The sequence below is a fragment of the Mycobacteroides franklinii genome (assembly GCF_002013895.1).
Classification (GTDB): Bacteria; Actinomycetota; Actinomycetes; order Mycobacteriales; family Mycobacteriaceae; genus Mycobacterium; species Mycobacterium franklinii.
Genome location: NZ_MAFQ01000009.1, coordinates 113,853 through 229,195 on the forward strand (window position 1 = coordinate 113,853; position 115,343 = coordinate 229,195).

At 65.1% G+C, this 115,343-nt stretch carries 107 protein-coding genes, 1 other RNA gene, 6 pseudogenes and 1 riboswitch (2 of these 115 cut by a window edge); of the genes and pseudogenes, 63 read left to right on the forward strand and 51 right to left on the reverse strand.

Annotation, left to right across the window (positions count from 1 at the left end):
- Positions 1–220, forward strand: partial view of an AMP-dependent synthetase/ligase gene (locus B4393_RS16515; RefSeq protein ID WP_078335002.1) — the 3' portion only. 1,592 nt of this gene lie to the left of the window's left edge; the window shows 220 of its 1,812 coding nt (coding positions 1,593–1,812); its start codon lies off the left edge, out of view; it ends in the stop codon at positions 218–220.
- On the opposite strand, the pseudogene B4393_RS16520 reads toward B4393_RS16515, so the two are convergent.
- The 5 genes and pseudogenes from B4393_RS16520 to B4393_RS16540 all read right to left on the reverse strand — a co-directional run.
- Positions 199–539, reverse strand: a pseudogene (locus B4393_RS16520) (class I SAM-dependent methyltransferase); the annotation flags it as partial. The gene B4393_RS16515 and the pseudogene B4393_RS16520 sit on opposite strands and share 22 nt — an antisense overlap.
- Positions 540–564: 25 nt before the next feature.
- Complete coding sequence (locus tag B4393_RS16525; protein WP_078335003.1) at positions 565–1,722, reverse strand: glycosyltransferase family 4 protein; 1,158 nt, start codon at positions 1,720–1,722, stop codon at positions 565–567.
- A 19-nt stretch (positions 1,723–1,741) separates the two neighbouring features.
- Positions 1,742–2,905, reverse strand: coding sequence for a hypothetical protein (locus tag B4393_RS16530; RefSeq protein WP_078335129.1), 1,164 nt, complete (start codon positions 2,903–2,905; stop codon positions 1,742–1,744).
- A gap of 32 nt (positions 2,906–2,937) precedes the next feature.
- Positions 2,938–4,026: a peptidoglycan hydrolase RipC gene (ripC, locus tag B4393_RS16535; protein ID WP_269087569.1), complete on the reverse strand. Its 1,089-nt coding sequence runs from the start codon at positions 4,024–4,026 to the stop codon at positions 2,938–2,940.
- A gap of 235 nt (positions 4,027–4,261) precedes the next feature.
- Complete coding sequence (locus B4393_RS16540; RefSeq protein ID WP_078335005.1) at positions 4,262–4,483, reverse strand: hypothetical protein; 222 nt, start codon at positions 4,481–4,483, stop codon at positions 4,262–4,264.
- A gap of 113 nt (positions 4,484–4,596) precedes the next feature.
- On the opposite strand from B4393_RS16540, the gene B4393_RS16545 reads away from it, so the two are divergent.
- Complete coding sequence (locus B4393_RS16545; RefSeq protein WP_078335130.1) at positions 4,597–5,328, forward strand: class I SAM-dependent methyltransferase; 732 nt, start codon at positions 4,597–4,599, stop codon at positions 5,326–5,328.
- Between the two features lie 36 nt (positions 5,329–5,364).
- Complete coding sequence (locus B4393_RS16550) at positions 5,365–7,170, forward strand: DEDD exonuclease domain-containing protein (protein WP_078335006.1); 1,806 nt, start codon at positions 5,365–5,367, stop codon at positions 7,168–7,170.
- Here B4393_RS16550 and trpD read toward each other — a convergent pair.
- Complete coding sequence (gene trpD, locus B4393_RS16555) at positions 7,145–8,212, reverse strand: anthranilate phosphoribosyltransferase (protein WP_078335007.1); 1,068 nt, start codon at positions 8,210–8,212, stop codon at positions 7,145–7,147. The genes B4393_RS16550 and trpD overlap by 26 nt on opposite strands.
- A gap of 190 nt (positions 8,213–8,402) precedes the next feature.
- Between trpD and ctaE the strand changes: the two genes are divergently transcribed.
- The 5 genes from ctaE (at position 8,403) to B4393_RS16580 (ending at position 13,226) form a co-directional block, all read left to right on the forward strand.
- Positions 8,403–9,023 (forward strand): aa3-type cytochrome oxidase subunit III, encoded by a 621-nt coding sequence (gene ctaE, locus B4393_RS16560; RefSeq protein ID WP_078335008.1) that lies wholly within the window; start codon positions 8,403–8,405, stop codon positions 9,021–9,023.
- Positions 9,024–9,911 (forward strand): cytochrome bc1 complex diheme cytochrome c subunit, encoded by an 888-nt coding sequence (qcrC, locus tag B4393_RS16565; RefSeq protein ID WP_005086661.1) that lies wholly within the window; start codon positions 9,024–9,026, stop codon positions 9,909–9,911. It abuts the gene before it with no gap.
- 2 nt (positions 9,912–9,913) lie between these two features.
- Positions 9,914–11,083, forward strand: coding sequence for a cytochrome bc1 complex Rieske iron-sulfur subunit (gene qcrA, locus B4393_RS16570; protein ID WP_005093315.1), 1,170 nt, complete (start codon positions 9,914–9,916; stop codon positions 11,081–11,083).
- A complete protein-coding gene (gene qcrB / locus B4393_RS16575) occupies positions 11,080–12,720 on the forward strand; it encodes a cytochrome bc1 complex cytochrome b subunit (protein ID WP_005096648.1) in 1,641 nt (546 codons plus the stop codon). The genes qcrA and qcrB overlap by 4 nt, the downstream gene beginning before the upstream one ends.
- A 68-nt stretch (positions 12,721–12,788) precedes the next feature.
- Positions 12,789–13,226, forward strand: coding sequence for a PPOX class F420-dependent oxidoreductase (locus B4393_RS16580; RefSeq protein WP_005085343.1), 438 nt, complete (start codon positions 12,789–12,791; stop codon positions 13,224–13,226).
- Here B4393_RS16580 and B4393_RS16585 read toward each other — a convergent pair.
- The 4 genes from B4393_RS16585 to ctaC form a co-directional block, all read right to left on the reverse strand.
- Entirely contained in the window at positions 13,223–13,948 is a 726-nt protein-coding gene (locus tag B4393_RS16585; RefSeq protein WP_078335009.1) for a DUF2561 family protein, read from the reverse strand. The genes B4393_RS16580 and B4393_RS16585 overlap by 4 nt on opposite strands.
- The gene (locus tag B4393_RS16590; RefSeq protein WP_005093292.1) at positions 13,948–14,814 is read right to left on the reverse strand and encodes a membrane protein; all 867 of its coding nucleotides are present in this window, start codon (positions 14,812–14,814) and stop codon (positions 13,948–13,950) included. Before B4393_RS16590 ends, B4393_RS16585 begins: the two co-directional genes overlap by 1 nt.
- 237 nt (positions 14,815–15,051) lie before the next feature.
- Positions 15,052–15,471, reverse strand: coding sequence for a cytochrome c oxidase subunit 4 (locus B4393_RS16600; RefSeq protein WP_005060801.1), 420 nt, complete (start codon positions 15,469–15,471; stop codon positions 15,052–15,054).
- Positions 15,472–15,486: 15 nt separating this feature from the next.
- Entirely contained in the window at positions 15,487–16,536 is a 1,050-nt protein-coding gene (ctaC, locus tag B4393_RS16605; protein WP_005085336.1) for an aa3-type cytochrome oxidase subunit II, read from the reverse strand.
- A 160-nt stretch (positions 16,537–16,696) separates the two neighbouring features.
- Between ctaC and asnB the strand changes: the two genes are divergently transcribed.
- Positions 16,697–18,637, forward strand: coding sequence for an asparagine synthase (glutamine-hydrolyzing) (gene asnB / locus B4393_RS16610; RefSeq protein ID WP_025088467.1), 1,941 nt, complete (start codon positions 16,697–16,699; stop codon positions 18,635–18,637).
- Here asnB and B4393_RS16615 read toward each other — a convergent pair.
- Positions 18,634–19,605, reverse strand: a complete 972-nt coding sequence (locus B4393_RS16615; protein WP_005074905.1) for a carbohydrate kinase family protein — start codon at positions 19,603–19,605, stop codon at positions 18,634–18,636. The two genes, asnB and B4393_RS16615, sit on opposite strands and share 4 nt — an antisense overlap.
- 150 nt (positions 19,606–19,755) lie before the next feature.
- On the opposite strand from B4393_RS16615, the gene B4393_RS16620 reads away from it, so the two are divergent.
- Entirely contained in the window at positions 19,756–20,298 is a 543-nt protein-coding gene (locus B4393_RS16620; RefSeq protein WP_078335010.1) for an Rv0361 family membrane protein, read from the forward strand.
- 14 nt (positions 20,299–20,312) lie between these two features.
- On the opposite strand, the gene B4393_RS16625 is transcribed toward B4393_RS16620, so the two are convergent.
- Positions 20,313–20,684, reverse strand: coding sequence for a HesB/IscA family protein (locus tag B4393_RS16625; protein WP_043080323.1), 372 nt, complete (start codon positions 20,682–20,684; stop codon positions 20,313–20,315).
- A 90-nt stretch (positions 20,685–20,774) separates the two neighbouring features.
- Positions 20,775–21,863, reverse strand: a complete 1,089-nt coding sequence (locus B4393_RS16630) for a glycerate kinase family protein (protein ID WP_078335011.1) — start codon at positions 21,861–21,863, stop codon at positions 20,775–20,777.
- A 22-nt stretch (positions 21,864–21,885) separates the two neighbouring features.
- Between B4393_RS16630 and B4393_RS16635 the strand changes: the two genes are divergently transcribed.
- The 5 genes from B4393_RS16635 to B4393_RS16655 all read left to right on the forward strand — a co-directional run bounded on the left by B4393_RS16635 (position 21,886) and on the right by B4393_RS16655 (position 26,711).
- Positions 21,886–22,560, forward strand: a complete 675-nt coding sequence (locus tag B4393_RS16635; RefSeq protein ID WP_078335012.1) for a DUF3043 domain-containing protein — start codon at positions 21,886–21,888, stop codon at positions 22,558–22,560.
- Positions 22,561–22,566: 6 nt separating this feature from the next.
- The gene (locus tag B4393_RS16640; protein ID WP_078335013.1) at positions 22,567–23,100 is read left to right on the forward strand and encodes a bifunctional adenosylcobinamide kinase/adenosylcobinamide-phosphate guanylyltransferase; all 534 of its coding nucleotides are present in this window, start codon (positions 22,567–22,569) and stop codon (positions 23,098–23,100) included.
- Positions 23,097–24,155 (forward strand): nicotinate-nucleotide--dimethylbenzimidazole phosphoribosyltransferase, encoded by a 1,059-nt coding sequence (gene cobT, locus B4393_RS16645; protein ID WP_078335014.1) that lies wholly within the window; start codon positions 23,097–23,099, stop codon positions 24,153–24,155. The genes B4393_RS16640 and cobT overlap by 4 nt, the downstream gene beginning before the upstream one ends.
- Complete coding sequence (locus B4393_RS16650; protein WP_078335015.1) at positions 24,152–24,910, forward strand: adenosylcobinamide-GDP ribazoletransferase; 759 nt, start codon at positions 24,152–24,154, stop codon at positions 24,908–24,910. Before cobT ends, B4393_RS16650 begins: the two co-directional genes overlap by 4 nt.
- Positions 24,911–24,998: 88 nt before the next feature.
- Positions 24,999–26,711, forward strand: coding sequence for a metallophosphoesterase (locus tag B4393_RS16655; protein WP_078335016.1), 1,713 nt, complete (start codon positions 24,999–25,001; stop codon positions 26,709–26,711).
- On the opposite strand, the gene B4393_RS16660 is transcribed toward B4393_RS16655, so the two are convergent.
- Together B4393_RS16660 and gcvT are read right to left on the reverse strand one after the other, a co-directional pair.
- Positions 26,708–27,811: a branched-chain amino acid aminotransferase gene (locus B4393_RS16660; RefSeq protein WP_078335017.1), complete on the reverse strand. Its 1,104-nt coding sequence runs from the start codon at positions 27,809–27,811 to the stop codon at positions 26,708–26,710. The two genes, B4393_RS16655 and B4393_RS16660, sit on opposite strands and share 4 nt — an antisense overlap.
- A gap of 42 nt (positions 27,812–27,853) precedes the next feature.
- Positions 27,854–28,960, reverse strand: coding sequence for a glycine cleavage system aminomethyltransferase GcvT (gcvT, locus tag B4393_RS16665; protein WP_078335131.1), 1,107 nt, complete (start codon positions 28,958–28,960; stop codon positions 27,854–27,856).
- Positions 28,961–29,010: 50 nt separating this feature from the next.
- Here gcvT and B4393_RS16670 point away from each other — a divergent pair, with 50 nt between their 5' ends.
- Positions 29,011–30,519 (forward strand): leucyl aminopeptidase, encoded by a 1,509-nt coding sequence (locus B4393_RS16670; RefSeq protein ID WP_070935129.1) that lies wholly within the window; start codon positions 29,011–29,013, stop codon positions 30,517–30,519.
- A gap of 6 nt (positions 30,520–30,525) precedes the next feature.
- Here B4393_RS16670 and B4393_RS16675 read toward each other — a convergent pair whose 3' ends face one another.
- Positions 30,526–30,867 carry an oxidoreductase gene (locus B4393_RS16675; RefSeq protein ID WP_078335018.1) on the reverse strand — a complete coding sequence of 114 codons (342 nt, stop codon included), beginning with the start codon at positions 30,865–30,867 and terminating at the stop codon, positions 30,526–30,528.
- A 36-nt stretch (positions 30,868–30,903) separates the two neighbouring features.
- Entirely contained in the window at positions 30,904–31,134 is a 231-nt protein-coding gene (locus B4393_RS16680) for a DUF167 domain-containing protein (protein ID WP_078335019.1), read from the reverse strand.
- Between the two features lie 137 nt (positions 31,135–31,271).
- Between B4393_RS16680 and sucB the strand changes: the two genes are divergently transcribed.
- The 5 genes from sucB to B4393_RS16705 are packed head-to-tail and all read left to right on the forward strand — an operon-like array spanning position 31,272 to position 36,381.
- On the forward strand, positions 31,272–32,999 hold the full coding sequence (gene sucB, locus B4393_RS16685) for a 2-oxoglutarate dehydrogenase, E2 component, dihydrolipoamide succinyltransferase (protein WP_078335132.1): 1,728 nt from the start codon (positions 31,272–31,274) through the stop codon (positions 32,997–32,999).
- A gap of 4 nt (positions 33,000–33,003) precedes the next feature.
- Complete coding sequence (locus B4393_RS16690) at positions 33,004–33,915, forward strand: TIGR01777 family oxidoreductase (protein WP_078335020.1); 912 nt, start codon at positions 33,004–33,006, stop codon at positions 33,913–33,915.
- A 4-nt stretch (positions 33,916–33,919) separates the two neighbouring features.
- Positions 33,920–34,612 carry a lipoyl(octanoyl) transferase LipB gene (lipB, locus tag B4393_RS16695; RefSeq protein ID WP_078335021.1) on the forward strand — a complete coding sequence of 231 codons (693 nt, stop codon included), beginning with the start codon at positions 33,920–33,922 and terminating at the stop codon, positions 34,610–34,612.
- A complete protein-coding gene (lipA, locus tag B4393_RS16700; RefSeq protein WP_078335022.1) occupies positions 34,609–35,598 on the forward strand; it encodes a lipoyl synthase in 990 nt (329 codons plus the stop codon). Before lipB ends, lipA begins: the two co-directional genes overlap by 4 nt.
- Before the next feature lie 33 nt (positions 35,599–35,631).
- Positions 35,632–36,381, forward strand: coding sequence for a DUF4191 domain-containing protein (locus B4393_RS16705; protein ID WP_078335023.1), 750 nt, complete (start codon positions 35,632–35,634; stop codon positions 36,379–36,381).
- Here B4393_RS16705 and B4393_RS16710 read toward each other — a convergent pair.
- Together B4393_RS16710 and B4393_RS28100 are read right to left on the reverse strand one after the other, a co-directional pair.
- Positions 36,368–37,588 carry a cytochrome P450 gene (locus B4393_RS16710; RefSeq protein WP_078335024.1) on the reverse strand — a complete coding sequence of 407 codons (1,221 nt, stop codon included), beginning with the start codon at positions 37,586–37,588 and terminating at the stop codon, positions 36,368–36,370. The genes B4393_RS16705 and B4393_RS16710 overlap by 14 nt on opposite strands.
- Positions 37,589–37,749: 161 nt before the next feature.
- Positions 37,750–37,971: pseudogene (locus tag B4393_RS28100) on the reverse strand (hypothetical protein); the annotation flags it as partial.
- On the opposite strand from B4393_RS28100, the gene B4393_RS16715 reads away from it, so the two are divergent.
- Positions 37,865–38,401: a TetR/AcrR family transcriptional regulator gene (locus B4393_RS16715; protein WP_236743184.1), complete on the forward strand. Its 537-nt coding sequence runs from the start codon at positions 37,865–37,867 to the stop codon at positions 38,399–38,401. The pseudogene B4393_RS28100 and the gene B4393_RS16715 sit on opposite strands and share 107 nt — an antisense overlap.
- Here the strand turns inward: B4393_RS16715 and B4393_RS16720 are convergent.
- Positions 38,284–39,564, reverse strand: a complete 1,281-nt coding sequence (locus B4393_RS16720) for a lysine N(6)-hydroxylase/L-ornithine N(5)-oxygenase family protein (RefSeq protein ID WP_462021320.1) — start codon at positions 39,562–39,564, stop codon at positions 38,284–38,286. The genes B4393_RS16715 and B4393_RS16720 overlap by 118 nt on opposite strands.
- Complete coding sequence (locus B4393_RS16725; protein WP_078335027.1) at positions 39,551–40,384, reverse strand: GNAT family N-acetyltransferase; 834 nt, start codon at positions 40,382–40,384, stop codon at positions 39,551–39,553. Before B4393_RS16725 ends, B4393_RS16720 begins: the two co-directional genes overlap by 14 nt.
- Between B4393_RS16725 and B4393_RS27840 the strand changes: the two genes are divergently transcribed.
- Positions 40,293–40,478: a hypothetical protein gene (locus B4393_RS27840; RefSeq protein ID WP_165758500.1), complete on the forward strand. Its 186-nt coding sequence runs from the start codon at positions 40,293–40,295 to the stop codon at positions 40,476–40,478. The genes B4393_RS16725 and B4393_RS27840 overlap by 92 nt on opposite strands.
- Here B4393_RS27840 and B4393_RS16730 read toward each other — a convergent pair.
- Complete coding sequence (locus tag B4393_RS16730; RefSeq protein WP_078335028.1) at positions 40,475–41,869, reverse strand: MFS transporter; 1,395 nt, start codon at positions 41,867–41,869, stop codon at positions 40,475–40,477. The two genes, B4393_RS27840 and B4393_RS16730, sit on opposite strands and share 4 nt — an antisense overlap.
- Positions 41,870–42,334, reverse strand: a complete 465-nt coding sequence (locus B4393_RS16735) for an RDD family protein (RefSeq protein WP_070935151.1) — start codon at positions 42,332–42,334, stop codon at positions 41,870–41,872.
- A 145-nt stretch (positions 42,335–42,479) separates the two neighbouring features.
- Here B4393_RS16735 and glnA (B4393_RS16740) point away from each other — a divergent pair, with 145 nt between their 5' ends.
- The 4 genes and pseudogenes from glnA (B4393_RS16740) to B4393_RS16755 all read left to right on the forward strand — a co-directional run bounded on the left by glnA (B4393_RS16740) (position 42,480) and on the right by B4393_RS16755 (position 45,356).
- Complete coding sequence (glnA, locus tag B4393_RS16740; protein WP_043080344.1) at positions 42,480–43,916, forward strand: type I glutamate--ammonia ligase; 1,437 nt, start codon at positions 42,480–42,482, stop codon at positions 43,914–43,916.
- A gap of 174 nt (positions 43,917–44,090) precedes the next feature.
- A pseudogene (locus tag B4393_RS16745) lies at positions 44,091–44,447 on the forward strand (type 1 glutamine amidotransferase family protein); the annotation flags it as partial.
- Between the two features lie 38 nt (positions 44,448–44,485).
- Positions 44,486–44,896, forward strand: coding sequence for a DoxX family protein (locus B4393_RS16750; protein ID WP_078281568.1), 411 nt, complete (start codon positions 44,486–44,488; stop codon positions 44,894–44,896).
- Between the two features lie 34 nt (positions 44,897–44,930).
- Entirely contained in the window at positions 44,931–45,356 is a 426-nt protein-coding gene (locus B4393_RS16755; RefSeq protein WP_078335029.1) for a DoxX family protein, read from the forward strand.
- Here B4393_RS16755 and B4393_RS16760 read toward each other — a convergent pair.
- The gene (locus tag B4393_RS16760) at positions 45,340–46,281 is read right to left on the reverse strand and encodes an endonuclease/exonuclease/phosphatase family protein (protein WP_078335030.1); all 942 of its coding nucleotides are present in this window, start codon (positions 46,279–46,281) and stop codon (positions 45,340–45,342) included. The two genes, B4393_RS16755 and B4393_RS16760, sit on opposite strands and share 17 nt — an antisense overlap.
- A gap of 41 nt (positions 46,282–46,322) precedes the next feature.
- Between B4393_RS16760 and B4393_RS16765 the strand changes: the two genes are divergently transcribed.
- Positions 46,323–46,826: a nuclear transport factor 2 family protein gene (locus tag B4393_RS16765; protein ID WP_078335133.1), complete on the forward strand. Its 504-nt coding sequence runs from the start codon at positions 46,323–46,325 to the stop codon at positions 46,824–46,826.
- Here the strand turns inward: B4393_RS16765 and B4393_RS16770 are convergent.
- The 4 genes from B4393_RS16770 to B4393_RS16785 all read right to left on the reverse strand — a co-directional run bounded on the left by B4393_RS16770 (position 46,823) and on the right by B4393_RS16785 (position 50,023).
- On the reverse strand, positions 46,823–48,124 hold the full coding sequence (locus B4393_RS16770) for a HAMP domain-containing sensor histidine kinase (RefSeq protein WP_078335031.1): 1,302 nt from the start codon (positions 48,122–48,124) through the stop codon (positions 46,823–46,825). The genes B4393_RS16765 and B4393_RS16770 overlap by 4 nt on opposite strands.
- On the reverse strand, positions 48,121–48,801 hold the full coding sequence (locus tag B4393_RS16775) for a response regulator transcription factor (RefSeq protein WP_269800272.1): 681 nt from the start codon (positions 48,799–48,801) through the stop codon (positions 48,121–48,123). Before B4393_RS16775 ends, B4393_RS16770 begins: the two co-directional genes overlap by 4 nt.
- A 67-nt stretch (positions 48,802–48,868) precedes the next feature.
- The gene (locus B4393_RS16780) at positions 48,869–49,432 is read right to left on the reverse strand and encodes a hemophore-related protein (protein WP_070935161.1); all 564 of its coding nucleotides are present in this window, start codon (positions 49,430–49,432) and stop codon (positions 48,869–48,871) included.
- A gap of 144 nt (positions 49,433–49,576) precedes the next feature.
- A complete protein-coding gene (locus tag B4393_RS16785) occupies positions 49,577–50,023 on the reverse strand; it encodes a MarR family winged helix-turn-helix transcriptional regulator (RefSeq protein ID WP_070936764.1) in 447 nt (148 codons plus the stop codon).
- Between the two features lie 64 nt (positions 50,024–50,087).
- On the opposite strand from B4393_RS16785, the gene B4393_RS16790 reads away from it, so the two are divergent.
- A complete protein-coding gene (locus B4393_RS16790; RefSeq protein WP_078335032.1) occupies positions 50,088–50,456 on the forward strand; it encodes a VOC family protein in 369 nt (122 codons plus the stop codon).
- A gap of 4 nt (positions 50,457–50,460) precedes the next feature.
- Here B4393_RS16790 and B4393_RS16795 read toward each other — a convergent pair whose 3' ends face one another.
- Genes B4393_RS16795 through B4393_RS16820 form a run of 6 tightly spaced genes read right to left on the reverse strand, consistent with a single transcriptional unit; the run spans position 50,461 to position 59,655 of the window.
- On the reverse strand, positions 50,461–50,796 hold the full coding sequence (locus tag B4393_RS16795) for a hemophore-related protein (RefSeq protein ID WP_070935164.1): 336 nt from the start codon (positions 50,794–50,796) through the stop codon (positions 50,461–50,463).
- A gap of 11 nt (positions 50,797–50,807) precedes the next feature.
- Positions 50,808–53,786: a bifunctional [glutamine synthetase] adenylyltransferase/[glutamine synthetase]-adenylyl-L-tyrosine phosphorylase gene (locus B4393_RS16800; protein ID WP_078335033.1), complete on the reverse strand. Its 2,979-nt coding sequence runs from the start codon at positions 53,784–53,786 to the stop codon at positions 50,808–50,810.
- A complete protein-coding gene (gene glnA / locus B4393_RS16805; RefSeq protein ID WP_078281576.1) occupies positions 53,783–55,123 on the reverse strand; it encodes a type I glutamate--ammonia ligase in 1,341 nt (446 codons plus the stop codon). The genes B4393_RS16800 and glnA (B4393_RS16805) overlap by 4 nt, the downstream gene beginning before the upstream one ends.
- A gap of 19 nt (positions 55,124–55,142) precedes the next feature.
- A complete protein-coding gene (locus B4393_RS16810) occupies positions 55,143–56,684 on the reverse strand; it encodes an alpha/beta hydrolase (protein ID WP_078335134.1) in 1,542 nt (513 codons plus the stop codon).
- A 35-nt stretch (positions 56,685–56,719) separates the two neighbouring features.
- On the reverse strand, positions 56,720–58,249 hold the full coding sequence (locus tag B4393_RS16815) for an alpha/beta hydrolase (protein ID WP_078335135.1): 1,530 nt from the start codon (positions 58,247–58,249) through the stop codon (positions 56,720–56,722).
- A 23-nt stretch (positions 58,250–58,272) separates the two neighbouring features.
- Positions 58,273–59,655: a WS/DGAT/MGAT family O-acyltransferase gene (locus B4393_RS16820; RefSeq protein ID WP_078335034.1), complete on the reverse strand. Its 1,383-nt coding sequence runs from the start codon at positions 59,653–59,655 to the stop codon at positions 58,273–58,275.
- A 198-nt stretch (positions 59,656–59,853) separates the two neighbouring features.
- Between B4393_RS16820 and panB the strand changes: the two genes are divergently transcribed.
- Positions 59,854–60,699 (forward strand): 3-methyl-2-oxobutanoate hydroxymethyltransferase, encoded by an 846-nt coding sequence (gene panB / locus B4393_RS16825; protein WP_078335136.1) that lies wholly within the window; start codon positions 59,854–59,856, stop codon positions 60,697–60,699.
- 10 nt (positions 60,700–60,709) lie between these two features.
- Here panB and B4393_RS16830 read toward each other — a convergent pair whose 3' ends face one another.
- Positions 60,710–62,512 (reverse strand): fatty acyl-AMP ligase, encoded by a 1,803-nt coding sequence (locus tag B4393_RS16830; RefSeq protein ID WP_078335035.1) that lies wholly within the window; start codon positions 62,510–62,512, stop codon positions 60,710–60,712.
- A 270-nt stretch (positions 62,513–62,782) separates the two neighbouring features.
- Between B4393_RS16830 and B4393_RS16835 the strand changes: the two genes are divergently transcribed.
- Positions 62,783–64,240, forward strand: coding sequence for a CYTH and CHAD domain-containing protein (locus B4393_RS16835; RefSeq protein ID WP_078335036.1), 1,458 nt, complete (start codon positions 62,783–62,785; stop codon positions 64,238–64,240).
- On the opposite strand, the gene B4393_RS16840 is transcribed toward B4393_RS16835, so the two are convergent.
- Positions 64,241–65,665 carry an RNB domain-containing ribonuclease gene (locus B4393_RS16840; RefSeq protein ID WP_078335137.1) on the reverse strand — a complete coding sequence of 475 codons (1,425 nt, stop codon included), beginning with the start codon at positions 65,663–65,665 and terminating at the stop codon, positions 64,241–64,243.
- 17 nt (positions 65,666–65,682) lie between these two features.
- An RNA gene (gene rnpB / locus B4393_RS16845) (RNase P RNA component class A) lies at positions 65,683–66,085 on the reverse strand.
- Between the two features lie 37 nt (positions 66,086–66,122).
- On the opposite strand from rnpB, the pseudogene B4393_RS16850 reads away from it, so the two are divergent.
- Positions 66,123–66,506 (forward strand): annotated as a pseudogene (locus B4393_RS16850) (VOC family protein).
- Here the strand turns inward: B4393_RS16850 and mgtA are convergent.
- Positions 66,472–69,126 (reverse strand): magnesium-translocating P-type ATPase, encoded by a 2,655-nt coding sequence (gene mgtA / locus B4393_RS16855; RefSeq protein ID WP_078335037.1) that lies wholly within the window; start codon positions 69,124–69,126, stop codon positions 66,472–66,474. The pseudogene B4393_RS16850 and the gene mgtA sit on opposite strands and share 35 nt — an antisense overlap.
- 4 nt (positions 69,127–69,130) lie before the next feature.
- Complete coding sequence (locus B4393_RS16860) at positions 69,131–70,135, reverse strand: VWA domain-containing protein (RefSeq protein ID WP_078335038.1); 1,005 nt, start codon at positions 70,133–70,135, stop codon at positions 69,131–69,133.
- Between the two features lie 268 nt (positions 70,136–70,403).
- A riboswitch (M-box (ykoK) riboswitch) is annotated at positions 70,404–70,576 on the reverse strand.
- 86 nt (positions 70,577–70,662) lie between these two features.
- On the opposite strand from B4393_RS16860, the gene B4393_RS16865 reads away from it, so the two are divergent.
- From B4393_RS16865 to B4393_RS16885, 5 genes are read left to right on the forward strand one after another with little or no spacing between them, the layout of a single operon-like run.
- Positions 70,663–71,583 (forward strand): DUF4129 domain-containing protein, encoded by a 921-nt coding sequence (locus tag B4393_RS16865; protein WP_078335039.1) that lies wholly within the window; start codon positions 70,663–70,665, stop codon positions 71,581–71,583.
- Positions 71,580–72,065, forward strand: a complete 486-nt coding sequence (locus tag B4393_RS16870; protein ID WP_078335040.1) for a hypothetical protein — start codon at positions 71,580–71,582, stop codon at positions 72,063–72,065. The genes B4393_RS16865 and B4393_RS16870 overlap by 4 nt, the downstream gene beginning before the upstream one ends.
- Positions 72,062–73,024, forward strand: a complete 963-nt coding sequence (locus B4393_RS16875; protein ID WP_078335041.1) for an AAA family ATPase — start codon at positions 72,062–72,064, stop codon at positions 73,022–73,024. Before B4393_RS16870 ends, B4393_RS16875 begins: the two co-directional genes overlap by 4 nt.
- Positions 73,021–74,250 carry a DUF58 domain-containing protein gene (locus B4393_RS16880; protein ID WP_078335042.1) on the forward strand — a complete coding sequence of 410 codons (1,230 nt, stop codon included), beginning with the start codon at positions 73,021–73,023 and terminating at the stop codon, positions 74,248–74,250. Before B4393_RS16875 ends, B4393_RS16880 begins: the two co-directional genes overlap by 4 nt.
- Entirely contained in the window at positions 74,247–74,693 is a 447-nt protein-coding gene (locus B4393_RS16885) for a hypothetical protein (RefSeq protein WP_078335043.1), read from the forward strand. Before B4393_RS16880 ends, B4393_RS16885 begins: the two co-directional genes overlap by 4 nt.
- On the opposite strand, the gene B4393_RS16890 is transcribed toward B4393_RS16885, so the two are convergent.
- From B4393_RS16890 to cobC, 6 genes are all read right to left on the reverse strand, one after another.
- Positions 74,663–75,859, reverse strand: a complete 1,197-nt coding sequence (locus B4393_RS16890; RefSeq protein WP_078335044.1) for an HNH endonuclease — start codon at positions 75,857–75,859, stop codon at positions 74,663–74,665. The genes B4393_RS16885 and B4393_RS16890 overlap by 31 nt on opposite strands.
- A gap of 124 nt (positions 75,860–75,983) precedes the next feature.
- A complete protein-coding gene (locus tag B4393_RS16895) occupies positions 75,984–76,787 on the reverse strand; it encodes a HugZ family pyridoxamine 5'-phosphate oxidase (RefSeq protein ID WP_078335045.1) in 804 nt (267 codons plus the stop codon).
- Positions 76,788–76,796: 9 nt separating this feature from the next.
- The gene (locus tag B4393_RS16900; protein WP_078335046.1) at positions 76,797–77,909 is read right to left on the reverse strand and encodes a bifunctional RNase H/acid phosphatase; all 1,113 of its coding nucleotides are present in this window, start codon (positions 77,907–77,909) and stop codon (positions 76,797–76,799) included.
- Positions 77,906–78,628 carry a zinc ribbon domain-containing protein gene (locus tag B4393_RS16905; protein WP_078335047.1) on the reverse strand — a complete coding sequence of 241 codons (723 nt, stop codon included), beginning with the start codon at positions 78,626–78,628 and terminating at the stop codon, positions 77,906–77,908. Before B4393_RS16905 ends, B4393_RS16900 begins: the two co-directional genes overlap by 4 nt.
- On the reverse strand, positions 78,625–79,764 hold the full coding sequence (locus B4393_RS16910; protein ID WP_078335048.1) for a Nif3-like dinuclear metal center hexameric protein: 1,140 nt from the start codon (positions 79,762–79,764) through the stop codon (positions 78,625–78,627). The genes B4393_RS16905 and B4393_RS16910 overlap by 4 nt, the downstream gene beginning before the upstream one ends.
- Positions 79,764–80,789, reverse strand: a complete 1,026-nt coding sequence (gene cobC, locus B4393_RS16915) for an Rv2231c family pyridoxal phosphate-dependent protein CobC (protein ID WP_078335049.1) — start codon at positions 80,787–80,789, stop codon at positions 79,764–79,766. Before cobC ends, B4393_RS16910 begins: the two co-directional genes overlap by 1 nt.
- A 34-nt stretch (positions 80,790–80,823) precedes the next feature.
- Between cobC and B4393_RS16920 the strand changes: the two genes are divergently transcribed.
- The 3 genes from B4393_RS16920 to B4393_RS16930 are packed head-to-tail and all read left to right on the forward strand — an operon-like array spanning position 80,824 to position 82,770.
- Positions 80,824–81,474, forward strand: a complete 651-nt coding sequence (locus B4393_RS16920; protein ID WP_078335050.1) for an HAD-IA family hydrolase — start codon at positions 80,824–80,826, stop codon at positions 81,472–81,474.
- Entirely contained in the window at positions 81,467–81,955 is a 489-nt protein-coding gene (locus B4393_RS16925) for a low molecular weight protein-tyrosine-phosphatase (RefSeq protein WP_078335051.1), read from the forward strand. The genes B4393_RS16920 and B4393_RS16925 overlap by 8 nt, the downstream gene beginning before the upstream one ends.
- Complete coding sequence (locus B4393_RS16930; RefSeq protein ID WP_078335052.1) at positions 81,955–82,770, forward strand: SURF1 family cytochrome oxidase biogenesis protein; 816 nt, start codon at positions 81,955–81,957, stop codon at positions 82,768–82,770. Before B4393_RS16925 ends, B4393_RS16930 begins: the two co-directional genes overlap by 1 nt.
- Here B4393_RS16930 and B4393_RS16935 read toward each other — a convergent pair.
- Positions 82,755–83,699 (reverse strand): cobalamin biosynthesis protein, encoded by a 945-nt coding sequence (locus tag B4393_RS16935; RefSeq protein ID WP_078335053.1) that lies wholly within the window; start codon positions 83,697–83,699, stop codon positions 82,755–82,757. The genes B4393_RS16930 and B4393_RS16935 overlap by 16 nt on opposite strands.
- A 28-nt stretch (positions 83,700–83,727) precedes the next feature.
- Here B4393_RS16935 and B4393_RS16940 point away from each other — a divergent pair, with 28 nt between their 5' ends.
- The 6 genes from B4393_RS16940 (at position 83,728) to B4393_RS16965 (ending at position 89,192) form a co-directional block, all read left to right on the forward strand.
- Positions 83,728–84,540: an oxygenase MpaB family protein gene (locus tag B4393_RS16940; RefSeq protein ID WP_078335054.1), complete on the forward strand. Its 813-nt coding sequence runs from the start codon at positions 83,728–83,730 to the stop codon at positions 84,538–84,540.
- Positions 84,541–84,577: 37 nt separating this feature from the next.
- Positions 84,578–85,621 (forward strand): Nickel transporter NicT, encoded by a 1,044-nt coding sequence (gene nicT, locus B4393_RS16945; RefSeq protein ID WP_204985581.1) that lies wholly within the window; start codon positions 84,578–84,580, stop codon positions 85,619–85,621.
- A 108-nt stretch (positions 85,622–85,729) separates the two neighbouring features.
- The gene (locus tag B4393_RS16950; protein ID WP_078335055.1) at positions 85,730–86,098 is read left to right on the forward strand and encodes a hypothetical protein; all 369 of its coding nucleotides are present in this window, start codon (positions 85,730–85,732) and stop codon (positions 86,096–86,098) included.
- A gap of 14 nt (positions 86,099–86,112) precedes the next feature.
- Entirely contained in the window at positions 86,113–86,670 is a 558-nt protein-coding gene (locus B4393_RS16955) for a DUF3558 domain-containing protein (RefSeq protein ID WP_078335056.1), read from the forward strand.
- A gap of 87 nt (positions 86,671–86,757) precedes the next feature.
- Positions 86,758–88,122 (forward strand): hypothetical protein, encoded by a 1,365-nt coding sequence (locus tag B4393_RS16960; RefSeq protein WP_078335057.1) that lies wholly within the window; start codon positions 86,758–86,760, stop codon positions 88,120–88,122.
- 11 nt (positions 88,123–88,133) lie between these two features.
- Positions 88,134–89,192, forward strand: coding sequence for a DUF2235 domain-containing protein (locus B4393_RS16965; protein ID WP_078335058.1), 1,059 nt, complete (start codon positions 88,134–88,136; stop codon positions 89,190–89,192).
- Here the strand turns inward: B4393_RS16965 and B4393_RS16970 are convergent.
- The 3 genes from B4393_RS16970 to B4393_RS16980 form a co-directional block, all read right to left on the reverse strand.
- On the reverse strand, positions 89,182–89,778 hold the full coding sequence (locus tag B4393_RS16970) for an LpqN/LpqT family lipoprotein (protein ID WP_078335139.1): 597 nt from the start codon (positions 89,776–89,778) through the stop codon (positions 89,182–89,184). The two genes, B4393_RS16965 and B4393_RS16970, sit on opposite strands and share 11 nt — an antisense overlap.
- 125 nt (positions 89,779–89,903) lie before the next feature.
- Positions 89,904–91,181, reverse strand: a complete 1,278-nt coding sequence (locus B4393_RS16975) for a hypothetical protein (RefSeq protein WP_078335140.1) — start codon at positions 91,179–91,181, stop codon at positions 89,904–89,906.
- Positions 91,181–91,921, reverse strand: a complete 741-nt coding sequence (locus B4393_RS16980) for an MspA family porin (protein ID WP_078281606.1) — start codon at positions 91,919–91,921, stop codon at positions 91,181–91,183. Before B4393_RS16980 ends, B4393_RS16975 begins: the two co-directional genes overlap by 1 nt.
- A 585-nt stretch (positions 91,922–92,506) precedes the next feature.
- On the opposite strand from B4393_RS16980, the gene B4393_RS16985 reads away from it, so the two are divergent.
- A complete protein-coding gene (locus B4393_RS16985; protein WP_078335059.1) occupies positions 92,507–92,908 on the forward strand; it encodes a DUF6319 family protein in 402 nt (133 codons plus the stop codon).
- Between the two features lie 21 nt (positions 92,909–92,929).
- On the opposite strand, the gene B4393_RS16990 is transcribed toward B4393_RS16985, so the two are convergent.
- Complete coding sequence (locus tag B4393_RS16990; RefSeq protein WP_078335060.1) at positions 92,930–93,232, reverse strand: DUF6968 family protein; 303 nt, start codon at positions 93,230–93,232, stop codon at positions 92,930–92,932.
- A 158-nt stretch (positions 93,233–93,390) separates the two neighbouring features.
- Here B4393_RS16990 and B4393_RS27515 point away from each other — a divergent pair, with 158 nt between their 5' ends.
- From B4393_RS27515 to B4393_RS17045, 10 genes are all read left to right on the forward strand, one after another.
- Entirely contained in the window at positions 93,391–93,900 is a 510-nt protein-coding gene (locus tag B4393_RS27515) for a hypothetical protein (RefSeq protein ID WP_078335061.1), read from the forward strand.
- Between the two features lie 465 nt (positions 93,901–94,365).
- Complete coding sequence (locus B4393_RS17005) at positions 94,366–94,935, forward strand: hypothetical protein (protein WP_236743179.1); 570 nt, start codon at positions 94,366–94,368, stop codon at positions 94,933–94,935.
- A 69-nt stretch (positions 94,936–95,004) separates the two neighbouring features.
- A complete protein-coding gene (locus B4393_RS17010; protein WP_236743180.1) occupies positions 95,005–95,682 on the forward strand; it encodes a hypothetical protein in 678 nt (225 codons plus the stop codon).
- A gap of 165 nt (positions 95,683–95,847) precedes the next feature.
- Positions 95,848–96,087, forward strand: coding sequence for a hypothetical protein (locus B4393_RS17015; RefSeq protein ID WP_133052582.1), 240 nt, complete (start codon positions 95,848–95,850; stop codon positions 96,085–96,087).
- A 442-nt stretch (positions 96,088–96,529) separates the two neighbouring features.
- Positions 96,530–99,721 carry a DUF4132 domain-containing protein gene (locus tag B4393_RS17020; protein WP_078335063.1) on the forward strand — a complete coding sequence of 1,064 codons (3,192 nt, stop codon included), beginning with the start codon at positions 96,530–96,532 and terminating at the stop codon, positions 99,719–99,721.
- A complete protein-coding gene (locus tag B4393_RS17025; protein WP_078335064.1) occupies positions 99,718–102,909 on the forward strand; it encodes a DUF4132 domain-containing protein in 3,192 nt (1,063 codons plus the stop codon). Before B4393_RS17020 ends, B4393_RS17025 begins: the two co-directional genes overlap by 4 nt.
- Before the next feature lie 19 nt (positions 102,910–102,928).
- Positions 102,929–104,017, forward strand: coding sequence for an ATP-binding protein (locus B4393_RS17030; protein ID WP_078335065.1), 1,089 nt, complete (start codon positions 102,929–102,931; stop codon positions 104,015–104,017).
- On the forward strand, positions 104,014–106,290 hold the full coding sequence (locus B4393_RS17035) for a DUF5682 family protein (RefSeq protein ID WP_078335066.1): 2,277 nt from the start codon (positions 104,014–104,016) through the stop codon (positions 106,288–106,290). The genes B4393_RS17030 and B4393_RS17035 overlap by 4 nt, the downstream gene beginning before the upstream one ends.
- A complete protein-coding gene (locus B4393_RS17040; RefSeq protein ID WP_078335067.1) occupies positions 106,287–107,435 on the forward strand; it encodes a VWA domain-containing protein in 1,149 nt (382 codons plus the stop codon). The genes B4393_RS17035 and B4393_RS17040 overlap by 4 nt, the downstream gene beginning before the upstream one ends.
- Positions 107,428–109,377 carry a hypothetical protein gene (locus tag B4393_RS17045; RefSeq protein ID WP_078335068.1) on the forward strand — a complete coding sequence of 650 codons (1,950 nt, stop codon included), beginning with the start codon at positions 107,428–107,430 and terminating at the stop codon, positions 109,375–109,377. The genes B4393_RS17040 and B4393_RS17045 overlap by 8 nt, the downstream gene beginning before the upstream one ends.
- Positions 109,378–109,936: 559 nt before the next feature.
- Here B4393_RS17045 and B4393_RS17050 read toward each other — a convergent pair.
- A complete protein-coding gene (locus tag B4393_RS17050) occupies positions 109,937–110,287 on the reverse strand; it encodes a hypothetical protein (protein ID WP_078335069.1) in 351 nt (116 codons plus the stop codon).
- Between the two features lie 244 nt (positions 110,288–110,531).
- Between B4393_RS17050 and B4393_RS17055 the strand changes: the two are divergent.
- The 6 genes and pseudogenes from B4393_RS17055 to B4393_RS17075 form a co-directional block, all read left to right on the forward strand.
- A pseudogene (locus B4393_RS17055) lies at positions 110,532–110,852 on the forward strand (recombinase family protein); the annotation flags it as partial.
- A gap of 460 nt (positions 110,853–111,312) precedes the next feature.
- Positions 111,313–111,879, forward strand: a pseudogene (locus B4393_RS17060) (hypothetical protein); the annotation flags it as partial.
- An 800-nt stretch (positions 111,880–112,679) separates the two neighbouring features.
- Positions 112,680–113,243, forward strand: coding sequence for a hypothetical protein (locus B4393_RS27520; RefSeq protein ID WP_133052584.1), 564 nt, complete (start codon positions 112,680–112,682; stop codon positions 113,241–113,243).
- Positions 113,244–113,487: 244 nt separating this feature from the next.
- Entirely contained in the window at positions 113,488–113,871 is a 384-nt protein-coding gene (locus B4393_RS28510; protein WP_419179157.1) for an LppU/SCO3897 family protein, read from the forward strand.
- 117 nt (positions 113,872–113,988) lie between these two features.
- The gene (locus tag B4393_RS17070) at positions 113,989–114,687 is read left to right on the forward strand and encodes a hypothetical protein (protein ID WP_078335071.1); all 699 of its coding nucleotides are present in this window, start codon (positions 113,989–113,991) and stop codon (positions 114,685–114,687) included.
- A gap of 45 nt (positions 114,688–114,732) precedes the next feature.
- Positions 114,733–115,343 carry the 5' portion of a ParB N-terminal domain-containing protein gene (locus B4393_RS17075; protein WP_236743181.1) on the forward strand. Its footprint extends 166 nt past the window's final position, so only the first 611 of its 777 coding nucleotides appear in the window; it begins with the start codon at positions 114,733–114,735; its stop codon lies beyond the right edge, outside the window.

Below are 115,343 nucleotides of genomic sequence, written 5' to 3' on the forward strand. Positions count from 1 at the left end.
GGTTGAGGATCCCGATCTACTCGCGGAGATCGGGACCGCCGTGAAGGCGGCCAATCAGGTTGTCTCCCATGCCGAAGCAATCAAGAAGTTCCGGATCCTGCCGGTCGACTTCACCGAAGCCACCGGCGAGATGACGCCGACACTCAAGGTGAAGCGCAATGTGGTGGCCGAGAAGTTCGCCGCCGACATCGACGCGATCTACTCGGGGTCACCCGAATAACGAAGTCGGTACACGATGAAGCTGGGTGAGTCGACGACGTTGCGCAGCTCCACCTGGGCGAGCGGGCGTCTCCAAAAGTGCTGAGTCACCCAGACATCCGGCCTAGGTCCAGGTATCACTGACCAGCTGGCGCTGATCGGGCAGCGGGGCGCCAAAAGGATGGTCCCGCGCGAGGACCACCCATCCTCCAGGACGCGGGACCCGCACGAAGGAGGCGAGCGAACATGTCACGCCGTCGCGCTTGCGGCGTGAGGACTTCGGCCAGATCGGCCACCGGCAGACTGGCCCGGGAACCGCAGCGCTGACGAGCCTGATCGATGCTCTGCCGGGTCCACGAACCCAGGTTATGCGGACCCGCTGACCAGCTCCGCGAATCGGGCGGCATGGTGATCCCAGCGCCAGTTCTCGGTCACCCAGGTGCGCCCTGCCGAGCCCATCATGGCGGCACGCGCCGGATCGGACAGAATCTGGACGATCGCGTCGGTGATCGCGCGCACCGATCTGCCGTCGACGACGATTCCCGTTTCGCCATCGCGCACAGTCTCCGGTGCACCCCCCGAATCTCCGGCCACCACCGGCACACCGCAGGCCGAGGCCTCCAGGAAGACGATTCCCAGCCCCTCGACATCCAGCCCCGCCCCGCGCGTGCGGCAGGGCATCGCGAAGACATCTGCCATCGCGTGATGAGCGGGTAGCTCCTCCCATGGCACGCTGCCGGTGAACACCACATGCTCATCGACGCCGACGCGATTGGCCAATGCCCGCAACGGTTCCGCGTACGGCCCACCGCCCACGATCACCAGTGCCGCTCCATCCACACGTTCCCGGATCGCGGGCAGCGCCTCGATGAGCATGTCCTGCCCCTTACGCGGAACCAGCCGAGAGACGCACACGATGGTCGGCCGGTCGCCGAGCCCATAGCGACTTCGCAGTTCCTCGCGTGCGGCCCGGTCCGGGCGAAACCTATCGGTGTCGACACCGGCAGGCAGATGTTCCAGGGCGGCGCGCGGGCCGAAAGCTGAGGCGAAACGCCCGCGGGTGTAGCGGCTGACGTAGGTGATCACATCGGTGGTGTCCCCGATCTGCCGCAGCGCGGACCGCGCAACCGGGAGCATCGACCAGCCCACCTCGTGCCCATGCGTACTGGCAGCCGTCACGGAGGCCCCCGCCGCCTTCGCCGCCGAGGACAACAGCGCGAGCGGCGCGGCCGCGCCGAACCACACCACATCGGAACGCTGTGACGTGATGAGGTCCACCATGCGCTGGCGGACACCGGGACTGGGCAGCATCAGCGATGTCGGATGACGCACCACCTGGTACTCCGCGGCGGCGTCGTAACGCTCACACCCTTTCCACCGCGGTGCATAGACGGTGACCTCGTGCGATCCGGCCAGACGGGTCACCAGCTCCTGCAGGTACGACTGGATACCGCCGGGCCTGGGCGGAAAATCGTTGGTGACCAACAAGATCCGTTGCCGCTGGCCGCCAGGGTGAAATGTCACAGCACCTACCGTACTGGGCCTACCGTAGTGGACGGGTGCCGAGCCAGCTCTGCCACTGACGTACCAGCGTCGTCTCGTCGATGCCCAGCACCCGCTTGATCGCCTCGCCCTGCGCCTCCGGCACAATCCCGGCCCCGTACCGGTACAGCTGCACAAGCTTGGGCTCGCCGAAGGTTTCGGCGACGTACTGCGCCACCGACCAGGCCTCCTCGTAGGCCTGTGTTCGGCGCTCCCCCGGACTGTCGATGTCCTCGTCGGTGGGCAGATGATCCGGAATCCGACCCGCGGCAAGGGCATTCGCCAACGTCGGCGCGGCGTTGCGGAAGGGGGTACCGCTACCGCGACGGCCGTTGTAGTCGGCCACTCCCTCCACCAGCCACAGCGGCGCATGGTCTCCGGTGACCGTGCGGGCGGCAGCGTGGAAGAGCTCGTGGCGCAGCACCACACGGAACTGATCGGCCGGCAATCCGGCAGATCCGGGGGCGAATATCACCCGCTGCCCTACCGCGACTCCACCGTCGACCCGGTCGGCGACGGCCGCCCCGGCTATACCGTCGGTACGTTCGCCGCCGACAAGAGCGGCGAACTCTGCGTCGGTCCCCACCGCGACGAACAGGATCCCCGAATATCCTTGCGACCCCCAAAACGCCGACAGGGACGTCATGGCGCCGTCGATCTCGGCGACGATCCGCGGCGCGACCGCCGACCTGGGATGCCCGAGCACCACCACTTCCCTGTCCCCCGACCTCTTCCGCGTCTCCACCACCGGCGCGAACTGCCACGGCACGGCGATGTCGCTGGCGTCGAACAACCGCCAGGCATCGTTGTCACGCGACACCCCGATGGTGACGGGGCGCTGGACAGCAACCTTGTCCACCCCGCTGACCGCATAGAACAGCGACGCGTCGAGCTTCCATTGTTGTTGCGAGGCAATGGGATCGGCCGGAACCTCGGCGGCAGTTCGGTATTCGAACGTATCGGTCTTGAGCTGCGAGAGATTCGCCTGCAGTGTCAGTTGCGTTTCGATGAACGCGGGCTTGTCCGGGGCGAGCACGGCCCGCAGCGCCGCGGCATCGTTGGCACGCAGCGCCTGGGAATAGCGCATGAGCAGCGCTTGAATCGATGTGCGCGCATCATCGGCCGGTACGGCAGGTTGCGCCCGACAACCCCCGCACACGATCAGCAGGGCCACCGCGAAGAGCGGTGCGCAGCGCCTCAGTAGCGACGCGCGTTGTAGATCGGGCCGGACGACGTGATCGGCACGACCGCGACCGGAACGCCATAGGTGGAGGCGTGCACCATCATGCCGTTGCCGACATAGATACCCGTGTGTGAGGCATCCCCGTAGAAGTTGATGACATCACCAGGCTGCAGTTCACTCAGCGAAACGGGCGTACCGCCACGCGCCAGCGCCTGGCTGGAATGCGGCAGCGAGACACCTTGCTGACCGTAGGCCCACATGACCAGGCCCGAGCAGTCGAAGGCGTTGGGGCCCGAACCGCCCCATGAGTACGGCGCGCCGATCCGGGTCAGTGCGGCCGCGACGGCGTTCGCACCCACCGCGGATCCGCCACCGCCGATCGCGGCTTCCGGTGCGGGTGCCGCGGCAGCGGCCTGCATCAACGGCTCGGGCGCATCGGCGTCGCCCGGTTCCGCCAGAGGCGGTGGGGGCACGGGCGCCGGTGCCGCCAACTGCGCACGCTGACCGGGGCTCAGGGTGTTGTACTGCGACTTGACGACCGCGATCTGCACCTGCAGCTGGCTCTGCTTGGCCTGCAGCGAGGCACGCACGTTCTTGGCTTGCTCGGCGGCCACCCGCGCCGCCTCTGCGGCGTCACGGGACCGCTGCTCGGCCTCGTCGGCCGAAGCCTGGGCAGAGCGATAGTTGTCCATCCGGCTGCGCATCTCGCCGCCCACCGTGCGCTGCACGGACAGCTGATCGATCAGATTCTGCGGCGAATTGGACGTCAGCACGGCGCCGTAACCACTGGTGGTACCACCCATGTAGGCGGCGACCATGGCCTTGTTGACATCAACTTGGTAGGTGGACACCGCCATGCGCGCGGCCTTCGCGACGGCCTCGTCGGCGAGAACCGACTTCTCGGCATCGCGCTGAGCGGCCAGCTTGGCATCGAGATCGATTTTCGCCGTGTTAGCTGCCTCAGAGGTTGCCTCGGCCTGGCGAGAGAGCTCGTTGAGCTTCTTCACGGCGTCGTTGTTGGGGTCGGCGGCGGCGGTCTGTCCGCCCGCAAATACCCCTCCGACCAGCGCGGCAGCAGTCAGCGCGAGCATTGTGCGGCGCAGCGGAGAGGGCGTCAGTCGATCCGAATGATTTCGAAGAAGACGCCCGACACTCACTGACTACATCCCTTTACTGCAATTTGATCGCCACGAACCACGGCGCTGATAGGTCTCAGATAGGTTACGAAATGGCATCGGCGTTGTCCACCGCAGTGTGGAACGACGTCAACGTCGCGTAAGCGCCGGTTCTCCTCCCCGTTCCCGGGGCGGGCCATCACGTACCTCTTTCGAGTGTGCCTTATGCGACTCCGGCATCGGGCGTCTTCGCCGAAACAGGCGTGTCGTAGGTGCGCTGAATCGGCACCAAACGCAGCCTGGGTGCCATCCCGGCGTCAGCCAATACGGCCAGCGCGGCGCGCTCGTCATCGGCGAGTGTCTGGGGCACTCCTAACAGCACGCTGACCACGCAGTCTTCGCATCCCGGGCCGCGCATAGCGCAATCGTCACAATCAATGAGCATGGCTCCTCCTATCCCTTGAGTCGTTCTTTCAGGTTCGAGCGGACGGTAACCGCGCCCACCGACAAGTAGGCGTTCCCTGGCACGCTGGCGGTATGACCGAACAGCAGCAGCCAGTGCACACCGACCGGCGCCGGGCGGAGTCGTTCGGAGGCTCCGCCGACGCGTACGACAGTCACCGTCCCCGCTATCCACAGCCACTGATCGATGAGTTGATCTCCGGAGGGCGCCCGCATGCCCTTGACGTCGGAGCAGGCACCGGCATCGCGGCAGCACAGCTCGTCGCCGCCGGCGCCCAGGTGCTCGCTGTCGAACCGGACGCCCGGATGGCACGGATAACGGCCGGGAAGGGCATCGACGTCGAGGTGGCCACCTTCGAGGACTGGCAGCCGGCGGGCCGCACATTCGACCTGGTGCTCTTCGCCCAGTCCTTTCACTGGGTGGAGCCCACCGCTGCGCTACAGAAGGTGTTGACGGTGCTTGTCCCCGGTGGCCGGCTCGCGCTGGTGTGGAACCGCATCGAACCCACCGCGCCGGCCCAGGCCGACTTGGACGCCATCTACGCCGATTTCATGGACACCGCGAAGCGCCCGTCCATCGGCACCGAGGACACGGTGACTCCAATCATCGAGAAATCCGGATACCAGGTGCGGCATCTGCGCTTCGCGGAGCAGAAGCATTTCTCCACCCAGGCGTACCTGGACATGGTGTTCACCTACTCCAATCACCTCACGCTCGACCCGGCCGCACGCGGCGTGCTGCGGTCCCGCCTGGAAGAGACGATCGGAGACGACGGCGTCGACACCAAGAACGACGCACTCGCACTGATCTGCACCCCCGTGGCGTGATCTCTACATGTCAGTCCTGAGGCCTACGGTCACGTCATGACGCAGCTGACCTTCGACGAGGTGCACTCCTCGTCGGGGTCGGCGGCACAAGCGCTGCGCGACACCACCTTTGTGGTGGTAGACCTGGAGACAACCGGGGGCAGTGCGGAAAACGACGCGATCACCGAGATCGGCGCGGTGAAGGTGTGCGGCGGCGAGGTGCTCGGGGAACTGGCCACCTTGGTCGATCCGCAACGCTCGATACCGCCGCAGATCGTCCGCCTCACCGGCATCACCTCGGCGATGCTGGTGGACGCACCGCCGATCGAACAGGTGTTGCCGACATTTCTCGAATTCGCCCGTGGCGCGGTGCTGGTCGCTCACAACGCCGGTTTCGATATCGGGTTCCTCAAGGCGGCCGCACGGCAATGCGGAATCGACTGGCCCCAGCCCACCGTCTTGTGCACGGTGCGACTGGCACGGCGGGTGTTGTCGCGCGATGAGGCTCCCCGGGTCAGCCTGGGCGCGCTGGCTCAGCTGCTCGGTGCGTCCACCACCCCGAATCACCGGGCACTCGACGATGCCCGGGCCACCGTCGATGTCCTGCACGCGCTGATCGGCCGGGTGGGCAACCAAGGCGTCGACACCATGGGCGAGCTGCGGCGCTATCGCACCAACGTGCCCAACGCCTTACGCGACAAGCGCACTCTGGCCGATGGAATGCCTTACGCCCCAGGCGTTTACCTTTTCCGCGGACCGTCGGGCGAGGTGCTGTATGTGGGTACCGCGGTCAATCTGCATCGGCGGGTGCAGCAGTATTTCACCGGCGCCGACCCCCGTGGCCGGATGCGTGAGATGGTCACCATCGCGACCGGGGTGGACCACGTGACCTGTGCGCACCCCCTGGAGGCGGCGGTGCGCGAGCTGCGGTTGTTGGGTGCGCACGCACCGCCGTACAACCGGAAATCCCGATTTCCGCACCGCTGGTGGTGGGTGGTGCTCACCGAGGAGCCGTTCCCCCGGTTCGCCGTGGTGCGGAGCACCAACGGGCGCCCGATGCTCGGACCGTTTCGCGCACGCGGCGACGCGACCACCGCCGCCCTGACCCTTGCCCGATTCACCGGGGTGCGTACGTGCGCCACCCGCATCGGGGCCAACGGCCGGCACGGCCCCGCCTGTGACGGGCAGTCGTATCCACACGACACCGCCTCGCCCTGCCCCACCCCCGCCGGGGTGGACGCGGTCGAATACCGGGAGGGGCTCGGCACCGCGCTCGCTGTCCTCGCCGGCACCGAGGGACAGCCGCTGCACGCGATGTGCGACCGAGTGGCCGAACTGGGCGGCCTGCGGCGTTACGAAACCGCCGCACGACAACGCGATGCGACGGCCGCACTCATGGAGGCACTGGCCCGTCAGCATCGGCTGCACGCGCTCGCACGTCTCGAGGAGCTGATTGCCGCCCGTCCCGATGGCGAGGGCGGATGGCAGATTGCGGTGGTGCGACATGGCCAGCTCGCCGGGGCCGCGGTCGCCAGGCGGGGTGTGCCGCCGATGCCGGTAGTGGCGGCGGCCTCGGCGTCAGCGCAGGTGGTGCTGCCGACCCCGGAGCCGTTCGGTGGGGCCGCACCCGAGGAGACCGGGCTGATCACCCGCTGGCTGGCCGAGCCCGGGGTGCGCATCGTGTCATCGACGGACGGTTATGCCGAGGCGGCGGGATGTGCCGGATCGCTGCGGGACTGGGCGGCGGCGGCACGCAGTGCGCGCATGGCGCACGGTCCGCGGCGGGATGACTGGGGAATGGCCGAGCTGATCAAGATCGCCGACCCTACTCAACGACCTACTGTGCCCCGAGCCGCTGGCTGACGGCTATCCAGTTGTCCAGTAGCGCCGCGGCCGCCCCCGAGTCGATGGCGGTGGATACCCGGGCGAGCGCGTTCTCCCAGGCAGGTACCCATTGGGCGTCGCTGGCCAGCCCGGCGTGGGCAACCATGGCGCCCGCGGCGTTGAGTAGGACCGCGTCCCGTACGGCACCGGCGCGACCAGCAAGCACCGTCCGGACTTCGGCGGCGTTGAACGCGGGATCGCCCCCGACCAGCTCCTCCAGCCGAGCGCGCGCGAAACCGAAGGCCGCGGGATCAAATCGCAGTGTGTCGACGGTGCCCGCCTGCACCCGCCAGATGGTGCTGGTCGTCGTGGTGGTCAGCTCGTCGAGCCCGTCGTCACCGTGCACCACCAGCACACTGGACCCACGCCCCGCGAACACCCCGGCCATCACCTCAGCGAGGTCCGCGAACGCACAGCCGATCAGACCTGCCCGCGGACGTCCTGGATTCGTCAGCGGGCCAAGCAAATTGAATACCGTGGGGACGCCCAACTCGCGGCGCACGGACGACGCATACCGATACGACGGGTGGAAGTGCGGCGCGAAGCAAAATCCGATGCCGACCTCCGCAACACTGCGCGCCACTTGCTCGGCACCCAGGTCGATACGTACCCCTAACTCCTCGAGCGTGTCCGCTCCACCGGCCAGCGACGACGCCGCCCGGTTGCCGTGCTTGACCACTCGCACCCCACACGCCGCCACCACGATGGAGGCCATGGTGGACAGGTTCACCGTGTTGGCCCCGTCACCCCCGGTCCCCACGATGTCCACCGCGTCCGTGCCGATCGCGTCGGCAGCGTCCTGCGGGAACCGGAGCGCGTGCGCCAGCATGGTGTCGGCCAGCTCCCCGACCTCAGCTGAGGTCGGGCGCTTCATCCGCATGGACACTCCGAAGGCCGCGATCTGGGCCGGGGTAGCCGCACCCGTCATGATCTCGTCCATGGCCCAGGCCGCCTGCCCCGCCGTCAGGTCGCGACGGTTGGTCAGCTCCCCCAGCACCCGGGGCCACGAATGTTCCAGCACGCCGCAAATGGTCCCATGGACCAGGCGGCCACAACAAAGGACTAAATGCCTTCCAGGCCTGGCGCGACACGCCGTACGCAGGTCATCGACACCACTCTCATCAGAGGCCACACGTGTTGTGGAGAGTCGGTCACAAATCAATGTCGGACCCGAGTGGCTCTCGACAACTACAAAGCGTCATACTTACGACGTGACGACCGCAGCAGCCCCAGGATCGCCGGCGGGAACCGCCATTACCCAGCGGGTTCATTCACTGAACCGGCCCAACATGGTGAGTGTTGGCACCATTGTATGGCTTTCCAGTGAGTTGATGTTCTTTGCTGGACTCTTCGCCTTCTACTTCACCGCCCGGGCCCAGTCCGGCGGTAACTGGCCACCGGAGCCCACCGAGCTGAACCTGGGTCTTGCCATCCCCGTCACCGCCGTGCTGGTCGCCTCGTCCTTCACCTGTCAGATGGGCGTGTTTGCCGCAGAACGTGGTGACGTCTTCGGGCTGCGTCGCTGGTACGTCATCACCCTCATCATGGGCACCTTCTTCGTCCTGGGCCAGGGCTACGAGTACACCAACCTGGTCAAGGAAGGCACCACTATCGCGGGCAGCGCCTACGGTTCAACCTTCTACTTGGCCACCGGCTTTCACGGACTGCACGTTATCGGCGGTCTCGTCGCCTTCGTCTATCTGCTGATTCGCACCCGGATGAGTAAGTTCACTCCGGCCCAGGCGACCTCCGCGATCGTCGTGTCCTACTACTGGCACTTCGTCGACATCGTGTGGATCGCGTTGTTCGCCACCATCTACTTTGTCCGCTAAATGCCCGACGGCCCAAAGACCCAGCCCAGCCCGGTGAAGGGAGCACAACAGGTGAGCGTGGAGCCCGTAAAGGACACAGCCGCCAAGAATCGCGCACGCCGCAAGTTCCGCCGTCGCGTCTCAGCAGGTTTGCTGCTGCTGATCGCGCTGGTGGTTGCCGGCGGCTTGGCCTCTACCTTCACGCCCACCCCGCAGGTCGCGGTGGCCGACGAGGACAAGTCGGCTCTGCTGCGCACCGGTAAGCAGTTGTACGAGACCTCGTGCATCACCTGCCACGGCGCAAACCTCCAGGGTGTGCCGGACCGCGGGCCCAGCCTGATCGGCGTGGGCGAGGCCGCGGTGTACTTCCAGGTCTCCACCGGACGTATGCCGGCCATGCGTAATGAGGCTCAGGCCCAGCGCAAGGACCCGATCTTCGACGAGGAACAGACCGACGCCCTGGGCGCCTACATCCAGGCCAACGGCGGCGGCCCCCAGGTGATCCGCGACCGCGACGGCGCAGTGGCCCAGGAGTCGTTGCGCGGCAACAACATCGCCCGTGGTGGTGACCTGTTCCGTCTCAACTGCGCGTCATGCCACAACTTCACCGGCCGCGGTGGCGCACTCTCGTCGGGCAAGTTCGCCCCCGAGCTCGACCCCGCCACCGAGCAGCAGATTTACACCGCGATGCTGACCGGACCGCAGAACATGCCCAAGTTCTCGGATCGCCAGCTCACCGTTGATGAGAAGAAGGACATCATCGCCTACGTCCGCGCCTCGTCCGAGACCCCGGACCCGGGCGGTTACGGCCTGGGCGGCTTCGGACCGACGTCCGAGGGCATGGCCATGTGGATCATCGGCATCGTCGCCGCCATCGCCGCGGCACTGTGGATTGGAGCACGCGCGTGAGCGTGAGTGACGCTGACAAGCCAGAGATCCCGAGCGACGAGCAGCTCGCGGCCATGAGCCGTGACGAGCTGGTCAAGCTCGGCACCAACCTCGACGGCGTCGAGATTGTCTACCGCGAGCCGCGCTGGCCCGTCGAGGGCACCAAGGCCGAGAAGCGTGCCGAGCGTCTGGTGGCGCTGTGGTTCGCACTCGGTGGCGTGTTCGGCCTGGCCCTGCTCGGGGTCTTCCTGTTCTGGCCCTGGGAGTACAAGCCCTTCGGCGACCCGGGCAACGCGCTCTACAACCTGGCGACTCCGCTCTACGGTCTGACGCTGGGCCTGTCGGTGCTGTCGCTGGGTATCGGTGCCGTGCTGTACACCAAGAAGTTCATCCCGCAGGAGATCTCCATCCAGGACCGTCACGACGGCCCCGGCTCGGCCGAGGTGGATCGCAAGACCATCGTCGCCCAGCTGCAGGACACCCTGGACACCTCGACCCTGCCGCGCCGCAAGATGATCGTCCGGGCCCTCGGCTTCGGCGTCGGTGCCATGGGTGCCGGTACCGCCGTCGCCTTCATTGGCGGCATGATCAAGAACCCGTGGGCCAGGGTGGTTCCCACCGCCAACGGCAAGCAGCCGGTGCTGCTCACCAGTGGCTGGACCCCGCGCTACCACGGTGAGACCATCTACCTGGGCCGCGCCGTCGGCAGCAGCTCCAACGTGCTGCTCAAGATCCGCCCCGAGGACATCGACGCCGGCGGCATGGAGACCGTGTTCCCGTGGCGCGAGTCCGATGGCGACGGCACCACCGTCGAATCGCACGAGAAGCTGTCGCATATCCAGATGGGCATCCGTAACCCCGTGATGCTGATCCGCGTGCGCCCCACCGATATGCCCAAGGTGGTCAAGCGCAAGGGGCAAGAGAACTTCAACTACGGAGACCTCTTCGCCTACACCAAGATCTGCTCGCACCTGGGTTGCCCCACATCGCTGTTCGAGCAGCAGACCTACCGCATCCTGTGCCCGTGCCACCAGTCGCAGTTCGACGCACTGCACTTCGCCAAGCCCATCTTCGGGCCTGCCGCTCGTGCGCTGGCACAGCTGCCCCTCACCGTCGACAAGGACGGATACCTCGTCGCCAACGGCGACTTCGTTGAACCCGTCGGACCCGCATTCTGGGAGCGCAAATCATGAGCGACACAGCCCAAAAGCCCTCGCGCGCAGCCAAACAAGCCGAGGCGATGGATTCGCGGTATCACCTCGCTGCCGGTATGAAGCGGCAGATCAACAAGGTCTTCCCGACCCACTGGTCGTTCATGCTCGGTGAGATCGCGCTGTACAGCTTCATCGTTCTGCTGCTTTCGGGTGTCTATCTGACCCTGTTCTTCGACCCGTCGATGTCCGAAGTGACCTACAACGGCATCTATCAGCCGCTGCGCGGCGTGCAGATGTCCAAGGCCTACGAGACCACCCTGAACATCAGCTTCGAGGTACGTGGTGGTCTGTTCGTGCGGCAGATCCATCACTGGGCGGCGCTGATGTTCGCGGCGTCGATCATGGTGCACATGGCCCGTATCTTCTTCACGGGTGCGTTCCGGCGTCCCCGTGAGGCCAACTGGGTCATCGGCGCGCTGCTGTTCATCCTGGCGATGTTCGAAGGTTTCTTCGGATACTCCCTGCCCGACGACCTGCTCTCCGGCACCGGTATCCGCGCGGCGCTTTCCGGCATCACCATGGGCCTTCCGCTGATCGGCACCTGGATGCACTGGGCGCTGTTCGGTGGCGACTTCCCCGGCAACATCCTGATCCCCCGTCTGTACGCCATGCACATCCTGCTGATCCCCGCGATCATCCTGGCGCTCATCGGTATCCACCTGGCCCTGGTCTGGTACCAGAAGCACACCCAGTTCCCCGGCCCGGGTGCGACTGAGAAGAACGTGGTGGGTGTGCGCATCCTCCCGGTGTTCGCCCTCAAGGGTGGATCCTTCTTCGCCTTCACCACCGCCATCCTGGCGCTGATGAGCGGTCTGCTGCAGATCAACCCCATCTGGGTGCTGGGCCCCTACAAGCCCTCACAGATCTCCGCGGGTAGCCAGCCGGACTTCTACATGATGTGGACCGACGGCCTGCTGCGCATCATCCCGGCTTGGGAGATCTACCCGTTTGGCCACACCATCCCCCAGGCCGTGTGGGTTGCGGTCGGAATGGGCTTGGTGTTCGGTCTGCTGATCGCATACCCCTTCCTCGAGAAGAAGCTCACCGGTGATGATGCCCACCACAACCTGCTGCAGCGGCCGCGTGACGCTCCGGTCAGGACGGCCATCGGCTCGGCGGCGATCTCGCTCTACATGTTGTTCACGCTCATGTGTATGAACGACATCATCGCGCTGAAGTTCCACATCTCGCTGAACGCGACGACGTGGATCGGTCGTATCGGCATGGTCATCTTGCCGGCGGTGGTGTACTACATCGCCTATCGCTGGGCCATCGGCCTGCAGCGCAGCGATCGCGCGGTGCTGGAGCACGGCATCGAGACCGGCATCATCAAGCGCCTGCCGCACGGTGAGTACATCGAGATCCACCAGCCGCTGGCCGGAGTCGATGAGCACGGCCATGCGATTCCGCTGGAGTACCAGGGGGCACCGGTGCCTCAGCGCATGAACAAGCTCGGGTCCGCCGGAGCACCGGGCACCGGCTCGTTCCTGTTCGCCGACCCCGCCGACGAACAACACGCACTGGCCGAAGCCGAACACGAGGCGCACCACAAGTCACTACTCGCGCTGAAGGAGTACCAGGACGGCGAGCCGTCGACCAACGGTCACGGCCACTAGAAGGCAGCTCTGACAGGTGCGCCCCGCATGCGAAAGCGTGCGGGGCGCACCTGTTTTAGGGTGGCTGTATGCGTGAGATGAGCCGAGAGGAATGGTGGGCCTTCGCCTCTGCGGGAACCCGTACCGGAATGCTCGGCCTGGTCCGTGCCAACGGCGCACCCATCGTCACACCTGTCTGGTTCGTACTGCATGAGGGACCCGAGGGAGACGAGCTGATCTTCAACACGGGAACCAACACACTGAAGGGCAAAGCGATTCGGCGCGACCCACGCATCTCGCTGGCGGTCGATGATCAGCGGCCGCCGTTCTCCTATGTGCAGTTCACCGCAGAGGCGCGGCTGACCAACGATCATGACGAGATGCTCGCCTGGGCGACCGCCATCGGCGGACGCTACATGGGCGCCGACAAAGCCGAGGAGTTCGGCCGGCGCAACGCGGTGCCCGAGGAGTCACTCGTCCGGGCGAAAATCACCAAGGTGATCGCCCGCGCCGGCATCGCGGACTAAGACCCTGACGAGCCGAGCTCGCGCAGCTTCTTGAGCGTCACCCACGGAATGGCCCCCATCGCGCAGGTGATCACCCCGGCGAACGCAAACGCGACGATGGCGGCGGTATCGCTGTCCACCGCCAGCAGATAGGTGCCCGTCACCACGGCCAGCAGCGCCAAGCCGATAGCACCGGCGATCCCCACCGCGGCCCGCAGCCACATGCGATCGACGACCGCCGATTTCACGGCGGCCTCGGCGGCGGCCCGATATGCCGCGGACCCGGGACCGTTGTAGTCCGTCGGCACGTGGCTCACATGATCCGCGAGGCCGCCAAAGGTCTTGAGCTTCTCGGTCGATGCCTCCGCGGCAGGCGGACCCGGCAACGCTGCCGCCTCACGGGAAGTGCTGGCACCCTTGGATTTAGGCGCAGCTTTTGACGCGCCGCGCGTGGCGCGCTGGGCAGCGGTTTTGCGGGCGCGTAGCAACAGCGGCACCGCGCCGACGATGACGGCCAGCGACACCCCGATGACGATGTAGATCCCCAGAGAAGTACCGGAGGAGCCCGTCGAGCTGTCCCCCATTCCGGCGATCACCACGATGGCACCGACCAACATCCCGACGAACGCCAACCAGATGACCGCGCACAAGCCGATGAGCATCCGGTCAACGGACTCCGGCGATGACCGCCGCAGCGGGCCCGCGATTGCCTCCAGTGGCTTGGCCAATCGACCTGCTGGCATCAGCAGGTTGCCTGCGCCGAATTGTTGTTGTTGGAGGACAAAACCTGACCGTCGCTGGTGGTGATCGTGCAGTTGAGCTGACTCAGCCGCAGGAAGCTACTCGCCGACACCGATCCGATCTCCGAATTCGAAATGGGGGTAACCGTGATCGACCACGGGATGTACACATTCGGGTTCACCCGGGTGCGTCCCGAACCGTCGGTCCAGGTGATCGAGATGCGATCGAGCGGAGCCTTGGAACCGGTCACCGAGTACGTGATCTGCCGTGGCCCGGCCGGTGTCGTGGTCGTCGGGGGCGGAGGCGGCGGCGGTGTCGTCGTGGTAGTCACCGGCGGCGGCGCCTCATGCGTCGTCACCGGCGGAGGGGGCGGCGGTGGCGGCTCCACCGTCACCGTCTCGGTCACCACCGGCGGAGGCGGAGGAGGCGGCGGCTCGGTGGTCGGTGGAGGCGGCGGCGGTGGGGGCGGCGGGGTCGTGGTGGTGATGATCTCGTTCCACGGCGTGGTGCTCGGCGTTGGTATCACCGTGCTGCTCTTGGCCGCACCGTTGGTCTCATCCGAACGGCCCGCGACGAGCAAAGCAACGGAGGCGACCAGGGTGATGGCGGCGATGATCGCTGCCACGCCGACGACCCACGGCCACCGCGGCGGCGGCGGCTCCTCGCCATCGACGAGTTGGGTCTCGTACTCGTCGTAGGGCACGTATGGGCTGGTGAATTGCTCGGATTCGGGCGCCGAGTACGCCTGAGAATGAAACGCGGCAGAATCCGCCCCGGAAGAGTCGGGAGCCGCAGCTTCCTCATTCGGACCGTCCAGATCCGGAACTTCCCCGGGATTCCCCGACCCTGGGTTGTCCGTCCCACTCATCTACACAAGTTCCTTTTCGTCACTTCCCGCTCCCCGGCGAGCCACCTGCCTGAGGGGCCATGGCAACGATAGCCAACGCAATCCGGGGCGACGAATCCCGAAGGCCAGAAAAAACAAACTGACCACCGGATTGTTATCGAAAACGTGATGGTGCGCACGGCAATGTCCCACCAGCCACGGCCGTCCCACCGCAAAGTACGGGAGCGGCCATGGCTGACGGGCAAAATGCGAGATGAGCTAGTGCTTCTCCGCGCCGATGTGGTACTCGAAGACCAGGCCGGCGACCGCGCTCAGCACAAACACCGCACCGGCGGCGAGCAGCCACGGCAGCCACAGCGCCACGCCCACGGCAGTGGTGGCGGCGGCCAGCGCGATCATGATCGGCCACCAGCTGTGCGGGCTGTAGAAGCCGAGCTCTCCGGCGCCATCGGCGATCTCGGCGTCCTCGTAGTCCTCGGGACGGGTGTCCAGACGACGGGCCACGAACCGGAAGAACGTGGAGATGATCAGCGACAGACCCGTGGTCATCACCATGGCGGTGGTACCGGCCCACTCCACGCCGCCGTTGGCGTACATGGCGGTCAGCACCGCGTACACCACGGTGGCCAGGGCGAAGAATCCGGTGAGGATCTCGAAGAGTCGGGCTTCGATATGCATGCTGCGCTCCCTCGCCTAGTTCTTGGCCGCGTTGTTGTCTACCGGCGCGAGATCGCCGCGACGACCATCGAACGGCCTGGTGGTGATCGAGACGGGTGACTGACCGATCGAGGCCAGTGCCTCCGCGTTGCTCTTACCGTCCTGACGCGCCTTCAGATAGAACTTGAAGTCATTGGGGCTGACCACGCGCAGCTCGAAGGCCATCATCGAGTGGTACGTGCCGCACATCTCCACGCAGCGCCCCACGAACGCGCCCTCCTTCAGGATCTTGCTGACCTGAAAGACGTTGTCGGAGTTGTTGGCCTTGGGCTCGGGCATCACGTCGCGAGTGAACAGGAACGGCACCACCCGGAACGAGTGGATGACGTCGGCCGAGGCCAGCTGGAACTCGATGCTCTTGCCGCTGGGCACGACCAGCACCGGGATCTCCGAAGAGGTTCCGACCGTCTCGATCTTGTCGAAGTTCAGGTAGGTGCGGTCCTCACGGTTCAGGCCACGCACCGGGCCGACGAGCTCGTTGCCGTGTGCGTCCTTGCCCTCGGGCTTGGAGGTCATGGCCTTCTTGCGCTCGGGGTCGGCGCCTTCGTAGTTGAGGCTTCCGTCCTTGAACGCGACCTTCTGGTAGCCGAACTTCCAGTTCCACTGGAATGCGGTGACGTCGACGACGACCTCGGGGTTGGGGTCCTTGTGCATGACCTTGTTCTGCACCACGACGGTGAAGTAGAAGAGCACCGCGATGATCAAGAAGGGCACCACCGTCAGGACCAGCTCCAGCGGCAGGTTGTACCCGAACTGACGCGGGAACTCGGTGTCGCCCGGCTTGTGGCGGTGGAACGCGACGGTCCAGAAGGTCAGACCCCACACGATGACGCCGACGACCAGCGAGGCGACGACCGCCCAGGTCCACAAGGGGGCCATGTAGTCGTGTGCTTCGGGGGTGATGCCCTCGGGCCAGCCGAACCGCAGCACCTCTTGGACGCTACAACCGCTGAGCAGGAAGCTCGCCGCGCCCAACAGCACCACAGTGGCCAGCAGGGACGGCCGTGAGCCGGACCGTGACGTCACGTTTTTAGCCTCCTGTTTCGCCTGCAGAATCCATCGCTGACCAGTGGCAGCAATCGAATACTACGCAGCGTAGACCACGCGGTCGCATCAGGGCTGCGACGGGGCCGGTATCGGGACCTAGGTCCTGAGACGGTCCCCGTGATGTTGCATACTTGGCCGCGTGTGTGGACTGGTGGCGTGGCTGGGCCCGCCCGGGTCTTCCCTCGAATCCCATAGCCCGGCGGTGGATGCCGCGATGGTGCACATGCGCCACCGCGGCCCCGATGAACCGGGCGTTTGGCACGAGGGAAACGTGCTCTTCGGCTTCAACCGGCTGTCGATCATCGACATCGCGCATTCACATCAGCCGTTGCGCTGGGGTCCCCCGGACGCGCCGGGCCGGTATGTGTTGGTCTTCAACGGCGAGATCTACAACTACCTGGAACTCAGGGCGACACTGGCCGCCGAACATGGCGCCGTATTCTCCACCGAGGGCGACGGCGAGGCGATCCTGGCGGCGTACCACTTCTGGGGGCCGGACGCGCTACACCGGCTGCGCGGCATGTTCGCATTCGCGATCTGGGACACCGTGGAACGCGAGTTGTTCTGCGCCCGCGATCCTTTCGGTATCAAGCCGCTCTTCATGGCGACCGGCCCGGGCGGCACCGCACTCGGCAGCGAGAAGAAATGCCTGCTGGATCTCGTCGAACAGCTGGGCATCGGGACCGAGTTGGACCTGCGCGCGCTGCAGCATTACACGACGCTGCAATACGTTCCGGAGCCCGAGAGCCTGCACACCGAGATCCGCCGCCTGGAATCCGGTTCGTACGCCCGCATCGCCCCCGGACAGGAGCCGCGCATCACGCGCTACTTCCCGGCCCGATTCGAGGTGGCCCCGTTCACGCGTGCCACGCGTCAGTCCCGGTACGACGAGATCACCGAGGTGCTCTCCGATTCGGTGGCCAAGCATATGCGCGCGGACGTGACGGTGGGCTCGTTCCTGTCCGGCGGCATCGACTCGACGGCCATCGCCGCACTGGCGATCCGGCATAACCCCAAGCTCATCACTTTCACGACAGGCTTTGAGCGGCAAGGCTATTCCGAGGTCGATGTGGCGGTGGAGTCGGCGCAGGCAATCGGCGCCCGCCACATCGTCAAGGTGGTCAGCCAGGAGGAGTTCGTCTCCGCACTTCCGGAAATCGTGTGGTACCTGGACGATCCGGTGGCAGATCCGTCCTTGGTGCCGTTGTTCTTCGTGGCACGCGAGGCCCGCAAACACGTCAAGGTGGTGCTCTCCGGCGAGGGCGCCGACGAGCTGTTCGGCGGATACACGATCTACCGGGAGCCCTTGTCGCTCAAACCTTTCGAATACTTGCCGGGCGCACTACGGCGCGGCGCGGCGCGATTGTCGGCCGCCATCCCGGACGGAGTGCGCGGTAAGAGCCTGCTACACCGCGGATCGATGACCCTGGAGCAGCGCTACTACGGAAACGCCCGCAGCTTCGACGATGAGCAGTTGCGTGCGGTGCTCCCCCACTACCGCCCGGAATGGGGCCACCAGGACGTGACGGCGTCCCTGTACGAGCGGTGTGCGGGATGGGATCCCGTGGCCCGCATGCAATATCTGGATCTGTTCACCTGGCTGCGCGGCGACATCTTGGTCAAGGCCGACAAGATGACCATGGCCAACTCGCTGGAACTGCGGGTACCGTTCCTCGACCCCGAGGTGTTCAAGGTGGCCTCGCGGCTGCCCTACCGGGAGAAGATCAACGGGCAACCGACCAAGAGGACGACCAAGTACGCCTTGCGCAAGGCACTGGAACCCATTGTGCCGGCGCATGTTCTGCACCGGACCAAGCTCGGCTTCCCGGTGCCCATCCGGCATTGGTTTGTCGACGGGCTACTGCACGACTGGGCCCGCGAGATGCTCTCCACCACACAGGCAGGGCACCTGATCGACGTGCCCGCCGTCGGCCGCATGCTCACCGAACACGCCGCCGGCGCCAGCGATCACAGCCGCAGGCTGTGGACGGTGCTGATCTTCATGCTGTGGCACGCGATCTTCGTCGAGCAGTCAGTGCGGCCCCAGATCCAGGAGCCGCACTACCCGGTGCAGCTCTAAAGAGCGGCACCGATCTCGTCGGCGGCTTCCTGGCCGTAGGCGTCGGCAAGGCGGACCAGCGCTTCGTCGCGCTCCCACAGCCATTCCTGAGTGCCCACGGTCTCCAAAACCAGCGTGGCCACAAGCGATCCCAGCTGCGCCGAGCGCTCCAGGTTCAGGCCGGCGCTGCGGGCGGAAAGGAACCCGGCGCGCCACGCGTCGCCGACGCCGGTGGGGTCGACCTGCCCCTTCTCCGGAACCACCCCCACCTTCAGGGATGTGCCGTCCTTCTCCACGATCTCAACACCGTTGGCACCGAGAGTGGTGATGCGCAGCTCGACGCGCTCGCGCACATCGGCCTCGGTCCATCCCGTCTTGGACAGCAGCAGATCCCACTCGTAGTCATTGGTGAACAGGTAGGCCGCACCACCGACGAGGTCGCGCGCCTGCTCTCCGGACAGACGGGCCAACTGCTGCGACGGATCCGCGGCGAACGGCAGACCCAGGCTCCGGCATTCCTCGGTGTGCCGGAACATGGCATCGGGGTCATTGGCCCCGATGATCACCAATTCTGGTGTGCCGGTGCGGGACACAACATCAGCCAGCGAGATGTCGCGGGCTTCGGACATGGCGCCGGGGTAAAAGGAGGCGATCTGCGCCATGTCCTGATCGGTGGTGCACACAAAGCGCGCGGTGTGGGCGGTCTCGGAGATCAGCACGGCGTCACAGTTGACGCCGTGGTCCTCGAGCCACGAACGGTATTCGGCGAAATCCGCACCCACCGCACCCACCAGGGTCGGCTTGCCGCCGAGCACGCCGATGGCGAAGCCGATGTTCCCTGCGACGCCGCCGCGCCGGATCTCCAGATCGTCCACCAGGAAGCTCAGGGACACCTTCTGCAGGTGCTCAACCAACAGCTGTTCGGAGAACTTGCCGGGGAAGTTCATGAGGTGGTCGGTCGCAATGGATCCGGTGACGATGATGGACACGCGTGAGACCCTTCGTAGGATTCGGGCGGGTTGGGCAGTCGAGAGACAACCCCAAAAGCTTACCTAACGTAACTGTTCGGGCGGTTGTCTCCGATTGCTAGCCTGGTTTGTTGGGGAGTGAGATCGGGGACACGATTTTCAGGAGAATTAATGGCTGAACCAGGTTATTCGACGGTGCCCTACCCTGGTTTACCGCCCATGCCGCCACCGGTCGACTACCCCGAACGCAAGCGCAAGGTGCCTGGCTGGGTCGCACCCGTCGCCGTGGTGGCCGCGCTGCTGGTGCTGGCGCTCATCCTCGGATTCCTGACCAAGAATTCGGGTGTCTCCCAACGGCCCAGTGAGGCGAAGATCGAGCAGACCATTCAGGGCTACCTGGATGCGATGGCCAGGCTCGACACCGTGACGCTGGCACGCAACGCCGGCTGCGGCCTGTATGACGCGGTGCGCGACAAGGACACCGACGACACGATTGTGCGTGCCAACGCCCAACAGTTCGTCGCCACCTTCGGAACGGCCACGGTGAAGTCGATCGACAAGGTCGTCTACTTCTCCCAGTACCAACTCAAGGTGCTCTTCACCGCGACAAGCCAGAAGCGCAAGGACGCCCCGCAGGGCCAGGCCGAGCTGCTTCTCAACGACGGCAAGATCTACGTGTGCTCCGCCTACATGCGCGGCGGGAACGCTTACTGATCAGTGCGTTCTGATCAGTTGAAGGAGTCGCCGCAGGCGCAGGAGCCGGTGGCGTTCGGGTTGTCGATCGTGAAGCCCTGCTTCTCGATGGTGTCGACGAAGTCGATGGAGGCACCCTGGATGTAGGGAGCGCTCATGCGGTCGACGGTGAGCTTCACACCGTCGAACTCGGTGACGAGGTCTCCGTCGAGGGTCCGGTCGTCGAAGAACAGCTGGTACCGCAGACCCGCGCAGCCACCCGGCTGGACGGCGATGCGCAGCGAAAGATCGTCGCGGCCTTCCTGGTCCAGCAGCGCCTTGGCCTTGGCGGCAGCAGCATCGGTCAAGACGGCGCCATGCGTGCCCTCATCGGTACTGGTGGCGGTCGATTCGTCTTGGACAGTCATGGTGGGATCTCCCCTGGGTCGAAGCTCGCGGGCGGACGTCCACTTCAGGCACGTCTTCTGATGTCAACGGTACCTCGTGTACGGCTATTCCTACATCTGTGCCCAACTATCCGGGCTCTGGCGAGGCGGCCAGTCCCGTGCGACGTGGGCCGCCAGCCCGGCCAGTTGACCGGCGGCATCGTCCATGGCGCGCTGCACGGACCCCGCGAACTGCGCAATCGATTCGGCGCGCGCGATACCTGCCCGTTCGTATTCGGCACGGTCCAGTGCCACCTGCCCTGCCAACACCAGCACCGGAATGCCCGATGTCGTGGCGCGGGCCGCTACCGCCCCGGCGACCTTGCCGTGCAGCGTCTGGTCGTCGAACTTCCCTTCTCCGGTGATCACCAGGTCGGCCCGCTCGACCGCGGCATCGAGGCCGGTGTGCTCGGCGACGATCCGTGCTCCCGACGCCCGACGGCCACCGAGCGCGAGCAGGGCTGCCCCGATGCCACCCGCCGCCCCGGCTCCGGCGACGTCCCGGACGAAACGCCCGGTTCCGGCCTCCAGCACCGCGGCCCACTCGGTGAGCCGCGCCTCCAGGCGTGTGACGGTGTCCCGGTCTGCCCCCTTCTGCGGACCGAACACCGCGGCCGCACCGCTGCTACCGAGCAGCGGATGCTCCACATCGCTGGCGACCACCAGTTCTGTTGTGGCCAACCGGTGCTGCGCCCGCTCCAACCCTCCGAGGCCCTCGACGAGCCCCGCGCCCCCGTCGGTGCAGCTGCTGCCGCCCAGGCCGACGACGATCCGCGTCGCCCCGGTGTCCAGTGCGGCCGCGATCAGCTGCCCGACCCCGGTGCTGTGCGCACGCCAGGCGGTGTCGATCGAGGGCGACTGTCGCAGCAGCGGCAGCCCGCAGGCCTGCGCGCATTCGACATAGGCGGTCGTTCCGTCCGCCAGCCATTCGGCGTCGACTTCCTCGTCCAGGGGTCCGCGCACCCGCACCGCGTGCCGGCGCGCCGAGGTCAGCTGTGTAGCGAGCACGTCCACGAACCCGGGTCCGCCGTCGGACTGTGGGCTGAGGATGACCGTGTCGCCGGGACGAGTTCTGCCCCAGCCTTCCGCGATGGCGCTCGCGGCCTCGGTGGCGGTGAGGGTGTCACCGAAGCTGTCGGGCGCCACCAGAATCTGACTCATTCGCGCAGGATAATCTGGGCTGGTGAATCTGCTCGGCCGAAAGAAATCCGCCCCCACCGATGACACTGCCGCGGCGTCCACTTCGCCGTCCGGTGAGACGGACGTCACAGGACCTTCCGAGCCGTCGCAGTCGGGAAAGGGCCGCCCCACCCCCAAGCGGGACGCCGGGAAGCGCCGCGGACCTGTCGCGCCGGCACCGTTGACCAGTTCCGAGGCACGGCAACGCCGCAAGGCGATGCGCGGGCCGAAGTTGTCGCGCGCCGAGCGCAAGGTGGAGACCGCCGAGCGGCGCGCCCGGATGGCCGAAAGTCGCGAAAAGATGATGGCCGGGGACGAGGCGTACCTGCTGCCCCGCGACAGGGGTCCGGTGCGCGCATTCGCGCGCGACATCGTCGACTCGCGGCGCAATGTGCTGGGGCTGTTCATGCCACTGGCGCTCTTCCTGATCTTCTCCATGTTCGCGGTGCCGTCCGTCCAGGTGCAGATGTGGATGACCCCGGCCATGCTGGTTTTGATGATCGTGATGATCGTCGACGGCATCTTTGTAGGCCGACTGGTGAACAAACGCGTCTACGAACGGTTCCCGACCAGCGACGAGGGCGGATTCAAGCTCGGCTGGTACGCCGCCAGCCGCGCGTCACAGCTGCGCAGGATGCGCGCGCCGCGTCCCCGGGTCAACCGCGGCGAGCCGGTTTAGCCGGACGTGCCTACCACGCTGGTTCTTGGTGGAATTCGTTCGGGGAAGTCGCGTTTCGCCGAATCACTACTGCCCGCCGCAGGACCCGCGCGGTACCTGGCCACCGGATCGTCGGTTCCCGGGGACGCGGCGTGGGCGGACAGGGTTGCCGCCCACCGGTCCCGCCGTCCCGGTCACTGGGCCACGGCCGAAACCACCGATATCGCGACCGAGCTGCGCACCGGTGACGCGGTGCCCACACTCATCGACGATCTCGGGGGTTGGCTGACCGCCATGCTGGACAGCCGCGGCGCATGGGATCGCGGCGGCGAGATGATCGCCGCCGATGTCGGCACGTTGATCGATGCCATCGGCACCTACCCCAGCGACCTGGTCATCGTGAGCCCGGAGGTCGGACTGACCGTCGTGCCCGCCACCGCATCCGGCCGGCTCTTCGCCGATCAGCTCGGCACACTGAATCAGGCCGTGGCGGGGCGCAGCGAACGGGTGCTGTTGGTGGTGGCGGGTCAGCCGCTGGCCATCAAGGGAGCCTGCACATGACCACAGCCGAAGCGCCACGATTCGCGCCGGTCTCGGCGCCCAATCCGGATATCGCCGACGCCGCACGCGAACGGCAACAGCGGCTCACCAAGCCGGCCGGCGCGTTGGGGAGGCTGGAGGAACTGTCGATCTGGGCGTCGGCCTGCCAGAACCAGTGCCCCCCTAGGATATTCCAGCGGCCCCGGGTCGTCGTCTTCGCGGGCGACCACGGAGTGGCCGCCGGTGGCGTATCGGCTTATCCCCCGTCGGTCACCGCGCAGATGGTGCGCAACATCGATGCCGGCGGGGCCGCGGTGAATGTGCTGGCGGCATTGGCCGGCGCAAGCGTGCGGGTGGTCGACATTGCCGTGGACACCGACGCGTCTCTGACAGAAACCGTTGCTGCCCAAAAGATTCGCCGCTCCAGCGGCAACGTCGCCATCGAAGATGCGCTTACCACCGAGCAGACGCACGCCGCGCTGGCCGCCGGTATCGCCCTGGCCGACGCCGAGATCGACAGCGGAGCCGATCTGCTCATCGCCGGCGATATGGGCATCGGAAACACCACACCGGCAACGGTGTTGGTGGCGGCGCTCACCGGGAGCGAACCGGTGGCGGTCGTGGGCCGGGGCACCGGGGTCGACGACGCCGGATGGATACGCAAGACCGCCGCAATCCGTGACGCGCTGCGCCGCACCAAGGATGTGCGTACCGACCCCGTCGCCCTGCTGGGCCGGGCGGGCGGCGCCGATCTCGCGGCAATGACCGGCTTCCTGGCGCACGCGGCGGTGCGCCGCACGCCGGTTCTGTTGGACGGGGTGGTGGTCACGGCGGCCGCGCTGGTGGCCGAACAGCTGGCACCCGGGGCACGCCAATGGTGGCTCGCCGGACATCGTTCCACCGAGCCCGCGCATTCTCTTGCCCTCAAACGCCTTCGGCTGGAGCCCGTGCTGGATCTGCAGATGCGATTGGGCGAGGGATCCGGAGCACTCGTGGCACTGCCGGTGCTGCAGGCTGCGGTCGGCACGCTGGCTCAGATGGCGACGTTCGACGAGGCCGGAGTGGACAGCGTGTGAACGCGTTCCTGCGGATCCTGCGACCGATCGGTGGCGCCTTCGAATTCGCCACCGTGACACCGGTTCCGGCGCGGCTCGCGGGGACGCTTTCGGGCCCGGTGCTGGGGGCGCTGCCGGTGGTGGGTACCGCCTTGGGTGTGCTCGCGGCGTTCGTCACCTGGATCATGCATTTCGCGTACATGGCTCCGCTGGCCGGACTGGCGGCGGTGACGGCGACGATCCTCGTGACGCGGGGCCTGCATATCGACGGGCTCTCCGATACCGCCGACGGGTTGGGCTGTTATGGGCCACCGGAACGGGCCCTGACCGTGATGCGCGACGGTTCGGCCGGACCGTTCGGGGTGGTCACGGTGGTCATCTCCCTTCTGGCCCAGGCGTTGTCGTTCGGGGTGCTGGCCTCCAGGCAGGAATGGCTGGCCATCGCGCTGGCGGTCACGGTGGGACGGGTCAGCGCAGTGGTGGCCTGCCGGCGCGGTGTACCCGGCGCCGCGCAGAGCGGTTTCGGCACTCGGGTTGCCGGATCGCAGCCGCTGTGGCTGGCGGGGACATGGGTGCTCGCCGCGATGGCCGTGGGGGTGCTGGCACTGCCTTGGCGACCGTGGCAGGGTCCGGTGGCGGTGGCGGTGGCACTGATCGCCGGGGCGCTACTGGTCCGTCATTGCGTACGCAGGTTCGGCGGCATCACCGGTGACGTGTTGGGCGCGAGCATCGAGGTGACCACGACCCTGGCCGCGTTGGGCCTGGCGGCGTACTGATGCGACCGAGAAAATTTCACCAGGAGTTCGTGGCCACATCGGCCTGTGCGGTCGCGTTACCGGCCGCCGTGGTCCACCATTCGAATCTATGCCGCGCAACCCGTTGAACCCCGCCGGTGAGACACCGGACATGGGAATCCCGCAGTCGATCGCCGGATCGATGTCGATGGCCGAACAGTACGAATGGCATCGTGGGTACCTGCGCCGTCACGCAGTCTCGCGCCGCAACTTCCTGCGGGGTTCGGCGGCGGCCGCCGCGGTCGCCGCATTGGGGGTATCGCCGTTCGGACGACGGGCGTATGCGGACGAGGCGCAGCTGGGGGTCGCTGGTAGGCGCGTGGGATATGGCGCGGACTCCTCGAGCCAGCTCGGCTTCTCCGGCCAGCTGTCCAGGAATCCACACGGCACCAAGATCTTTCTCGACCATGGCCCGACGCCCGACCTGGGCGCCTCCCTGGAGGCCGAGGTGCGCAACCTGGTCACCCAGATTCCGTCCAGCGACCACGGAGTGCTGGCGGCCGAACAGTTCTACGTCCACGCACCCGTGCACGGGCTCGCCGGGGGCACCGAGCATTTCTACCGCTGGCGTACCGCGGACGGCTTCCTGAGCGACATCCGGTCGGCCGCAACGGCAATCCCGTCCGCGCGAAACGCGCTCGCGCCCTTCCGTTTCACCATGATGGGCGATCAGGGCACCGATGAAACCCCCACACTCCCACCAAACCTGACACCCGGTGAATACGACGACAACGGCTACAGCGCGGACAACGACCCCACGATGCCGCACACGCTGAACGTCATGAACCAGATCGTGGCCAGCCGGCCCGACTTCCACATCCTGGCCGGCGATATCGCCTATGCCGACCCCTCCGGGATGGGTAAGTCGCCCCAATTCGTGTCCGGTGGCGGCAAGGCCCCGGCCGGATTCGACAAGTACAACCCCTTCGTCTGGGATGTGTACCTGACGTCCATCGAACCCAGCTCCTCGACCACACCGTGGATGTTCGCCACGGGTAATCACGACATGGAGGCGGCATACGGCCACCACGGTTACGGTGGCCACCTGGCTCGTCTCGGGTTCCCCGGCAACGGCCCCGCCGGATGCCCGTCGGCATATTCGTTCACGTACGGCAATGTCGCCGTGCTCTCCTTGGATGCCAACGACGTGTCCTACGAGATCCGGGCGAACACCGGCTACTCCGGCGGAGCCCAAACTGGTTGGGTGGGAAGAACTTTAGCGGCGTACCGAGCCAACCCGAATATCGACTTCATCGTCTGCTTCTTCCACCACTGCGCCTATTCCACGACGCTGTCCCATGCCAGCGACGGTGGCGTACGTGACGCGTGGTGTGCACTGTTCGATCGCTATCAGGTGGATCTGGTGCTACAAGGCCACAATCATGTCTTCGAACGCACCGATCCCATTCGTGCGGGACGGCCGACCGGAGAGGCCGGGGACAACGCCACCGTCGACCCGGAGACCGATGGCACCGTGTATTACACGGTGGGCTCCGCGGGCCGGCCGCGGTATGACTTTCAGCCGGGTGAGCCGGAGGGGTATCGGGGCCGCGAGCTCGCAGACACCTTGGTACCCAATAGTTTTGTGTGGGCGCCCGACGGTAGTAAGCATGCCGAAGCTGTCACGTGGTCCCGGGTGCGTTATCGCAACTACGCCTTCATTCGCGTCGACGTGCGTCCCGGAACCTTGGTCAGCGAGATGGACGTCACCGCGGTCGACGAATACGGCCGCGAGTTCGACAAGGTAACCTATCGCCGCCGGGTACGCGCGGGAGCGTCCTAGCCGAGCTTGGTGATCCAGCCGTGCGTATCGGCGAAGGTGCCGCGCTGGATTCCGGTCAACGTGTCACGCAGGGCCATGGTGACCTCACCGGATTCCCCCTCGCCGACGGTGAATTCGCCACCCGAGTACTTGACGCGCCCGACCGGCGTGATGACCGCGGCCGTCCCGCAGGCGAACACCTCGGTGATCTCCCCGGAGGCCGTCTTCTTCTCCAGCTCGTCGACGTCGATCTTGCGTTCCTCGATGGCGAAGCCTGCATCGGAGGCCAACTGTAGCAAGGACTTCCGCGTGACGCCGGGCAGCAGAGAACCGGACAGCTCGGGGGTCACCAGGCGTGCCTCGCCGTCGCGCCCGAAAACGAAGAACAGGTTCATCCCACCCATTTCTTCGATGTACCGGCGCTCGATGGCGTCGAGCCACACCACCTGATCGCAGCCTTCGTCGGCGGCCTGCGCCTGGGCGACGAGCGAGGCGGCATAGTTGCCACCGGTCTTGGCTGCGCCGATCCCGCCCGGTGCGGCACGCACGTACTCATGCGACAGCCACACGCTGACCGGCTTGATGCCCTTGGAGAAGTAGGCGCCCGCGGGTGAGGCGATGAGCAGGTACCGGTATTCGTCGGCGGGCCGCACGCCGAGACCGGCTTCGGTGGCGATGATGAACGGACGCAGGTACAGCGATTCCTCCCCACCACCCGGTGGCACCCAGTCGGCGTCGACCGCGATGAGCTGGCGCAGTGACTCGATGAACAGCTCTTGCGGCAGCTCGGGGATCGCGATGCGACGGCACGATTGGATCAGCCGTTCGGCGTTAGCCTCGGGACGGAAAGCGGCGATGGTTCCGTCGGGCTGGCGGTAGGCCTTGAGCCCTTCGAAGACCTCTTGCGCGTAGTGCAACACGATGGCCGACGGGTCGAGCGTGATGGGGCCGTACGGCATCACTTGCGCGTTGTGCCAGCCATTTTCGGCGTTCCAGTCGATGGACACCATGTGGTCGGTGAAGTACTTCCCGAATCCCGGCGCCGCGAGTACCTCAGCCCGACGCGCCGGGCTGGCCGGTGACGGGTTGAGTTGCCGGGTGAACTCGGGAAGCGGATTCATGCTCGGCAGTCTAGCCGTCCGCCGTCGCCAAATTCGAACCCATTACCCGACGTTGACGTCGACGAATGGCGGCTTGACGACCTCGCATTCGATCTCGCGGCCGCGCACGTCGACGACGACGGTGGATCCGTCCGGGATCTGGGCGGCGGTGTCCAGCAAGGCCAGCGCGATTCCGGTCTTCAGGGTCGGCGAGAAGGTCCCCGACGTGGTCACCCCCACCGGCTGGCCGTCGGAAAGCACCGTGAGGTCGGGGCGCAGCACACCCCGGCCGGTCGCCCGCAGACCTCGCAGGGTGCGGGTGGGGCCCTCGCTCTTCTCCCGGGTGAGCGCATCGCGCCCCCAGAACGCGTCCTTCTTCCAGCCGACGGCCCATCCGGCCCGTGCCTGTACGGGGCTGATATCGGCGGAGAGCTCATGACCGTGCAGCGGATAACCCATCTCGGTGCGCAGCGTGTCTCGCGCGCCCAGACCGGCCAGCTGGCCACCCGCCGCGGTGATCACCGGCAGTAGGGCATCGAACACCGCACCGGCGTCATCCCAGGACGGCAGCAGCTCGTAGCCGTGTTCGCCGGTATATCCGGTGCGGCATACCCGCACCGGCAGGCCGTTCAGCATCGCGTCGGCGTAGGCCATGTACTCCATATCCGTTGGCAGGCCGAGCTGTTGCAGCACCTCCGCGGATTTGGGCCCCTGCACGGCCAGCACCGCGTAGTCGCGGTGCTGATCGGTGACGGTGATTCCCGCGGGGGCCTGCTCCTGCAGGGCGGCGACCACGGCCGCGGTGTTGGCGGCATTGGGCACCAGGAAGATTTCGTCGTCGGATACGTAGTAGGCGATGAGGTCGTCGATGACTCCGCCGGTCTCGGTGCAGCACAACGTGTACTGAGCCTTGCCCGGTCCAACCTTGTTGAGATCGTTGGTAAAACACGCATTGACGAACGCGGCGGCGCCCGGGCCGCGCACCAGCGCCTTGCCGAGATGACTCACGTCGAACAGGCCGACTGCCTCGCGAGTGGCGGTGTGCTCCCCTACCGTGCCGGCGTACGAAACCGGCATGTTCCAGCCGCCGAATTCGGCGAAGGTGGCGCCCTGTGCGGCGTGCCGGTCATGGAGGGGGCCAGGAATCGGAGCAGCAGTCGGCGGCGTCATGGCGTTCACCCTAATTGGCTCATCATTCGCTTTCACTAGGCTGTGAGCCTATGAGCGCATACACGGCACCTTCGTTCACCCTGGCCACCTCCATTCCGCAGCGCGGAGTCTCCGCCGCGGTGCTGCTGGTGGGTGTACGCCCCAGCGAAAAGGAGTCCGACAAGGGCCCCAAGGTGGTGGACGCCCAGCTGCTGGACAAGGCGGCCGTGAAGGCCATCGAGACCGCACTCAAGGCGGTCGGGGCGACCGGCTCGGCCGAACAGCTCAGCCGGGTGGTGGTGGACGGATTGCCGGTGGCCAGTGTGCTCGCCGTCGGGCTGGGGAAGGGCGACAGCGCCGAGACGATCCGTCGTGCCGCCGGTGTGGCCGCCCGCTCGCTCGACAACGTCGAAACCCTGGTGACCACGCTGTCAGAGCGTGATGTCGACTCCACCGTGCAGGGCCTGGTACTCGGCGGGTACCGCTTCGCGGAGTTCCGTAGCGCCAAGACTGCACCCAAGGACGCTGGGCTGCAGAAGGTTACGTTGCTCGTCGGCGACAAGGGCCGCGCGCAGAAGGAAGCCATGGAGCGCGGTGCCGCCGTCGCGGCCGCCGTCGTGACGGCCCGGGATTTTGTGAACACTCCGCCGAGCCACCTGTTCCCCGCCGAATTCGCAAAACGTGCAAAGGCTTTGGCTACGACCGAGGGCATCGAGGTCGAGGTGCTGGACGAGAAGGAACTGGCCAAGGGCGGCTACGGCGGCATCGTCGGAGTCGGCAAGGGCTCCTCGCGCCCGCCGCGGCTGGTGCGGTTGACCTATCGCGGCGCCAAGGGAAAGAAAGCCAAGACGGTCGCGCTCGTGGGCAAGGGCATCACCTTCGACACCGGCGGCATCTCGATCAAGCCCGCCGGCGGTATGGAGAACATGACCTCCGATATGGGCGGGGCGGCAGCGGTTATCGCCGTCACCCTGTTGGCCGCTCGCCGGCAACTGCCCATCGACGTGATCGCGACCGTGCCGATGGCCGAGAACATGCCGTCGTCGACGGCGCAGCGTCCCGGTGACGTGTTGACCCATCTGGACGGCACCACCGTGGAGGTCATCAACACCGACGCCGAGGGCCGCCTGATCCTGGCCGACGCCATCGTGCGGGCCTGCCAGGACGAGCCCGACTATCTGATCGACACCGCGACGTTGACCGGGGCGCAGGTGGTGGCCTTGGGCACCCGCACCCCCGGCGTGATGGGCACCGATGAGTTCCGTGACCGGGTGTCGACCATCTCGCAGTCTGTCGGCGAAAACGGCTGGCCCATGCCGCTCCCCGAGGAGCTGCGTGACGATCTCAAGTCCCGGGTGGCCGACCTGGCGAACGTCACCAATCACCGCAACGGCGGCATGCTGGCGGCCGGGCAGTATCTACGGGAATTCGTGGCGGACGGGGTGCAGTGGGCGCATATCGATGTCGCGGGCCCGGCGTTCAACACCGGCGGGCCGTGGGGCTACACGCCCAAGGGCAGCACCGGTGTGCCGGTGCGAACCATCTTCGGAGTACTGGAGGACATCGTCACCAACGGGTAAAGCCCGTCAGGCGCCTTCCTCGGCCGCGCGGCGCTTGAGGATTCTCTGCCGGGCGTCGTAATCACGTTTGCGTTGCGGGTATCCGGTGCGGTGCACGTCGTACACCGGGATCTTGAGTTTCTCTGAGATCCGCCGGGCACCCGCAACACCGCCGACGCGTCGGCGGGTCCACTCACCGTCACCTGCGATGAGAATCACGGTGACATCGGAGAAGTTGGTCTGCGGCTCGACGAAGGCCTCCACGCCCGTGCGTACCGCGGCCCACGCACCGAGGTAGCGCAAGTCATCGTTTGCGCCTTGTTTGGTCTGCCCCTCTCGCTTGCCGCGGAAGGCGTCAATCCATGCCATTGGCTCATGGTGCCAGCTAATTCTGAGAGCGTGCTGTCATCCGACCGAGAATCTCTTCAGTCTGCTGGTCTGCCCCGCGACAAGGCGCACCGTGGACTTCGGGACGTCAAGGTATTCGGCCAGCAACGCCACCGCGGCCTTGTTGGCCTTGCCGTCGATCGCCGGCTCCCGGACGAAAAGTGTGAGTGTGCCGTCGTCGGCAACCTCCACCGCGGGGCCCTTACGACTGCCGGGTTTGATGACACAGACGACTGTGCGCTCGCTCACTCGTAGATCTTGGACCCGGGCAGGCGCGTCGTTCCACACAGTGACAGGATTGACCCGGCTCCCACTCAGCTGTGGTAAGCCATGAAGTGTCCGCATTGTTAGTGCCGCTGTCCGAACCGTTTTCAGGAGTGGAAACCATGGCCTTCTCCGTCCAGATGCCCGCCCTCGGTGAGAGCGTGACCGAAGGGACGGTGACACGGTGGCTCAAGCAAGAGGGCGACACGGTCGAAGTCGACGAGCCACTGCTTGAGGTGTCTACCGACAAGGTGGACACCGAGATCCCAGCTCCCACTTCGGGTGTATTGAGCAAGATCGTCGCCCACGAGGACGACACCGTCGAGATCGGCGGAGAGCTCGGTGTGATCAGCGAGGCCGGGGAGGCTGCTGCACCTGCCGCGCCCGCCGCCGCGCCGGCTCCGGAACCGGCACCTGAACCCGCTGCTGCCCCTGAACCCGCCCCGGCCTCTGCTCCCGAACCCGCTGCTGCCCCGGCAGCTGCTGCCGCGCCAGCCGGCTCCGGCACCTCCGTCAAGATGCCCGAGCTTGGTGAGTCCGTCACCGAAGGCACCGTGACCCGCTGGCTGAAGAAGATCGGCGACGAGGTCGGCGTGGACGAGCCGCTTGTCGAGGTGTCCACGGACAAGGTCGACACCGAAATCCCGTCGCCGGTGGCTGGTGTGCTGCTGAGCATCTCGGCCAACGAGGACGACACCGTCGCCGTGGGCGGCGAGCTCGCTGTCGTAGGGACCGCTGGTGCTGCCCCCGCCGCGGCGCCGGCGCCTGCGCCCGCTCCTGCCCCCGCGGCAGCCCCTGCCGCACCGCCCGCTCCTGCCGCACCGCCTGCGGCCCCGGCCGCACCCGCGCCTGCCGCACCTGCCCCGGCCCCGGCTCCGGCTCCGGTGGCCAACGGCGCCGCGGGCGACAACCCGTACGTGACCCCGCTGGTGCGCAAGCTCGCCGCCGAGAACAACGTGGACCTGTCCGCGCTCACGGGTAGCGGCGTGGGCGGACGCATCCGCAAGCAGGACGTGCTCGCGGCCGCCGAAGCAGCGAAGGCACCCGCGGCTCCCACACCGTCGGCTGCCGCACCCGCCGCTGCCGTCGCGTCCGCACCCGCGGCCCCCGCACCGTCGCTGGCACACCTGCGCGGAACCACGCAGAAGGCCAACCGGATTCGACAGATCACCGCGAAGAAGACACGCGAATCGCTGCAGGAGACCGCCCAGCTGACGCAGACCCACGAGGTCGACGTCACCAAGATTGCGGCACTGCGGGCTCGTGCCAAGGCGGCGTTCGCCGAGCGCGAGGGCGTGAACCTGACGTTCCTACCGTTCTTCGCGAAGGCAGCTGTCGAGGCGCTCAAGACGCATCCGAACGTCAACGCGAGCTACAACGAGGACTCCAAGGAGATCACCTACTTCGACGCCGAGCACCTGGGCATCGCGGTCGACACCGATCAGGGTCTGCTGTCGCCGGTGATCCACAACGCCGGCGACCTGTCGCTGGCCGGACTGGCACGAGCCATCGCCGACATCGCGGCACGTGCCCGTTCCGGGAACCTCAAGCCCGACGAGCTGGCCGGTGGCACGTTCACCATCACCAATATCGGCAGCCAGGGCGCCTTGTTCGACACACCGATCCTGGTACCGCCGCAGGCCGCCATGCTGGGCACCGGCGCGATTGTGAAGCGTCCCAGGGTTATTCGTGACAATGCAGGTAACGAGTCGATCGGTATCCGGTCGGTCTGCTACTTGCCGCTGACCTACGATCACCGCCTGATCGACGGAGCCGACGCGGGGCGGTTCCTGACGACCATCAAACACCGTCTGGAAGAGGGGGCTTTCGAGGCGGACCTAGGTCTGTAGGCCTATGGGATCTCAGCGGGTCGTCATCGCCGGGTCGTCGGGGGTGATTGGGTCGGCGCTTGTCGCGTCGCTGCGCGCCAAGGACCACACGGTGGTTCGCCTGGTGCGCCGCGACCCGATGGGTCCCGACGAACAACGCTGGGATCCGGCAAGCGGACAGATCGAGCCGGGCGCCCTCGATGGTGCCGACGCCGTCGTCAATATGTGCGGGGTCGGTGTCGGCGACAAACGGTGGTCGGGCGCCTACAAACAGCAGATCTACGACAGCCGCATCATCCCGACGGAGGTGCTGGCCGGCGCCGTCGCCGATGCCAAGGTGCCGGTGTTGATCAACGCCTCGGCGGTCGGCTATTACGGCGACAGTGGGGACCGCGTCATCGACGAGACCGCCTCCAGCGGTACGGGCTTCCTTGCCCGTGTGTGCGTCGACTGGGAAGCGGCAACCGAGGAGGCCGTCCAGGCCGAAACCCGTGTCGTGGTCGCGCGCACCGGCCTGGTGCTCTCCCCCGCCGGCGGGCTTTTCGGCCGGTCGCGGCCGGTGTTCTCCCTCGGTCTGGGCGCCCGGCTGGGCAACGGGCGCTGGTACATGCCCTGGATAAGCCTCGAGGATCAGATCCGCGCCCTCGAATTCGCCTTGGCCGAATCGACGCTGTCGGGCCCGGTCAACCTGACCGGCCCGGCGCCGGTGACGAATGCCGAGTTCACCACCGCGCTGGGCAGGACATTGCATCGCCCAACCTTGCTGGTGGCACCCCAGTTCGCGCTGCGCGCCGTCCTCGGGGAATTCGCCGATGCCGAACTGACCCGCAGCATGCGCGTCATCCCCGCTGTCCTGGAGCAGCACGGATTCCAGTTCGAGCATCACACCATCGGCGAGGCGCTGGCCTACGCCAATAACAGTCGACCGATGAAGTGAGATAATGGAACCTGTGCACCGCTCTCATGGATCCATCCGGTCCAGCGCCGATCCCGTCGATGTACGGGATCTAGGCGTCATCGACTACGAGGCTGCCTGGGAGCTGCAGCGCGATATCGTCGAGGCGCGTGTCGCCGGAGGCCCCGACACCCTGCTGATGTTGCAGCACCCGGCCGTGTACACGGCCGGGCGGCGCACCGAACCGCAGGAGCGGCCGATCAACGGGGCCCCCGTCATCGATACCGACCGGGGCGGAAAGATCACCTGGCACGGGCCCGGGCAGTTGGTCGGCTACCCGATAGTGCAACTGGCCGAGCCGATCGACGTGTTGAATTACGTTCGGCGCGTTGAGGAATCGATCATCGCGGTGTGCGCGCGGCTTGGTGTGCACACGATGCGCGTCGAGGGCCGCTCCGGTGTGTGGCTGGCTGCGGGCGGCGGAAAGCCGGAACGCAAGATCGCCGCGATCGGAGTCCGTGTGCAGCGCGGGGTCACCATGCACGGGTTCTCGCTGAACTGCAACAACAGCCTGGATGCCTATCTGCCGATCGTGGCGTGCGGCATCAGCGATGCCGGCGTGACGACCCTGTCGGCCGAGCTGGGCCGGGATGTGACCGTCGAGGAAGTGCACGACCAGGTGGTTTCCTCGCTTGTGGATGCGCTCGAGGGGCGGCTTCCGGTCGGGGCGACCGCATGACCGAACCGCGCAAGCTGCTGCGGCTGGAAGTCCGCAACGCCCAAACTCCCATCGAACGCAAGCCGGACTGGATCCGCACCCGGGCCAAGATGGGCCCCGAATACAAGGAACTCAAGTCGCTGGTGCGCTCCGGCGGACTGCACACCGTGTGCGAGGAAGCCGGATGCCCCAACATCTTTGAATGCTGGGAAGACCGCGAAGCCACATTCCTCATAGGCGGCGAGCAGTGCACCCGTCGCTGCGATTTCTGCCAGATCGACACCGGTAAGCCCGCCGACCTGGACCGCGATGAGCCCCGCCGGGTGGCCGAGAGCGTCCAACAAATGGGACTGCGGTACTCGACGGTCACCGGAGTGGCCCGTGATGACCTGCCCGACGGCGGCGCCTGGCTGTACGCCGAAACCGTGCGGTACATCAAGGAGCTCAACCCGGCCACGGGTGTGGAGTTGCTCGTCCCCGACTTCAACGCGGTTCCCGAGCAGCTGGCCGAGGTGTTCGCATCCCGCCCCGAGGTGCTGGCACACAACCTGGAGACGGTGCCGCGGGTGTTCCGCCGGATCCGGCCCGCATTCAGCTATGAGCGAAGCCTGTCGGTGATCACCGCCGCCCGTGACGCGCAGCTGGTGACCAAGAGCAACCTGATTCTCGGCATGGGTGAGACCAACCAAGAAATACAGGATTCGCTCGTTGATTTGCACGAGGCGGGCTGCGACATCATCACCATCACCCAGTATCTGCGGCCCTCACCGCGGCACCACCCGGTTGACCGCTGGGTCAAACCGCAGGAATTCGTGGAACTTTCGGATTTCGCGCAGGGGCTGGGCTTCGCCGGTGTGATGGCCGGGCCGCTGGTGCGTTCCTCCTACCGGGCCGGGCGGCTGTACACGCAGGCGATGGCCCACCACGGACGGCCACTGCCCGCCACCCTGGAGCACCTGGCCTCGGCGGGCTCGGCCCGTCAAGAGGCCATCAACCTCATCGGGTAAGAGGCACGGTGCGGACGGCGATATTCTCTAGCCATGCCTAAATCACTGAGTCCCGCCGAGGCCAAGGCTGCCAAGGCCGAGGCAAAGGCGCGTCGCAAGGCCGAATCGAAGGCGCGCCGCGCCCAGATGTGGCAGGCCTTCCAGATTCAGCGCAAGGAAGACAAGCGTCTGCTGCCGTACATGATCGGCGCATTCGTGCTGATCGTGGCCGTATTCGCGGTCGCCGGGTACTTCTCGGGCGGCATCAGCACCTTCCTGTTCCCGATCCTGGGTGTGGTGCTCGGCGTGTTGGTGGGGTTCATCATCTTCGGCCGCCGCGTGCAGAAGTCGGTGTTCACCAAGGCCGAGGGCCAGAAGGGGGCGGCCGGCTGGGCGCTGGACAACATGCGCGGCAAGTGGCGCGTCACCACCGCGGTCGCCGGAACCACGCAGCTCGATGTCGTGCACCGCGTCATCGGACGGCCCGGCGTCATCTTCGTCGCCGAGGGTGCACCCGGTCGACTCGGCCCGCTGCTGGCCCAGGAGAAGAAGCGCACCGCACGCCTCGTCGGCGATACCCCGATCTATGACGTCATCGTCGGCAATGAGGACGGCCAGGTGCCGCTGTCCAAGCTGGAGCGTCACCTCACCAAGCTCCCCGCCAATATCACCGCTAAGCAGATGGACTCCCTGGAGTCGCGGCTGGCGGCGCTGGGCTCGCGTGCCGCGGCCATGCCGAAGGGTCCGATGCCCGGTCAGGCGAAGTCGCGCGGCGGGATGCAGCGCACTATCAGACGGCGTTAGCTCCCACGCTGAGCTGCAGCTCCAGTTTCTGGTGCCGACGCACCATGATGCTCGGAACCCACTGCGCACCATCGGGTTTGACGGTGAACTCACGCGTTCGGTCCAACAGTACGTTGATCGCGGTGCGCGCCTCCAGGCGCGCCAGCGCCGCCCCCACGCAGAAATGCAGCCCCTTGCCGAAGGCGATGTGGCTGCGGGGGCTCGGCCGATCAAGACGTAGCGCATCGGGTTCCTCGAAGATCGCCGGATCGCGATTGGCCGCACCCCACAACAGCGTGAGGTGACTGCCCGCGGGCAGCCTGACCCCGCCCAGCGTGGTGTCCGTCAGCACGTGGCGATGATGTCCGCGAAACGGCGACTCGAGCCGCAACACCTCTTCCAAGAATGTCGGCAAGAGCGTCCGGTCATCCCGGATGCGCTGCTGCAATGCGAGATTCTCGCCGAGTATGCGCACCGCATTGCCCATCAGGCCGGCCGTCGACTCACCGCCCGCGCCGACCAGCTGCACCAGGATCATCACCCCGATGTCCAGGGTGATGTCGGCCCGATTGCACGCCTGCGCGAGATATCCGAGCAGATCATCGCCCGGTGCCGCCAGTTCCTGCTCCAGATGTTCGCGCAGGTGCAGCACCAGGTACATGGTGTCCGTGACGACCTGGGCCTGCCGCTGCGGGGTATTGAGCCCACCGAGCATCTCGGTACTGGAGTAGCCCCATTGCACCAGTTGCGGCACATCCTCGTCCGGCAGCCCGATGAGTCGGGCCACCATCGTCATCGGCAGCGCGTCGCCCATCGCAGCCATCCAGTCGATGCCGTCCCCGTCGACGCCGCGCTGCCACAGTCGCGCGGCGGTGTCGGCCATCGTGGATTCCAGGGCGGTGATCCGCTTGGCGACCAAGGTGGGCAGCACCAGCTTGCGGTGGGCATGGTGGACCGGATCATCGCCGGTGGCCAGCACGTGCGTGGGATCGGCGGGCGGTCCCATCGCGGCGACCGTCAGGCCGTCGTCGGATTTCATGAGTACGGCGGTCAGGTTGGACGAGAAATCCTCGGTGCGTTCGGTGGCCTCCACCACCAGATCCCAGCGCGAGACGAAGTAGAAGCCGGAGTCTGCCACCGGCCACACCGGTGCCGTCTCGCGCAGCCGCCGATAGAACGGATACGGGTCTTCCAGGACCTGCGGGTCGAACAATTCAACGGTGCTCATCACCAACGAGGCTGGCAGACCGCAAAACCGCACGTCAAGGCATTCGCGAAAATGAGAAAACCCAGTTCGGAGGCATCATCTGCGCCGTCTCACGACACCCTTCCCACCTGCGCGAACGGTGAGAATTTCACGATATTTTGTCTCATACTGCGATAGATTCAACGGACGATGTCACCCTACTCAGACTGGCTACACGGAGGCGATCGGCGCGTCGTGGCCGCCGATCGCCTCGTGACGGTGGCCGCCGCGCAGATAGCGCGCCACGGATTGGACCGGCTGAGCCTTGATGACGTTGCTCGCGCGGCAGGATGTTCCCGCGCGACGGTGTATCGCCACGTCGGCGGTAAGACCGCGATTGTCGACGCTGTCTTGGCCCGGAACATCCGAAAAGTCACCTCGGACATTCAGCGCGCGGTCGAGTCTGCGGACGCGCGGCGGCGGGCCGTCACCGCCATTACCGCGTCGTTGACCGCCATCCGCAACGACCCGGTGGTCAGCGCGATGGTCGCGACGATGTCCCCCGCTTCGCTGGGGTCCTACCTGACCGCATCCTCAGAAATCCCACGTTCGGCATCCGCGTTCACCGGGCTTGCCGACGACACTGCCGCGCAATGGATTTCGCGGGTGGTGATGGCGTTCCTGTTTTGGCCCACCGCAGACCCGGCTCAGGAATCGGAGATGATCGAGCGGTTCGTCTACCCGGTCTTGAAGGACGCCAACGATTCGCGGGTCTCCGCCTCGGCGACAAGCGAATCCACGATCTCCCCGGCCCGTACCGCGACGTTGGACAGCAGCGACGACGACAGTCCGTGAGTGTGCTCCACCGACCCGTTGAGGTAGATGTCCCCCGGGGCGTCCGCCCGCGGCCGTAACCGATAGTCACGCTCGACCACCGGCCGACCGTCCTCGTCGAATTCGTAACACGAGGCCAATGCGCCCAGGAAGGCTCGCACGTCCAACGGCCGGTATCCGGTGGCGTACACCACCACATCGCAGTCCAGCAGCTCGGTCGACGATGACGGCAGATGGGTAATCGCCAGGCGCACCCGTTCGGGTGTCTCGTCGACGGCGGCGATCCTCGAGGCGTTGTGCATCCACAGCCGCCGCTCTCCGCCGACCCGTTCCTGATACTCGCGGTCGTAGAGGTCGGCGATCAGCGGGGAATCGACTGCGGCGTAATTGGTGTCGCGGTGGTAGTCGACCAGCTGGCGCCTGACCTCGGGGGGCGCGCCGTAGAAGTCATCGACCGCCGCCGGGTCGAAGATCCGGTTGGCGTAGGGGCTGTCGTCGGCCGGACTGTATCCGTAGCGCGCGAAAATGGCGTGCACCTGGGCGCCGGGATGCTGGCTGTGCAGATAAGCGACCGCCTCCGCGGCACTCTGTCCGGCGCCGACCACCGCGACGCGAGCGGGAGAGCTATCCGAAGCCTCGAGCATGTGCAGCAACTGACTGCTATGCCATTGCCGGGCAGTGGGATTGATGCCGGAAGGCATCGCCGGAAAGGTTCCACAGCCCAGAACGAGGGCTCGCGCATGCGTCAGACGATCCGGCCGTACCCCCGTGGTGTCCTGCAGACGCACCTCGAATCCGTCGGCGGCGGCCTTGACTCCGGTCATCCTCGAGGAGTAGCGGACATCGGCATCAAGCGCCTGTTGCGCCCAATCCAGGTAGTCGTGGAACTCTTGCCGAGTCGGAAAGAAACTCTGCTGATTGATGAAATCCGGAAGCCGTTCACGTTCCGTCAGGTAGTTGACAAAGGTGTAGTGACTCTTCGGGTTCCGCAGGGTCACGAGGTCTTTAAGGAAAGAGACCTGCATGCGCGTCCCGGGGATGAGCATGCCGCGATGCCACCCGAACTTGTCCTGCGCATCGACGAACTGTGCCGTCAAACCGCTGGGGTGCTCGGACAGTGCGATACCCAGCGCGAGGTTCGAGGGACCGAACCCGACGCCGAGCACGTCATTAGAGGACCGCAAGAGACCCCTCCAACCGTTCGAGATAACGCTCGGTGACGCCATCCTTGCTCAACAACACCAGGAAATCGGACATGTCGAAATCGACGTCATAGGAGGGCGCCCCGCAGATCCGCGCGCCCAGCCGCACATACGCCCGCAGCAGCGGCGGAATTTTCGGTTTGATGGCGGGCGCTATCTCGTCGATCGATAATCCGTTCACCGACACCGGATTCCGCGGGGTGACCCGATACTCCGGAGTCATGAAGTCCTTGGTGAAGTCGTAGACCGCACGTACCAAAGAGCCGCGCGGTCCGCCGTCCTCCATCTGCACCGACAGGCAGCCCATGATGTATTGGTGCCCGGTCATCTTCTGGTAGCGCAGAATCGCCGCAAACAACAGCCCCATCACGGCGCCGTTGCGATGCTCGGGCGCGACGACAACGCGGCCCAGCTCAACGAGTCCGGGTCGCAGCGGCGCCAGCGCCGAGGCGTCGAACATCGAATCGGTGAACGTCCCGCCCGCCGCCCGATAGCCTTCGGGAGGCAGCAGCCGCAGACATCCGACGATTCTGCCGGTGCCCACTTCGCGGGCCAACAGGTGATCGCAGAACTGGTCGAGCCGATCCAGATCGATCAGCTCCCCCGTCAGCGGGCCCGAAACAGCGTGCGGGAGTGGTGCTCCCATCTCATCCGCGAATGCTTGATACCGAAGCCGTTGCGCCGCTTCAATTTCGGCCGGGTCGGTAGACATGACAATGCTGTACCGTGGGCTCGGGTTCGGGTCCGTCCCCCGATCGGAACTGGCCCCGGGCGCCGCGACAGCAACCGCCGCGCTCTCCATGATCGAAAACTACTCCCTCTGGCTGGGGCTTACGACCGCAATGCACAAATACCGTTGGGCATCCGTGCAGGCAGGCGCGATCACCGATGGCTAGATAGCTAGCGACTCACCGGTGACCGGATCGTGCGAGCGATTCATCGTAGCCACACCGAGCAGAATCAGCGAAACGAATGCCGCGCAGGCCGCCGCGAGCGCCCCCAGTGACAGCACGCTGTCGATGGCCGCCGCGCCGGCGGCGCGGGCCCCGGACTTACCGGCGGCGGCATGACCAAACGCCACACCCATCCCCGCCACACCCAAAAGGATGCCGATCTGGCGGCCCGTACTCACCGAGCCGGTCGCCATTCCGGCATCGTTCAACGGCACAAACTGCAGCGCGGCATCGGATATCACCGCCGAGAGCGCTCCCAGCCCCAGTCCGGCCAGCACCGAACCAAAGATGAAGTGGGTCCAGACCGTGCCGGCGTGTGCACCCGAGGCGGCCCATAACCCCACGGCCACCAGCGCCACACCACCCGGAATGGTGACCATGGTGGGCAGACGCTTGCCCACCAAGATCCCCAGCGGCGCCCCCACGATGGTGGCCAGTGTCAGCGGCCCAGCGCGTAACCCGGTCTCAAAGGCGTTGTAACCCAGGGTGTTCATGAAATACAACGCCAGATAGTTGGTGGCTCCGATGAGCGTGCCCGAAGCCGCCGCCGCGGCGACCCACACCCCGGCGAAACCGGGTGAGGTGACCAGCCGCAGGCTCAGCATGGGCGCCGGGGCACGTCCCTCCCACCAGAAGAACGACACCAGGGCCACCGCGGCACACGCCGCGAGAGCACCGGAAGCGGGTGCTCCAATTCCCCCGTCGTGCAGGGAGATCACCGCGAAAACGCCGGTCAGCAGCCCGCAGGTAAGCAGCACCGTGCCCACCCAGTCCACGGGCCGCATCTCTTCGGCGCGCGTCTCGGGCAGGTGGCGGGCCGCGATCACCAACGCGACCGCCCCCACCGGCAGGTTGACCAGGAAGATCGACTGCCATCCGAAGTGAGTGACGAGAAATCCACCCAGCAGCGGGCCCGCCGCGCTACCCGCGCCCATCACCGCGCCGTAGATCGCGATGGGACCACCGCGGCGCTCCTGCGGGTACGCGGCGGCGATGATCGGCAGCGACACCGCGAGCAGGATCGCGCCGCCAATCCCCTGCACCGCACGCACCCCGATCAACGTGGCCGCATTGCCCGAGAGCGCGCAGCCCAACGAGGCCGTGGTGAACACCACCATGCCCAGCAGATACAGCCGCCTGCGGCCGAGCCGATCGCCCAGGGTGGCCGCGGTGAGCAGCAGTCCGGCCATCGGCAGGGCATAGGCGTCGATCACCCACTGCAGGTCGGAGAGGTCGGCCCCCAAGGACGCCTGCAGGTCAGCGAGCGCACTGGACACGATCGTCATGTCGAGCAGCAGCATGAACACCGCCATGCAGACGACGAGCAGGATCATCTAGCGGGAACGAACCACGACGGTGCGGGTCACCCGGTCATGCAGACCGCGGCCGTCGACATCGGTGATGAGCGGCGGCACAATCAGCGCGATCAGCAGATTCCGGATGAACGCCCGGCCGATGCCGATCGAATTGGTCCCGTCGGCCGGCGCCACCTGCAGGCCCGCCATGTACTGCCCGGGGGTGAATCGCCACAGCCGCACCGCCAGCACGCCGATGCCGAGCCAGGTGAGCAGCTGGGCCGAGGAGAGCGTGGGCGACAACAGGTTTCCCTTGACGAACAGCAGTGCCAGGCCACCGGCGATAAGCCAGTCGATCAGCAGAGCCAGCAGCCGTCGCGACAGCGACGCCGCCGATCCGGGCCCGTTTTCGGGCAGGCCAAGCTGCTCTCCGGGATACCGAGAGTTGCCCGCGCCCTGTACCGAGCCGGGCCCCGACAACCATGAACCCAGGTCTCGCGCCATACTCACAGCGTAAATGCCGACCAATCTGTGCTTACGCGTAACATCCGCGCAACATATGGTTGACCGGCGGGCAACACCGGATCCATAGGTTCAGTCGCGCGGTCATGGTTCAGTGGACCCAAGAGGAAAAGAAATAAGGAGAAGCATGACGTTCAGTAGCCCCGAGGAAGTATTCAAGTTCATTGCCGACGAGAAGGTCGAGTACGTGGACGTCAGGTTCTGTGACCTGCCGGGCGTCGTGCAGCACTTCTCCATCCCGGCTTCGGCTTTCGATCAGAGCGTCTTCGAAGACGGTTTGGGCTTCGACGGGTCCTCGGTTCGCGGGTTCCAGTCCATCCACGAGTCGGACATGCTGCTGCTTCCCGACATTTCGACGGCCAAGCTCGACCCGTTCCGTGCCGCCAAGACGCTGAACGTCAACTTCTTCGTGCACGACCCGTTCACCCGCGAGGCCTACTCGCGCGACCCGCGCAACGTGGCCCGCAAGGCCGAGCAGTACCTGATCAGCACCGGCATCGCCGACACCTGTTACTTCGGCGCCGAGGCAGAGTTCTACATCTTCGATTCGGTCAGCTTCGACTCGAAGATCAACGGCACCTTCTACGAGATCGACTCCGAGGCCGGCTGGTGGAACACGGGCGAGCCCTACGAAGAGGATGGCAGCCCCAACCGCGGCTACAAGGTCCGTCCCAAGGGCGGCTACTTCCCCGTCGCCCCGTACGACCACTTCGTCGACCTGCGCGACGAGATGACCACCAACCTGATCAACGCCGGGTTCACCCTGGAGCGCGGTCACCACGAGGTCGGCACCGGCGGGCAGGCCGAGATCAACTACAAGTTCAACACGCTGTTGGCCGCGGCCGACGATGTGCTGCTGTTCAAATACATCATCAAGAACACCGCCTGGGCGAACGGCAAGACCGTCACGTTCATGCCGAAGCCGCTGTTCGGTGACAACGGGTCCGGTATGCACGCCCACATGTCCCTGTGGAAGGACGGCAAGCCGCTGTTCCACGACGAGGCCGGATACGCCGGGCTGTCGGACGTGGCCCGTCACTACATCGGCGGCATCCTGCACCACGCCCCGTCGCTGCTGGCGTTCACCAACCCGACGGTGAACTCCTACAAGCGTCTGGTGCCGGGCTACGAGGCCCCGATCAACCTGGTGTACAGCCAGCGCAACCGCTCGGCCTGCGTGCGCATCCCGATCACCGGCAACAACCCGAAGGCCAAGCGCCTCGAGTTCCGCTGCCCGGACAGCTCGGGCAACCCGTACCTGGCGTTCGCGGCCATGTTGATGGCCGGTATCGACGGCATCAAGAACAAGATCGAGCCGCTCGCGCCGGTCGACAAGGACCTGTACGAGCTGCCTCCGGAGGAGGCCGCCAACATCCCGCAGGCCCCGACCAACCTGGCCACGGTGATCGACAACCTCGAGAAGGATCACGAATACCTCACCGAAGGTGGCGTTTTCACCTCCGATCTGATCGAGACCTGGATCGCGTTCAAGCGGGAGAACGAGATCGAGCCGATCAACATCCGGCCTCACCCGTACGAGGTCGCGCTGTACTTCGACGTCTAAATCGTTGTGCTGATGAGGCCCCCGGGAGAAATCCCGGGGGCCTCATCGTTTCGCATCACCCAACGGAGTACCTCGGCCCGGCGTACGTTGAAAGTAGATGTCCCGTCTAACTTTTCAAGAAGCGTGGAGTCTCATACCTGACTCGGCCAACGAACTGGGCAGAACCCCCGTCCCGGATCCGGCGTCGACGTCGTCACAGTCTCCGGCAACCCGGCCAAACTCGAACTGTGGGCGATGCCGCGCGAGGACCAGGCCGTGCTGGACACCTATTCCGAGCTTTCCGCGAAACTCAAGAAACCCCAGAAGCTTTCACATGTCATCGCCGATGCCCTGGGGTGCGATTCGAATTACCTCGCGGTGTTCACCCCCGGCGGCCATGGTGTGCTCCTGGGCATCACGATCCTCAATACCGGGATCAGCGGGCAAACACACGCCGATCGCAAGCTGCTCACCGACGACAGCCCGCTGGCATCCAACAACCTGGGACTGCTGGCTGCGGAGACCCTGGTCAAGGCGATCTCCGATGGGTAGACAGGAATAAAGCGGACTATGGTCCTATTGTTAGACGCATGGCTCTCGTCGATATCGAAAACAAGCTCACCGGTCTGACTCCGATTGCCCTGTCGGCATTCCGGATCGTTGTCGGGTTCCTCTTCTTCCTACACGGCACCTCGCACCTGTTCGGTTGGCCGTTGGCCTCGTTCCTGCAACCCGTGGGCACTCTGCCCTGGTGGGCCGGCATCATCGAATTCGTTGGCGGAGCGGCGATCATCCTGGGGCTTGGCACCAGATTGGCCGCTTTCGTGGCCTCCGGCGCGATGGCCGTCGCGTACTTCGCGTATCACCAACCCGAGGGCCTCTTGCCGATCCAGAACAACGGCGAGGCTGCCGCGCTGTACAGCTGGATCTTCCTCCTGCTGGTGTTCACGGGCGGCGGATCGTTATCGCTGGATCGACTCGTTACCCGCGCTAAGCGCTAAGTCGTTATGCGAGAATTGGTTTAGCATCCTGGCCATGGTCTCCTCCAGTACGTCCAGCTCAGTGGCCAAGCTCGACGGCGCCACACCCGTTGTCCTCTCCCTGTTTCGCATCGTCTTCGGATTCCTGTTCACCATCCACGGCACCGCAATCCTGTTCCGCTGGCCCGAACTAACGCCTCCGATGCCGGTTTCCGAATCGTGGTCACTGGGCTGGTGGGCCGGCGCCATCGAATTCCTCACCGGTGTGGCGATTCTGTTCGGCGCCGGAACCCGGATAGCCGCATTCCTGGCCTCGGGCACGATGGCGGTGGCCTACTTCACCCAGCACCAACCCACCGGGCTGCTGCCCATTCAGAACAACGGCGAGCTGGCTGCCCTGTTCTGCTGGGGCTTCTTCCTCCTGGTCTTCACCGGTGGCGGATCCGTATCGATCGACGCGGCGCTCAAGAAGAAGAGTTAGGCACCACCACCGTCGCGATAAGCGCCCGGTGGTCACTGCCATAGATCTGCTCGGTACTCACCGAAGTCGCGGTCGCACCGCGGGTCAGCACGTGATCGATCCCGATCAACCTGGTGTACCAGCGTCCTTCGCGCCAGGTGGGCAGCCAGCCGCCGCCCGCCTGGTCCACGGCGTCCGCGAATCCGCCGGTGAGAATCTGCCGGAACGCGAAGTGGTCATAGGTGGCGTTGAAATCCCCGCCGACAATCACTTTCACGTCGGGGCGCAGCGCCTGCAGTTGCCGTCCCGTGGTGTCCAGTTCGGTGAGCCAGCCCGGTGAACTCATGTCCTTCTCGGGCGGGCGGGTGTGCGCCGCGACGAGCATGACGGACCCCACCCCGGGAATCTCGGCCTCCGCCCAGATCTGCCGCATGGCGAAAGCCTGGTCGTCCTGATGCACCGGGGTCAACGGATACCGGCTCCAGATTCCCGTGCCCAGGGCCAGCGGTTCGGCGATGGTGTAGGAATACGGCAGGGCCGAATCAATACCCGCGGCAACGAGTTTGGTTCGCGCTTCGGGGGTGAGTTCGTCAACTGTCACCACACCCACATCGTGTTCGTGAATCGCGGCCACCACCGCCCCGGCATCACCGGCCCCCACCCGCAGGTTGGTCTGCAGTACGGTGACCGTGGTTCCGGCAGGGGCCCTGTCGGGCAAATACATCGGTGCGATGGCGAGCGCCTGTAACGCGATTACCACTACCGCGGTGAGCACACCCCACCACTGCCGTACCACTAGGAACAGCAACAGCCCCAGGATCATCAGCACGCAGGTGGGCGGAAAACCGGCGGTCAGCCCGATGAGGGGCGACCAGCTGGACCGCACCCAACGCGAGGCAATGGCCACGACGGCGACGATGGCCAGCAGCCAACCCAGCGCCCCCACGGCGGTCCGTCCTCGCACCTCAGGGACGGTACCTTATGTTGATGCCATCATTCAGTCGCGCCGAGCTCGAGGAAGCGTTCGCGCAACACCAGGCCACCGTCCATCGCTGCATCGAGACCGGCGATTGGAACCCCTACGCAGAGATGTACACCGAGGACGCGCTCTACATCGAGCACGTGGTAGGTCGCCTGCAGGGCAAAGAGGCCATTCGGCAGTACATCACCGCGGTGATGGCGGAGTTCCCCGGCAACCATATGCCGAGCCTGCCCGCCACCTGGACGGTGTTCGACCCCGAAAAGGGTTGGGTGGTTTGCGAAATCGACAATGTGATGAGCGATCCGGGTGACGGCCAACATTGGGGCGAGCCGAACCTGACGGTGCTGCACTACGCCGGGAACGGGCTGTGGTCGCAGCAGGAGGACGCCTACAACCCCGCCAACATGGTCAAGATGGTGCGGCGCTGGTGCAAGGCGGCCGAGGCCTCGGGCAATTTGCCCGAGGAGGCTAGCCAGTGGCTGGCCAAGTACGGGTCGCGCAAGAACTAACCGGCGGGTCTGTCGGCCACGATCGTGAGGGTCGCCCGCAAGCCGCCCAGTGGGCTTGACGACAGCACCACCTCTCCCCCATGCAGCGCCGCCTGCTGCGCGACGAGTGCCAGCCCCAGCCCCAGCCCGCCGGGCTTGGCACCGGGGCCACGTTCAAATCGCCCGAGCACCCGCTCGCGGTCGGCTTCAGGTAGGCCGTTACCGTCGTCGTCGACCTCGATCACCAGCCGGTTATCCAGCCGATTTGCCGATAGCACAATATGTTTGGCGTCGCCATGGTTGATGGCGTTGCGTACCAGGTTGTCCACGGCCAACCGCAGTCCGTCGGGCCAGCCCAGCACCACGCCACCGTCGTCGGCGTGGACGGTGATCTCCGGCGCGTCGGCACGGTGCATCAGCGCATCCCCCGCCACCCGGTCCAGGAGGTCGGCGATATCCACCAGTTCGCGATCCTCGGTCCTGGCGAGGTCACCGGAGGCCAGCTGACCAAGCGCGGTGATGGTGGCCTCGACACGCCGTTGAGCGCGCTGCAGGTCGCCGATCACCTCGATGCGTTCCTCGTTCGACAGGTCGTGTGCGCGCAAGGTGTCCAGGTCGGCGCGCATCGCGGTAAGCGGTGTGCGCAGCTCGTGGGCCGCACTGGCAGCGAAATCGCGAGCCGCCAGAAGGGATTTGGTGGTTTCGGACTGCGCCGCCGAGACCCGGCCGAGCATGGCGGCCATGGCCTCGGCAAGCTCCTCGGATTCGCGGGCTCCGCGCACCGCCGCCACCTGCAGACCGTCGGTATCGAGCTGACGGGTCTGTTCGGTGAGTTGATGCAGCGGCCGCATCGCACGCCCGGCGAACAGCCAGGCGAAGCCACCGGCCAGCAGCATCGACAGCACACCCAAGGCGATGAATACCGGAATTCCGCGGTGATTGACCAACACGGTGTCCGACCGCGTACCCAGCGAAATCACGGTCTGTTCTTCCGGGTTCTCGATGGTCCGCACCCGGTAGTTCACGTCACCGACGGTCACATTCCCCGTCCCCAACGGCATCCGCGGCAGCTCGACGCCCCGGAAGATCACCAATCCTCCGCTCTTGCTGTCCCGCACGGTCAGCACAAAGGTGGTTTCGCCATGACGCGTGGTGGCCTGTACCGCATCGGTCAGCATGTCCAGACGCCGATCGAGTTGTCGAGTATCGTTGCGCACCAATGCAATACCTGCGACGACGCCCATCAGGGCGACCATCAGGCCGGCGGCCAGGAACGCCGCGACCGCGACGCGGGTACGTAGGGACAGTGAGCGTTTCATGGCTCTTCCCGCATCACGTATCCCACACCCCTGACGGTATGGATGACCCGGGAGGCTCCCCCGGCCTCCAGTTTGCGGCGCAGGTAGCTCACGAAGACATCGGCCACATTGGTCTCGACGTCGAAGTCGTACCCCCACACCAGTTCCAGCAGGCGGGTGCGGCTCAGCACCACACCGGTGTTCTCGGCCAGCACCACCAAGAGGTCGAACTCGCGCTTACTCAGCTCGACGCGTTCTCCGTGGACGAAGACCAGTCTGCGCGAGACGTCCACGGTGATCTGTCCGACGGTGATGGCGGACGTCGCGAGACCGCCGGCACCGGCGCCGCGGCGGCGCAGCAGTGCGCGCAGGCGAGCCACCAGCTCGCCCAGGTCGAAGGGTTTCGTCAGATAGTCGTCGGCCCCGGCCTCCAGGCCGGCGATTCGATCGTTGACGGTGTCGCGTGCGCTGAGCACGCAGATCGGAATGTCATTACCCAGGGCCCGCAACGCGGTCACCACCGCCACCCCGTCCAGCTCGGGCATCTGCACATCGAGCACCAGGGCGTCGGGCTCATCGGCCGCAAGCTGGGTAAGTGCATCGCGGCCATCGACAGCGACCCGGACGTCGAAACCCGAGTGGCGTAGCCCGCGGGCTACCGAGTTCCGGACGTCCGGGTCGTCATCGACCATCAACACCTTGTGACGGGCGGCATTTTCCTGTGTCATCGCTGCATAAGGCTATGCCGCTCGCCTGAGTGTGTTGTTACACGTCCTGCTGATCAACCACCGCGGTGACGTTCGGCGCAGCCGGCTTGGCCGGAGCGGCCTGCTGGGTGTTGGCGGTTTCCGTGTTCTCCTGAGCCTGCTGCTGCGGCGCGAAGGGGTTCCACGGCTGCTGCTGCGGCTGCTCGGCCGGCGCGTTCTCGGTGGCGGGCTGCTCGGCGGGCGCCTGGCCCACCAGACCGGCCGGCGCGGCCGGGGCGGCGTCATCGGTGTCTGCACCGCAGCTGTTCTTCAGGCTCGTCAACGGCTGACGGATCTTGTCCAGCTCGGCCTTGGCGGCGGGCTGACCGTCCAGGTAGGTCTTGATGGCCTCATGACGCTGGCCCTCGGGAGCACCCTTGGCAGCGTTGGTGATCCCGTCGTTGATCGTGGGGTTCTTGTCCAAGTAGCTCGCGACCTGGCTCGAGACGGTCGAGTGGGTGCGGGCGAACTCGGCGGCGGTGCACTTGCCCGGGGCTGCGTCGGCAGCGCCCGCGAATGCCAGGGCGCTGGCCACTGCGCCGGCGCCAACAACACCGCTGAGGACAGCAGAGGTGAACTTCATGGAGTAACTCCTTGTTCAGCGTTACAGCCGACGACGTGCCGGCCCGTCCGGGACGCTATCGACAGTTGGTTGGACGGTCATGGCCTGAACGTTAAGAAACCATGAGAAGCGGGGCCAAAATCACATTCGGGTAGTTCACCGAGGTCAGACACCCCCGTCGCGCAGGGAACGAATCATGCTCTGCAGGATCCGGAACGCTCCCGACTGTTCGGAATCGGTCATACCGGCCAGCATCCTGACTTCGACGGACCGGACCGCGACGGTCGCCTTCTCCAGGCTCCGCCGCCCGCGCGGCGTGAGTCGGGCGGGAAGGACCTTCCCGACGGAAGCCTCCGCGGGCCGGGTCACGTAGCCGTCCCGTTCCAGGTTCTGCAGCAGCACATTCATCGTCTGGCGCGTCACGAACGCGCCCCGCGCAAGCTCGGAGTTCGACAGACCCGGGCGTTGAGCCAACAGCTCCAGGCATGAGTAGTGCGTCACGCTCATGCCGAGCGGCCGCAGCACCTCCTCCATGGCCGCGCGCAGGGTGCTCGATGCCTCCTTCAGGAGGTAGCCCAGTGACGTCTCCAGGTCGACACCGTCTTGACTCATGTCAGTATTCTGACATAAGTTGATGCATGTCAGAAAACTGACATGCATCAGAAAGGCCATCATCATGCCCGTCACCGGCCCCGATTTCATCTCACTGCAAGCGCGCGACCTCGACGCATCGCAGGCTTTCTACGAGCAGTACCTCGGTCTCGTCCGCTCGCCGGCAGGACCTCCGCACGCCGTGGTCTTCGAGACGCAACCGATCGCGTTCGCGCTGCGCGACGTCATTCCCGGCACCGATCTGGCATCAGTCGCTCAGCCGGGCATCGGCGCGGCAATCTGGTTGCACGCCACCGATGTCCAGGTCATTCACGATGCTCTGGTCGCCGACGGTCACACCATCGTCTCCGCGCCCATCGACGGCCCCTTCGGCCGGACATTCACCTTCGCCGACCCCGACGGATACCAGGTGACTCTCCACGACCGCGCCTGACGGGTTAACCGTCCGGCCAGCACCGGTTCTTGAAGTCCTGCACCGGCTGACGGATCGCATCCAGATCGGCCCTCGCCGCCGGATTGGCATCGAAGTAGGCCTGCACCGCCTCATGTTTGGCGGCGCCGTCGCCGGGGGTGTTCTTGAGGGCATTGCTCATCCCGGCGTTGACGTCGGGATGGCGCTCGAGGTAGTCGGCACGCTTGGTGGCCGCCACCGCATCGAGCCGAGCCTCCTCGGAGACGGTGCAATCGCCCGGCTTCGCCTGAGCCGGTACCGCCACGCCGAGCGCACCGACGACAACACCGAGACCCACGACGATCTGGACCGTTATCCGCATGAAGCAGAAAGCTACTCCCCAAACACCCTCTGCACGACGGCTTTCGCGCGCCTGGTCACCCGCAGATAGTTGTCCAGGAACTCGCCGCCGTCGTTATCCGGCCAACCGGCGGCGGCGGCCACCGTGTTGAGCAGCCGTCCGGGGCCGGGCAGCTGGTCGGTGGGCTTGCCGCGCGCCAGCACCAGCGCATTACGGGCATTGGTCGCGGTCAGCCACGCCTGACGCAGCAGCTCGGCATCGTCGGCCTCGAGGAGCCCGGCGTCCGCCGCGGCCCGCAGTGTCTGCAGGGTCGAAGTGCTGTGCAGGGACTGATGTTCGTGCGCGTAGCGCAGCTGCAGCAGCTGCACGGTCCACTCGACATCGGCCAGTCCGCCGCGTCCCAGTTTGGTGTTGGTGTTCGGGTCCGCGCCGCGCGGTAGCCGCTCGGCATCAACCCGCGCCTTGATCCGGCGGATTTCGCGCACCGCATCCTGGGCGATACCGCCGGCCGGATACCGCGTCTTGTCGATCATGTGCAGGAACCGAAGTCCCAGATCGGCATCGCCGGCGACGCTGTGCGCCCGCAGCAGGGCCTGCACCTCCCACGGCTGCGCCCATTGCGCGTAATAGGTCTCGTAGGCGCCCAGGGTGCGCACCATCGGCCCGTTGCGCCCTTCGGGCCGCAACCCGGTGTCGACCTGCAGCGGCGGGTCGGTGCTCGGGGCGCCGAGCAGCTTGCCCACCTTCTCGGCGATGGTCGCCGACCACCGGACCGCTTCGGCCTCGGTGGCGCCGCCGCGCGGCTCACACACGTATAGGACGTCCGCATCGGATCCGTAGCCGAGCTCTCCCCCGCCCAGGCGCCCCATGCCGATGACGGCGATAGCCGCGGGAGCCTCCTCGTCTTCTGGAGTGCCCGTCTTGATCACCGCGTCCAGCGCCGCCTGCAGCACCGCCACCCACACCGACGTGAGTGCGCCGCAGACATCGACGACGTCCAGCAGCCCCAGCAGATCGGCCGAGGCCACCCGCGCCAGCTCCCGTCGTCGCAGTGATCGTGCCGCCGCGATCGCGCGTTCCGGGTCGGCGTGGCGCGCCGAGGACGCGACAAGCGCCCCGGCCACCGACACCGGTTCGGCCTCAAGGAGTTTGGATCCATTCGGGCCGTCGGCATACAACTGGATCACTTCGGGGGCACGCATGATCAGGTCCGGCACATAGGCCGACGTCCCCAGAATCTGCATGAGGCGTTTGGCCACCGCACCCTCGTCACGCAGGGTGCGTAGGTACCAGGTCTGGTCGACCAGCGCCTCGCTCACCCGGCGATATGCCAACAGCCCGGCATCCGGATCTGGAGTGTCCGCAAGCCAATCCAAAAGCGTTGGCAGCAGGATGGATTGGATGCGCCCGCGGCGCCCACCCTCCTTGGTCAGCGCGGAGAGGTGACTGAGGGCATGTTGCGGCTGCTGGTATCCCAGGGCCGCTAGCTGACGCACCGCCGCCTCGTTGGACAGCCCCAGCGCTTCTTTGTCGAACTCGGTGACCGATTCCAGCAGCGGTTGATAGAACAGCTTGGTGTGCAGGCGAGACACCCGCACCGCCTGCCGCTTGATCTCGGTGCGCAGCACCCCCAGGGCATCGTTCTGCCCATCGGGGCGCACATGCGCGGCCCGGGCCAGCCAGCGCATCGCCTCGGTGTCCTCCGGCGCAGGCAGGGTATGGGTGCGCTTGAGCCGCTGCAGCTGCAGCCGGTGCTCCAATAGCCGCAAAAACTCATAGGACGCCGTGAGATTGGCGCCATCGTCACGTCCGATATAGCCGCCGGTGGACAACACCGTCAGCGCATCGACCGTCGACGCGACATGCAGCGACTCATCGGCACGGCCGTGTACCAGCTGCAGCAGCTGTACCGCGAATTCGACGTCGCGCAGCCCGCCGGTGCCCAGTTTGATCTCACGCTCGCGCAGGTCCGCGGGCACCAGCGATTCCACCCGGCGACGCATCGCCTGCACCTCGGATACGAAATCCTCACGCTCACAAGCGGTCCACACCATCGGCATGAGCGCGTCCACGTACGCCTTGCCCAGGTCCGCATCGCCGACGGCGGGGCGCGCCTTGAGTAGCGCCTGAAATTCCCAGGTCTTGGCCCACCGCCGGTAGTAGGCGACGTGAGATTCCAAGGTGCGCACCAGCGCTCCCCGTTTACCCTCGGGCCGCAGTCCCGCGTCCACTTCGAAGAAGGTGCTGGAGCCGACGCGCATCGTCTCCCCGGCCAGGCGGGTGGTCAGCGAGTCCGCCTCCTCCCCCACGAAGATGACATCGACATCGCTGACGTAATTGAGTTCGCGCGCACCACATTTACCCATCGCGATGATCGCGAGCCGGGGTGGTTCCTGTCCGTCGGGGACCACCAGTGACACCGCCACGGCCAGCGCCGCCGTCAGCGCGGCATCCGCCAGATCCGACAGGTGACAGCCCACCACTGGGAACGGCAATACCGGTTCGTTCTCGACGGTGGCCGCCAGATCCAGTGCGGCCAGCACCAACAGCCGGTCCCGATAGGCGTCCCGCAATGCCGAGATCGCCGCGCCCTCCGGCACCGAGGCGCGCCCGTCAATGGCGCCGACGGCCTCCAAAAAGCGTTCTTGCAGAGCCGCTTTGGTCTCGAGTTCAATCTCCCCGACCAGCAGCCGCCAACGATCGGGATGCGCCACCAAGTGGTCGCCGAGCGCCAGCGAGGAGCCGATCACCGACAGCAGCCGCCCCCGCAGGGCGATATCGGTGCCGAGTTCCTGATCCAGCACGGCCCACTGCGGGCCCATCTCCTCGCGCAGCCGTATCAGGGTGAGGAGCGCCGCGTCGGCGTCGGGAGAACGCGACAGCGACCACAGCAGCGGGACATGCGCCTCGGTGGTCCAGCCCAGCTCTTCGAGCAGTGATGCCGCCCGTGCGTCGACAAGCCCCAGCCGCCCGACGCCGGGAACCTTCGAACGCTCAGAAGATCGAGTCACAGACCCAAGTAGGCCCGCAGCTCGAACGGGGTCACATTGCTGCGATAGCGCGCCCACTCGGCCCGCTTGTTACGCAGGAAGAAGTCGAAGACATGCTCTCCCAAGGCTTCTGCAACAAGCTCGGAACGCTCCATGGCGATGAGCGCGTTCTCCAGCGTGCTGGGCAGCTCCTTGTAGCCCATGGCCTGGCGCTCGGCCCGGGTCAGGCCCCAGACGTCGTCCTCGGCCTCGGGTCCCAATGTGTAGCCCTGCTCGACACCGCGCAGACCGGCGGCCAGCAGCACCGCGTACGTCAGGTACGGGTTGCAGGCCGAGTCGGGGCTGCGCACCTCGATGCGGCGTGAGGACGACTTGCTGGGCGTGTACATCGGAACGCGCACCAGCGCCGAGCGGTTGGCCGCTCCCCACGACGCCGCGGTCGGCGCCTCGCCACCGTGCACCAGCCGCTTGTAGGAGTTCACCCACTGGTTGGTGACAGCGCTAATCTCGTTGGCGTGCTCCAGGATTCCCGCGATGAACGACTTACCGACGTCGGACAGCTGCAGCGGGTCATCGGGGTTGTGGAAGGCGTTCGTGTCACCCTCGAACAAGCTCATATGGGTGTGCATCGCACTACCGGGGTGATCAGTGAACGGCTTGGGCATGAACGTGGCATGCACGCCGTCGATGATCGCCACTTCCTTGACCACATTGCGGAACGTCATCACGTTGTCCGCCATGGACAGGGCGTCGGCGTAACGCAGGTCGATCTCCTGCTGACCCGGTGCGCCCTCATGGTGGCTGAATTCCACGGAGATACCCATGGATTCGAGCGCATCGATGGCGTGCCGGCGGAAGTTCGGCGCCGCCTCGTGCACGGCCTGGTCGAAGTATCCGGCGTCATCGGCCGGGATCGGCGCCGACCCGTCGTCCGGCATGTTCTTCAGCAGGAAGAACTCGATCTCCGGGTGCACGTAGCAGGAGAAGCCCAAATCGCTTGCCTTGGCGAGCTGGCGGCGCAGCACGTGCCGCGGGTCCGACCAGGACGGTGATCCGTCGGGCAGCTTGATGTCGCAAAACATGCGAGCCGAGTGGTGCTTACCGGCGCTGGTAGTCCACGGCAGCACCTGGAACGTCGACGGGTCGGGGTGCGCGACGGTGTCCGATTCGGAGACACGAGCGAAGCCTTCGATGGACGAGCCGTCGAAGCCGATGCCTTCCTCAAAAGCACCCTCGAGCTCAGCGGGCGCGATGGAGACACTCTTGAGGTAACCAAGTACATCGGTGAACCACAGCCGGACGAAACGGATATCTCGTTCTTCCAGCGTGCGCAGCACGAATTCCTTCTGACGATCCATGGGGAGAGTATGCCGCAGGTCAGCAGCGCACGTCTTTAGGAGGCACGGTGCCGTCGACGAAGTAACGCGTCACCGCATCGTCGACACATGCCTCGCCGTTGAACGCGACGGTGTGTTGGGTGCCCTCATAGCTGATGAGCGATCCGCCCAGCTGCCGTGACAGCGCCACTCCCGCCTCGTAGGGAGTCGCCGGGTCGTGGGTCGTGGAGATGACCACCACTGGCGGCAGGCCGGGAGTCGACGGGGTGTGCGGTGTCGACGTCGGCGGCACCGGCCAGAAGGCACACATATCGCGCGGGGCGTATCCGGTGAACTGGCCGTAGCTCGAGAACGGCGCCTGCTCGCGCAGCTGCTTGTCGGCGGCCACCCAGGGAGCGGAATCCTTCGGGGTCGGTCCGTCGACGCACCGAATCGAATTGAACGCGTCCTGCAGGTTGTCGTAGCTCCCGTGATCGTCGCGCTCTTGGTATTGATCGGCCAGCCACAGCAGGTCATCGGGCCCGCTGCCATCTGCCAGGCCGGACAGACCCGAGGTGAGGAACTTCCAGTAGCGCGGTGTGTACATCGCCTGGATGGTGCCGGTGATGGCGTCCTGGTAGCTCAGCCCGCGCGGGTCATTGGTCTTGGCCGGCTTGGCCACCAGCGGGTCGATCAGCTGGTGAAAACGCTTCACGGCCTGCGACGGGTCGGCCCCCAACGGGCACTTGGCGTCCTTGGCGCAGTCGGCCGCGTAGTCATTGAAGGCCACCTGGAATCCGGTCATCTGCCTGACGTTGGACTCGACCGGGTCGATGGTCGGGTCGATCGCGCCGTCCAAGACCATGGTGCGCACGTTCTGCGGGAAGTATTCGGCATATTGGGTGCCCAGCTCGGTGCCGTAGGAGTAACCCAGGTAATTGAGCCTGGTGTCCGCCGCCCCATTTCCGACAATGCTCCTGACGATATCCATATCCCTTGCTGCCGAAGCAGTTCCGGCGTTGGCCAGGAAGTCCAGCCCCATCCGGTTTGCACATTCGTTGACGTACTTGCGGTACACGTCTTCGATGTGGGCCACGCCGGCCTGGCTGTAATCGGCCAGCGGTTCCCGGCGGAAGGCGTCGAACTCGGCGTCGGTACGGCAGCGCAGGGTCGGCGTGGAGCCGCCGACACCGCGCGGGTCGAACCCGACGATGTCGAAGCTCTTCCCCACCTCAGAATCACCCAGCTTGGCGCCCATACCGGCCGCCAGGTCCACACCCGATCCGCCCGGGCCGCCGGGATTGACCAGCAGTGCGCCCACGCGCTTGCCGGAGGCGGGCACCCTGAGCACGGCAAGCTCGGCCACCGCGCCCATCAGCTTGTCGTAGCTGACGGGCACCTTGACCTTGGCGCAGCGCGCGGTCGCGATGCGGCTGGTGTCACCAACGAATCCCGCGCAGCTGCCCCAGACAACCTTTTGGTCGTAGAACGCCTGCAGCGACGGGCTGGGAGCCGGCAGCGGCGCCGCGGCCGCAGGGAGCGCAGGGACGGCCGCCGTCAACATCAAGAAAATCACTGGTAACGCCCGGCGCATCCGCATCATGGGCCACATCGTGCCATGTCGCGTACCAAAAGGGATCAGCAGCGGGCGCCTTCAGGCGGAGTCGTGACCTTGATGAGATAGTCCTCGGCCGCCTTGTCGACGCACTGGTTGCCGTCGAACACGATGGTGTGCTTGGTCCCGTCGTAGGTGAGCAAGCCTCCACCGAGCTGTTTGGCCAGTTCAACGCCCGCCTGGTACGGGGTCGCCGGGTCATAGGTGGTGGAAACCACCAACAGCTTGGGCAGACCCGCCACGTGGATGGGGTGCGGCTTGCTGGTCGGCGGTACCGGCCAGAACGCGCACACGCCCAGCGGGGCATTGCCGGTGAACTCGCCGTAGTCCTGGAACGGCGCCACCTCGCGGATGCGCCGGTCCTTCTCGACGGCCTTGGCGCGATCCTTCTCCGGTGGTTCGTCGACGCAGTTGATGGCGGTCTGCGCGTCCTGCGCGTGGCTGTAGTGCCCGTCCTCGTCACGCTTCATGTAGGCATCGGCGAGCAGCTGCAGGATGTCGCCCGACCCCTCGCTGAGTTGGCGGAGCGCCTTGGTGAACGCCTCCCAGAGCGTGGGCGAGTACATCACCATGATGGTGCCGATGATCGCGTCACTATGCGACAGACCGCGACCGTCCTTGGTCTTGACCGGGTGATCAACCAATGGATCGATCATGGCCCGATAGCGCGCGGTCGCCTGTGCGGGATCGGTGCCCAGCGGGCAGGTCGGGCTCTTCGCGCAATCGGCGGCGTAGTTGTCGAAAGCCTTTTGGAATCCGGCAATCTGGTCGATATCGGCCTGGGTGGGATCGGCGTTGGGATCGATCACCCCGTCCAGGATGAGCGCGCGCACGTTCTGGGGGAACTCTTCTGCGTATGTGGTGCCGATCCGGGTTCCGTACGAGTAGCCCAGGTAGGTCAGCTTCTCGTCACCCAGCGCGGCGCGGAGCCGGTCCATGTCCTTGGCGACGTTTACCGTGCCGACATTGGCGAGGAACTCCAGCCCCACCTTGTCCACGCAGCGCTTCACGAAGTCCTTGGAATCCTGCTCCATCCGGGCCACGCCCTCGGGGCTGTAGTCGGTGTCGTTCTGCGCACGCAGCCGATCGACGTCTTTGTCCGTGTTGCACTCGATCGCCGGAGTCGAGTACCCGACGCCGCGCGGATCGAATCCGATGAAGTCGAAGTGGTCACGGATGTCCTTGGGCACCTGCTTGACGATGGCGGTCGCGGCCTCGATACCGGACTGGCCCGGACCGCCGGGGTTCATCAGCAGCGACCCGATCCTGTCGCCCTTGGCCGGGTACTTGATGATCGCCAGCCGCGCCTTGGCTCCGTCGGGCTTGGTGTAGTCGACGGGAACCTCAAGCTCCGAGCACACGGTGCTGGCCGGAATCGTGACGTTCTCGGGCGTGAAGCCGTCGCAATCGCCCCAACTGAGCGAGGTTTCCGACGGTCGTGCCGCCGTCGCCTCACCCTCGACCGACCGCACACAACCAGAGACGACGGCTACCACCGAGGCAAGAGCCAATAGCGGCAACAGCCCAGGGCGACCAAGCCCACGCAACATCATGTCAGCCATGTTGCCATGCGAACTCAGATCCGGTCCTTTAGCTCCTGCAGCGCCACGCCGAAATCGTCGGTCAGGGTGAAAAGGTCCGGCATCAGATCCGGGCAAGAAATCAGGCCGACGTTGAGCTTCCCGTCCAGCGACATCACCGTGACGGTGAGCGCGGCGCCATGGAAGATCGGGCCCAACGGGTACATCCCGATGACCTGGGCGCCTAAAAAGTACAGCGGCACTTGCGGTCCCGGCACGTTGGAAACCACTAGATTGTGGATCACCGGGTGGCGGTCGGCGAGCCGGATGCGCGAGTAGACGCGCATGGCGGTACCGAATACCGCCGGCGCCGCGAATTGGCTCCAATCCTGCAGCAGGGTGGCGCCCAGCACTGCGGTGTGATCCTTGGCGATGTTGTTTGCCGCAGCGATGGCTTGAAGCCGGGTCACTGGATCATCGACATTCGTCTCCAGCCGAGAGAACATGCCGGACACTTGATTTCGGCCCGGCCGGTCCGACTTCTCGTGCACGGAAACCGGAACCATGGCGACCAACGAGTTGTCCGGCAGCTCACCACGATCGTCCAGGTACTTGCGCAGCGCACCGGCACAGATGGCCATCACGACATCGTTGACCTTGACGCCGAAATGGTTCTTGACCGCGCGGACATCTTCCAGATCCAGCTGGGCGTACCCGACATTGCGACGGCTGGTGATCGTGGAATTGAACGAGGTGCGCGGCGCCGAGAAGGGCGCGGACATGGCCTCGCCGCGCTTGGAACGCTCCAGCCAAGCGGGGATCACCCCGATCGTGGCGGGCAGGAGCTTGGCGAATTTCAGTGGCCGCGATGCCCATTTGAGCGCTCCGGTTACCGCGATCTCGATGCTGTTGGCACCGCCGACCCCGGACGTGGGTTCGGGCGCCTCGGCATCGGGTTCTAACGCACACAGCGTCGACATCAGATTGGCGCCGGTCACCCCGTCGACGGAGGCGTGGTGCATCTTGGTCATGACCACCAAGCGAGTTCCGCCGCCCGTCGCGCCGGTTTCGATGACCCACATCTCCCACAGCGGACGGGCGCGATCCAGCGGCAGCGACGCGATGTGTCCGCACATGTCGGCGATCTCGGCCTTGCCGCCGGGCGACGGTAGGCCGACATGGTGCAGATGACGGTCGATATCGAAGTCGTCGTCGTCCACCCACACCGGGTGATCCAGGTTCAGTCGGCTGTCGGCGAGCTTCTCCTTGAACGACGGGATGCCCTCGACGCGTTCGGCCAGTTTGGTCCGCAGTTTCTCGAACGAGTAGCCACCAGGAATGGTTGTGGTGTCTAATTCCAATATTCCGCACACGTGCATGGGTTGAGTGGGTGTTTCCAGGTACAGGAAACTGGCGTCGAGTCCGGAAAGCCGCTGCATGCCGCAGATGCTAGGCGAGTCGGATAGTGCCCCGTGCCCAAACGGCGACCAAATGCCGTGACTGCCGGTGTGACCAAGTCCACCCGATCGGATATTCATCTCGTGGCCACGCGGTGGCAGACTGAACATCGTTAGAAACCCAGGGACCCGGATGGGCCTTGAGGAAATCGACGAAAAAGAGACTCCGTTATGTCCGAGATGTCTGAATCTGCCTTGTATGGCGCTGCTTCCGAAGCAACCTCCAAGCCTCGCACCAAGACCCGCGTGCACCACCTGCAGAAGTGGAAGTCCGAGGGTCACAGGTGGTCGATGCTTACCGCGTACGACTACTCCACCGCGCGAGTGTTCAACGATGCCGGGATTCCCGTTCTGCTGGTCGGGGATTCGGCCGCGAATGTGGTTTACGGGTATGACACCACCGTGCCGATCACCATCGACGAGCTGATTCCGTTGGTGCGCGGCGTGGTTCGTGGCGCGCCCGAGGCGCTGGTGGTTGCCGACCTACCCTTCGGCTCCTATGAAGGCGGCGCCGCCCAGGCCCTCGCGAGCGCCACCCGCTTCATGAAGGAAGCCGGTGCGCACGCGGTGAAACTCGAAGGCGGAGAACGTGTTGCCGAGCAGATCGCGACGCTGACCGCCGCCGGGATTCCGGTGGTGGCGCACATCGGATTCACTCCGCAGAGCGTAAACGGCCTTGGCGGGTACCGGGTTCAGGGACGCGACGATGCTGCCGCACAGCTCATCCACGACGCCATCGCGGTCCAGGAGGCCGGAGCCATCGCCGTCGTGATGGAGATGGTGCCGGCAGATCTGGCGACACAGATCACCGGCAAGCTCACCATCCCCACCGTCGGTATCGGCGCGGGCCGCGAGTGCGACGCGCAGGTGTTGGTGTGGCAGGACATGGCCGGAATGACCAGCGGCAAGACCGCCAAGTTCGTCAAGCAGTTCGGGCAGGTGGGAGCGGAACTACGCAAGGCCGCCGAGCAGTATGCCGACGAGGTGGCTCGCGGGGTGTTCCCCGCTCCCGAGCACTCGTACTAAATCGAGATCGTCAGGCGCGCACGCCGAGTTTGTTGTCCAGGTACTCCTGGCGGCAGGCTCGACGTGCGAGCTTTCCGCTGGTGGTGCGGGGAATCGCACCCGCCTGTACCAGCTGCACATCCGCGATGGGCAAGTTGTGGCGTCGCGAGACGGCAGCGCGGATCGCATCGACGATGGGCTCCGGCTCGGCCCGGCCCGCACCAGCAGCGCGCTCTGCCACGATGACCAGCTGCTCCCCAGATCCTTCGGCGGGCACCGAGAATGCCGCCACGAAACCACGGCGCACCGCGGGCGAGGCCTCTTCGACAGTGGCCTCGATGTCCTGTGGGTAGTGGTTGCGACCGTCGATGATGACCAGGTCCTTGACCCGCCCGGTGATGTAGAGCTCACCATCGAGGTACACGCCCAGATCGCCGGTGCGGAACCACGTGGCGCCGGGCTCGGTACCGGTGGCGTGGCTGCCGTGGTCCAGCCGTGCCTGCAGCTTGTTGCGGAACGAGAAGTCCGTCTCCTTGGGCCTGCCCCAGTAACCGCGGCCGATGTTGTCGCCGTGCAGCCAGATCTCCCCGACCTCACCGTCGGCCAGCTCGGAGTCGGCGTTCGGGTTGACGATCACCGCCCACTGGCTGCGCGCGATGTTGCCGCAGGACACCTGCGGGACGGCGTTCTCGTCGTCCGCGTCGACGCGCACGGCGCGTCCATTGCCCAACTCCCTGCGGTCCAGGTACACCACCGAGGCCTCGGCATCGGAGGGAATGGTGGAGACGAACAATGTCGCCTCGGCCATTCCGTAGGACGGCTTGATGGTGGTCGGCGGCAGCCCATACGGCCCGAAGGCGTCGTTGAACTTGCGGATCGAGGAGATGCTGACGGGCTCGGATCCGTTGATGAGGCCCGCGACATTGCTGAGGTCGAGTTCCTCGCCGTCCTTGGGCAGACCCCGCTCGGCAGCCAACTCGAACGCGAAATTCGGTGCGGCGGCGAAGGTTCGGCCCAGGTGCCCCTCAGCTGCGAGCTCCTTGATCCACCGTCCGGGCCGTCGCACGAACGACACCGGGGACATCAGGGTGATCCGGCCACCGCACAGCGGGAACAGGATCATCAGCAGGCCCATGTCGTGGTAAAGCGGCAGCCAGCTGACGCTGCGGATGCTGTCGTCCAGACCGACCGAGATGATCATCTGCAGGACATTGGTCATCACCCCGCGATGGGTGATCTCGACACCGGCGGGCACCCGGGTGGATCCCGAGGTGTACTGCAGGTACGCGATGTCATCGGTATCCGGCGTCACCTTGGCGTAGGTGGCGGCCACCGAATCGGGGACGCTGTCGACGGCGACCACACGGGGACGGCGGTCACGGGGCAGCCCGCGGACGAATCGGTTGACGGATTCGGCGGCGGCGTTGTTGGTCAACACCACAGTCGGCTGTGCGTCGGTGAGCACCGCATCGAGTCGTTCGGAGTGTCCTGGCAGCTCCGGAGCAAACAACGGGACCGCGATGTTTCCGGCTTCGATGGCGGCGAAAAAACCGATCACGTAATCGATGCCCTGAGGGGCCAGGATGGCGACGCGGTCGCCGGGCTGAGTTACTTGCTGGAGTCGCGCCGCGACCGCGCGAGAGCGCTGGCCAAGCTGTGTCCAGTTGAGATCGTTGGGTTCGCCATCGGAGTTGGTGTTGAAGTCCAGGTAGCGGTAGGCGAAGGTGTCGCCGAGCTCGCTGATGGCACGCTCGAGGTAGTAGTTGACGGTATAGCCGTCTGGCAAGACGATTTCGCCCTTGCCGTTCAGGTACTCCTCAACAAGTAACTTCATGTCGACCTCGGTCTAGCTGTGGATACGGCTGGCGTCCCATAAGGGGACAATACCGACCAGGCAACACCGGCACTCGGCACCACACGCGGTGCGAAGCGAATATCGCGTCCCAATCTGATACCCCGACCTTATGAGAACCCTAAGAGAATCTTAGATTACCTGGTGACAAGTCGTGACCATTGTTTACCTGAATGTGGCACCGTGTCGCGTGCTCACATAGCCCGCACACTCCGAGCATCCCGTCCCTTCGACCGTCAGGGCACACACCCCATGCCATCTCAACACGTCGAGGTCGAGCGGAAGTTCGACGTCACCGACGCGACGATCAACCCGTCATTCGAGGGCATTTCCGCCGTCGCGCGGGTGGAGCAGCAACCTCAGCAGAATCTGGATGCGGTGTACTTCGACACCCCCGATCAGCGGCTGGCGCAACACCGCATCACGCTGCGGCGTCGGACCGGCGGTACCGACGCGGGGTGGCATCTGAAGCTGCCCGCGGGACCGGACACTCGAACCGAGCTGCGTCTTCCCCTTACCGAGAGCGATGACGTGGTCCCCGAAGAGCTCCGGGACACCGTGCTGGCAGTGGTGCGTGAGGACGACCTCACTCCGGTGGCGCGGATCAGCACCGTGCGCACCGTGTCACGGTTGATCGGCGCTGACGGCGAAGATCTCGCCGAATTCTGCGACGACCACGTCACCGCGGGAGACCTGAGCTGGCGCGAATGGGAGCTGGAGCTGTCGCCGGGCTCCGGCGACTCGGGTGGCCCCGACATCGCACTGTTCGACCGGATCACCGCGCGTCTGCTCGACGCCGGGGCGGCCCCCGCCGGGCACGGCTCCAAACTGGCCCGTGTTCTCGACGTACCCGAACGCGAGCGCCCCAAGGGCAAGGACTCCATCCAGCGCGCGCTGCTCGAGCAGCTGGAACAGTTGCAGGGCTGGGATCGTGCGGTCCGGGTGGACACCGACGACTCGGTGCACCAAATGCGGGTCACCATTCGGCGTATCCGCAGCCTGTTGCAGTCCAATCCCGAACGTTTCGGCCTGGACACCAATCCCGAACCGCTCGACGAGCTCCGGCTGCTGGCCAACATCCTCGGGGTGGCGCGTGATGCCGAAGTGCTCGCCCAGCGGTATGCCGCGGCACTCACCGAGTTGCCGGAGACACTCATCCGTGGTCCGGTGCGCGAGCGGCTCGTGGATGCGGCCAGGGAGCGATACGACAACGGGTTGCGCCGATCGTTGGCGGCGATGCGCAGTCACCGCTACTTCCGGCTGCTCGCTGCCCTGGATGAGCTGGTTGCGTCGGCCGGGCCGGCATCGGACACCCACCACTCGGAGGAGGGTGGCACGCTCGACGCCGCGTACCGCAAGGTGCGCCGTGCGGCGCGGGCGGCCGCGCGCGCCGAAGGCGAGCACCGCGACGAGGCCCTGCACCGCATCCGCAAGTCGGCCAAGCGACTGCGCTACGTGGCCAGCGCGGAGGGTGCCAAGAAAATATCCCGGGCAGCCAGGGACATTCAGGAGCTACTGGGCGAACATCACGACAGCACCGTCAGCCGCGCCTATCTGGCCACCCAGGCCGCAGAGGCACACGGCACGGGTGAAGACACCTTCACCTACGGGGTGCTGTACCAGCGTGAGCACGATGCGGCAGAGGCCACCCGCCACCAGGTCGAGTCGACTCTCAGGGCCCTACGTAAGGCAGTGCGTCACAAGAAGTGATCAGCTGCCGTCGGCCGGGAATCCGAACAGCACGCTCCTGGTATCCGGATCAGCTTCGCGCAGTGCAAGTTTGGCGCGTCGACCTTCGGGTGGATCGCCTTCGCAGCGAGCGAGAATGGGCGGGTCGGTCACGAAGACCTCGGCCGCCCGCTTCTTCTCGGCGCCTCGCAGCACCGCCGAATCGAAGGTCTGCCCCTTCTGCGGAGCAAGAATGGTGGCCTCGGCGAGATCCACGCACGCCTGTTCCACCTTGTTGGCCAACGTATTCGAACTCAGCAACGAGGATCTGACGTCAGCCAGCCCCTCACGCGCCCACTGCGGCACCGCGTTGCCCGCGGACAGCGCCAGGCAGATCTCGGTGACGAACCGGTCCCCCAGCCTGCGCAACGGCGCGGTCGCATGTGCATAGGGAGCAGCGATACCGGCATGCTGCGCAGCCTGATCGTCCGGGCGCGCCCCATCGAAAACCAAATAGGAAGCACCCCGCAGCAGCGTGGTTGCCTGCGTCATCATCGCCAATGTCGTGGTGGCGCCCGGATCGAGCGCGGCGAGCTGCGCCCCGATCGGCGTGTCTTTCATCCAGGGCACCCCGAGGGCCTCGGCCGTGCGGCGCATCCACCGGCGCACGTCACCATCCGCGGGCGGCAGGGTGCGTAGCATCCCGATTCCGCCGTCGAGCATGATCCGCGCCGCGCAGATCCCGGTGAGCAGCGATATCTGCGCGTTCCACCCGTCGGTTTCGGTGCGCGCCTCGATGGCGAGCTCCCAATCGCCTGCGGAGCCGCGCACTACCTCCTGCTCGGGCAGATTCAGTTCGATGGCGCCCCTGGCGAGCCCGAGATCTCTTCTCTTGCGCCCAAATTCAGGGAGCACAGCGATTGCGGGATGCGGGTTGCCGGCGTCGGCCGCGTCTTGCGCCTCGCGGTACGTCAGCTGCCGCACCGATTTCACCAGGGCGCGCTCGACACTCCAACTCACCGGGTTGGTGTCGTTGTCGGTTTCGATACGCCATAACGCGGCGGGACGAATCTCATTGGGCAACAAACTCGCCGAGCCCTCCGAGAACACCAACGGATGCAGAGGTACCGACCCGTCGGGCAGGTAGATGGTCTCGCCACGGCGGCGTGCCTCGGCGTCCAGCGCGCTGCCGGGCTCGATCTGCGCGGAGACGTCGGCAATGGCGTAGTGCACCACATAGCCGTTGGCGGTGCGTTCCAGGTGCAGGGCCTGATCCAGATCACGGGATCCGGGCGGGTCGATGGTGACCAGCCCCAGATCGGTGCGGTCGACGCGCTCCGCGTGATGGCGGTCGACGGCCTGAGCCGCGTCGCGCTGGGCGTCGGCACCGAATTCGGCGGGCAACGCAAATTCCGCACGAATGCCGTCGAAGCTGAGGTCGCGGGCGACCAGCCGCTTCACCGTCACCGGTTCAGGGTAAGAGGCGGGCGAGTTGGCCTGTAAGCCGGATCCTGTTCCGCACAGCCACGGGCTAGCCGCGGCCACGCAGCGGCGACCATCCATCTGGGTACACCGTCGCCGGGTACCTCGAGCGGCCTACCCGGAAGCTCGGGCGAGCAGCCCTCGAACACTTCCGCAGCTGTGCACGCACAGCCTTTTGGCCTTGCTTCGGGTGGGGTTTACCGAGCCGAACCGGTCACCCGGTCCGCTGGTGCGCTCTTACCGCACCGTTTCACCCTTACCACCTTGCGGTGGCGGTCTGTTTTCTGTGGCACTGTCCCGCGAGTCACCTCGGATTGCCGTTAGCAATCACCCTGCTCTGTGAAGTCCGGACTTTCCTCGAACCACGGGATTTCTCCCGCAGCCCGCGGCCGCCCGGCCAACTCGTCCGCGCGGTCATCGTACTCGTGACAAGCTCGTCTCCATGACGACAACGGCTCGACTTGGCGCGATATCGATCGATTGTTCGGATCCGGTGACGCTGGCCCGGTTCTAGCAGCAGGTCCTTGACCTGCGGATGATGTTCGAGAGTCCGGATATGGCCGCGCTGCAGGGCGCGAGCGTGCTGCTGACATTCCAGCGGGTAGCCGACCATCAACCGCCGCAGTGGCCCGAGGGTGGGGTGCCGAAACAGCTGCACCTTGAGCTCGCGGCGTCAGACCTCGACGCGGAAGAGGCGCGCATCCTCGGGTTGGGGGCGACCAAGGCCGCCACCCAGCCGAACCCGAGCGGATGGCGGGTGCTTATCGACCCGGCCGGCCACCCGTTCTGCATCACCAACATGATTCCCGAGGGCACCTATTCGTGACTCGGCGGCGTAGATACCACCGCTGATACCACCGCTTCATCGCATACGCTGCGGCCACGTAGGCGGATGTCACGACGACGAGCCACAGCAGGTAGCCCAGCGGCGGGGCCGTCATCTGTAATGGCTCCGCCAAAGGGCCGAACGGCAACAGCACGCCGGCAACGCCTACCGCCACCGCGCCGAGCACGACAACCGGGGCCGGCCGGGGCCCGCGCCACGGCAGTGCGCGTGAGCGCAGCGCGAGCACAACGGCCAGCTGCGTCAGCAATCCCTCGATAAACCAACCGGTCTGAAAGACCGAAGGCGAATCGCTACCGCCACATGCCCACCACAACACAGCGAAAGTGGCCAGGTCGAACACCGAACTGAGCGCGCCGAAGATCAGCATGAACGGGACCATGCCGGTGGACTGCCAGCGCCGCGGGTGGCGCAGGTACTGCGGGTCTACCCGGTCCCATGGCAGTGCGAGCTGGGCGATGTCGTAGAGCAAGTTCTGCATCATCAGCTGACTGGGCAGCATCGGCAAGAACGGCAGCAGCATGCTGGCGGCCATGACGGACAAGACATTGCCGAAGTTCGAGCTGGCGGTGATCTTGATGTATTTCATCGTGTTCGCCAGCGTCCGGCGCCCCTCGATGACAGCGCGTGCGATCACAGCCAGGTCTTTGTCCAGCAGGATGAGGTCAGCGGCCTGTTTGGCCGCGCCGGTCGCGGTATCGGGAGCGATGCTGGCATCGGCAATACGCAGGGCCGCAACATCATTGACTCCATCACCAAGGAACCCGACAGCACATCCCGCGTCCCGTAGCGCGGCGACGATGCGCGCCTTGTGCCCGGGAGTCAGCTCGGCGAATACAGCTGTCCGCATCGCGAGTGCTTGGAGGCGGCTGTCGGCGAGCTTGTCGATCTGCTTTCCGCGCAGGACGCGGTCAGAGGTCACCCCGACCTGGGTCGCCACCTGCTGAGCGACGTGCCCGTCGTCACCGGTCAAGATTTTCACCCGGACGCCGTGCTGCGACAAGCTCGTCACCGCGCAGGAAGCACTGTCGCGGACCGGGTCGACGAACCCCACGAAACCCACTAGGACAAGGCCGTTTTCGTCCGTCTTGTGATACCGCCCGGAGTGCGCCGCGCGGCTCTTGGCCGCCACAGCCATCACTTGCATTCCGCGCTTTCGATATGCGCAGATCAGGTCGCGGGCTTCGGATTTCAACTCATCGTGAAAGCCGACGACTTCGTCGCCCACGCGAGCGCGGGTGCAGCACGGCAGGACCTCGTCGGGGTCACCCTTGCAGAGCAACATGTGCTCACCATGCAGGCGGGAGACCACTACTGTCTGTTTCCGGCGGGACTGCTCCGGAGCGATCTCAGCGACCCCGGTGTACGCCGCTTCGGCTATCACCGGCATCTGTTCCTCGTCTGCCCACTGCGCGATGGCCTGGTCAAGCCGGCTGTGGGGTCCATCCTGAAAGTGCATCGCCAGGTAGGCCAACTCGCTGGCCGTGTCATCGACATGCCCGGTCACATCCACGCTGTGCGCGTAGACAACCCGGTCCTCAGTCAGGGTTCCGGTTTTGTCGATACACAACACGTCCATTGCTCCGAGATCTTGAATTGCGTTGAGGCGACGAATAACTACTCGTTCGCGAGCCAACAGCACGGCGCCGCGTGCCAGATTGGAGGTGACGATCACCGGTAGCATTTCCGGCGTCAAACCTACGGCAACCGCCACCGCGAACATCGCGGCCTGCCCCCACGCGCCGCTGACCAACCCATTCACGGCAAACACAATGGGCACCAGCACCAGCATGAAACGAATGAGCGTCCAGCTGACCGCCCGAACCCCGTGATCGAAGCTGGATTCCGACCGCGGGTCAACAGCGTGGCGGGCCAGCGCGCCGCAGTAGGTGCGGCTGCCGGTGGCGACCACAATCCCAGTAGCCGCCCCAGCCACCACTGTTGTGCCCGACAAGCAGAGGTTCACGGAATCCACGACCGCAACCAAGCCTCGCGCCCGGCGCTGTGTCGCAGTGGCGTCCTTGTACACCGGCAACGATTCCCCGGTCATCGCCGATTGATCGATCACGAGGTCGGTGGCCGACGCGATCCGCAAATCCGCCGCCACCACATCGCCAGGGCCGAGCACCACCACATCTCCTGGCACCAGCGCAGCGACCGGGATGTCGCGCGCTACCGATGGGGCGTCTTCATCGGCCCGCCGGCGCACCGTTGCTGTCGCCGTGACGAGTTCACGCACACCTCGGATCGCCCGCATCGAACGGGTCCGTTGCCATAGGCGCAGGGCTACCGCCAGCGCGATCATTACCGCAACGGTCACCGCGGCTTTGCGATCGCCGACGAGAACGAACACAAGACACAAACCGGCCAGCAGCGCCAGGAATGGGCTCCGCAAGCAGGTGCGGACACCGGTCATGAACCCGTCGTCACGAGCAGGAGTCTGGCTGTTCGGCCCGAAGCGGTGGAGGCGGTCGGCGGCCTCCGCCTCGGTAAGACCACGCGGAGATCCACAAACCTGGTCAAAAACCGTGGGCAGTGGCGCAGCGCTCAACTCCCGCAAGCGCTCGCAGCCATCACTGATCATCGGAGCCTCGTCACGCATCGAGCTAGTTGGGAAGGCGGCGGTTGAGGAGTAGTCCGGTAAATGCCGCTGCCAGTATCAGCATTCCTTCCAGTCGTACCCAGCTTGCACTGGCATCACCCTTGATGGTCTCGTATCCGATCTGCTGTTGCAGTGATGCGTACACCTGCCTGAGCTCACCAACTGATGAGGCCGAGTAGGTTTCGCCACCCGATAGCTCTGCGACCTTGGCCATCATGTCCGGCGCCCACGGAACGGGTTGGCGTTGCCCATTGATATCGACGGTGCCGTCGGCGGTGCCGAAGGCAATGGTCGAGATCGGCACACCTTGTTCTCTGGCAGTGCGGGCGGCGGTGTAACAGCCTTTGGGATTGTCCGGATTCGACGGCACGGTTTCCTTACCGTCAGACATCAGGACGATGCGCGCGGGCGCTTTGTTGTCACCACCTATCACCGCTCCAACGGTGGCTATTGCTTGAAGTGCCGTGAAGATCGCCTCACCGGTACCGGTACGTTCGATGAACTGCAGCTTCGCGATGGCGTCCACAGTCGCTTCATGATTGGTCGTGGGCGATACCAATATTGTCGACGTACCACCAAAAGCTATCAGCCCCAGGTTAATTCCGGAGGTGAGCTTCTGGGCGAACCCTTTGGCGGCCTCTTGGGCGGCGGCCAACCGCGTGGGTGTGACATCGGTGGATTGCATGGATGGCGAGACATCGATCACCAACATGACGACGGCCCGGTTGCGGGGAGTCCGTACATCATGGGTCGGTCCGGCCAGCGCGATGGTGAGAACAATCAACCCGGTCAGTAGTAGTGCTGCGGATGTGTGGCGCCACAGACGTGGGCGTTGTGGGGCCACCGAGTCCAACAGCTCGGTATTGGCGAATCTCAGCACCCTTTTGTGGCGAAGGCGCTGTGCCGCAACGTATAACGCGGCCAAGATGAGGACAATTAGCAATACCAGAAAGAACCACGGATGGGTGAAACCCGAGAGCGTCATCGGCCCGAAAAAGCGGATGTTCATCGTTCATTCGGACTGACCGCGACGTGACGGGACAGGGCAAGGCTCATAGCGAAGCTGCTTTCTCAAACGAAAACCCAGCCTCGTCAACCGATTACGAACTACGCCTGGTCCAGGAGGCTGTTGGGGAATATGAACTGTGATATGGACTTCCGCCGGACGTCATACCGTCCCCTCACCTCCTTCACGCCAGGACGCATCGCGTCATCTCCACCACACCACCAGGTGCGCCCACGACAAGAAGGAAAGCCGATCTCTTCAAAAGAACAGGCTCACACCCCTCTCGTCAGAGCTTCGGCACTACACGACGTAATCCGGCTACACCGGAAGCCACTTCGGATCACCCCTTAGGCCGGGGAGATCTGTCCTAACCCTGGGCGTCTCTCGACGTCGTCGGATCAGTGGCCTATGTTCGCGCAGGAGCCTCGCCTAGCGAGGTGCTAACAGCCGAACTGTAAGCCACCCACGTATCACGGTCAAGGTTGGTCAATGGTGGAGCGCTCAGACCCGTCATCGTGCAACGATGAGGCATGAACAGTGCGGACAGGCTGTTCTTACGAGCGGCCGGGCTCATCGTCCTGGTCGCGCTGTCCGTCGTGGCGCTACGCAGTTATCTGCCGGAGCCGTCGGTCCTCTCGCGGCCCGCAGAACCTCGCACTCAGCATCATTCAATAGCATTGCAGCTCTTGCTGTGTGGCGCTGCATCCATCCTCATACTGTTGAGCCTTCGGCGGCAACGGCCCAGAATGCCGCTGCCGCCCGAGAGTCCACCGTATTTACGGTTGCGGGGTTTGACCCGACGCGAAGTGATTATTGCCGTCGCTACCGCACTTGGCTTATTGGCTGCGGTGTGGACCTCGCTCTATGTGATGGGGACGACGGGGGAAGGTGCCCCACCCGAGTCCACCTCGCGCAGCGCCGAATCGCGCCAGGCCGACGCCGAGCCGGGTAAGACACCAGGCGACGCACCGCGGCGAGAGGAGCCCGAGCTGACCATGGTCATCCTCGGTGTGGTGTTGATCGGTATCGCTGCCACGATCTTCGTGCTCAGGCGCCGCGATCCGGACACCTTCGATGGCGGCACCGATCAATCCACGCAACCCCAAGGCACCGATGCAACACCCGGATCGCTGGCTCACCTGGTGGAACTCGGTCTCGCCGAGGTAGCCGAACCGGGCCGTGATCCGCGGGCATCGATCATTGCCTGCTACGCGGCCATGGAGCAGGGACTTACCGCGGCGCCCGAGGCCGCACCGCTGGTGTCGGATACCCCATCGGAAGTTCTGCAGCGAGCGGTCCATATCGGTGCCCTCCAATCGCAGGCCGGCACTCAGCTTGTCTCGCTTTTCTCGGAGGCTCGGTTCAGCCCGCATGAGATGACGCAGGCCGATCGCCAATCCGCGGCGCGCTGGTTGCAGACCGTGTTGGACGATCTACGGAGCCGACAATGAAATGGCTCGTCCCGGCCGTCCTACTGATGGTGGTCTTGACCGAAGCGGGTGTCGCCGCCAGTCCAATACGCGCGTTCACTCTGCCGATCAGCGGCGTGGTCGTCGGGATCGCGCTGTACCTGCTGTGGAGATACCTGCGCGACGCGCGCGACCCCGGCCCGTCTCCCCCACTCAGCCTTCCGGCCGACGAGACATTGCGACGGTGGCATGCCCGCGCCGAAGCCAGAATCAGTTGGGCCGAGCGGACGCGCGGCGACTGGGACCGGCAGCTTCGCCCCCTGATCGCGGCGGATTTCGAGACGGCGGCGGGCCATCGGCAGTCGAGGGATCGCGCCGCGCTCGCGGCGACCGGCCGCATGACCTTTGGCCCCGAGCTGTGGCGTTGGGTCGATCCGAACGGGGCCTCGGACGCGGACCGATCCGAACCCGCGCCCGGCCGGGCGGTACTGCAATCGATCCTCGAACGATTGGAGCGGATGTGACAACTGTTCCGGTTTCCGTCGCGACCCAGCACGCGGATGCGGTGCTGACCGAGATCGAGCGGGTCGTCGTCGGTAAACGCGATGCGCTGCAACTCATTTTGCTGACGATCCTGGCCCGCGGGCATGTGCTGATCGAGGATCTGCCGGGTCTGGGCAAGACGTTGATCGCCCGATCGTTCGCCGCCGCGCTGGGGCTGGATTTCGCCCGCGTGCAGTTCACTCCCGATCTGCTACCCGCGGATCTGCTGGGCTCCACGATCTACGACATGTCTTCGGGCCTGTTCGAATTCCGGACCGGGCCCATCTTCACCAATCTGCTGCTGGCAGATGAAATCAACCGCACCCCACCCAAAACGCAGTCGGCACTGCTGGAGGCGATGGCTGAGGGACAAGTCAGCATCGACGGTGAAACTCGCAGACTCCCCTCCCCATTCGTGGTGCTGGCGACGGACAACCCGATTGAGTACGAGGGAACCTATCCCCTGCCGGAGGCCCAGCTGGACCGGTTCGCGGTTAGGTTGCAACTGGGGTACCTGCCCGAGGACCTTGAGATAGAAATGCTGCAACGCCGATTGAACCGGGGATCGACGCCGCCGACGGTGTCACAGGTGGTCGCCGCCGAAGACCTCATCGCGATGCGGGAAGCAGTGGAACAGGTTTCGGTGCATCCGGATGTTCTGCGCTACATCGTCTCCCTGGCCGCAGCGACGCGCAGTCACTCACATGTCGAGGTTGGAGCCAGCCCGCGCGCCGAACTCGACCTGGTGCAGATGTCGCGGGCCCGCGCCATGCTGCTCGGCCGCGACTTCGTGATCCCCGAGGATGTCAAGGCGCTCGCGGTGCCGGCGGTGGCGCACCGAATCAGTCTGCGGCCCGAGATGTGGGTGCGCCGCATCACCGGCGCGCACGTGGTCGACGAACTGTTGCACCGGCTGCCGGTACCGCGGGCATCCGGATGATCGCCTGGCGCGCATCCCCGCTGGTTTCGGCGCTCGCCGCATGCACCGGTGTCGCGCTGGTACTCGCGGTGGTGACGGGCCGCTGGCAACTGATCGTGTTCGCGGCGCCATTCATCGGCGTGCTCGCCGCGGGCGGCCGCCGACCGTCGGGCGCGCGGGTGTGGGTCGCCGACGAGCCAGAGCCATTGCGATGCTTGGAGTCTGAGGAGGTCGCCGTTGCCGCGTCGGTCGAATCTGCAGAACCGGCCGTGGTGTACCGGGTGCGGCCGGCGCCCGTCGCCGGTCTGCAGATCGACGCGGGGCGGACGACGGCGCCTCATCAGGTGGCGATGCGGGTATCGGCCGAGCGGTGGGGCCGGTACATCATTCCGGTTGAGGTTCAGACGGTCTCGACATCTGGCCTGTGGGTTGGCTCTGCGGCGACGCTGCCTGCCGCAGAGGTGCGGGTGTATCCCTTGTCGGATCCGCAAGACGTCGCGGTGCCACCCGCGGATCTGCCCGACCGGATTGGCACGCACCTGACGCGACATCACGGACCCGGAGTCGAGTACGCCGATATTCGCGAGTACGTCCCGGGTGACTCGCTGCGCACGGTCAATTGGCGGGTCAGTGCGCGACGGGGGCGCCTGCATGTCACCGACCGGCTGACGGATCGGGCCGCCGATGTTGTCGTGTTGATCGACACCTATGCGCAGCCGTCAGGTCCGGCGACGGTGGCGACCGAGCGGTCCGCGCGTGGTGCGGCTCAGCTGGTGCAGTCGGTGTTGCAGCGTGGTGACCGCGCCGGCGTCGTCCTGTTGGGCAGTGCGCCGCGCTGCCTAGCTCCGGACATAGGCCGCCATCAGTTCTACCGCCTGCTCGACGCCATTCTTGATGCCGGAGAATGGCATTCGCAGAGCGCTAGTGCCCTTGCACCGCGCGCCGCCGTACCGCCCAACGCGATCGTGGTGGCGTTTTCGACCCTGCTGAATGCCGACTTTGGTTTGGCACTGACCGACCTGCGGCGGCGCGGGCATCCTGTCTTGGTGGTCGACGTGCTCGACCGTCTGCCCTTTCGCGAGGACCCCGATCCGATCGTGGCCCGATGGTGGCGGTTGGAACGCTCACGGATGTACCGCAATATCGCGGTGACTGGGGTTGATGTTGTCGGCTGGAGCCACGACTCCGGACTCAATCACGCGATGCATCTGCTGCCTCGGCGCCCGCGCAGGGGACGACGCCGATGAACCTGCGCGTGATACTGGCCGCCGCTCTCGGGCTTCTCATGGTGCTGGCAGCCGTTGACGGGATTCTGGTCTCGGCTTGTGCGGCGGTTTTGGTTCTGGTCGGCCTTCGGTGGCGGACGTTCGCGACGCTGGCCGTGCTGTTCGTCATCGGCGTCCTGGCTTTCGGTGATTCGTCCCCGGCGCTGGCGATGCTCTCCGGGCTGGCTGCGGTGTTGTATCTGCTTGCCGCCTATCCCCTGCACTGGCCACCCCAGGTGAATGCCCTCAAATTTGAGGTGATCATTCCCGCCGTGATGTTCGGCTGCGCGGCACTGCTGGCGGCGGCGATACCCGCGGGGCGCTCGTCGTGGCTGCCTTTGGCGGTGCCGGTCGCCGTCGTACTCATCTACGTTCTGGCCCTTCGACCATTCATTCAGAGCAGTGGTGGTGCGGTAGAGCGGTAGACGGTCCCCGTCGGTGTCGTGATCTCGACGGTATGCCGGTCTGAGCCGGGCACCGGTACCGCGGCCCAACCCAGCGTCTCCTTGACGTAATTGCATCGCTCGCACAGGCCTTGGCCGTTGTGCAGTGATGTTGCGCCTCCCCCTGCGCTACTCACCACGTGATCGTGGTGACGAATCGGCGCATCGCAGTACGGCGTCCGACATGTCTGATCGCGCACATCGATCAGCTCGGATAATCCCTTGGGGAATAACCGACTTCGTGACTCCGCGCTCACCAGCGTGCCACTGCCGCAGCGCCGATACAGCCGCCGCGCCAGAACCTTGGCGCCCGAGCTCACCGCCTCGGATATGAGCCTGCGCGCCACCGCCGCCGGGACGGGTCCATGACCCGCGACAACGGCGGGTTCATCGCCGCCGCCCAGCAGCGCCTCATCGGAGATCGTGATGTTCACGCCCACCGAAACCGCTTCTGCAGATGCCACTCCCGTCACGCGCTCCACCAAGGTGTCGGCCATGATCTGCCCTTGGCCCCGAACAGGATCCATCGACATGTCGGCGGCTCGCTTGAGAGCGGCATAGACGGCCACGCCCTGCTTCATCGGAAGCAATGCCGTCAGATACGTCATGGTGTCGGGCGCAGGACGGATGGATACCCGGCTTTCGTTCTCGGTCCGGCGTGCTCGGCGCACCACGGCCTCGGCGTCCAGTCGATACGCCAGCCGCTTCGCCTCCGCGGTAAGCCGGGCGTCGCCCAATCCGCGGATTCGAGATTGGTCTGCGCACATCTCGACATCAATCTTCTGCCGATCCTCGACGGCAAGGTATGCGGTTTCACGCACCAGGATGGTTGCGCGCCATTCGCTGAGTGCACCGCACTCCAGGGCGGCAAGGGTGTGGGGCATCTCGTTCACGAGCGCTTTCGCGAGGCCGAGATGACGGCCGCCGCGCGCCGGCGAGTCCTGTCGTGCCAGGGCGACCTCCGCCGCGACGCCCGCCCCCTGCCGCCGGCGCGTCACCCCGTTGGCGGCCTCGTCCTCGCGGCGCGCTCGGTCGAGCTGCACCGTGGCACGAGCCTGCTCCGCAGCGGCGCTGGCCTTCACACGCTCCAACTCGGCGATTCGTTCGACGAGCCGAGTCGCGAGGGCTGCGGGATCTCTCAGTGACACACCACAAACATTAATCGCACATCAGTTCGATAGCTGTTGATTTCGGTTGTTATCCACAACCATTGGAGCGCTCGGCGAGTTATCCACAATCTTGCCGATTGGTCGACATCGACATCTGAACGCGCTAGGAGCTCGGAGCCGCGAGCCGAGCCAACTGCACGGTCGCACCGCGTAACTCTTCGATCGAGTCGATCGGCTCGACATAGCCGACTCGTGTCACCGACCAGCCCCGCGGAGTGCTCACCCGAATATCCAGCCCATACCGGTCCGCTCCCTCACATCGAGCCTCGGTGGCGTCCGGATAGCCACCCAGCCGCTGTGCCATCGCGAGCAGCGCCCGCCCGTGGTCGTCATTCAGGTGATTGACAGCGCCAGCGGCCTTGGGCGAGACCGGATCAGGTGCGGCCGAATCGTATTCGGCGCCGCTGGCCGAGTCCATGCGGCCGTAGCCGCCGACCCAACGCACCCGTTCGACATCCAGAATCCACACCGAAAAATCGCTGTAGTCGATGTAATACCGGGCGGCCGGCACGCCGGCGATATGTGCCTCACGCGCGGCCGGCAGCTCTTCCGGACTGGGCCGGCGCACCTTCCCGGCGAGGGTGATCCGGGTGTTGGCCAGCGGATCGTCGGGTGGGTTTGGCGCCACAATGGAAACACTTGCCCGAGCATCACGTATCAGATTCCGGCCGTGCTCGGCCATTTGCGAGACGCACAGCACCGGTGCCCCACCCAGCAGCCCATAGGTGACCAGCGAAGCCCACGGGTCGCCGTCCGCGGACAGACTTGCCAACGTCGCGGTGTTCGTCGACGCCGCTACCGTCCTGGCCTCCTCAGCGGCTGAGGGACGCGCCGGATTGGCGACATCCGTCAGGGGCGGAGCAATGGTGGGCGCATCGCCCGGATCACCGTGATCGCGAGAAGCCATGGCGACAGCCTAAGTCAGGTACGAGGTCTCATTGACGAGTCGCACCGATGCCGGCCCGTCCGAATAGAACTCGGCGATGCTCAACGACGCCAGATCAAGGTGCAGCCGGTACAGCAGACTAGGCCCGGCATCGAGTGCCAGACGCAGCAGCGTCTTGATGGGCGTGACGTGCGAAACCACCAAAACCGTTGCGCCACCGTGCTCCGCGATGATTCGGTTGCGTGCGCGCCGCACCCGGTGATGCACGCTGTCGAAGCTCTCCCCTTCCGGCGGAGTCACCGAGGTATCGCTGAGCCACTGAGCGTGTAGCTCAGGGTCACGCACGGAAGCCTCGGAGAACGTCAAGCCTTCCCACTTGCCGAAGTCGGTCTCGATCAGATCGTCATCGACCGTCAACGGAACACCCAGCGCGCCGGCTGCCGCCGCGGCAGTCTCCTTCGCGCGGCTCAACGGCGAGCTGACGACAGCCGCGATACCACCGCGGCCCGCCAAGTAGCGCGCGGCCCTCGCGGCCTGCTCAACACCCAGCTCGGTCAGCTCGGGGTTTCCGCGGCCGGAGTACCGGCGCTGCACCGAGAGTTCGGTCTGGCCGTGCCGCAACAACAGCATTCGGGTGGGCTTGCCCCGCGCCCCGGTCCAGCCCGGCGCGGTATCGGCAGGCTTGGCATCCCCAGTTTCCCTGGTTTCCCTGGGTTTCTTCGGCGCCTTCGGTTCGATGCCACTGGCGCGGTCCATCGCCTCGTTGGCCAACCGGTCCGCGTGCTTGTTGCGTTCCCGCGGAATCCACTTGTAGCCCACGGACTCGAACTGCATCGCCGCGGTGACCGCCTGCTGGTACAGCACAATCAGGTCGGGATGTTTGACCTTCCAGCGTCCGGACATCTGCTCGACGACGAGTTTGGAATCCATGGAGACGCTCACCTCGGTCGCGCCCAGCCGGGCCGCCTCGGCCAATCCCGCTATCAGACCGCGATATTCAGCGACGTTGTTGGTCGCGTGGCCAATCGCCTCGCACGCCTCCGCCAGCACGGTCTCGTGATCTGGGGCGAAAACCACCGCGCCATATCCGGCCAATCCTGGATTACCGCGTGAACCACCATCGGCTTCGACAAGAACCTTCACAGGCGCACCAGAATCGCGCTGCACTCAGAGCACCGCAGCACCTCGTCGGCGTCGGCCGCCGAGATCCTGGCCAGTTCCCCGCGGTCCAGCTCGATACGGCAGGCGCCGCACTTATTGCCCTGCAACAGACCGGCACCCGGGCCTCCTGAGCGACGCTGCCGTTCATAGGTCTCCAGCAGTGGCCCATCAATGGAGGCCGCCAAGCCGTCGCGACGCTGCCGAACCTGGTTCTCTTCGGCGTCGGTATCGATGGTGATCGCACGTTGGATCCGTTCGATCTCCGCCACCCTCTCGGCGATCTTGTCGGCCTTGGCCTGCGCCGAGGCCTGCTGCCCCTGGAGCTCCTCGCGGCGCTCCATCAGCTGCAGTTCGGAGTCCTCCAGACTGGTCTGACGACGCTCCAGGGTGTCCAGCTCATGCTGAATCTCGGTGAGTTCCTTGGGGTTCGTGCTGCTTGAAGCCAGCAGGGAACGGTCACGGTCCTCCCGCTGACGCACCGCGGTCACCTCGGCGTCCAGCTTGGCAACCTGCGCATCCAGGTCTTCCAACGCGATACCGAGTGCGCCCACTTCATCGAGAATGCTCCGCTGCTGCGCCTGCAGCTCGCGGTGCTCCTGGCGTTCGGGTGGATTAGCGCGCCGGTGCGCTATGCGTGTCAATTCGGCATCCACCGATGCCAGGTCGACCAGTAGGCGCTGCTGTGCCGCAACTGCTTTCATACTTGTTCTTCTTTCTCTGGACCGCCCAGGGTCCAAGGGTCTGTGCGAACTGGAGAGATGCGTGTCGTCAACTTCTCTCCGAATTCGGTGTCGAGCACTCGCGCCGCCTGCGCGCACCACGGGAATTCGCTGGCCCAGTGGGCGACGTCGACAAGCGCTACGCTACTTGCCCGGGCATGTTCGTCCGCCGGATGGTGCCGCAAGTCGGCGGTGACGTACGCGTCGACCCCGGATCTGACCGCGGTATTCAACAGCGAGTCACCCGCACCACCGCAGACGGCAACCGTCTGGATCAGAGCATCCTGGTCACCGGCGGCACGGGTCCCCCACACTGTTGCCGGTAGTGCGGACCGGACGCGGGATACAAAGTCCCGCAAGGACTCCGGTTCGGACAACGCGCCCACCCGGCCCAGACCGGTGCCGGTCGGTGCCGGCGCCATGGGCAGTACGTCAATGGCGGGCACCTCGTACGGGTGGGCGGCGTGGATCGCCGCGAAAAGCTCACAGCGCAGCCGCGACGGGGCAACCATTTCCACCCTTTCCTCGACAACCTGCTCCACGACACCGTGCGCACCGATCGTCGGATCGGAGCCCTCCAGCGGCCGGAACTGGCCGGTGCCGGTGACACTCCACGAGCAATCCGAGTAGGCACCGATATGCCCCGCGCCGGCGTCGAACATGGCGCGGCGCACGGCGTCCGCCGATGGGGTGGGCACAAACACCACCCACTTGTCGTAGTCGGCGAACTGCGGGGCCAGCACCGAAATCACCTTCAGCCCAAGGGCTTCCGCCAGAGCGTCGGATACACCAGGATTGGCCGAGTCTGCGTTGGTGTGCGCGGTGAACAGTGCATCGCCCGAGCGAATGAGGCGATGGATCAGCGCACCCTTGGGCGTGCTGGCCGCCACCGTGTCCACGCCGCGTAGCAGCAGCGGGTGATGTGCCAGCAGCAGATGCGAACCGGCGCTATCCATCTCGTCAATCACCGCGGCCGTCGCATCGACGGCGACGGTCACGGCGTCGATTTGTTGGTCCGGGTCACCGCAGACCAGACCCACCGAATCCCATGATTCGGCCAATGCCGGCGGATACGCCGCGTCGAGCGCGCCGATGATGTCCGCGAGCCGCACACCCACTACAAGATCTCCTTCATCGCTTGCACCAACTCCGGCCATTCGGGCCGCACCGACACCCTCAGGTAATCCTCGTCCAGACCCACAAAGGTGTCGCAGCGTCGAACGGAAATATTCTTGGCCTCCAAGTGTTTTCGCATCAAATCCGCGTTGGGCACGGCCACCAGCAGGAACGGCGCGACGCCCTCCGTCACCGTCAACCCCAACCCGCGTAGCGCATCAGCCTGCTGGCGTCGTGTCTCGACGAGACGCTCCGCGTCCCGGGCGGCATACCCCACTGCTTCCGGGGTATTGCAGGCCGCGAGCGCCTCCAGTTGCAATGTGCCCAAAGGCCAATGCGCACGCCCCCGTGCGAGCCTGCGCAGCACCTCCGGATCGCCGACGGCATAGCCCGCACGCAATCCGGCAAGCGCCCATGTCTTGGTGAGGCTGCGCAGCACCACAAGACCGGGCAGGCGCACCGGGGCCGCCGACTCCGGTTCGCCGGGCACCGCATCCATGAAGGCCTCGTCGACCACCACGATTCGCCCGGGACCCTGCAATGCCAGTAGCTGCTCGCGTGCATGCAGCACCCCGGTCGGGTTGGTGGGGTTGCCCACCACTACCAGATCGGCGTCCGCGGGCACCCGGGGAGGGCGAGCGCCGTCGAAGGTGAACGGCGGCGGCAACACCACATGATCGATGGGGACACCGGCCTCGGCGAGGACGGCTTCGGGTTCGGTGAACCCCGGCGCGAACACGGCCGCCCGTCGAGGATTGAGCCGCGGGAGCATCGCGAAGCCCTCGGCGGCCCCAGCCAGCAGCAGCACCTCATCGGGCCCGCGACCATGGCGTTCGGCGATCGCGGCGATGGCACGTTCCTCATCGGCGCGGCGCGGGTAGCTGCCCAGCTCGTCGAGCCGGGAGACGAGCCGGTCACGCAACCACTGCGGCGGCGACGCGGCGCGCACGTTCACAGCGAAGTCCAGGACGCCGGGTGCCAGCGCCTGGTCGCCGTGATAGCGCACTCCCTTTCGCGGCCCAGTCATGTCTCGACACTAATGTAGGGGGGTGGCTCCTCCGATGCTGGTGATCTTCGATCTCGACGGCACCTTGACCGACTCTGCACCGGGGATCGTCTCCAGTTTCCGCCATGCACTCAGTCACGTCGGCGCCCCCGAACCCGCAGGCGACATCGCGTCGCGGGTGGTGGGGCCGCCCATGCACATCACACTCGGTTCCATGGGGCTCGGTGAGCGCGCCGATGACGCGATAGCCGCCTACCGGGCCGACTATGGCGAACGCGGCTGGGCCGTCAACGAGATGTTCGACGGCATTCGCGATGTGCTGACTCGGCTGCGGGAGGCCGGGGTGCCCATGGTGGTCGCGACGTCGAAGTCCGAACCGATTGCCGCGCGCATCCTGGAGCATTTCGAGCTTGCCGAGTTTTTCCAGGTTATTGCCGGTGCGAGCCCCGACGGTGTCCGCTCCAGCAAGGCCGACGTGATCGAGCATGCGCTGTCCCAGCTGGACGATGTTCCCTCGACCGGTGTCGTGATGGTCGGCGACCGGGTGCATGACGTGGAAGGCGCGGCTGCCCACGGGATCGGCACCGTCGTTGTCGACTGGGGCTACGGTGCAACGGATTTCGAGGGTGACTCCGGTGAGCTAGCCGAGTGGATCATCGGGCGCGTGGGCACTCCTCAGCAGCTGTTGGAGGAGCTTCATGTCTGAGTTGCATGTCACCTTCGTGTGCACCGGAAACATCTGTCGCTCCCCCATCGCCGAGAAGATGTTGGCCCATCAGCTGGCCGAACGCGGACTGGGCGATCGGGTCCGCGTCACCAGCGCCGGCACCGGCGATTGGCATGCCGGGCAGCCTGCCGACGAACGCGCGGCCAGCGTGCTGGCCGAGTACGGCTATCCGACGGCTCACACGGCCGCCCAGGTCGACGAGGATCATCTGAGCGCCGATCTCATCATCGCCTTGGCGCGCAATCACTCCCGAATGCTGCTGCATCTGGGGGCCGACCCCGAGCGGGTGCGGCTGCTGCGGTCCTTCGATCCTCGGGCCGGCCGCGCCGCGATGGATGTCGAGGATCCGTACTACGGCAGCCGCGAGGATTTCGTGGACGTGCTCTCGGTCATCGAGGCGGCGATGCCCGGTCTGCACGAGTGGGTCGACAAGACCCTCGCGGAGCGTGAGAACAGCTGATGCGACGGCTTGCGTTTCTGCTGCGCCCCGGATGGATCGCCCTGGCGCTGGTGGTCGTCGCGTTCGCGTATCTGTGTTTCACGGTGTTGGCGCCGTGGCAGCTGGGTAAGAACACCAAGACCTCTCGCGAGAACAACCGCATCGCCCAGTCGGTGGGCGCCGATCCGGTGCCGCTGAAAGACGAGCTGCGGCCCGACAGTTCAATGCCCGAGGATTCCGAGTGGCGGCGGGTGACGGCGACGGGCCACTATCTACCGGATCAGCAGGTGCTCGCCCGCTTGCGAGTGGTCGACGGCAAGCCAGCCTACGAAGCGCTGACGGTGTTTCAGGTGGACGGCGGCCCCGCGATTCTGGTGGACCGCGGTTATGTGCGCCCGGAACAAGGCACCAGCGTGCCCGCGGTGCCCGCAGCACCGACAGAGCGGGTGACCATCAACGCGCGGCTGCGGGAACCCGAGCAGCAATCCGAGAAGGCGCCGTTCCTGGAAAACGGTCAATACCAGGTGTATTCGATTGTTCCGATTCAGGTTTCGACGCTGTTGAAGACCCCGCTCGCCGGCTCCTATCTGCAGCTTTCCGAGAGTCAGCCAGGCGGACTAGGAGCGATCCCGCTGCCGCAGCTCGATGCCGGGCCGTTCCTGTCGTATGGCATCCAGTGGATCGCGTTCGGAATTCTGGCACCAATCGGCTTGGGGTACTTCGTGTTCTCCGAGATCAGACAGCGCCGCGCCGCCGCCGCTGCGGTGAAAGCAGTGAAACCCGGAACGCCACAGACCACCCAGGAGCGGCTGGCCGACCGTTACGGACGGCGCTGACCCAGCGCCGTCATCACCGCGGCGACGGCAGTCAGGTTCTGGACCGCGCGCGATAGCCGCACGGCCTCATACACATCCCCGATCCGTGGGGGTGCGCCATTGCCGAGCACCGGACGTATCTCTTCGCCGTAGGGGTATCGCAGGGGGCCTCCGAGCCGCACACCAAGAGCTCCCGCGAAGGCCGCTTCCGCGACGCCGGCATTGGGGCTGGGGTGGCTACGGCCGTCGCGCAGACAGACACGCAGCGTGGCGACCGGCGAGCCTCCGAGAAATGGGGCGGCCACCGACGTGGCCAATGCCGTAACCCTGGCGGGAAGCAGGTTCATCAGGTCGTCCAACCGTGCTGCCGCCCAGCCGAATCGCAGGTACCGGGCCGACTTGTGGCCGATCATCGCGTCGAGTGTGTTGGCGGCGCGATAGGCCAGCACCCCGGGCACCCCACCTAGGGCCGCCCATACCAACGGACCGGTGTGGGCGTCGGAGGTGTTCTCTGCCAAAGACTCCACGGTGGCGCGGGCCATGCCGCCAACATCGAGCAGATTCGGGTCACGGCCGCAGAGCGACGGAAGCAACGCGCGCGCGTCATCGATGTCGTTGTCATAGAGATGTTCTGACATATCGGCGCCCACCCGGGCCAAAGACGTCCCGCCGAGCGCAGCCCAGGTCACGACGGCGGTCACGGCGACAGTGGCCGTCGCGGATCGACGTGCGGCGCGTTCGGCGGCCCATCCCGCGACGGTGACAGCGGTCAGCAATGCGGCGGTGTGGGCCGCGCCGGCGAGCTTGGAGTCACGGTAGGTATACGTCTCCAGCGCGGCGGCGGCCTGCCCGAATCCCGCGACCGGATGGAACCGCTGCGGGTCGGCGAAGCAACGATCCAGGGCGTAGCCGAGGGCGATACCCGCGGCGCGGAATCCTCGGCGCGACACGACGTAACCCTATAGAATTTGCTACGCAATGAAGCACTCGCCTGCCAGGCTCGTCGACCTGGTAAACCCCGCTTCGTTGTTGTTGCCTGCCTCGAACGTGATCATGCAGCTGTCGCATCCGGGTGTCGGATACGGAGTGCTGGAGAGCCCCGTGGACAGCGGCAACGTCTACAAGCATCCGTTCAAACGGGCCCGGACCACCGGGATGTTCCTGGCGGTCGCCACCATGGGTAGCCGCCGTGACCGCGAGGTGATGAAGCGTGGTGTCGACGCGGTGCACCGGCAGGTGCGCTCGACGCCCACGAGCCCGGTGAAGTACAACGCCTTCAACCCGGACCTGCAGCTGTGGGTGGCGGCGTGCCTGTACCAGTACTACGTGCAGGCCTATGAGTCGCTGCACGGTCCGCTCGACGAGGAGACGGCCGACGAGATTTACCGGGATGGCGCGCGCATCGGCACGGCGCTGCAGGTGCGGCCGGAGGCGTGGCCACCGGACCGAGATGCCTTCAATGACTATTGGAAGCGATCGCTGGATGAGCTGCGCATCGACCCGCCCGTACGCGAGCACCTGTTGGGGGTGGCGTCGTTCAAGATGCTGCCGTGGCCGCTGAGCATGGCCGGACGGTTCAATCTGTTTGCGACCAAAGGGTTTTTGCCTCCACAGTTCCGCGAGCTACTGCAGGTTTCGTGGACGGATCGCGATCAGCGGTTGTTCAATACGCTGCTGGGTGCGCTGCGGGTCGTCGATCGGGTGGTGCCCGAGCCGCTGTGGACGTTGTCGTATGCCGTGCTCATCTGGGACATGCGATTGCGCGAGCGCATGGGTAAGCCGGTCGTTTAAGCTCGCAGACGTGCAGATTCTCACCGCGTGGCATCGTTTGGACGAGGGTCAGAGACGCAGTGTCATCGGAATGAGTGCCGCGGTGATCGCGCTGCACGTTCTCGGGTGGGGCATGCTGGTTTTCCTGGTTGCTCCCGCGCATTTCACGGTGCAGGGCAGCGTCTTCGGGGTCGGGCTGGGTGTCACCGCGTACACGCTGGGCATGCGGCATGCCTTCGATGCCGACCACATCGCGGCCATCGACAACACCACCCGCAAGCTGGTGGCCGATGGTCGACGCCCGATGTCGGTGGGTTTCTGGTTCTCACTGGGGCATTCCTCGATCGTGTTCATCATGGTCGGGTTGTTGGCGCTTGGCGTTAAGGCATTGGCGGCCAACGTTTCCGACGAACACTCATCCCTGCAGCAGTGGACCGGCGTGTTCGGGACCGCAGTCTCGGGGAGCTTTCTGCTGCTCATCGGATTGCTCAATCTGGTGTCGCTGATCGGGATTTACCGGATTGCCAAGCGAATGCGTGGCGGCGAGGTCGACGAGGCGGCGCTGGAGCGCGAGCTGTCCAATCGCGGCGGACTGAATCGGCTTTTCGGGCCGTTGATGTCGACGATTCGCAAGCCTTGGCAGATGTACCCGGTGGGTCTGCTGTTCGGGTTGGGATTCGACACGGTGACCGAGGTATCGCTGTTGGTGATCGCCGGCGGTGCGGCGGTGACCGGACTGCCTTGGTACGCGATCTTGGTGCTGCCCATCCTGTTCAGCGCGGGGATGTCGCTGTTCGATTCACTCGACGGATCGCTGATGAACTTCGCCTACGACTGGGCGTTCCAAGAGCCGGCGCGCAAGATCTACTACAACCTGGTGGTGACGGGACTGTCGGTGGCGGTGGCCGTGCTGATCGGCGCGCAGGAGATCATCTCGATTCTCACCGAGAAGCTGGACATCACGACGGGGCCGCTGGCGGCGGTGGGTGAACTGGATCTGGCCGCGATGGGCTACGTGATCGTGGGGCTGTTCATCGTGACGTGGGCGGTGGCGGCCCTGGGCTGGAGGTACACGGGCGTGCGTAGGCGTTGGGGCGGGTAGCAGGTGAACTGGCGGAAACTTGATGGAACCGATCTGGGATGCCTGACGTCTAACCCACATACGATGAATCTCACCTGGCCGGACTCGGCCACGACCTGAGGGGGCTTTATGTCGTTGGAGAACCTGAAGCAGAATGCCAAGGACGGCCGACTGGTTCTGCACCTCGAGGACAGCGCGATCGACCACATCATTAGCGCATGTGATGCGTACATTGGTGCCCTTAAGGATCTCAAACGGGACGCACAAGATCTCAGCACGTATCCATTGGGGTTCGCTGAGCTGAAACTTGACTCCGGAAGAGCCCTGGCCGAGGCATTCCAGAAGAAGGCCGACGGTGGACGAATGACCGCTGCGGATACCTTTGAGTCACACAAGCAACAAGTGGAAGAGATGAAAACACTCTTTGTTGCAGTGCGCAATGGCTACAGAACAACAGAGGCGAACACCGCGAGCAACTTCGGACAGTTCACGAAGTAACAGTCACCGTGCATATGTCTCGGATCGCTGTCTGGGTAACCTTCATCCTTGTTTTAACTGGCTGCTCGCCCTCAGTTCCGGGGGCACCGGTCCCATCATCAGAGCCACCCGCCACATCACAATTGCCCACGAATGCCAAGGGCCGTGTCCACATCACATTCGATCCTTGTAAAGACATACCGTCATCGGTCGTCCAACAACTGCAGCTCGACGCCAAACCGCCGCGGTCAGATACCCAGTCCGATGGCGATACCGAGAACGTGTTCTGTAAGTACTATCCGCGCGGCGAGTACTTACTTACGTTGGCCGCATCAAATTACAGCCTGGACATGCTGAGACAGGCCAACAACGAGTGGGGCTATCAGGAGCTCGAAATCGGAGGCCGGAAGGCACTGTTCGGGTATCGATCAAAACAACCAGAAACCGACTCCTGCGCTCTCAACATATCTGCAACAACCGGTGTGTATGGCGTCCTCATCAGCTCGTCGCCTGGCGAGTTCGCTCCGTACCCAGACTGCCTAACCGCAGCCCGCAAGAACGCAGAAGGGCTCGTCCCCTATCTCCCACTTTGAAATCTTTCCAAAAGATGGAACCGAACCGGTACCGAACGCGTCTCACCCTAAAGAGCGAGTTGTACGCCACAACACGAAGGAGCGGCCATGAGCGAAGACAAGTGGACTCAAGGCAACCGCGAGCGCGAAGCGGTCTACGCCAAGCAGCGCTTACATGGCTCGAACATTGATGGCGGAACCGAGTCCGTCGGCGTCCCCACAGAGGACTTCAACGGCTGGTCTCACGCGAGAATCAAGGCCGCATCCGATGCATTTGAGCCGGACAAGGCACTCGCCGTATCGAAAGACTGGGAAAAGCTGGCTACCGGTTTCAGCAAGGCGTTAGACGACTTTAAGCGGTCTTTCGACGCCGCGGTGGGCGCGCAATGGACCGGCGAAGGCGCCGAAGCCGCCAAGCAAGGCATCTCCGACTACAATAGTCACGCCGAAAAAGTTAGTGACGGCCTCTCACTCATGGCCACCAAGCCTACCGAGGTCGAAACGGCGATGACACAGGTCAAGGGCCTTATGCCAGATGTCGTCCAAGTTCAGCAACCCCAGGAACATACTCAGGCTGCCTACGAGCATTACTACGCGCAACAAGCCCTCGCCGACCAAAAGCAGGACGAGGCCCGCATGATCATGCGGAAGGTCTGGTCCCCTGTCGCCCAGCAGGCCGGCTCGGGACTCCCGGCGCTCCCCCCGGCTCCACAGTTGGCCGATGCCGCGGCCGCTGCGGTCAACACCGCGTCATCGTTATCTGGCTTGGGGAACGGCAAGGACATCAAGCCTGACCAGATCAAGCCCATCGACGAAGCCGCGGTGCGCGCGGCTGCCGCAGCCGCCCTGGCCGATCCGTCACAAGCATCCGTTTCCGGCGCCGGTGGAGCGGGCGCTGCCGCGGCCGCAGCGGGTGCGGCGGGTGGTGGCTCCGGAGCCGGTGCTGGTGGCCCCGCGGCCGCAGCAGCCGCCGCTGCCGGTGCGGGCGGCGGGGCTGGCACCATGCCGTCGTCGGGTGGCAGCACCACCGCGACCGGTCCCAACACGGGTTCGGTCCCCGGCACTTACGGCATCGGGCGATGGGGCAAGCCAACCACCAACAAGGACGAGAAGAAGGACGACAAGTCCGATATCAGTCCCCTCGCCGCGGGGCCGATCATCGCCGGCTCGTACACAGCGGGCGCGGGCATGGGGCTTTCGGCCGCACCGACAGCTTCGCCGATGTCGGGCATGGGCATTGCCCAGCCGCCGACCATGATGACGCCTGGCGCTGCAGGACAACATCACCAGGAAGATGAGGACCAGCACTTCACCCCGGAATTCTTGGTGAGCCTGGACAACGGCAACGAGCTTGTCGGCCCGCTGCCCAAGGTGTCCCCCGCCGTCATCGGCGTGTGGAACGAAGAGCACGTGGCCTATCAAAATCCACACGCCTCGCCGTACGACCCGAAGCCATACGACGGCGAAGACTAAACCGAACGGCGATGGCCAAGAACATCGTCATCTGTTTCGACGGCACGGGTAATCAGATCCGTGCCGCGGGGAACACCAATGTGGTTCGCGGCTACGACATGGTGCTCCACGATCTGACCGACCGTCAGATTTCGTATTACGACCCGGGTGTAGGCACCGATCCAGTCATCGGCACGTACGCCCCGGGAGGTCAGTTCGTCGCCCGAGTTCTGGGTATCGCGTTCGGGATTGGCTTGCGCGCCAAGCTGGCCGAGGCTTACACCTATCTGATCGAGCGGTGGCAACCCGGAGACCGCATCTTCATCTTCGGATTCAGCCGCGGCGCATTCTGCGCGAGAGGCCTTGCGGGGCTGCTCAACTCGGTCGGCATGCTGCGTCCCGGTTCACAAAACCTGGTTCCTTACGCGGTGAGTCTGTATGCGCAATCGTGCGCAAGCTGGTCCGCCGAGCGATGGGATCAGCTGCACTCATTCTCACGCACTGTGGCCCGTCGCGAAGACGGGAAGTTCTCCATTCCCGTCGCATACCTCGGACTCTGGGACACCGTCAGCGCTCCCGGAATCTTCAAGCGGAGCATGCAATGGCCTTACGCCCCAAGCGTTCCCAACGCTCTCTCGGGGAGGCACGCGGTAGCCATCGACGAAAAGCGCCGACCCTATCGCGAGTACCTCATCAAATTCCTCGGCGATCAACGGCTTGTCGACGAGGCGTGGTTCGCCGGCATCCACTCCGACATCGGCGGCGACTACCCCGACGACGACAGACTCTCGGATATCGCACTGAAATGGGTGATTGAAGGCGCCACAGAACACGGGTTGCTGCTCGATACCAAGAAATATCAACGGTATTGCTCCGTTGAACCCACCTATGCCATGGGCGAGATTCATCGGGTCAGCTGGCTCTGGGCGCTGTTGATATTCCGTCGCCGCCGCATCCCCGACGGCGCCTGGATCCATGCCAGCGTCGCCGACCGGATGACCGAAGATGGCAGCTACCGGCCAGCACTACCGCAGCACACCACCATCATCGACGCCCAATGGGCCAGTCCGGCAACTGATATCAGGATGTAACGGGCGGGCTGACCTGCAGCCCGGCCAGTATCGTTTCCCGTGCACTGTCAAAACCGCGCACGGTGTCGTCCAACGCCTGAACCGACACCCCGACCGTGAACATCTTGGTGTTGTTCTTGACCGCGACGATCGTGGTCGTCACCCGGTGGACGGGGATGTTCCCTAATCCCATGTTGTAGGTCAACGTCTTCGACGGATATCCACAAATAGTGCCCTGAGCCTCGACCAGATCGGTGACACCGAAGGACTCCAATCCGCCACGCTCAGCGGCGAACGCATCGTCCTCGGTGCTCGCCTTGCCCGACAGGTTGGCAATTGCCACCGTGGTGTTCGGGACAAACCCGCCGGCCTGCAGGTCCGGGGCGGCCAGGTAGACACGAACCACACCACTTTCGAATCGGTTGACGCGTTCCCAACCGGAGGGCTGCGGTACCTCTACCCGTGGCTCAGAGTCGTTGTCCAGCGGCACTTCCAGCAGCGGCACCGATACCGAACTACACTTCGGGTTGGTGAGCCGCTTGCCCTCTTCGCCCGGTGTGGCAACAGCGTCTCCGTCGACCACGGCGGTGCACCCCGATGCCAGCATCGTCGCAGTGCACATCGCGGCCAGCATCCATCGAGTTGCCCGAATCACCAGCTCAGACTAAGGCAATGACTGCGTGCAAACAGTGAACCGGCGGTATGGGTGTCTGTAGCCACTGCCCCGTTCAATCAGCTAGTGCAATAGCGGTTGTTGTTCGAGGGCAAGAACTTGGTATTGGTTCCCGGCCCCACGGGCTGGCACAGTCCCCCACCCAGCAGGTTCTCCTTGGACCAGGCTGCATGCCCGTTGGCGACGTTCAGGCATGCCTCGTAGTCGGGCCCCGTCTGACCGAACGTTGCGGTGCACTGCGCGGACATGTTCGCGAACGCCTGGTTCTTGCACACATCCACCGACATCTGCGCCGGCGTGACATCCAGGCACATCGCCTGCCGTTGGCACGAGCTCAAGAAGTCAGCCGTCCGGCCGTCTTCCGAACGGAATTCGTTGGGCCCGGAAAGGCAGCGATCGGCATGCCGCTGCGCGTACAGCACCGGATCAACATTCCCCGGACGGTGCGCGCCACCGGGATCGACTACGTAATCCCCCGGCGCACCGATGATCTGGGCAGCCTTCTTGGCCTCCGGCGGGCCGCCGCCCTCGGGCAAGCCGTCCCAGTCACTGGCCAGCTGTCCACTCGCCGGGATCGACGATGCGCGGTACGACAACGTGATTGTGATCGGGAAGGCGAAGATGTCTGCGGGACCGAGATCGAGCGCCAGGTTGGTCTGCTGATACATGTAGTCGCCGTGGATCACCGGAGTCACCTGCACCGGATTGCCCTTGGCATCGCGGGCAACCGGCACCGACAACGTTGCGATCGTCGTGGCGGGCAGGCCCGGCGCGGCGTCGGACTCAACCAAGACCACATTGCTGCCCTGGCGCACGTGCGTTCCCTCCGGAACCCGTAGGCCAAAGGTGAAGTTATCCGGCGTAAAGATGGTGCGCCGAATGATATTCACGTCAGCACCGCCACCGGCGAACGGCGAAATCCGATAATCGGTGTCATGGGAGGTAAAGGTGGCCGACCCGCCATCGCCCCACTGCGCCGGTGTCAGGTCGCGCTCCTGCGGCAAGTGCAGTACGACATCTTTACCGGCGATCGCTGTCGGCAGATGAGTGCCATCGGTCGGCGATGGCGAGATGGTGGCGTTGGACCGTTCCCGACCCGCCGCCAGCGGCCGACCTGTACCTGGCCCCAGACCCAGCGGCGTATTGGTCTTGACCTGTGCCCCACCTATGGGCGCGATGCGCGGAAGATCGTCGGGTTGCGGCACCGCATATGGGATCGGCTTGGGGGGCGGCGGCTGCACCGGATCCGCCAAAGTCCTTGGCGCAGAACCCATAACGAGCGCAAAAACGAACGCTAGCGCGGCCAACAACGCGGCACCACGAGTACGGGTATTCATCACAGGTCCTTGGGTTCGCCGTAGATGGTCTGGGTGTCGTTGCCGTTCTCGGTGCGGATCCGGAAGGTCGCAAAGGACTGGATCTTCACCTGACCACCGCAGCCGTCAGCCTCGACGTTCTGGTTGCGCACTTGGGAGACCGCACGCATGTTCCGGAAGTTGATCCGGTCCATCGGCAGCTGAGCCAAACCACCCGGCTTGAGCAGCACACGCATGTAACCGCCGATGTGCTCCTGAGCTCCGAGCGAGCCACCGGCCGATGCACCACCAAAGCCGCCACCCTGGCCGCCACCGCCACCTGAGCCACCTTGGCCACCGCCGTAACCGCCGGCATAGCCCTGTCCGAACACCGACTGGGACAGCGTCAACCCGAGGTCACCGCCCAATTCCACGCCCGACGACGAGTCGGTGCGGCAACCCACGAAATACCCCGTCTCCAACTGCGCGTCCTGAATCACCGCGGAGCCCGAACCCGTGATCGTCGCCTCGGCCCGATAGGACACGCGCGCCTGCCAGGAGTTGCTCGCACCCGCGATGTTGTCGATGTGATCAATGACCTCATTGGTCAATGTCAAACCGACCGTCCAGCCGTCGTCCGTCACAAACTGCTGATACTGATCCGGCATCCCCTGCGGATCGGCAGCAGCATCGGAAGCGCTCATCAAGATCGCCGTCGCAACGGTCATCGATGTTGCGATCGCGGCGATGCAGCTTCGACGTGCCAGATCTGGCAACTTCATGAAACCGAACCCCTCCGTGTCTCGTCCTGGCCGACACCGGCCGGACCCCCGTCCATTTGCCCTCATTTAGGCAATGCCATCAATCGCGTTTTACTGCGAAAACACATCACATGGCAATGCTGGAGAATCTAAGGCCGAGACCTTCTCTTGTCAACACGGAGACCGTTTTGTGACAGTTTGCACATTCAAGATCGCGAACTTTGCAGAGATGACCGGGAAAGCTGGCAAAAGGAACTTCGAACGATGCCAGGAAACATTGTCAGCGCAACAAGAAACACTCATCGACTGCGCAACGCCCCAATGCCAGGGGATGCACCCGGCCGCAGTCGCCAGATCTGGGGAAAGCGCACCCGCGATCAGTGACTCTGCGCGACGGACGCTCACCGCGAGACTCGTCAAAAGTTGCTGACGGGCAATGACCGGACGTTTGCCCGCTAACCGGCATCGCAAGAATGATGGGCTCCAAATCCGCGGCACGCCACGCCGGACACGCACTTAGCGAGGCGATACATCAATGCCATCAACGTGTCGAACGTGTGTTCTAATACCTGACACCGTCCATGAACTTGAGAAGGAGCTCTCACCGTGACGACGACCGCAGATACGACCGCAGACGCCTCGCTATCCACCGAGTTCGATACCCCTGAGGTGCAGGCCCCCGAGACTCCTGTCGGAGAGAAGCCGGAGAAGACGGCGGTCAAAAAGGCGACTCAGAAGAGAACCAAGACTCTGCAACTGACCCTCACCGTCACCGGCACCGCGGACGGGGAATGGCACGCCGAGCTGAAGCAGGGCAGTACCTATCTGGCCCGCAACCTCGCCGTTGCGGCAGCCGCCGTCTCCCGCGCGGCCAAGGAACTACACGAGGACCTCTCCACCCCGATCGACGCGGTTATCGAGGAAGCGCGATCCCAGCAGGCAGCCAAAGTCGCCGCGCTCGAGGCCGAGCTCGAAGCGGCGCGTAAGGCACTCTCCGACTTGGATTGAGATCCTTGTCCTGCAACGTCTTTAGATCACTCGAGGGAGTCGCGTGGCGTCGAGGAATCCGAGGAAGTCCAACCCGTTGCTCAGGCCGAGCTCGGCCTGAGCGTTGAGGTAGGCGCCAATGTTGGCCAGGGCGACGACCAGCGCCTGGATGCTGTCGGCCCCTGCGCCAAACATGGCGTATGGCGCGTCCAACCCTTCAATCCGGTAGGGACACAGCCACATTGGTCCCTCCGCACGCGGCGGGCCGAGTTTCACGACGACCTCTCGGCCGCCAACGCCTTCGATGGCCCGTTCGGCAATTGGCTCATCAAATTCGAGATTCACGACGATTCACCTCCGTGGGGCGGTTGCCTGTTCCCATCTACGCTCGACATAACAGCTGCGTACACCCTGCACTTTCGGCGCAGGAGAGTCTTCTCAAGTTAGCCACTGAGGCTATACGCTGCAACCACGGTTGGGGGCAGCCGCCACACGGGGGAGCTATGTCCGAGAAACCAAGGATCGTCGGATGGAAGGTCCTGGTCGTCGTCGCGGCCGTCATCGTGATCGTTGTCGCGCTCTCGTCGATCAAGAACAGTGATCGTCCAGCGACCACGCCAGCACCACCGACGGCGACCACTGCAGTAACCGCCTCGGAGAACGTTCTCGAAACCGCCGCCGCGCTATCCCGCTTGGCTCTTGTCTATCTCAACACCGACGAGAGCAACCGCGCATACTGGCGGCGCGCAGTGGAACTTCTCAGCGAACAAGACTCGGTCACCCTGACCGAATCCGCCGACATGAACATCACCATTGACCACCAGGGCACCCCAGTCACCCTGTACAGGAGCGCGCTTGAGGCAGTCGCCACTGAATCGTGTTTGACGAAGTTCCAGCGCAAGCCCGCCGCCGAAGCGGTTACCCGGATCATGGATAACTGGGAACTACAGCGCCCCTGGGAGGCGGCACAACTCCAACAAGCTGCACTGGAGACAAAATGCCCCCGTGAGTAATGGTGGGCGCGGAACAGCATCCACAGCAGCATGCTCAACCCGAGGCCGGCCGCGCACGCCAAGACTGTGAGGACGGCAGTTCTGGTGCTCAAAATGTCCAACTGCCAGAAGGTTTGAGAACGAATCCATGCCCGCCACTGACATCGTCGAGGCAAGCCACGGTCCTATTGGTATCGACCGCACACGTGACGTGGCCGTATGAGACCTTCTGCCCCACCGCGAGTAGGATCCCCTGTTGTTTGGCCCCGGTGACTTACCGTCGCAGCCTCCGTAGAAGTAATGCGACAGTTAATACGGCGCCCCGGCACTGTCGTCGCCGGGCCCCACCGAGCCGACTACACAATCGCCAAATTCCGGAGTCGCCACATCGCCAATAATTCGCATCTGAATCCCCTCCACGTAAATCGCCCAACCTTCGGTTCATCCTCCCACATGACCGGTTTGCTGCCTGCTTACACTGTGCTGGTGTGGATAAGACTTGCGCTTGCCCCTTGGTGGATACAGTGGCCCGTCTATGCAGCCCTGATCTTCACCGCAGCGGGTATCCCCGTAGCGGTCATCAACCGCAACGAGCCCGGCCAATGGCCCGGCTGGTGGATCGGCATAGCCGTCGCGGCACTCCTCGTCGGGCTGGTGTGGTCATTGGCCGCGCGATCCAGGGCACCGCAACTGCGCCAGCTACTCGACGGCCTGACACCCGCCCAGTATCCACAGGCCGCCAAAGCCGTACTGTCTGGGCCGATACCGACCGATCCGGCGATCCGACACGCCGCTGCGCGTCTGGCCGAACGTCAGCGCACCTCGATGTCGCCCAAACTGCGCAAGACCTTGATGTGGATCATGGTTGCCGATGCCCTTATCCAACTGAGCACTTCAGCCTTCGGTTCAAAAATCACCTTCACCACGCTCAGCAGCGCCACTATATTCGCGGCAATGGCCGTGTTCTGGTGGCTCTATCCCCCACTGCTCGAAGCCCGAGCACGACTTCTCGCGGGATCCGCACACGCACCGAACTACGGCACTGTTCAACCATGACCGCGTAGCAACCTGTCAGCTACTGACATACATGTTCTGAACAGGCGGGATGAAAACGGGGGTTACACGATGCAAGACAACGATCCTGCTGCTTCGTGGACGCAGCCACCGCCGCCACACACCGGCGCATATCCCTGGAGCCAGACGCCTCCTCCGCAGTGGCCCGCACCTGCTCCCGTCCCGCCACACCGGCCAACACCGAGCTACTGGTACGCCGTCGGCGCAGCGCTGATAGCAGCTGGCCTGGTCGGCGGCATCGGCCTATTCGTCACAGGACTCGTCTATGCCCTCAAAGGACCCACGAGCCAGTTCGACGCTAACGGTTCTGCCACTGAACAATTCACTTCGGGCGACGAGATGATCATCTACATCGCCGATGTCGAACCCGTACCGAAGCTGACCCAGAACACACGCTGCGTGGCACGCGACGAAAACAACAACGCCGCCACTGTCAGCCGATACGACGGCTCGCTGAGCATCAACCAATGGCATGCGCTCTACGTGGTGCGCGCCCAGCAGGCAGGCAACTACACCATCAGCTGCGCCGGCTACTCGGACATCACCTACGGACTAGGTCCGCGCGCCGGAACCGGCGCCATCACAGCCACTTTCGCAGGCCCCATCGCCGGTCTCACGCTTGCCAGCGCTGGAATAATCGTGCTCATCATCACCGCATCACGACGACGCAAAGCCACACCACAACACCCATACGGCAATCCGTATCCGTACCCGCCTGGGCCCAGGTAGCCGGCGATGGTGGGCAAACATTCCGAAGACGGCAGGCGGCAGGCGCCACTGTCAAAGAATCCTTATGCGGACTGGCGCCTGATAATCGCAGTACCCATGTGCACACTCTTTCTGGCAATCGCACCCACCATATACCTCCACCCCGCGACCTGCGATCACAAACCCATGAGCCAGTGGGATCGCTGCCACCACTACGGAAAAACCAAAGAACAACTGCTCACTGGTTCCCCGGGCCACGTGCCCAGCACCGGATACGACATGCACCGCCAGAGCACCTACAACCGGATCATGGCTTTCGCGGCCACGGTTTTGGGCATAGCCGGATGGGCAATCGCCATCGCCTGGGCTCGACGCGAGTACATCCGACGCAAAACCCTGCGTGACCGATCGCAGCCGAGCATCTAGCCGGATGAGGGTTAGGTTCAGCGTGCGGGTGTGATGGATGGCGGCGCCGGACCCAGTTGGTGGTGACTGATCACTCGATACATGGGCCGACCTAAAGATCACGGCAACCTCAACTTGCACCCGACACTGCTGCGCCCCCCGGCACACGCCACGACTCAACGTCAGCCCGGTTTCGACCGTCGCCACCAAACCAGCCGGCGGCAGAGTCTCCAATTTTGTGAGTGAAAAATTGTGACGGTGATGAGGGCGTCGTAAAAAAACCGTTCGCTGTCGGTCGCCGCGCCATGTCGCGAGCGTGCCGCGCGAGTTACACAGCTACCTGTTCACCGTGCCCACAAGAGCTCCGTCGACTGTACAGCTATCCTCAATCCCACGGGCAATCAGACTAGGGGGCAATGCCGTGGGAGATATCTGCTCGGCAACTGATGAGTCGGCGGTGATAATGGCGCCGTCCTGGCGCAAACTCATCCTGCCGCGGCGCGGCGGCCCGCCGATTCCGATACGTCCCGTCGACGAGGACGCCATAGCCCGGATACGGAAAACGACCTTCGAGACCAGGCGCAGGGACGTCGAGGCGATGCTCGCGTACCACCGGATGTTTCCCGAGACCGCCAAGGCAGGGCAACGCTATCTCGCTGGACAGCCAGACCCCCTGGGCGCTGCTGTGGTGGCACGCCTGAACCTGGTGGACGGCATCAAGCCGGCCGACTACGCGGACATGTGGATCTCCGAGCACGGTCTCTCGTTCGCTCTGTGGACGGCGGTCCAGCTAGCCGACGGGCCCCCGCTGTTCAGCATGTGGAGTTCCACTGATACGCCCGTTCCCGACGTATGGAGCCACGTCCGGATCGAGTGTTTCGATGTGGCGCTCCGGCTTCGTGAGCGCCTGACCCTCGTGGACGACGACGAATACCGGCGGGCGGTGCACGCGATCTTCTCGGCCCGTATCTCGGACAAGACGAAATGCGTTGCGGCATTTATGTTCCCGACGGAGGCTCAGTGGGTTTTCGAGGCCTGCCAGGAGCCCATCGGGCTTATTGAGAATCGCTCCCGGCTAGAGCTACTGACAAGTGTCTCCTCAATCGACATGGTCTCCGAGCTGCTCTTCCAGAACACCGGCTGGGACTCGTTCTATCAGGACTACCGGCGCATTCTGCCCACACTGGTGGATCGATTCGGACCGGCCCTGGTGCCCGTCCTCGACCGCATCCTCGACGGCTACCTGTCGAAGGGGCGCGCTGGGGTGGTCTCCGAGGCGCTGGCCTGTCTGCCCAGTGACGACGCCTTCGCGACGCTGCTGCGGCATGCGAACAAGCCAGGGGTGCGGCAGTCGGTGGAGCTCGCGATGGCCCGCTTCCCGATGTGCGCCGCCGACCAGCTGGCCCGACGCGACGACCCGGTATCGGTTGAGCTGCTTGCCATGCATCTGGCGCTACGCCCACAGCTCGCGGCCCGCCTGCCGCAAGGCACGGCTCCCGTACCGAGTGCCGGGGCGACCACCAACGCCGCTGAACTGCCCGAGCTGCTGGTCTCGCCGCCCTGGACCGCGAAGCGGCCGAAGGTCAAACCCGTCGTACTGGATGAGCTACCCGCACCTCCGTACGCCGAATTATCTTGGACCCCAGATGAATTGGAGAAGCTACGGAATTTCGCCGAACATACCCCGTGGCTGGGCCCGCGGACCTGGGGTGATCTGGAAGCTGACGGCAAGCACGGCAAGCTATCCGGCACCGACTTCCAGTCGATTCTGCTCAGCGGGCCGCTGGAGCTGGCCCACAAGCTCATCGCGAACCGCTGGATCCCGCTCTGGAGCTTCTCGTTCGGCTACTGGTTTCCGGCGGCCCTGCACCGGCATGGACCGGAGCTCGGCGGTCTCGGGGCCCTGCTGGCCGAGAAGGAACCGGAGTCCGCGTCGGCGGCCTTGGGACCGTTGATAACTCGCGAGGTCGCCGAGACGCACGCCCGCTGGCTCGCCGGGAAACGCCGACTCCTGGCCATTGCCGCGCGGGCCTACTTCCGCAGGCATGGAGCCGCCGTGGCCGCCATGCTGGTACCGGCGGCCCTGGGGCCGCTGGGCGCCCTTCGCGACAGTGCCCAGCTCGCACTGCGGTACCTGGCTCGCACCGACAGCTCGACTGCGGTCATCGAATCAAGCCGTCACTACGGCGATGCCGCCGCTACCGCCATCACTGAGATCGTCGAACTCGATCCCCTGCTAGTCCTGCCGAAACGGATTCCTTCCGTACCGGATTGGGCCGCAGGGGCGCTGCTGGCACCCGTCACGCTCACCGACGGAACGCCTCTACCGGCCGCAAGCCTGAACGTCATCGTCGTCATGCTTATGATGTCGAGCCCCGATAATCCATACGCCGGGCTCACCGCTATCTCCGAGAGCTGCGACACCGCGACATTGCGCGCGCTGACTTGGTCGCTGTACGAAGCATGGGACCGCATTGGTGCACCCACCCGGCACTCGTGGGCGTTCGACGCCCTGGCCTGGTTTGCCGACGACGAGACGGTTGATCGGCTCAACGACATCATCCGGCGCTGGCCCGGACTGGGACGCAGCGCCAGAGTCCCCCATGGACTGGACGTCCTCGCCAACATCGGCTCCGACCACGCCCTGCTCACCATCTATCGGATCTCTCAGCGCGAGCGCTCAAAGCCATTGAAAGATAAGGCAAACGCTAAGATACAAGAGATTGCGTTGAGCCGGTCACTGTCGGCCGAACAGATGGCTGACCGCCTGGTGCCCGACCTCGGCCTGAACGACGCCTCGGCCCTCTCATTGGACTATGGAAGCCGGGTGTTCACGGTCCAGTTCGACGAGCGGCTGCAGCCCGTCGTGACCAATGAATCCGGTGCCGCGTTGAAGGCGCTGCCCAAACCCGGTAAAGGCGACGACGCCGCCCGCGCCGAGGACTCCTACCGTCGCTTCTCCGCGCTGCGCCGGCAGGTCCGCACCGTGGCCAAGGAACAGCTGCGCCGGCTCGAGGACGCCATGATCCGCGAACGCCGTTGGAGTGTTGAGGAATTCGAGTCATTGTTCGTGTCGCATCCGCTGCTAATCCATGTCGTCAGACGCCTGCTGTGGGCCACCTTTTCACCAACCGGGGAAATCAGTCTCTTCCGGGTAGCCGAGGACCGGACCCTTGCCGACGACAACGACGCTCTGACATCCCTCGCCCCGTCCCACACCGTAGGCATCGCGCATCCACTCCACTCCCCTGAGCACATGGCCACCTGGGGCAGGATGTTCGCCGATTACGAACTGCTGCAGCCCTTCCCGCAGATCAGCCGGCCGGTGATCAAAGCTACCGGGCAGGATCTGCGAGAGCAGGAACTCTCCAGATTCGCGCAGGCCACGGCGAGGACGTTCTCGCTCACCGCGCTCAGCAGCCGGGGATGGGAGATCGGCGAGATGATCGACGGTCCGGCCCGCCACCAGATCTCGCGGTCCGCGCCGGGTGGCCGCATGGTCGACATCTGGCTCAGCCCGGGCATCCCTCCGGACCCACGGGAGATCGAAACCCAAGAAATATCGGTACGACTGGACCGAGGCACGTTCGCCGACGCGGGCCTGGTGTTCGCCTCGGAAATCATCACCGACGTAACGGGAGCAACTGCACAATGACCCAATTTTCCTTGCCGGACAAGTGGCTCGACCGGGTGATCCCGTGGCGTGGATGGGACCGGCCGCAGCCCGTCAAACCGATCGGGAAAGTCAGCGCGCGAGATTGTTTCGAGGCCCATTCGGAGGAGATCGACAAGGCATTGACCCGGTCGTATGTCACGGATCGCCTCCGGGATGTCATCGGCGAATGTGATTGGGAAAAACCCGATCTCGACCTCGCACTGCCGGCATTACTGGGGTTCTCGGGGTCGGTCGAGCTGCTCGCGTGGATTTTGGATACCTACGGAACGATCCCGGCACTGCGCATCTGGGTTCAGTCCACGCATTTCAACGGCGGGTACTCACGGCATCTGAGCTACCAGCCAGAGCCCAGAGTCGATTGGCGAGCCCATCTACCGCAGTTCATGCGCCGGACCCTCGCTGCGCTGCCCGAGGCTGAATACGGCCTCGCCGTCGCCGAGCTTCGCGATCCGGCGGTTCACCCCGTGCACGCGGCCTATCTCGCACCCACCGAACCGGACCTGGTCGCCGCCGCTCTGGCCCTCACGCCGATCGACCACATGGGCTTCGATCTGTTGTTGTGCACGGTGGAGACGGAATCGCAGATGCGCGAGCTGGTGACAAACACGCCGACCATCTATACCCGCCCGTACGACATGCCCAACTTCGCGACCGCCGCGGTGCGCGCCGGCACCGCGGTAATCGAGGTGATCGCGGCTGCTTTCAAAAACGAGGCGGACACCGACGGGCGCGTCGAGCTGATGGACCTGCTGACTTACTGTCCGACACCCGGGGCGTTCCGGCAGCTCCTCGGGTATGCCGGCACCCGCGGCGGATATGACGCCATCCGGTCCGCACTAGCGCGCCATCCGGGCGTCGGCCTGGCCGAACTGGCGCGCTCGGGAAGCGAAACCGCGGCAGTCGAGCTGCGGTCCTTCGTGCTCACCCAGCCCGAGCAGGTGGCCGCGGTGTCGCCCGGGCTGGACGATGCGACCAGGGCGGCCATCGAGAAGATCACGGCGACGCAAGATGCCCTGCCCGAATCCGATTCGCCACCAGCGATTCTCCTGAGCCCACCGTGGATCGGCCGGCAGAAGGCGACCAAACCGCCGGTGTTCGAGCTGCCCATCGAGCTGCCCGTGGCCTTCGACTGGCCAGCAGGAGAACGCGAGCGTCTTCTGGCCAAGCAACCAACCTTCCGGTTCACACCGCAGTACATGCCGTCGTGGCAACGCCTCGCCGAAGGCGGTTACTCGGGATGGCAGATGGAAGGGGCACTGGTCGAGCTTTCTGGCGATGATGCGTTGGCGTTGGTCCGCCATTGGAAGCCCGATGCCCGATACTGGGATGCCGGATGGCTGCCCTATGCCCTGGCGCGCTTCGGCGCGGACGCCTACCCCGCCGCCGTACGCGCGCTTGACAAAAGCGCGGTGGCGGCGGCCTACACATTGATTCCGGTGCGCAGTCACGAAGTTGCGCCCCGGATGGCCGAATTCCTGCTTCGCCGCGGCAAGCTCCGCACCGTCGCCCTGGATTGGCTTCGGCGTCATGCACTAGAAGCCGTGGCGTATCTGGTACCGGCTGCGCTGGGCAAGGCGGGAACGCACCGCCGGGGTGCCGAGGCCGCATTGCGCCGACTGGCGGCGAATCACTCTCGGGAGGAGGTCGTCGACCATGCGCGCGGCTACGGCGACGAGCCCGCCGCCGCCATCGCCGTGCTGCTGGACACCAACCCACTCACCATCTTGCCCGCCAGAATCCCCGCACTTCCCGTTTGGCTTGCACCGCAACTGCTTCCGCAGATCGCGCTGTCCGGACGGCAATCGGCGTTACCGCGGGAACTGGTTCCGGCACTGGTCACCATGTGTCAGCTCGGCGACGCCGACGCGCCCTACCCCGGGCTGGAAACCGTGGCGACACTGTGTGATCCGGGATCGCTGGCGCAATGGGCGTGGGCGCTCTTCCAGCAGTACCGCCGGGTGGACTTTCCCAGCAAGGACGTGTGGGTGCTGCGCTTGCAGGGTCGGCTGGGCGATGACGACACGGTGCGTTCCCTCTCACCCCTGATCCAGGCCTGGCCGGGAGAAAGCGCACACCAACGCGCGGTTGCCGGCCTGGACGTGCTCTCCGACATCGGGACCGATGTGGCGCTCATGCACCTCTACCGCATTTCGCAGAAGGTGCCGTTCAAAGCGCTGCGGGCCAAGGCCGCAGACAAGATCGAGCAGATCGCCGACGAACTGGAGCTGACCCCCGAGCAACTGGGCGACCGGCTCGTCCCGGATTTCGGTTTGTCCCCGCAAGGTACGGCCACGCTCGACTTCGGGCCCCGGCAGTTCGTCGTCGGATTCGACGAGAGCCTTAAGCCCTACCTCACCGACGCCGACGGCAAGCCGCGCAAGGCCCTGCCCAAGCCCGCGGCCACCGACGACCCGGACCTGGCGGCCTCAGCCACCAAACAGTTCTCGGCCCTGAAGAAGGACGTGCGGGGCGCGGCCTCCGATCAGATCGTCCGGCTGCAGCGCGCCATGCGATATCAGCGCCGGTTCGATGCCGCGGACTTCCGCGCCTACTTCGTATCCCATCCCCTGGTCGGCGTGCTGGTACGTCGACTGGCCTGGGGCACCTACGAGACCGCAGAGCCCAATTCGCCACTGCTGCAAAGCTTCCGGGTTGCCGAGGACAACTCCTTCGCCGACGCCGAAGACAATCCGTTTGAATTGGACGAAGACGCTGTCGTCGGTGTGGTGCATCCCGCCCAGCTGTCCGCCGAGCTGCTGGCCTCCTGGTCCGAGTTGTTCGCGGAATACGAACTGCTGCAACCATTTCCGCAACTGAGCCGTCCGGTATACCGACTCACCGACTCCGAGAAGTCCACCAACGTCCTACCCCGGTTCGACAAGCTGACGGTGCCGTCGCGCGTGCTGCTCGGGCTGGCCAAACAGGGCTGGAACCGTGACACCCCCGCCGACGCGGGGGTGCAGAACAGCGTCATCCAGACCCTGCCCTCCGGTGCCGAGGTGAGCATCGACCTCGATCCGGGGATCCCGGTGGGCGAGCCCGACATGCTGGGAGACCAGACCATCCAGCGGGTCTGGCTGTCGTCCGGGACTTACGGTGATATCGACCCCGTACTCATCTCCGAGATCCTGGCGGACCTGACGGAACTGGAGCGGCACCGACCGTGACTCACGCGAGAGGACGACTGTGACAAGCGACCTGCAGAGGCCGCCGGCCGAGATCCGGTACGCCGAGGAACTGCGGCGGCTGCGCGACAATGACCCCGACGACCGGCCGCCCGGCTGGGCGCTGAGCATGCGAACGGCCAGAGCCTTCATTCTCGGCGACCGCACGCTCGGTATCGAACGCAAATTCGTCGGCGATCCCTCCCTGATCGATCGAGCGCTGGTTACCCTGGCCACCAACCGCGGTCTCATGTTGGTGGGCGATCCGGGAACCGCGAAATCCTGGCTGTCCGAACTGATCGCGGCCGCCGTCAGCGGCGAGTCCACCTTGGTCATCCAGGGCGGCGCCGCCACCACCGAGGACCAGATCAAGTACTCGTGGAACTACGCGATGCTGCTGGCGCAGGGGCCCAGCCCGGAGTCGGTGGTACCGGCCCCGCTGCTGTCGGCCATGCGCACCGGCAAGGTGGTGCGCTTCGAGGAAATCACGCGCTGCCCCTTGGAAGTTCAGGACAGTCTGCTCTCGGTACTTTCCGAGCGCGTGTTGGCCATCCCGGAACTGCACGGCTCCGATGGTCTGGTTTTCGCACGGGCCGGCTTCAACGTGATCGCCACCGCGAACACCCGCGATCGCGGTGTCAATGAGATGAGTGCCGCGCTCAAGCGGCGCTTCAACTTCGAGACGGTGTTTCCGATCAGGGATATGGAGACCGAGCTGGCCCTGGTCACCGCCGAGTCCGCCCGGATGCTCGCGGAGTCCGGCGTCACGATCGCTCAGAGCCCCGACGTCCTGGAGGTCCTGGTAACGATATTCCGCGAATTGCGAACGGGTCGAACCGCTGACGGCACCCCCATCGAATCGCTCAGCTCGGTGATGAGCACCGCCGAGGCCGTGTCAGTGGCGCATGCCGTCGGTATCCGGGGCTGGTTCCTGCGCCACGAGGCCGGGTCGGCCGCCGATATCGTGGAGGCCATCTCCGGCACCGCCGTCAAGGACAACGCCGACGACCTGACCAAGGTGCGCACCTACATCGACCACCACGCCGCCCGGCGAAACGGAAAGGTCTGGAAGGACTTCTATCAGGCCCGACACTTACTGAGCGCCGATTGACCGTCCACTTCATCGGGGTCCGCCACCACAGCCCGGCATGTGCCCGGCTGGTAAGCGACGTGATCCACAACGTCTCTCCGGCTTACGTTCTCGTCGAAGGCAGCGCCGACTTCAACGATCGAATCGACGAACTGCTGCTGGGACACCGATTGCCTATCGCCCTGTTCAGCTTCCTTACCGGTCCCGACGCCCACCGGATGATCTGGGCGCCATTTTGCGACTACTCCCCGGAATGGGTGGCACTGACCGCGGCCAAGGCGGTCGGCGCCGAGTTCCGGTTCATCGACCTTCCGGCCTGGCATCACGCCTTCGAGGAAAGAACCAACCGCTACTCCGATGCCGATGCCCGGCATGTTGCCGTCACCTCCCGGCTGTGTGCGGAGTTCGGAATGGACAACAACGACGTGCTGTGGGATCACCTCGTCGAGGTACCCGGAGCCGAGCACCACACCCTGGCCCGATACTTCGACACCCTGCGCGGGGACGCGCGGGCTGGGGACTCAGATGCGGCCCGCGAGGAGTACATGGCCCAGTGGATTTGCGCCGCACAGTACTTCGCCGGTGGACGCCCCATCGTGGTGGTGACCGGAGGGTTTCATCGACCGGCGCTCATCTCGCTCACCGCCGAACGCGATGATCTGACGCAATGGCCCGCGGTGCCCGCGCCCCCGGCGGGCCATCGCGTCGGCAACTACCTCATCCCCTACTCCTACCGGCGCCTCGATGCGTTCTCCGGCTATCAGTCGGGTATGCCCTCGCCGGGTTACTACCACCACGTGTGGCACGACGGCGCCGAGACGGCCGGCCAGCGGCTCATCGCGGATGTCGCCGGCCGGCTGCGTGAACGTCACGTCCCAGTCTCTACCGCGGATCTGATTGCGGCCCAGTCCCTCTCCGAGGGGCTGGCCCGGCTGCGCGGACATTCCGTGCGCGCCCGCACCGACATTCTCGACGGGCTGGCGGTCGCCCTCATCACGGAGGACTTACCGTCTCCGCTGCCGTGGGCCGCCCGCGGCGTGCTGCAGACCGGAACCCATCCCGCCGTCCTGGAAATGCTCGCGGCCCTCACCGGCACCGCTCACGGCGAGCTTCATCCCGACACCCCGTTGCCGCCGCTGATACCCGATGTCGAGCGACTGCTCGCCGAACACGATCTGACGCCGCCTCGTGACGTCCGGCTGAACCTGACCGTCGAGGCCGACCTGGACCGCAGCCGCATCCTGAATCGTCTTCGGGTGCTCGGCATCCCGGGGTTTGAGCGCAGCTCGGGGCCCACCGTCGGCACCGATCCGGCGACCACGGAACGCTGGGAATTGCAGGTGCGAGAGACCCAACTTCCCAAACTTCTGGAGGCCGGCGCCCACGGCGCCACCCTCGGCGCTGCTGTGGCACATGTGTTGCGCGAATCGGTGGCCGATGGCGGCACGACACCGGCCACGCTCGGTCCGGCGCTGTTCGATGCCGTGCTCTGCGGCAGCGACGAGGTGCTCGGCGAGCTCGTTCCACCTGCCGCCCAGGCCATCGCCGACAGTTACGACCTGGGCGGGCTCGGCACCTTCCTGTCCGCACTGCTGGCCTTGTGGCGCCACGACTGGATCTACCAGGTCCGCCAGCACGATCGGTTTCCTCCGCTGATCGCGGCGGCGGTGCGCCGGATCGAATGGCTCGCCGAGTCGGCCCGCGCCCGTACGCGCGACGCCGATCGCAGTGAAGTCGCCGCCCTGTCGGCCGTCTGCGACGCACTGACGCACGCCGGTGAGACGGCCGCCCTCGATAGACCTGCCTTCCTGGGCACCATGGAACGCATCGGCCGAGACCCGAAGGCGCCACCCGATCTGCGCGGTGCGGCTCTGGGCGCCCGTTGGCGGCTGGACGACGAAGCTGCCGTCGATCCGGTGGACATGGTGCGAGCCATGAGCATGCCCGAAACCCTCGGGGACTTTCTCATCGGTGTGTTCGGTCTTGCGCGAGAACAGGTTCTGCACACTCAGGACGGCTCGGGATTCGACGTACTCACCGCCGTCGATCACATCGTCGAGGACATGACCGAACGTGATTTCCTTTCAGCCCTACCGGCCGTGCGCCAAGCCTTCGAATACTTTCCGCCGCGCGAGCGCACCCGCATCGCCGACCGGATACTGGTGGCGCGTGGCCGGACGGCCGCGGGCCGGGCATTCGTACGCACCGAGTCCGATCCCGCTCTGCTGGCCTATGCCGCGACGATCGAGGAGCGCGTCGAAAGCCTGCTGTCGGAGGCGGGGCTGAACCCGTGAGCCAGCCGGAAGACCCGAACGAGCTTGTGCTGCAACGCTGGCGCCTGATCCTGGGTGAGCCGGGTGACAACTGCGCCCGGCTCACCGGCGATATGGCTGGCCAGGATGCCGCGCTGTCGTGGCTATACGGACGCGACGACGAGCTGGCGGCGCGCGGCACCCGGCCCTCGGGTGAACGCGCCGGAGGCGACGGAGAGTCGCTCGTCGGCACCGTCGAGTGGATCAACGAGGTGCACCGGCTCTTTCCCCGCGACACGGTCGAGCGTCTGGAACGAGACGCCCTGGAGCGCTATCAGATCCAAGAGATCGTGACCAATCCCGACGTGCTTGCCCGCGCCCGCCCCAACCAGACCCTGCTGCGCGCCGTGCTGCGGACGAAGCATCTGATGAACCAGGACGTGCTCGACATGGCCCGCAGGCTCGTAGCGGCCGTCGTGCAGGATCTCATCGACAAGCTGTCCGTCGAAGTGCGGGAGGCATTTTCGGGTCCGCGATTGCGCCGGCGTAGCATTCGCGGCAGCTCACGGGATCTGGATGTGCATGCCACCATCCGACGCAACCTGCGTCACTACGACACCGAGCAGCGGCGAATCGTGATCGAACGGCCGCTGTTCACTTCTCGCAGTCGGCGCCATCTCGAGAAGTGGCAGATCATCATGCTGGTCGATCAGTCCGGTTCGATGCTCGGATCTGTCATCCATTCCGCGGTAACCGCGAGCTGCCTGTGGAACCTGCCCGGAGTGAAGACTCATCTCGTCGCCTTCGACACCTCGATCGTCGACCTCACCAGGGACCTCACCGACCCCGTGGAGCTGCTGATGAAGGTGCAGCTGGGCGGCGGCACCGATATCGCCAAGGCGGTGACCTACGGTGCGGGGCTTATCGAAAACCCGCAGCGCACCATCTTCGTGCTCATCAGCGACCTGTTCGAGGGTGGTGACCCGCGAAACTTCACCGGCCAACTCCGTGCCCTGGTCGAGCAGGGCAGCAAGGTGTTTGCACTGGCCGCGCTCGATGAGAACGCCGAGCCGTCTTATGACCGCGCGGTCGGCCAGCTGCTGGCCTCCTTCGGCGTCGAGGTTGGCGCCCTCACACCCGGGCATCTGGTCAATTTCCTCGCCGAATGCCTGGCCGCGCATGGCTGAAAAACCGTGCCGTCCAGACCTGGACATCATCACCGAGGCGGCGCTCATCGGGCTAACGAACAGAGGCCTAGTGAAACGCGCTCAGCGCGAGCTGGATTCGGAGACGCCGCCGGAAATATCACAGGCACCTGACGGCACCGTCACCGCCCGCTGGCAGGACGGAAACGTCTCGACACTGGCAGCAGACCGAGCCGTCACGCAGGCCGACTGCACCTGCGGGGCAACCACACTGTGCCGGCACCGCATCGGCCTGGTACTCGGATACCAACGGGTCGCTCAGGACACAGAAGGTGCCACGGCGGCCTCCGACTGGTCGCCCGCGATGTTCACCGACGCCGAACTGGCCACGGCGTTCGGTGCGGCCACCATGAAGGCCGCCGAGCGCCGCCGCGCCGCCGGCTATCCGGCAACGGTTCGACGGGGCCAACCGCCCACGGTGGAATTGCCCTCCAGCACAGTTCGTTTCATGGTTCCTGAACACCTCGACTTCGCTCTCACCGATGCGGACAAGCAGGCGTCCGCGGTAACCGTTGTCCTGGCGGTGTGGGCGTTCCGACTCGCGGACGCGACCGATCGCGGCGCAACACGAGTAGAGATCGAGGTCGCGTCGACCGCCGAGCGGGACGAGAAGCCCACCACGAAAACCCGCGATCTCGCCATAGAACTGTTGCGCTCCGGAACCGTCAACGTCACCGACGTGCTGTCGGGGAAGCTCGATCGAACCGCGGCAGACCTCGACCGCGACAACATTCGATGGCTTGCCGACACACTGCAAGACCTGCGTACCCAATTAGGCGCGTATCGCACCCGCCACGCCGCGTTCTCCGATCTGCGGGTGGCCGAGCTGTTGGCCGAGGTGCATGCGCGCAGTCTGGCATCCAGCGGCCCACGCCTGACCCGGGCACAGATCCTGGGCACCGGCGAAAAGGCGTCCACCCGGGTCCGCCTGACCCGTCTCACCGCTCTCGGCGCGCGTCTCACCCGGATCGACGACGCGGTATCGGCAGCGGTCTATCTGGTCGGCGACTCGATCCCGATGGTCATACACCGCAGCTGGCCCGTCGACGACGATCCGGGCTTCGCCGGGGAGGTGGTCGGACGGCGGCGCATCGCGGGCACCACTCTTGAACGACTCGCCAGTTCTTCGGTGGTGACCGAATCCGCGGTGCGGCAGGCCAATCGCGCACTGGAACTCACCCGCTCCGCCGTCGCCAAGACATCTGTCCTCCAGCTGGGCCGGGCCTGGGAATCGCTGCCCGATCATCTGGTCCACCACAGCTTTTCCCTCGCGGAACGCGAAATCACCTCACAACCACCGCGATTCATCAGGCCGCGGGTCGAGGCCGAGTTCGTCAGGGTGTTCGCGGTGCACCGGGTGGTGTCCATGTCCTACTCCCCCGGCGATCAGCGCTTGGTGGCCGAGGTTGCCGACACTCACGACGGCCGGGCACTCATTGCCGACGAATATCGCTCGGTGGCACCGGGAGCGCTCGATGCCCTGCACCACGCCTTGAACGCGATCGGCGACCAAGCCCAACCGGCACTTCTCAGCGGGATCATGCGACGCGCACGCGGGTGCCTGATCGTAGAACCGCTGGCGGTCTTGCTGGGTGCCGCGGTGTCCGTATTCGATTTCGCGCCGGGCAAGACCGGAGCGCTACCGGAGCACCGCGAGACCCCCGCCGATCCGCTACACCGCCCGGTGTTGGCAGCGCAGTCACTGCTGTCGCAGGCCGCGCACACCGGGCTGGACCACTGCCGCGCCGGCATGCAGCGACAGATACATTCCTGCGCAGATGAACTCGCAAGTACTGGATTCCATCAAACAGCCTCGGTGCTGCGCCGATTCGGCAATGCCCTGGGTTCTCGAGAAAGCATCGAGGCGCCACATCACTGGTTCGCCGCGACAGTCCGGGTGCTGACGATACTGGAACAGCTCTGACCAAACGTCCTGACGCATGGTTAACCACGGCGCGCCTACCGCCCTCGGCTCTGACCGTCGCCACCAATTCAACCGGCGGCCGGCGCTTGTTTTCCGGTGATGTGCACCCGCGGTGGCTTATCACCCAACCCAAGGATGGCATTCGAAGTCACACTAGGTAGGCGCCCGATCTCGGCGGACCACCGTTCTGCTGCCAAGCCGGCCACCTGGCACGCTTACTCGGAACCAGACAGCACACACGAACGTCTCACTCCGGACCGTGAGGACCGAATCCCACCCCGCCCAACTTGCCCTGGTACCAGAGTGACTACACGGACTCCATAGAGACCATGGACAGCCAGAAATGGGTCAACCGTGGGTCAATATAAAGCCCACGAAGAGCGGAAAGCTCTTCTACCTGCACTTTTCGGTGGGCGCGGAGGGTTTCGAACCCCTTGCGGCATGAGCATTTATGCAGGTCAGACCTTGTTTCGTGGCCAGGAACGGACCTGTTGAAACCTGATGCGACCTGCACGAACCTATCGGCGTGTTGGATGATCCAACACGCCCACCACGGCGCTCACCGATGTCGGCGCCGGTACGGACTCTCGTAGAAACCGTCCGGCCGGTCGACCTGGAACATGCTCGGCGCCAGCCAGAGGGTCATCGTCACGCTCGATATTTCGTTGTCGCTCAGCAAGTCGATCTGCACCACGCCGATCCAATGGGCGTCGTGAGTGCGCATCCATGCGATCTGGTACCCGCGCATCCACTCCTCGATGCGCAACCCCTCGGCCCGGACGGTGATGTTGCACCCCCGGGCAGCTCCCCCAACGCTCTCGGGCAGCGCCCGGCGCATGTTGACGTACACCAGGCGGTAGACCCGCTTGAGCGTCGGGAACCGCGGATTGCCGGCCCATCTATCGAACACATGTTCGATACTAGAGTGCAGAGAACGACCCCGGGAAGTGGCCGCAACGGTCGGCGCGCGCCGCTTCGGGTCACGCCTTGTTGCTCTGGCAGTCCTGCACTACGTGATCGTTGGTGATGCTTTGCACGAGCCAGTCGGTGGATTTGCGGAGGGCGAACGTTACCTCTGATGCCATAGGGGTGCCGTGGCCGTTCGATGCCAGATCCGCGTTGGTCTTTGAGTCGTACGTGTAGCAAGCCGCGACCGCGGCGTGAAGGTCCAGTTCGTCAAGGAGAACCTGACTTTCACGGGCGAGGATTCGCCGATGGCCACGCTGCTGCTGTCAATGCTGGGCGCGGTCGCGGAGTTCGAACGGTCGATGATCCGGGAACGTCAGCGGGAGGGCATCGAGATCGCGAAAACCAAGGGTGTCTACAAGGGCCGCAAGCCAGCGCTGACCGATGAACAGACGGCGATTGTGTTGGAGCGGCTCGCGGCGGGTGAGCATCCGGCGGATTTAGCGCGCGAGTTCGGGGTGTCGCGGGCCACCGTCTACAACGTGCGGGCACGGGCGGCCGAGATCTAGTTCTGGGGTTGTGTTAAGCGAGCCCAGGCGATCAGGTCTGCGATCTGCGCTTGGGTGTGGACGATGGTCTCGGTTTCGCCTTCAGCGCCGATCGTGATCCTGGCGGGTCACGCCGAACAGGTTCGGGATGCTCTCAATGACCTCACAAATGGCCTTGCGTGCGTCCATTGGCCAGTTCTACACCGGGGGGCGCCGATGTTGACGGGTGATGCGGTCGGGACGTGGAGATCTGGCGAACGTGATCCCATGCGCCAGGCGAGGCCTGGCGCCACGTGATCGATGTTGCTCCAAAGATCGTGGAGCTGGCCGGGGCCCTTACGTTGCGTCTACCAGGGGTGATGTACGTCGTGGCTAATATGGCAAACTCATTAGCTGGTGTTTTATCGACATGGCAACCATGTGTGTGTAATGATCTGTCCAGAGGCACGCACAGCGTCAGCTGAAAGGGGCGGCGGTTTTCATGGTTAAGAAGAATCGTTGGACGATGTCGACGGGTTTGCGACGGGCGTCGGCCACGGTGGCGATTATCGCCATGGCTGTCGGTGGAGCGAAGATCGCCGATGGCCACGCCCTCCCCGGCAGCGGCTTCTCCGCGATAGCGACGGTAGCCGCAGATCCAACAGGGCCTCCGGGACCCACCGGCGGGATGGATGGCGGTATGAACGGCTCACAGTTTCAGCCTCCGCAAATGCCCAGCTCTATGCCGGATTATCAGGGCGGTAATAATCAGCCGCCCTTAGATCAAAATAGCGGGATCTCAATTTACAACAGCGGCGCCCCGCAGGCCGGGCAACAAGCTCCAGGTCAGCAGGCTGGACAGCAGGCCCAGCAAGCGCAACAGCCCGCTCATGGGACTCAGATCCCGGACTATCAGACGGCGACACCGTACACGCAGGGCCCTGGTAAGGCGAATCCCGATTACCAAGCGCCGCAACAGGGGAACCAGGCCCAACAGCCTCAGCAGGGGCAACAGCAGCAGCAGCCCAGTCAGGCTCCCACGCAAACTCAGGAGCCTGAGAAGCAAGACGATAATGACATGATGCGGCAATGCCAAAATTCCGGTAGTCAAATGCAACTTGCTCAAATGGGAATTAAAACGGTTGGTGCCGGTGGAGCTGTGTTGGCGGGGATGATCAAACCAGGTCGTGACGGCGGCGTGGTCGAATGTGAGGGTTGCGACCAGCAATTCAGAAGCAAAGACGGTCAGAATGATTTCAATAGGGAAGCTAACGATTCCAATTTGTGCCCTCAGGGATTCCAATACCTCGGGGCCGCGGAATCAGCTTCGACTCAGGGGTTGTTCTCTTGGGATACGACGCAGTCCTGGTTGTGTGGGCAGAGTAACGGTCCAGTTACGTCGCAGAATTACGGTCCGGACGTCCATGCAAATCATCCACAACAAATAAACTCCTGCCCGATAATTCCGGGAGGAGCTGCGCCGAGTGCTCAGGTGGGTGTGCAGGATACCGTGACTACAACCATTACTGCGCAAGGTGGCGGTTCGTTAGGCCCAATCAGTGGCAATGTCAGTGGAAGCACAGCGAAAGGCGTCACTGATGTTGTTTCACAAAACTTGCCGCTGAATGCACCGCCAGGATTGCTGTATGAGCTCTATCCGCAGTACACGGAGACTCCGTTGAATGTGGTTAGGATGACTAGAAGTATCCACAGTTCCCTTCTTGGTGGCGACCAGATTACGAACGGCGGCCCTTCCGATCCAGTAGCTACGGTGGTCCGCCAGGCCACCGGTATGGCTTGGGCATGGCTTCCAGCTCTGGATTCCGCAGGAAACCAGATCCCGGCAAAATGCCCATAGGAGCATTTCAAGTGAATACTCGTATTCGTAAACGTGTGATTATTAGTATCGTGTTGGCGGCTGGCCTGTGTGTGGCGCTGATTGGCTACTGCGTGGCACGTTCGAGCTGGATTAGGCATAACGAGGAACTCATCAAACCGGTTGCCGCAGATCCCGCCCAGCCCGCGTGGAAGGTCACCCAGGGGCCTGTTTCGACCCCAACTGCCCGTTGGGACCTTGCTGCACAGCCAGGGGTTGTGCGCCGGGAACAGTTAGTCATGCAGAGTCGGGGGGATGCCATTCGGCTCCTGAACTCGGGAAGGTTGAAGGTCACTCTTTCTGAAGTAGGCGGATGGACGGCTGATCCGAACGCCAAGGAAGTGATGAATCTGGACGATTCGTGGACCGTGGATGCAGCCTGTTTCTCTACGGCGAAGCCCGGCAAGGTGATGTTCAGGTACTTCCCCAAGAATGATCCGGTGTGGCGCGACGAAGCTTGGGTGGCCGGGGTTCGCTCGCTGAATCACTCGTCAGTGGCCGATCTGGGCCCGGACTGCGATGTCACTAAAGAATCTCTTGACCTCAATGCCGCATAACAAGCTGGAGAGCGTGAATACAATTATGCGATTAGGTGTAAAAAAGCACGCCAAGACCACACTGGTTGCGTGTGGTGCCGTGATCGGATTACTGATGGTGGCGTGTACTACTACTACTACTACTACTACTACTACTACTACTACTACTACTACTACTACTACTACTACCGAAGCTAAGAGCGGCACTTTCTTTTCTATACTTTCAGGTTTCGAGGTCCGCACTGCGAATGCCACGAGTGCTGATGTGGGAAATTGCGGGCAGCTAGCAGGAACGCCAGCCAATCCTACCTTCGATGCGTTGGACTGCAGCAACCTTAAGGCGAACTACCGAATAATGCAGGTTGCTAATACTCCAAATGAATGCGTTCAGGACGTCGACCGCCGTTATTATCGGAACTCCCAAGGGCGCGAATACACTGCGTGCCTAGACTATAACTGGGATGAACAGACATGCATCAGCATGGTCGCACCCATCCCGCAGAAGGTATCCTGCTCAGATCAATCAGCTGACAAACGGGAAAAGGCTACAAAAATCCTGACTAGTGCAACCGACACATCCGGTTGCCCTTCAGGTGGCTACACCCACACCGTGCGCCGGTTCACGGTATGCACCGAGACTCAAAAGTAAGGTTCCGCCCTTATGGCTGGACGGCGCGGAATGCGACGGTGGTCAGAAGTTGATCTAGAAGTGTTGCGGGATAGGTCATTGACAGCACGCCAGATCGCCGAACGCCTAGGTCGGTCGGTGAGCGCGGTTGAGCAGGCCCGTATTGCGTATGCCGAGGGCGTGGTGAACCCCGACGCAGAGCGCAACCCAGAACCCTGGTCCGATGACCATCTGGCGGTAGCTCTGGATCGGTCGTTGACGATGTCCGAGGCCGCCAAACAGTTGGGTCGTACTGTGGGGGCGGTGCGTTCAGCGCGGGCGCTGTATTCACACGGCCGCACCGGTGAATCGGGTCGGCGTCGCCGCTGGACTCCAGCCGATATCGAGGTGTTGTTGGATGCCTCTCTACCCACCGCCGAAGTCGCGCAGCGGCTGAATCGTTCGGTTGGGACGGTGTATTACGCCCGCCGCCGCTATGGCCGTCAGGTGCCTGCTGATGCTCATGGGACGTTGTTGGCGTGGCGGTTCCACGGCTGTACGTGTGAGCCGTGTCAGGGTTTCGGCCGACAGTTTTATGCGCGCACGCGTGACCCCCGTGAGGACAACGCCCGCGCCCGCAGCTACTTTCGGCAATCACAGGCCACCACGATTCCGACCGCGACCAGGCGAGGCACCCGGTGGACGGATGAGGAAATCGCGATCGCCTGCGATCCGAGCGTCCGTGCCGTTGATGCCGCGAAGATGTTGAACCGCACCGCAAGTGCGATCATCGGAGCTCGGCATCGATACAACCGCGACGGTACCTTCACCGCACGACGCCGATCGCAATCGACATAACGCGGCTTTCTTCTGATTTCATCGTCTCCTGCCAGACTGCAGCGCGTGCCCGAATACACGCAGTTTGCCGTCAATGACCTGCACACCTTCAAAGGCAACCCGCGCCGGGGCGATGTCAGTCAGATCGCCGTCTCTCTGACCAAGCACGGTCAGTATCGGCCGATCGTGGTGAACCGGGGCAGCCAGACGGGTAGGCGTAATGAGGTGTTGGCGGGGAATCACACGTTGATGGCGGCGCGGTCGCTCGGCTGGCAGGTGATCGATGTCGGGATCGTGGATGTGGACGAGGACACTGCGCGTTCGATCGTGGCGGCCGATAACCGGCTGGCCGACTTGGGCGAGTACGACACTTCGGATCTGTTTCAGCTGTTGTCGTCGATCGAGGACTTGGGCGGTACGGGTTACGGGCTGGACGATTTGTTGGCGATGGAGCGGGATCTGTTCTCGCCGGAGCCGTTGACCGATCCGGATGATGTTCCGCCGGCACCGGAGTCGTCTGTGTCGCGGTCGGGGCAGTTGTGGTCGTTGGGTGATCACAGGCTGTTGGTGGGGTCGGCGACGGACCTCAATGGTGTGCGGGCGCTGTGTGGCGGCGTGCAGCCGGATTGTGTGTGGACAGACCCGCCCTACGGTGTGGACTACGTGGGTAAGACGAA

Coding starts and splice junctions, on each gene's coding strand:
- B4393_RS16540 (WP_078335005.1), bottom strand. CDS start 4,483: ATGCTCATTGATTGTGACGATTGCGCTATGCGCGGCCCGGGATGCGAA.
- B4393_RS16550 (WP_078335006.1), top strand. CDS start 5,365: ATGACGCAGCTGACCTTCGACGAGGTGCACTCCTCGTCGGGGTCGGCG.
- qcrC (WP_005086661.1), top strand. CDS start 9,024: ATGCCCGACGGCCCAAAGACCCAGCCCAGCCCGGTGAAGGGAGCACAA.
- qcrB (WP_005096648.1), top strand. CDS start 11,080: ATGAGCGACACAGCCCAAAAGCCCTCGCGCGCAGCCAAACAAGCCGAG.
- B4393_RS16580 (WP_005085343.1), top strand. CDS start 12,789: ATGCGTGAGATGAGCCGAGAGGAATGGTGGGCCTTCGCCTCTGCGGGA.
- B4393_RS16585 (WP_078335009.1), bottom strand. CDS start 13,948: ATGCCAGCAGGTCGATTGGCCAAGCCACTGGAGGCAATCGCGGGCCCG.
- B4393_RS16590 (WP_005093292.1), bottom strand. CDS start 14,814: ATGAGTGGGACGGACAACCCAGGGTCGGGGAATCCCGGGGAAGTTCCG.
- B4393_RS16600 (WP_005060801.1), bottom strand. CDS start 15,471: ATGCATATCGAAGCCCGACTCTTCGAGATCCTCACCGGATTCTTCGCC.
- B4393_RS16620 (WP_078335010.1), top strand. CDS start 19,756: ATGGCTGAACCAGGTTATTCGACGGTGCCCTACCCTGGTTTACCGCCC.
- B4393_RS16625 (WP_043080323.1), bottom strand. CDS start 20,684: ATGACTGTCCAAGACGAATCGACCGCCACCAGTACCGATGAGGGCACG.
- B4393_RS16630 (WP_078335011.1), bottom strand. CDS start 21,863: ATGAGTCAGATTCTGGTGGCGCCCGACAGCTTCGGTGACACCCTCACC.
- cobT (WP_078335014.1), top strand. CDS start 23,097: ATGACCACAGCCGAAGCGCCACGATTCGCGCCGGTCTCGGCGCCCAAT.
- B4393_RS16655 (WP_078335016.1), top strand. CDS start 24,999: ATGCCGCGCAACCCGTTGAACCCCGCCGGTGAGACACCGGACATGGGA.
- B4393_RS16660 (WP_078335017.1), bottom strand. CDS start 27,811: ATGAATCCGCTTCCCGAGTTCACCCGGCAACTCAACCCGTCACCGGCC.
- gcvT (WP_078335131.1), bottom strand. CDS start 28,960: ATGACGCCGCCGACTGCTGCTCCGATTCCTGGCCCCCTCCATGACCGG.
- B4393_RS16670 (WP_070935129.1), top strand. CDS start 29,011: ATGAGCGCATACACGGCACCTTCGTTCACCCTGGCCACCTCCATTCCG.
- B4393_RS16675 (WP_078335018.1), bottom strand. CDS start 30,867: ATGGCATGGATTGACGCCTTCCGCGGCAAGCGAGAGGGGCAGACCAAA.
- sucB (WP_078335132.1), top strand. CDS start 31,272: ATGGCCTTCTCCGTCCAGATGCCCGCCCTCGGTGAGAGCGTGACCGAA.
- B4393_RS16690 (WP_078335020.1), top strand. CDS start 33,004: ATGGGATCTCAGCGGGTCGTCATCGCCGGGTCGTCGGGGGTGATTGGG.
- lipB (WP_078335021.1), top strand. CDS start 33,920: ATGGAACCTGTGCACCGCTCTCATGGATCCATCCGGTCCAGCGCCGAT.
- lipA (WP_078335022.1), top strand. CDS start 34,609: ATGACCGAACCGCGCAAGCTGCTGCGGCTGGAAGTCCGCAACGCCCAA.
- B4393_RS16705 (WP_078335023.1), top strand. CDS start 35,632: ATGCCTAAATCACTGAGTCCCGCCGAGGCCAAGGCTGCCAAGGCCGAG.
- B4393_RS16710 (WP_078335024.1), bottom strand. CDS start 37,588: ATGAGCACCGTTGAATTGTTCGACCCGCAGGTCCTGGAAGACCCGTAT.
- B4393_RS27840 (WP_165758500.1), top strand. CDS start 40,293: ATGACAATGCTGTACCGTGGGCTCGGGTTCGGGTCCGTCCCCCGATCG.
- B4393_RS16725 (WP_078335027.1), bottom strand. CDS start 40,384: ATGGAGAGCGCGGCGGTTGCTGTCGCGGCGCCCGGGGCCAGTTCCGAT.
- B4393_RS16730 (WP_078335028.1), bottom strand. CDS start 41,869: ATGATCCTGCTCGTCGTCTGCATGGCGGTGTTCATGCTGCTGCTCGAC.
- B4393_RS16735 (WP_070935151.1), bottom strand. CDS start 42,334: ATGGCGCGAGACCTGGGTTCATGGTTGTCGGGGCCCGGCTCGGTACAG.
- glnA (WP_043080344.1), top strand. CDS start 42,480: ATGACGTTCAGTAGCCCCGAGGAAGTATTCAAGTTCATTGCCGACGAG.
- B4393_RS16750 (WP_078281568.1), top strand. CDS start 44,486: ATGGCTCTCGTCGATATCGAAAACAAGCTCACCGGTCTGACTCCGATT.
- B4393_RS16755 (WP_078335029.1), top strand. CDS start 44,931: ATGGTCTCCTCCAGTACGTCCAGCTCAGTGGCCAAGCTCGACGGCGCC.
- B4393_RS16765 (WP_078335133.1), top strand. CDS start 46,323: ATGCCATCATTCAGTCGCGCCGAGCTCGAGGAAGCGTTCGCGCAACAC.
- B4393_RS16770 (WP_078335031.1), bottom strand. CDS start 48,124: ATGAAACGCTCACTGTCCCTACGTACCCGCGTCGCGGTCGCGGCGTTC.
- B4393_RS16780 (WP_070935161.1), bottom strand. CDS start 49,432: ATGAAGTTCACCTCTGCTGTCCTCAGCGGTGTTGTTGGCGCCGGCGCA.
- B4393_RS16785 (WP_070936764.1), bottom strand. CDS start 50,023: ATGAGTCAAGACGGTGTCGACCTGGAGACGTCACTGGGCTACCTCCTG.
- B4393_RS16790 (WP_078335032.1), top strand. CDS start 50,088: ATGCCCGTCACCGGCCCCGATTTCATCTCACTGCAAGCGCGCGACCTC.
- B4393_RS16795 (WP_070935164.1), bottom strand. CDS start 50,796: ATGCGGATAACGGTCCAGATCGTCGTGGGTCTCGGTGTTGTCGTCGGT.
- glnA (WP_078281576.1), bottom strand. CDS start 55,123: ATGGATCGTCAGAAGGAATTCGTGCTGCGCACGCTGGAAGAACGAGAT.
- B4393_RS16810 (WP_078335134.1), bottom strand. CDS start 56,684: ATGATGCGGATGCGCCGGGCGTTACCAGTGATTTTCTTGATGTTGACG.
- B4393_RS16815 (WP_078335135.1), bottom strand. CDS start 58,249: ATGATGTTGCGTGGGCTTGGTCGCCCTGGGCTGTTGCCGCTATTGGCT.
- B4393_RS16820 (WP_078335034.1), bottom strand. CDS start 59,655: ATGCAGCGGCTTTCCGGACTCGACGCCAGTTTCCTGTACCTGGAAACA.
- panB (WP_078335136.1), top strand. CDS start 59,854: ATGTCTGAATCTGCCTTGTATGGCGCTGCTTCCGAAGCAACCTCCAAG.
- B4393_RS16830 (WP_078335035.1), bottom strand. CDS start 62,512: ATGAAGTTACTTGTTGAGGAGTACCTGAACGGCAAGGGCGAAATCGTC.
- B4393_RS16835 (WP_078335036.1), top strand. CDS start 62,783: ATGCCATCTCAACACGTCGAGGTCGAGCGGAAGTTCGACGTCACCGAC.
- mgtA (WP_078335037.1), bottom strand. CDS start 69,126: ATGCGTGACGAGGCTCCGATGATCAGTGATGGCTGCGAGCGCTTGCGG.
- B4393_RS16860 (WP_078335038.1), bottom strand. CDS start 70,135: ATGAACATCCGCTTTTTCGGGCCGATGACGCTCTCGGGTTTCACCCAT.
- B4393_RS16865 (WP_078335039.1), top strand. CDS start 70,663: ATGAACAGTGCGGACAGGCTGTTCTTACGAGCGGCCGGGCTCATCGTC.
- B4393_RS16870 (WP_078335040.1), top strand. CDS start 71,580: ATGAAATGGCTCGTCCCGGCCGTCCTACTGATGGTGGTCTTGACCGAA.
- B4393_RS16880 (WP_078335042.1), top strand. CDS start 73,021: ATGATCGCCTGGCGCGCATCCCCGCTGGTTTCGGCGCTCGCCGCATGC.
- B4393_RS16885 (WP_078335043.1), top strand. CDS start 74,247: ATGAACCTGCGCGTGATACTGGCCGCCGCTCTCGGGCTTCTCATGGTG.
- B4393_RS16895 (WP_078335045.1), bottom strand. CDS start 76,787: ATGGCTTCTCGCGATCACGGTGATCCGGGCGATGCGCCCACCATTGCT.
- B4393_RS16905 (WP_078335047.1), bottom strand. CDS start 78,628: ATGAAAGCAGTTGCGGCACAGCAGCGCCTACTGGTCGACCTGGCATCG.
- cobC (WP_078335049.1), bottom strand. CDS start 80,789: ATGACTGGGCCGCGAAAGGGAGTGCGCTATCACGGCGACCAGGCGCTG.
- B4393_RS16920 (WP_078335050.1), top strand. CDS start 80,824: ATGCTGGTGATCTTCGATCTCGACGGCACCTTGACCGACTCTGCACCG.
- B4393_RS16925 (WP_078335051.1), top strand. CDS start 81,467: ATGTCTGAGTTGCATGTCACCTTCGTGTGCACCGGAAACATCTGTCGC.
- B4393_RS16930 (WP_078335052.1), top strand. CDS start 81,955: ATGCGACGGCTTGCGTTTCTGCTGCGCCCCGGATGGATCGCCCTGGCG.
- B4393_RS16940 (WP_078335054.1), top strand. CDS start 83,728: ATGAAGCACTCGCCTGCCAGGCTCGTCGACCTGGTAAACCCCGCTTCG.
- B4393_RS16950 (WP_078335055.1), top strand. CDS start 85,730: ATGTCGTTGGAGAACCTGAAGCAGAATGCCAAGGACGGCCGACTGGTT.
- B4393_RS16955 (WP_078335056.1), top strand. CDS start 86,113: ATGTCTCGGATCGCTGTCTGGGTAACCTTCATCCTTGTTTTAACTGGC.
- B4393_RS16960 (WP_078335057.1), top strand. CDS start 86,758: ATGAGCGAAGACAAGTGGACTCAAGGCAACCGCGAGCGCGAAGCGGTC.
- B4393_RS16965 (WP_078335058.1), top strand. CDS start 88,134: ATGGCCAAGAACATCGTCATCTGTTTCGACGGCACGGGTAATCAGATC.
- B4393_RS16970 (WP_078335139.1), bottom strand. CDS start 89,778: ATGCTGGCATCGGGGTGCACCGCCGTGGTCGACGGAGACGCTGTTGCC.
- B4393_RS16975 (WP_078335140.1), bottom strand. CDS start 91,181: ATGAATACCCGTACTCGTGGTGCCGCGTTGTTGGCCGCGCTAGCGTTC.
- B4393_RS16980 (WP_078281606.1), bottom strand. CDS start 91,921: ATGAAGTTGCCAGATCTGGCACGTCGAAGCTGCATCGCCGCGATCGCA.
- B4393_RS27515 (WP_078335061.1), top strand. CDS start 93,391: ATGTCCGAGAAACCAAGGATCGTCGGATGGAAGGTCCTGGTCGTCGTC.
- B4393_RS17010 (WP_236743180.1), top strand. CDS start 95,005: ATGCAAGACAACGATCCTGCTGCTTCGTGGACGCAGCCACCGCCGCCA.
- B4393_RS17015 (WP_133052582.1), top strand. CDS start 95,848: ATGAGCCAGTGGGATCGCTGCCACCACTACGGAAAAACCAAAGAACAA.
- B4393_RS17020 (WP_078335063.1), top strand. CDS start 96,530: ATGGCGCCGTCCTGGCGCAAACTCATCCTGCCGCGGCGCGGCGGCCCG.
- B4393_RS17025 (WP_078335064.1), top strand. CDS start 99,718: ATGACCCAATTTTCCTTGCCGGACAAGTGGCTCGACCGGGTGATCCCG.
- B4393_RS17045 (WP_078335068.1), top strand. CDS start 107,428: ATGGCTGAAAAACCGTGCCGTCCAGACCTGGACATCATCACCGAGGCG.